64 protein-coding genes and 1 pseudogene are annotated in these 84573 nt (G+C 45.0%); 46 read left to right on the top strand and 19 right to left on the bottom strand.

Annotated elements, in window-relative coordinates; translation table 11 throughout:
- The first annotated feature begins 61 nt into the window (after positions 1–61).
- The 3 genes from ACFSRY_RS06600 (at position 62) to ACFSRY_RS06610 (ending at position 2141) form a co-directional block, all read left to right on the top strand.
- Positions 62–844, top strand: coding sequence for an SDR family NAD(P)-dependent oxidoreductase (locus tag ACFSRY_RS06600; protein WP_377504278.1), 783 nt, complete (start codon positions 62–64; stop codon positions 842–844).
- Positions 845–898: 54 nt separating this feature from the next.
- Complete coding sequence (locus ACFSRY_RS06605; protein WP_377504280.1) at positions 899–1537, top strand: DsbA family protein; 639 nt, start codon at positions 899–901, stop codon at positions 1535–1537.
- Between the two features lie 244 nt (positions 1538–1781).
- Positions 1782–2141, top strand: coding sequence for a DUF1801 domain-containing protein (locus ACFSRY_RS06610; protein WP_377504282.1), 360 nt, complete (start codon positions 1782–1784; stop codon positions 2139–2141).
- Here ACFSRY_RS06610 and ACFSRY_RS06615 read toward each other — a convergent pair.
- Entirely contained in the window at positions 2138–3058 is a 921-nt protein-coding gene (locus ACFSRY_RS06615; RefSeq protein WP_377504284.1) for a cation diffusion facilitator family transporter, read from the bottom strand. The two genes, ACFSRY_RS06610 and ACFSRY_RS06615, sit on opposite strands and share 4 nt — an antisense overlap.
- A gap of 152 nt (positions 3059–3210) precedes the next feature.
- Between ACFSRY_RS06615 and ACFSRY_RS06620 the strand changes: the two genes are divergently transcribed.
- The 4 genes from ACFSRY_RS06620 (at position 3211) to ACFSRY_RS06635 (ending at position 7720) form a co-directional block, all read left to right on the top strand.
- The gene (locus ACFSRY_RS06620) at positions 3211–3894 is read left to right on the top strand and encodes a response regulator transcription factor (RefSeq protein WP_377504286.1); all 684 of its coding nucleotides are present in this window, start codon (positions 3211–3213) and stop codon (positions 3892–3894) included.
- Entirely contained in the window at positions 3891–5282 is a 1392-nt protein-coding gene (locus ACFSRY_RS06625; protein WP_377504288.1) for a HAMP domain-containing sensor histidine kinase, read from the top strand. Before ACFSRY_RS06620 ends, ACFSRY_RS06625 begins: the two co-directional genes overlap by 4 nt.
- A gap of 122 nt (positions 5283–5404) precedes the next feature.
- Positions 5405–6976, top strand: a complete 1572-nt coding sequence (locus tag ACFSRY_RS06630) for a SulP family inorganic anion transporter (protein ID WP_377504290.1) — start codon at positions 5405–5407, stop codon at positions 6974–6976.
- A 96-nt stretch (positions 6977–7072) separates the two neighbouring features.
- The gene (locus ACFSRY_RS06635; protein ID WP_377504292.1) at positions 7073–7720 is read left to right on the top strand and encodes a carbonic anhydrase; all 648 of its coding nucleotides are present in this window, start codon (positions 7073–7075) and stop codon (positions 7718–7720) included.
- A gap of 188 nt (positions 7721–7908) precedes the next feature.
- Here ACFSRY_RS06635 and ACFSRY_RS06640 read toward each other — a convergent pair whose 3' ends face one another.
- Positions 7909–8802 (bottom strand): SWFGD domain-containing protein, encoded by an 894-nt coding sequence (locus ACFSRY_RS06640; RefSeq protein WP_377504294.1) that lies wholly within the window; start codon positions 8800–8802, stop codon positions 7909–7911.
- Positions 8803–9316: 514 nt separating this feature from the next.
- Here ACFSRY_RS06640 and ACFSRY_RS06645 point away from each other — a divergent pair.
- A complete protein-coding gene (locus tag ACFSRY_RS06645; protein ID WP_377504296.1) occupies positions 9317–9718 on the top strand; it encodes a hypothetical protein in 402 nt (133 codons plus the stop codon).
- A 56-nt stretch (positions 9719–9774) separates the two neighbouring features.
- Here ACFSRY_RS06645 and ACFSRY_RS06650 read toward each other — a convergent pair whose 3' ends face one another.
- Positions 9775–12216, bottom strand: a complete 2442-nt coding sequence (locus tag ACFSRY_RS06650) for a type IA DNA topoisomerase (RefSeq protein ID WP_377504298.1) — start codon at positions 12214–12216, stop codon at positions 9775–9777.
- Between the two features lie 312 nt (positions 12217–12528).
- On the opposite strand from ACFSRY_RS06650, the gene ACFSRY_RS06655 reads away from it, so the two are divergent.
- From ACFSRY_RS06655 to ACFSRY_RS06670, 4 genes are all read left to right on the top strand, one after another.
- Positions 12529–13359 (top strand): metallophosphoesterase family protein, encoded by an 831-nt coding sequence (locus ACFSRY_RS06655; RefSeq protein WP_377504300.1) that lies wholly within the window; start codon positions 12529–12531, stop codon positions 13357–13359.
- A gap of 6 nt (positions 13360–13365) precedes the next feature.
- A complete protein-coding gene (locus tag ACFSRY_RS06660) occupies positions 13366–13974 on the top strand; it encodes a hypothetical protein (RefSeq protein ID WP_377504302.1) in 609 nt (202 codons plus the stop codon).
- A gap of 55 nt (positions 13975–14029) precedes the next feature.
- Positions 14030–14251, top strand: a complete 222-nt coding sequence (locus ACFSRY_RS06665) for a DUF2905 domain-containing protein (RefSeq protein ID WP_377504304.1) — start codon at positions 14030–14032, stop codon at positions 14249–14251.
- Positions 14252–14375: 124 nt separating this feature from the next.
- Positions 14376–15140, top strand: a complete 765-nt coding sequence (locus tag ACFSRY_RS06670) for a YdcF family protein (RefSeq protein ID WP_377504306.1) — start codon at positions 14376–14378, stop codon at positions 15138–15140.
- 4 nt (positions 15141–15144) lie between these two features.
- On the opposite strand, the gene ACFSRY_RS06675 is transcribed toward ACFSRY_RS06670, so the two are convergent.
- A complete protein-coding gene (locus ACFSRY_RS06675; RefSeq protein ID WP_377504308.1) occupies positions 15145–16509 on the bottom strand; it encodes an NAD-dependent succinate-semialdehyde dehydrogenase in 1365 nt (454 codons plus the stop codon).
- A 191-nt stretch (positions 16510–16700) separates the two neighbouring features.
- On the opposite strand from ACFSRY_RS06675, the gene ACFSRY_RS06680 reads away from it, so the two are divergent.
- The 7 genes from ACFSRY_RS06680 to ACFSRY_RS06710 all read left to right on the top strand — a co-directional run bounded on the left by ACFSRY_RS06680 (position 16701) and on the right by ACFSRY_RS06710 (position 21577).
- Positions 16701–17255 (top strand): RNA polymerase sigma factor, encoded by a 555-nt coding sequence (locus tag ACFSRY_RS06680; RefSeq protein WP_377504310.1) that lies wholly within the window; start codon positions 16701–16703, stop codon positions 17253–17255.
- Entirely contained in the window at positions 17248–18072 is an 825-nt protein-coding gene (locus ACFSRY_RS06685; RefSeq protein ID WP_377504312.1) for an anti-sigma factor, read from the top strand. Before ACFSRY_RS06680 ends, ACFSRY_RS06685 begins: the two co-directional genes overlap by 8 nt.
- A gap of 143 nt (positions 18073–18215) precedes the next feature.
- Positions 18216–18551 (top strand): arsenosugar biosynthesis-associated peroxidase-like protein, encoded by a 336-nt coding sequence (locus ACFSRY_RS06690; protein ID WP_377504314.1) that lies wholly within the window; start codon positions 18216–18218, stop codon positions 18549–18551.
- 3 nt (positions 18552–18554) lie between these two features.
- Complete coding sequence (arsS, locus tag ACFSRY_RS06695) at positions 18555–19622, top strand: arsenosugar biosynthesis radical SAM (seleno)protein ArsS (RefSeq protein ID WP_377504316.1); 1068 nt, start codon at positions 18555–18557, stop codon at positions 19620–19622.
- A gap of 16 nt (positions 19623–19638) precedes the next feature.
- Positions 19639–20154 carry a rhodanese-like domain-containing protein gene (locus ACFSRY_RS06700; protein WP_377504318.1) on the top strand — a complete coding sequence of 172 codons (516 nt, stop codon included), beginning with the start codon at positions 19639–19641 and terminating at the stop codon, positions 20152–20154.
- The gene (locus ACFSRY_RS06705; RefSeq protein ID WP_377504320.1) at positions 20147–20755 is read left to right on the top strand and encodes a TIGR04282 family arsenosugar biosynthesis glycosyltransferase; all 609 of its coding nucleotides are present in this window, start codon (positions 20147–20149) and stop codon (positions 20753–20755) included. The genes ACFSRY_RS06700 and ACFSRY_RS06705 overlap by 8 nt, the downstream gene beginning before the upstream one ends.
- A gap of 135 nt (positions 20756–20890) precedes the next feature.
- Positions 20891–21577, top strand: coding sequence for a DUF2461 domain-containing protein (locus ACFSRY_RS06710; protein WP_377504322.1), 687 nt, complete (start codon positions 20891–20893; stop codon positions 21575–21577).
- A 9-nt stretch (positions 21578–21586) separates the two neighbouring features.
- On the opposite strand, the gene ACFSRY_RS06715 is transcribed toward ACFSRY_RS06710, so the two are convergent.
- Positions 21587–22918 (bottom strand): glycosyltransferase 87 family protein, encoded by a 1332-nt coding sequence (locus ACFSRY_RS06715; protein ID WP_377504324.1) that lies wholly within the window; start codon positions 22916–22918, stop codon positions 21587–21589.
- Between the two features lie 81 nt (positions 22919–22999).
- Entirely contained in the window at positions 23000–23692 is a 693-nt protein-coding gene (locus ACFSRY_RS06720) for a glycosyltransferase family 2 protein (RefSeq protein WP_377504326.1), read from the bottom strand.
- A gap of 142 nt (positions 23693–23834) precedes the next feature.
- Between ACFSRY_RS06720 and ACFSRY_RS06725 the strand changes: the two genes are divergently transcribed.
- On the top strand, positions 23835–24329 hold the full coding sequence (locus ACFSRY_RS06725; RefSeq protein ID WP_377504328.1) for a peroxiredoxin: 495 nt from the start codon (positions 23835–23837) through the stop codon (positions 24327–24329).
- A 73-nt stretch (positions 24330–24402) separates the two neighbouring features.
- Here ACFSRY_RS06725 and ACFSRY_RS06730 read toward each other — a convergent pair whose 3' ends face one another.
- On the bottom strand, positions 24403–24963 hold the full coding sequence (locus ACFSRY_RS06730) for a hypothetical protein (protein WP_377504330.1): 561 nt from the start codon (positions 24961–24963) through the stop codon (positions 24403–24405).
- A 381-nt stretch (positions 24964–25344) separates the two neighbouring features.
- Here ACFSRY_RS06730 and ACFSRY_RS06735 point away from each other — a divergent pair, with 381 nt between their 5' ends.
- The 7 genes from ACFSRY_RS06735 (at position 25345) to ACFSRY_RS06765 (ending at position 36589) form a co-directional block, all read left to right on the top strand.
- A complete protein-coding gene (locus tag ACFSRY_RS06735; protein WP_377504332.1) occupies positions 25345–26310 on the top strand; it encodes a lytic transglycosylase domain-containing protein in 966 nt (321 codons plus the stop codon).
- A gap of 519 nt (positions 26311–26829) precedes the next feature.
- A complete protein-coding gene (locus ACFSRY_RS06740; RefSeq protein ID WP_377504334.1) occupies positions 26830–29868 on the top strand; it encodes a SusC/RagA family TonB-linked outer membrane protein in 3039 nt (1012 codons plus the stop codon).
- Between the two features lie 27 nt (positions 29869–29895).
- Positions 29896–31389 (top strand): SusD/RagB family nutrient-binding outer membrane lipoprotein, encoded by a 1494-nt coding sequence (locus ACFSRY_RS06745; protein ID WP_377504336.1) that lies wholly within the window; start codon positions 29896–29898, stop codon positions 31387–31389.
- Positions 31390–31403: 14 nt separating this feature from the next.
- Entirely contained in the window at positions 31404–32189 is a 786-nt protein-coding gene (locus ACFSRY_RS06750) for a hypothetical protein (protein WP_377504338.1), read from the top strand.
- Between the two features lie 7 nt (positions 32190–32196).
- Positions 32197–33777 carry a PKD domain-containing protein gene (locus ACFSRY_RS06755; protein WP_377504340.1) on the top strand — a complete coding sequence of 527 codons (1581 nt, stop codon included), beginning with the start codon at positions 32197–32199 and terminating at the stop codon, positions 33775–33777.
- Positions 33778–33857: 80 nt separating this feature from the next.
- Positions 33858–34901 carry a glycosyl hydrolase family 18 protein gene (locus tag ACFSRY_RS06760; RefSeq protein ID WP_377504342.1) on the top strand — a complete coding sequence of 348 codons (1044 nt, stop codon included), beginning with the start codon at positions 33858–33860 and terminating at the stop codon, positions 34899–34901.
- A 131-nt stretch (positions 34902–35032) separates the two neighbouring features.
- Positions 35033–36589, top strand: a complete 1557-nt coding sequence (locus tag ACFSRY_RS06765; protein ID WP_377504344.1) for a glycoside hydrolase family 10 protein — start codon at positions 35033–35035, stop codon at positions 36587–36589.
- Between the two features lie 8 nt (positions 36590–36597).
- Here ACFSRY_RS06765 and ACFSRY_RS06770 read toward each other — a convergent pair whose 3' ends face one another.
- Positions 36598–38052 (bottom strand): TolC family protein, encoded by a 1455-nt coding sequence (locus ACFSRY_RS06770; RefSeq protein WP_377504346.1) that lies wholly within the window; start codon positions 38050–38052, stop codon positions 36598–36600.
- A 310-nt stretch (positions 38053–38362) separates the two neighbouring features.
- Between ACFSRY_RS06770 and ACFSRY_RS06775 the strand changes: the two genes are divergently transcribed.
- The 4 genes from ACFSRY_RS06775 (at position 38363) to ACFSRY_RS06790 (ending at position 45654) form a co-directional block, all read left to right on the top strand.
- Positions 38363–40234, top strand: coding sequence for an outer membrane protein assembly factor BamB family protein (locus ACFSRY_RS06775; RefSeq protein WP_377504348.1), 1872 nt, complete (start codon positions 38363–38365; stop codon positions 40232–40234).
- 115 nt (positions 40235–40349) lie between these two features.
- Positions 40350–41162, top strand: coding sequence for an N-acetylmuramic acid 6-phosphate etherase (gene murQ / locus ACFSRY_RS06780; RefSeq protein WP_377504350.1), 813 nt, complete (start codon positions 40350–40352; stop codon positions 41160–41162).
- 130 nt (positions 41163–41292) lie between these two features.
- A complete protein-coding gene (locus ACFSRY_RS06785) occupies positions 41293–42816 on the top strand; it encodes a sodium:solute symporter (RefSeq protein ID WP_377504352.1) in 1524 nt (507 codons plus the stop codon).
- 15 nt (positions 42817–42831) lie between these two features.
- On the top strand, positions 42832–45654 hold the full coding sequence (locus ACFSRY_RS06790) for an FAD-binding and (Fe-S)-binding domain-containing protein (RefSeq protein WP_377504354.1): 2823 nt from the start codon (positions 42832–42834) through the stop codon (positions 45652–45654).
- 69 nt (positions 45655–45723) lie between these two features.
- On the opposite strand, the gene ACFSRY_RS06795 is transcribed toward ACFSRY_RS06790, so the two are convergent.
- The 3 genes from ACFSRY_RS06795 to ACFSRY_RS06805 form a co-directional block, all read right to left on the bottom strand.
- On the bottom strand, positions 45724–46467 hold the full coding sequence (locus tag ACFSRY_RS06795; RefSeq protein ID WP_377504356.1) for a DeoR/GlpR family DNA-binding transcription regulator: 744 nt from the start codon (positions 46465–46467) through the stop codon (positions 45724–45726).
- 183 nt (positions 46468–46650) lie between these two features.
- Complete coding sequence (locus ACFSRY_RS06800) at positions 46651–47823, bottom strand: acyltransferase family protein (RefSeq protein ID WP_377504358.1); 1173 nt, start codon at positions 47821–47823, stop codon at positions 46651–46653.
- Between the two features lie 116 nt (positions 47824–47939).
- Positions 47940–50984, bottom strand: a complete 3045-nt coding sequence (locus tag ACFSRY_RS06805; RefSeq protein ID WP_449301365.1) for a glycoside hydrolase family 3 N-terminal domain-containing protein — start codon at positions 50982–50984, stop codon at positions 47940–47942.
- Positions 50985–51146: 162 nt separating this feature from the next.
- Between ACFSRY_RS06805 and ACFSRY_RS06810 the strand changes: the two genes are divergently transcribed.
- The 9 genes from ACFSRY_RS06810 to ACFSRY_RS06850 all read left to right on the top strand — a co-directional run bounded on the left by ACFSRY_RS06810 (position 51147) and on the right by ACFSRY_RS06850 (position 62350).
- Positions 51147–52088, top strand: a complete 942-nt coding sequence (locus tag ACFSRY_RS06810; protein ID WP_377504360.1) for an N-acetylmuramoyl-L-alanine amidase — start codon at positions 51147–51149, stop codon at positions 52086–52088.
- A 38-nt stretch (positions 52089–52126) separates the two neighbouring features.
- Positions 52127–53497: a D-alanyl-D-alanine carboxypeptidase gene (locus ACFSRY_RS06815; protein ID WP_377504362.1), complete on the top strand. Its 1371-nt coding sequence runs from the start codon at positions 52127–52129 to the stop codon at positions 53495–53497.
- 23 nt (positions 53498–53520) lie between these two features.
- On the top strand, positions 53521–54537 hold the full coding sequence (locus ACFSRY_RS06820; protein ID WP_377504364.1) for a dipeptide epimerase: 1017 nt from the start codon (positions 53521–53523) through the stop codon (positions 54535–54537).
- A gap of 2 nt (positions 54538–54539) precedes the next feature.
- The gene (locus ACFSRY_RS06825; RefSeq protein WP_377504366.1) at positions 54540–55625 is read left to right on the top strand and encodes an aminotransferase class I/II-fold pyridoxal phosphate-dependent enzyme; all 1086 of its coding nucleotides are present in this window, start codon (positions 54540–54542) and stop codon (positions 55623–55625) included.
- Between the two features lie 22 nt (positions 55626–55647).
- Complete coding sequence (locus ACFSRY_RS06830) at positions 55648–56829, top strand: C40 family peptidase (protein WP_377504368.1); 1182 nt, start codon at positions 55648–55650, stop codon at positions 56827–56829.
- Positions 56830–57090: 261 nt separating this feature from the next.
- Positions 57091–58347, top strand: coding sequence for an ROK family transcriptional regulator (locus tag ACFSRY_RS06835; RefSeq protein WP_377504370.1), 1257 nt, complete (start codon positions 57091–57093; stop codon positions 58345–58347).
- A 24-nt stretch (positions 58348–58371) separates the two neighbouring features.
- Positions 58372–60291, top strand: coding sequence for a glucosamine-6-phosphate deaminase (nagB, locus tag ACFSRY_RS06840; RefSeq protein ID WP_377504372.1), 1920 nt, complete (start codon positions 58372–58374; stop codon positions 60289–60291).
- A gap of 345 nt (positions 60292–60636) precedes the next feature.
- Positions 60637–61932: a sugar MFS transporter gene (locus tag ACFSRY_RS06845; protein ID WP_377504374.1), complete on the top strand. Its 1296-nt coding sequence runs from the start codon at positions 60637–60639 to the stop codon at positions 61930–61932.
- Positions 61933–62113: 181 nt separating this feature from the next.
- Entirely contained in the window at positions 62114–62350 is a 237-nt protein-coding gene (locus ACFSRY_RS06850; RefSeq protein ID WP_377504376.1) for a hypothetical protein, read from the top strand.
- An 84-nt stretch (positions 62351–62434) separates the two neighbouring features.
- On the opposite strand, the gene ACFSRY_RS06855 is transcribed toward ACFSRY_RS06850, so the two are convergent.
- Together ACFSRY_RS06855 and ACFSRY_RS06860 are read right to left on the bottom strand one after the other, a co-directional pair.
- Positions 62435–63667 carry a nucleoside recognition domain-containing protein gene (locus ACFSRY_RS06855; protein ID WP_377504378.1) on the bottom strand — a complete coding sequence of 411 codons (1233 nt, stop codon included), beginning with the start codon at positions 63665–63667 and terminating at the stop codon, positions 62435–62437.
- A gap of 88 nt (positions 63668–63755) precedes the next feature.
- The gene (locus ACFSRY_RS06860; protein ID WP_377504380.1) at positions 63756–65258 is read right to left on the bottom strand and encodes a M14 family zinc carboxypeptidase; all 1503 of its coding nucleotides are present in this window, start codon (positions 65256–65258) and stop codon (positions 63756–63758) included.
- 204 nt (positions 65259–65462) lie between these two features.
- Between ACFSRY_RS06860 and ACFSRY_RS06865 the strand changes: the two genes are divergently transcribed.
- Positions 65463–66752, top strand: a complete 1290-nt coding sequence (locus tag ACFSRY_RS06865) for a serine hydrolase (protein WP_377504382.1) — start codon at positions 65463–65465, stop codon at positions 66750–66752.
- Positions 66753–66827: 75 nt separating this feature from the next.
- Here ACFSRY_RS06865 and ACFSRY_RS06870 read toward each other — a convergent pair whose 3' ends face one another.
- The 3 genes from ACFSRY_RS06870 to ACFSRY_RS06880 all read right to left on the bottom strand — a co-directional run bounded on the left by ACFSRY_RS06870 (position 66828) and on the right by ACFSRY_RS06880 (position 73454).
- Complete coding sequence (locus tag ACFSRY_RS06870) at positions 66828–68246, bottom strand: SusD/RagB family nutrient-binding outer membrane lipoprotein (protein ID WP_377504384.1); 1419 nt, start codon at positions 68244–68246, stop codon at positions 66828–66830.
- Between the two features lie 11 nt (positions 68247–68257).
- Positions 68258–71383 (bottom strand): SusC/RagA family TonB-linked outer membrane protein, encoded by a 3126-nt coding sequence (locus ACFSRY_RS06875; RefSeq protein WP_377504386.1) that lies wholly within the window; start codon positions 71381–71383, stop codon positions 68258–68260.
- 289 nt (positions 71384–71672) lie between these two features.
- Positions 71673–73454 carry a family 10 glycosylhydrolase gene (locus ACFSRY_RS06880; protein ID WP_377504389.1) on the bottom strand — a complete coding sequence of 594 codons (1782 nt, stop codon included), beginning with the start codon at positions 73452–73454 and terminating at the stop codon, positions 71673–71675.
- A gap of 234 nt (positions 73455–73688) precedes the next feature.
- Between ACFSRY_RS06880 and ACFSRY_RS06885 the strand changes: the two genes are divergently transcribed.
- The 3 genes from ACFSRY_RS06885 to ACFSRY_RS06895 all read left to right on the top strand — a co-directional run bounded on the left by ACFSRY_RS06885 (position 73689) and on the right by ACFSRY_RS06895 (position 77567).
- Positions 73689–74612, top strand: coding sequence for a hypothetical protein (locus ACFSRY_RS06885; RefSeq protein ID WP_377504392.1), 924 nt, complete (start codon positions 73689–73691; stop codon positions 74610–74612).
- A 239-nt stretch (positions 74613–74851) separates the two neighbouring features.
- Entirely contained in the window at positions 74852–76006 is a 1155-nt protein-coding gene (locus ACFSRY_RS06890) for an acyl-CoA dehydrogenase family protein (protein WP_377504395.1), read from the top strand.
- A gap of 4 nt (positions 76007–76010) precedes the next feature.
- The gene (locus tag ACFSRY_RS06895) at positions 76011–77567 is read left to right on the top strand and encodes a sensor histidine kinase (RefSeq protein WP_377504398.1); all 1557 of its coding nucleotides are present in this window, start codon (positions 76011–76013) and stop codon (positions 77565–77567) included.
- Between the two features lie 111 nt (positions 77568–77678).
- On the opposite strand, the gene ACFSRY_RS06900 is transcribed toward ACFSRY_RS06895, so the two are convergent.
- Genes ACFSRY_RS06900 through ACFSRY_RS06910 form a run of 3 tightly spaced genes read right to left on the bottom strand, consistent with a single transcriptional unit; the run spans position 77679 to position 83289 of the window.
- On the bottom strand, positions 77679–79019 hold the full coding sequence (locus tag ACFSRY_RS06900; protein ID WP_377504402.1) for a TolC family protein: 1341 nt from the start codon (positions 79017–79019) through the stop codon (positions 77679–77681).
- Positions 79006–82173, bottom strand: coding sequence for an efflux RND transporter permease subunit (locus tag ACFSRY_RS06905; protein WP_377504406.1), 3168 nt, complete (start codon positions 82171–82173; stop codon positions 79006–79008). Before ACFSRY_RS06905 ends, ACFSRY_RS06900 begins: the two co-directional genes overlap by 14 nt.
- A gap of 6 nt (positions 82174–82179) precedes the next feature.
- Positions 82180–83289 (bottom strand): efflux RND transporter periplasmic adaptor subunit, encoded by a 1110-nt coding sequence (locus ACFSRY_RS06910; RefSeq protein WP_377504409.1) that lies wholly within the window; start codon positions 83287–83289, stop codon positions 82180–82182.
- Positions 83290–83459: 170 nt separating this feature from the next.
- Here ACFSRY_RS06910 and ACFSRY_RS06915 point away from each other — a divergent pair, with 170 nt between their 5' ends.
- Together ACFSRY_RS06915 and ACFSRY_RS06920 are read left to right on the top strand one after the other, a co-directional pair.
- Positions 83460–83645: a hypothetical protein gene (locus tag ACFSRY_RS06915; protein WP_377504412.1), complete on the top strand. Its 186-nt coding sequence runs from the start codon at positions 83460–83462 to the stop codon at positions 83643–83645.
- 444 nt (positions 83646–84089) lie between these two features.
- Positions 84090–84573 (top strand): annotated as a pseudogene (locus ACFSRY_RS06920) (hypothetical protein); the annotation flags it as partial.

An 84573-nucleotide genomic window follows, 5' to 3' on the forward strand; every position in this document is an offset into this window, starting at 1 on the left:
CTTTGTGGGCTTGTATACTCAGTGCACTCACTTTTATTTACCATTCAAAATAAATGGATCTATGGCTAATTCCCTATTTGATAAGAAAATAGTATTAATTACAGGAGGCGCACAAGGAATTGGTCTTGGAATGGCGCAGGCCTTTGCTCAGGCAGGAGCCAGGGTGGTAATAACAGATAAGGATGAAGAAGCAGGTAGGCAAGCACTGAATCGGCTTGAAAAGCAGAACCTACAGGTGCATTTTATACGCTGCGATGTGAGTCAGGAGCGGGACGTGAAAGAGCTGATGCGGCAGGTAGGGGACAAATTTGTCGTACTGGATGCGCTGATTAACAATGCTGGTATTGCTGATCCGTTTGTTGGGCCACTTCAGGAACTGGATATGGCAGTGTTTGATCAGGTGCTGGCGGTAAACTTACGCGGCCCCTTGTTGTGTGCAAAGTATGCGCTTCCGCTTTTAAAGAAGGCAGAGCACCCGGCAATACTTAATATTTCTAGTACCCGTGCTTTTATGTCGGAACCTAATACATTTCCTTATTCTGCTTCCAAGGGAGGTTTGGAAGCCCTCACACATTCCTTAGCAGTAAGCTTAGCAGCGGAAAAGATAAGAGTAAATGCCATTGCCCCAGGTTGGATAGAAGTAGGGGAGTGGGAAAAGGAAAGTAAGAGCTATGTTCCCCGGCATAGCAAAGAAGACAAAGAGCAGCATCCTGTTGGCAGAGTAGGCAAGCCAGAAGACGTTGCCGAAGCTGCTTTATTTTTGTGCTCCGAAAAAGCCGGTTTTATTACCGGGCAAAGCCTTACCATTGATGGAGGTATGACTATAAAAATGATTTATGTGTGAAGTTCTCCTAACCCTGTAGGGGCTAAAAAAGTAAAAAAGGGATAAAAGTAAACTATGGTACCTGTGCCTAATTCTCCTACACTAATTTATGTAACAAACCCCATGTGTGCCTGGTGCTATGGGTTTACAGCAGTAGTCCGCAGGCTTCGTGCGCTTTGGCAGGGTAGGTTAAACGTACAGGTGTTACTGGGCGATTTAAATGCATACGCAGAGGAGCCGCTGTTGCCTGAGGAGAAAGAGCGTTTAGCGGTGAGTTGGCACCGTGTGCAGGAGCGCACTTTTTTACCTTTCGATTACCGTTTCTTTAAACAAAGTGCCTTTGTTTACGACACAGAACCAGCCTGCAGGGCAATTCTCTGTGTGCGGCTTTTACGTCCTGTGCTAACTTTGGAGGTACTAAGGGCCCTGCACTCCGCTTTTTACGTTGATGGACTGGACCTGAAAAATACGGATGTGCTGGTTCGCATCGTAAGTATGTTTGGCATATCAGAGAACCTTTTTCTTGCCCTGTTTGAGTCAGATGAGATCAAGCAGCAGTTAGAAGATGAGTTTGGTTACGTGGACGATATGGGAGCCACTAGTTTTCCGAGTGTTTTCCTGGTAACGGAGCATGGTGCCGAAAAACTTAGCCATGGCTTTTGTGAGCTTCATGAACTTGAGCAACGCCTGCTGCAGGTGATGTCAGAGCAGTAGCATTAAAGATTTTATATTCTTTCTTTATTGCATTTCTAAACCTTTTATTGAGCTACCTGTTATCAGCGTATAAAATACACGTCTGCTGCTGATTTACAGATTTCCAAATGAAGCAGGCGCGACTCTTTTTAATAAACAAGCTGTTTTTTTACAATAATTCCTATAAAATTTTATTGCCTAAATATTCCAATCTTCGTATATTTAGGAGCAAGAGTATTTACTCTGCATTGTCACCTGAACCTATATGAGAAGCAAAACAACAACAAACCAAGTAGACGAGTATCTCGAAAACCTGACTCCTGAAAAACAACTACTGGCGCTCGAAGTTCGCCGAATCATCAATGCCTCTGTGGCGCACCTGGAGGAGTGTGTGCGCTGGGACTGTGCCTGTTATTTCTTTTATGGCCCTGTTTGCTATTTCGTCTCTTCGCGTAGCGGCATCCACTTTGGATTCTTCCGTGGCAAAGAGCTTTCTGATCCAAACCGAAGGCTGGTGAGCCGCAACGGACAAAACCCACATATCAAAATTCGGTCTATAGAAGACATAGATGAGAATTATTTCGGGGAACTTGTACGTGAGGCTGTCCTGCTGAACCAAAACTAAAATTCAGGATCGCAGCTTTCGTGGCTGCATTCTTTTCCTGGCTCTTCCAGTTCAATTGTAACATGCCCTATGTCCATGTGGGTCATAGCTGTGCGTACCCTTTGCTTTATGGTTTCTGCCTCCTGCATATTGGTGCTGCCGGATACCACTGCGTGTAAAGTAAGTATGTTATAGGTGCCGTCCAGGGTCCAGATGTGCAGGTCATGTACCGACTGTATATCTGGCAGTTCTTCCAGTTTTGCCTTTACTTCGTCAAGGTTTACATTGGTTGGGGTTCCCTGCAGCATGATCTTCATACCCTGCCGCAGGTTGCGCACTACGTTGTACAGCACAAAAATGGTAATGCCAATGGAGAGGATAGGGTCAATAATGGGTAGGTCAAAGAAGTATAGTATAATACCGCCAATCAGTACGGCTATCCAGCCCAACACATCCTCCAGGAGGTGTAGTCTTACGACCCGCTCATTCAAGGAGCTATCACCCTTCAGGCGCAGTACTGCCGCTCCGTTTACAATAATTCCAAGTATGGCGAAGCCTATCATGCCAGGAGCATGTACGGGTTCTGGGGCTAAAATACGTGGAATGGCCTCTGAGAGGATAATGAACGAACCAACCAACAGTATTACTGAGTTTATAATGGCACCAAGAAGGGAAAAACGCTTATAGCCAAATGTAAAGTTCTTATCCCGGTCCCGTTTCGCCACCTTCTCAAAGTACCAGGCTAGCCCCAGCGATAGTGAATCACCCAAGTCATGGAGGGCATCGGAAAGAATGGCGACGCTGTTTATCATGACACCGCCTATCAGCTCCAGGATAGTGAACCCAAAGTTCAGAAAAAAAGCGACCTTTATGTTTCCGCCGGCGTGATGGTGATGATGTCCGTGACTATGATTGTGTTTATTCTTTTCGTGTTCCATTCTTCTTTAGAAACGACTGCTACCTTGTTTGGATACTTATAGTCAAACAACAGCAGGATATACATGTTAACCTGCTGCTTTGTAATTTTGCACTGCGCGATAATTTAATTAATTTAAAATAGTTGCCGCACCACCAATATGTGCCTTAAACAATGAAAATATTATTGATAGAAGATGAGCCAAAGGTTGCTGCTTTCATTAAACGGGGGCTGGAAGAACAGGCATATGAAGTGGACCAGGCATATGATGGAACGTTTGGCGTGAAGATGGCTGTGCAAAAAGAGTATGATCTAATCATTCTGGATGTAATTCTCCCGAATATGAATGGTCTTGAGGCGTGTCGGGAGATAAGGAAAAGCAACAGCAGTGTATCCATTCTAATGTTAACCGCTCTCGGAAATACTGATGACAAAATAAGTGGTCTGGATGCAGGTGCGGATGATTACCTGACGAAGCCCTTTGAATTTAAGGAGCTGCTTGCCCGTATCAGGGCACTAACAAGACGTGGCACTGAAAGCGGTACGGGTGAGAAGCTGCAGATAGCAGACCTCGAAATGGATACCTCGAGTAAGAGGGTAACAAGAGGCGGTAAACCTGTAAGCCTGACGGCGAGAGAGTTTACGCTATTGCAGTATTTATTGCGAAACAAAGGCAGAGTGGTATCTCGGGTAGATATAACGGAGCAGGTCTGGGAAACATCTTTTGATACCGGAAGCAATGTGATTGATGTATATATAAACTTCCTTAGGAAGAAAATAGATAAGGACCAGGATAATAAATTGATTCATACACTGGTTGGGATGGGGTATGTGTTAAAGGAGCAGGATAAAGTATGAAGTTAAGGTATAGGCTTACGCTGCAGTTTGCAAGCATTTTTGCTTTAATTCTTGTCTTGTTTTCACTGGTTATCTATTACTTTACTTCACTCTACCGTCAGGACGATTTTTATAAGCGCATACAGCAAAGAGCAGTAGTGGCGGCAGAGTATATATTAGAAGCAGATGAGGTAAGCGAACAGCAAAGGCAACAGAATCTTATCAGCTTTTACCATGAGTTGCCGTATGAAGCGGTTCGGGTATACAACTCTGATGGTAGGCTGATCTTCTCGAAAGGAGAAGGTGACCTGGGAGGGAATCCAAGGATACTGGAGAAGATAAAACAGGAGCAACAGGTTCAGTATGAAGTTGATGACCGGCAAGTAGTGGGAATCTCTTACTCCGATAACCAAGGCAATTATAGCGTGTTAGCTTCGTCTGTGGATGCTTATAGCCTACGCAAGCTGCAGCACCTGAAGGTTATTCTCATAATTGGTTTCCTGGGGTCCATGGTAGTAGTATTAATTGCAGGCTGGGCTTTCTCAAAACAAGCCATGCGACCCATAACCAAGGTAGTGAGCGAGGTAGAAAAAATAAGTGCCAGTGACCTGCACATGCGCCTGAGTAGTGCCAGGGGGAAAGATGAGATTTCGCACCTGGCTCAGACTTTCAATAAGATGTTGGACAGGCTGGAGCTTGCTTTTGAGATGCAAAGTACCTTCGTGTCAAATGCCTCCCATGAACTTCGCACCCCCTTAACTGCCATGATCGGCGAGCTGGAAGTAGCGCTGATGAAACCACGTACATCGGTAGAGTATGAGCGGGTCTTGCAATCCACATTAGAGGATGCCAGACTTTTGACTGAGCTTTCAAACGGACTGCTTCAAATTGCACAGGCAAGTATAGATTCCTCGAAAGTAAAACAGACAGAACTTCGGTTTGACGAGCTGGTATGGACTGCCCGGGAACAGGCCCTGAAAAGGCAGCTTAATGCTCGTATAGATGTTGATTTTGAAAATTTCCCTGACGATGAAGATCGTCTCGTTGTAAAAGGCAGTGAGGCCCTTTTGTTAATTGCTGTGGTTAATGTATTTGAGAATGCCATTAAATTCTCACCTCCCGGGCAAGCTATAAAAAGTTTGATAAAAGTTCAGGGACACGAGGTTGTACTAGAGGTAAAGGACCAGGGATTAGGTATTTCGAAAGAGGACCTGAAGCATGTGTTTGTTCCTTTTTTCAGAGCCGATAACGTAAGGAGTATTACGGGCCATGGAATTGGGCTGCCTTTAGCAGAACGAATTCTTAAGCTGCACAAGGGGCAGATTTTAATAGAGTCCATACTTTCAGAAGGAACCAGGGTCACCATTAAGCTACCACAGGCTTATACCTTTATTCCCTCCCGCGCCTGATTTTAATTTCATTTTAATGTTGTTTTAATTCCAGGTTAATCTCACCGGCCTAGCTTTGCTCTTTCATTTAGGTAATGTGCTAAAACTCTACTCAGCATGTTTCTACTGGTTTTAAAATATTTATGAAAGACAGTTTAAAAAGATCTGATTACCTGGCCAATCTTGGTAAAGACATACCTGCCGGATTGGTTGTTTTTTTTGTTGCGCTACCGCTTTGCTTAGGTATTTCACTTGCGTCGGGAGCACCGCTATTTTCTGGTATTGTTACGGGTATAGTTGGTGGTGTGCTGGTTGCCTGGTTGAGTGGTTCCCAGCTTAGTGTAAGTGGGCCTGCCGCTGGTTTAACAGTAATTGTGCTTAATGGAATTGAGACGCTCGGTTCCTTCGAAGCTTTCCTTTTAGCAGTGGTGATAGCTGGTTTCCTGCAGTTGATTCTGGGTTTTGTGAAGGCTGGTGTAATCGGCTTATACTTCCCGTCATCCGTAATCCGGGGTATGCTTGCAGCAATAGGTCTGATCTTAATACTGAAGCAGATACCACACTTTTTAGGTGCCGATGAGGATTTCTTCGGAGAAATGCAGTTCTTTCAGCCTGATGGGCGTACCACTTTTTCGGAGTTAACCTATGCTTTTTCAAGAATCCAGTTAGGTGCTCTTATAATTGGAGCTCTCTCTTTAGGTACTATCCTGGCATGGGATTCCCCGGTAATGAAGCGTAATAAATTCCTGAAGCTGATACCGGGTGCTCTTGTAGCCGTTGTGCTGGCAATTGGGGTAAACTACTACTTTATTAACTTTATGCCTGAGCTGGCTGTTACGACAAGCCACCTGGTTAATTTACCTGTAATTGAAGGTTTTGGTGATCTGAAAGATGAACTGCAGTTCCTGACACTTGATCAGCTTTCTAACCCATCTCTTTATATTGTTGCCTTTACTATTGCTATTGTAGCAAGCCTGGAAACACTGCTTAGTGTAGAGGCAACTGACAAGCTTGATCCGCACAAGCGACGTAGCAACACCAACCGTGAACTGAAAGCGCAGGGAGTTGGTAATATGGTTGCTGGCCTATTGGGTGGTTTACCGATGACAGCCGTAATTGTGCGTAGCTCTACAAATGTTGCGGCTGGTGGCCAGACAAAAGTCTCAGGATTTGTGCATGGTATCTTTCTGGCGCTTTCGGTTTTTCTTTTAGCTGGCCTTATGAACCAGATCCCGCTTTCTGCCCTCGCTGCTGTACTGCTGGTAGTAGGTTTTAAACTGACAAAACCTGCTTTGTATAAGTCCCAGTTCAAGTTAGGCCATGAGCAGTTTATACCTTTTGTTGTTACCGTACTGGCCATACTTTTCACAGACCTGCTGGTGGGTATTTGTGTAGGACTTGCAGTTGGAGTTTTCTACATTCTGAAAGCAAACTACAAGTCACCTTATTTCTACCACAAAGAAGAGTATAAAGACAAAGAAGTTATTCGCATTAAGCTAAGCGAGCATGTGTCTTTCCTGAATAAAGCAAGTATCATACTTACTCTGGATCATTTACCAAGTAACAGCCATGTGATTATTGATGGGGAAAATTCTGCCTTTATTGATTATGATGTGCTGGAGGCCATACAGGAGTTCAGTAAGACAGCCCATGAGCGTAACATCAAGGTAGAGCTGCTAAACGTGGAAGAGGTATCTGTAATGGATATACATTAATAGGAATAAGGTATAGATAGCCAGCTTGCTGTTATCAGAGTAGATGACTCATTTTGTGACTACGCCCTTACCAGGTACTTTAGAAGAAAATAAGACATGAAGAGAATACTGGATAATAATAAAAAATGGGTAACTCAAAAGCTAAGTGAAGACAGCGAGTATTTTAATAAACTGGCTTTAGGCCAGGAGCCGAGGTATCTGTTTATAGGGTGTTCCGATAGCCGTGTGCCTGCTAATGAAATATCCGGCACAGGACCAGGGGAAATGTTCGTTCACCGAAACATCGCTAATATGGTAGTGCATACGGATATGAATCTTTTGTCGGTACTGCACTATGCTGTTGAGGTTCTCAAGGTGAAAGTAATCATCGTTTGCGGCCATTACGGTTGTGGAGGTGTTGCAGCAGCAGTAAGTAATAGGCAGCATGGGTTTATAGATAACTGGCTCCGAAACATTAAAGATGTAATCCGGTTGCATGAGCGTGAGATAATGAGCATTTACGACGAAGAGCAGCGCCTTCGTAGGTTAGTAGAGCTTAATGTTATCGAGCAGGTGCATAACCTCTCAAAAACCTCCATTATTCAAAACGCAATGCGAACTGATGATCCGCCAAAGCTCTACGGTTTAGTATATGATATCAAAGAGGGCTTATTAAGAGATTTAAATGTTGATGTTCCCTCTTTTAAGCGATACGAGCATATCTATAGTTTGGCAGAAGGATTAGAAGAATCTGCTACTTCTTAAAGCAGGTCAGATTCCTTTATAACAGAGGCCCCGGTTGTAAAACCAGGGCCTTCTTGTTTGTTGTGCATTGCAGACACGGAAATAAAAAGCCCTGCTTGTACAAGCAGGGCTTTTTTGTGGAGTTCATCCACTATCTCAGGTAAAATTACCGCTGGTAACCGGGTGAAACCGGCCGCCTGTAGCTACTTCTACCACTCATAGTCTCTTCTCGAAGACGATCCGTAAGAGTAGGGAGGTCCGCTATAGGTGTTTGAGTATGAAGAGGAGCTTCTCCCATATCTGTTGTAGTCACTGTCGTGCTGACGATCACGCATTTCATCTCTTCTTCTTCTGCGCTCTGCTTCGTCATCACCGAACCACGACTTTATCTCATCACCGGCACGATCGAAGAAGCCGCGGTCATGTCTGTCTCTATCTCTGTCTCTGTTATAATCAGAGCTGTAACGGTTTCTATCGTAGTCAGAGGAGTAACGGTCTCTGTCTGAAGAACCATAGTTTGAGCCAGAAGACCCATAGCTTGAACCATATGTAGAGCCTGTGCCGTAGCTTGAGCCTGTACCATAACCAGTAGAGCCATAGCCGCTGGAACCATAGTAGTTCGAGCCAGAGCCATACGTACCATAGTTACGGTTAGAGCCATATCTGTTGTAATCGTTATCGTTGTCGTTTGTGGCTCTGTTCCATGCGTTGGAAGCCTTGTTCTTAGTCCTTTCCCAGGCATTCTCTACTTTGTCACCAGCACGGTCCCAAGAATCGCGGTCGTTTCTATCTCTGTCATAATCTGAACTATAGCGTCTGTTGCCATAGTCTGATGAACCATAGCTAGAACCTGATCCGTAACCGGAACCATAGTTAGATGAGCCAGCAGAACGACCATACGTTGATGCGTTGCCGTAGCCAGAACTTGAGTAGCCAGTGTCACGTCCGGAACCTAATCCGCTTGATCTGTAATCGTCAGATCCGTAACCTCTGTCTCTATTTGAATCATAATCGCTTGAATAATAATTTCTCCCAGATCCTCTTGATTGTGATCTGTAATTGTCATTGTACGGGTTGTAACCCGAGTTCTCATAGCTTCTCATAGGTTTTATAGTTTAGGATTAAAAAATCAATTGACTTATCACAGTAAATATTAGCTGCGACGTATTTTTTTACGGCTGTAAGAACGATTTGTTATAAAGCAAACTAAGATGAGCCGGGGTTGATGATTCTTGACTTTAATTAAAAATGAGGTGGTTCTATGTTATAAGGATCATTAGTTAAATCATAAAAATAGGCGACGGTAGAAATGAGTTTGTATATAATTGTACTTATTTGTATTGGTTAAGTTATAGAATAACGTCGGAAACAATCATTGTTTGTCAGAGGGGGTTGATTTACAGTTGCCTATGGTTGTTTTTGGAAGTCTGCTGTATTAAATATTTGTCTGGGAGAATTGTAAAGTTTTATAGCTGAATATTTTGTTGTTATTGAATAATACATAATTTTACAGCATGTAGTGATTAGCCGTCGCTGCTTGGTAATGCAACTTTAAAAAGGATTGCCTACCATTGCCAAAGGAAAGATTCAACTTTTAGCCAAACACAACAATACCCAATGAAACTGAAAACAATACTTTTCTCTTTGCTAACGGTAAGCGCGCTTACAGCCTGTGAAGATTTGTTTGAAGATGGGAGTATGCAACCAGATGGTTCTACGCCTAGCGTAACCGTTCATGCCCCTTCAAACAACCAGTCTGTAGTGGCCTCCCAAGGAATGCAATTAGATGTAACCATCGTGGACAAAGATTTAGTTAAAGAGCTTGACGTAACTGTGAAAGGCGAAAATGCGGAAAGCGCTCTGATGAACTTTAAAAGATATCCCGCTAAAAACGTAGTTGAAGTAGATACTTTACTTTCCTTTACAGGCGTTGCTCCAGGTGCTTATACCCTTTACATTAAAGCAACTGACAGGCGGACCAATGTAGAGCAGCAAGAAATTAAGTTTACAGTTAAGTAAGCTTTACAACATAGATCAAACAGAAAGGGCACTGCATATAGCAGTGCCCTTTCTGTTTAAAAGTGGTATACCACCTGCCATTGTTCATTAAAGGCCAGGGCGGCATCAAATGGTTCTCCGGTTTTCTCTGAAGTAAATCCTTTGATCTTTGGCGTCTTACCTTTTTGTAAAAGTGAAGCAATCTGTTTTTCTGTGAGTTGCTTGCCGCCTTTCTCAAAAGGTACGATCAACTGGCATCCCTCTCTGAACCTGCTGCAGCCGTAAGCAGCTTTACCTTTTAATAGCTTGCCCTGGTTACAGCGCGGGCATAAAGCAAAGGGATCTGCTTCGGGCACTTTGTCAATTTTTTTCCATACAAGTTGCTGGTTTGCATCCACCTTTAGCACCGCGTCAAAGCTTTCGCCCTGCTCATCTTTAAATCCTTTTATTGTAGGTGTCTTGCCTTTACTTAACAAAGCCTGCACCTGCTTTTCAGTCAGCTCTTTGCCCTGATGCTCAATCGGAATCAGAAAGCGGCAGCCCTCTTTGAACCGGATACAGCCAAACGCCTTCGAGCCTTTCAAAATGTGTCCTTCCTTACAAGCAGGGCAGGAGCCAAGGCCTTTCGTTACATCCTGCTCTTTAGGGGGTGTAGCTTTAGGGGTTTTCTTTTTTGAAGTGGCAGGCTTTTTCTCCTCCTGCTGTGGCTCAATTGTAACAGTAGCTTTATCATACTTCACTTCCTGTACCAGGCCTATTACAAATTCCTGCAGTTCCTGTAAAAAGGATTCTGCTTTGAACTCACCACCTTCTATCTGGCGTAGTTTGCGTTCCCATTGGCCTGTCATTTCAGCAGACTTCAATGTCTGGTTCCGTATAACGCCTATCAGGTCAATGCCCATTTGGGTTGGGATGATTTTCTTTTTATCCTTTCGGATGTATTGCCTTTTGAATAAGGTTTCTATAATGGCAGCTCTGGTAGAAGGCCGGCCAATGCCGTTCTCCTTTAATGCCTCCTTCAGTTCATCATCATCCACCTGCTTTCCTGCAGTTTCCATGGCACGAAGCAGGGTCGCTTCTGTATATTCTTTAGGAGGATTCGTCATTTTCTTGTCAAGGAGAGGTTCATGCGGCCCATGTTCGCCCACCTCAAAGTGAGGTAAAACCCCTGATGCCTCCTCTTCTTCTTTGCCTTCACCTTCTTTGCCCGCTATTTCTGACTTTACATCTTCTGCACCATATAGTACACGCCACCCCGGCTCCAGAATCTGCTTGCCTCTCACTCTGAAAGAGTATCCTGCAGATTCGGCTAAGACTGTTGTATTGCTAACAATACAATCAGGATAGAAAGCTGCCAGGAAGCGCCTTGTAATTATATCATACACATCGGCTTCGCGACCATATAGATTATTAGCTGCTGCCCCTGTCGGGATGATGGCGTGGTGATCGGTAACTTTATTATTATTGAAAACTTTCTTTGTCTTTCGGATCTTACTCGCCAGCAGCGGTTCTACCTCCTGCCGATAGTTGCTAAGCCCTTGTAAAATTCCGGGTATCTTAGGGTAAATATCGTCAGGCAAAAAAGTCGTATCAACCCGAGGGTAGGAGACTACTTTCTTCTCGTAAAGGCTTTGCACGGTCTTCAGCGTTTCATCTGCCGACATGCTGAGTTTATTGTTACACTCGATCTGCAGCGAAGTCAGGTCAAAAAGTTTAGGTGCTGATTCTGTTCCCTTTTTGGTATCAACGTCTGTTATTTTAAGTTCGGCCTCTTTGATGGCCGTCATAATTTTCTGCGCATCCTCCTCCTTCTGAAAGCGGCCATTGGTACTGGAGAAGGTGGTGTCGCGGTAAACGGTTTTCAGCTCCCAGAAGGGCTGGGGCACAAAGTTGGCTATCTCATGGTGCCGGTTTACGATCATGGCAAGTGTAGGCGTTTGTACCCTGCCGATGGAAAGTGTTTGCCGGCTGCCGTTGGCATATTTCAGCGTGAAAAGTCGTGTTGCATTTAATCCTAAGAGCCAGTCCCCAATGGCGCGGCTCTTACCTGCCTGGTAAAGTGAATCAAAATCAGAACCTGGCTTAAGCTGGGCGAATCCCTGCCGGATGGCGTCTTCGGTAAGGGAAGAGATCCAAAGGCGTTTGAAAGGTTTTTTATACTTAGCTTCTGTTAATACCCAACGCTGAATAACCTCTCCTTCCTGGCCTGCGTCTCCGCAGTTAATTACCTCTTCGGCTTTGTCAAGTAAGGTTTTTATGATCCTGAACTGCTTTTGAACACCCGCGTCTTTCATCAACTTGATACCGTAGCGCTCGGGCAGCATCGGCAGGTCGTACAGGCTCCAACGCTTCCACTCCGGCCTGTAATCATCAGGTTCACGAAGCGTGCAGAAGTGTCCGAAGGTCCAGGTTACCTGATAGCCATTTCCTTCGTAGTAGCCGTCCTTCTTCGATTTTGCGCCAATCACCATGGCTATCTCACGGGCTACACTTGGTTTCTCAGCAATGCAAACTTTCAAGTTAGTGGGTTTTAATGAGATCAACAGAATTCAAATTTAAGCTTTTTAAGAGTGATCTGCGAATTTAAAGGAGCTTTTAAACAGTGTAACCGTACACTGTCAGTTTCTATCCGAACATTACTGTTTATCTTCTGTTGCTATTAGAATCTGAATATCTGTTTGCGTGCATAACGTGTGCTATGGGGTATATGTCATTTTAAAATTAAACTTTTGCTGCATTCTTTATAATTAAAAATGCCACTGCATTCATGCCGTAACATTAGCACTGTTTAGATGGTAAACTCAAACAGGGTAGAAAGGAAGAAGTAAGATATGCTAACGAAACTAAAATCATATAGCCGCGCAATAATTGTTTCGGTTATATTCTCTTCTCTGGCTTTTATAAACCAAGCCTGCGAAGAGTTTGAATACAGTCCTTATGAAGTTCGGCTGAGGGAGGATGAAAAGGACATCAACAAAAGAAATGTAGAGAAAATAAACCAGCTCAACATATCCCCTGCGGATACACTGAAGTTTATCTTAACTGCAGACACGCAAGGCTTTTACGAGGAGAATGAACTGCTGGTGCAACATGTGAACCAACACAACGGTGATGCCGACTTCCTGCTTTTGGGCGGCGATATAACTGACTTTGGCCTGACGATGGAGTTCCGGTTGGTAAACGATGATTTTAAAAAACTCAAGATGCCTTACGTGGCCGTAATCGGCAACCATGATGCGATTAATAATGGGCAGGAGGTGTTCAGAGCCATGTACGGCGACTATGATATCAGCTTTGCAGTAGGGGGGAGTAAGTTTATCCTGCTGAACACTAATTACCTGGAATTTGATAAGAAGGTGCCTGACCTTGACTGGCTGGAGAAGGAACTGGCTGCCTCTACGGGGTATCAGAATGTTTTTGTTTTATCGCACATACCTCCCACAAATAATGAATTTGGGCCGCAGAAGGCAGAAAGGTACAGTAACCTGGTAAGCAACTATAATGTAGCATTTTCTTTACATGGGCATAACCACAGTTTCAGGTTTCATCACCCTTTTGATGGCAGAATACCCTATCTGGAAACAGGGGCCACAGAAAAGCGGGAGTATATTGTTTTTACAGTGATAGGGGATAAAGTGAGCTATGAACGTATTAAATTTTAGAAGAAGATGCGCCTAAAACTACTCCTGCTTTTTGCATGCCTGTTTACAACGCCTTACTTAGCCTTAAGCCAGGATGTTGCTGATGATGTTGACACCCGTAAATGGTATGCACCGGATGGTGTTACCCTCCAGTTCGCCGGGAACATCGGTATGTTCTCCGCTGGACCTAACTATAGCTTTTTCAACAGGAAACTAGATGCAGAGCTTCTCTATGGATTTGTGCCCAAGCTGGATGCGGAGGAAATGCTTCACCTGCTTACGGTCAGAACAAGGTATAAGCCATTCAGGAGAATTGCTTTAAGCGAAAAGTATACTGTTACTCCCTTGCGTGTGGGGTTGGGACTGAGCTACTATTTCAGGGATCAGTTCTCAACAAGTTGGGATAGCTCATATCCAACTAAAGACTATTATTGGTGGACAAGCAGCCTACGGATAACAGGAGGGCTGGGAGCTGAAGTAAACCGGTCCATTACAAATGGGGGGCTGATTAAAGAAATCACACTGTACAGTGAAATAGGAACCTATGATCTGATTGTTACCTCAGCCGTTAAGGACAAAACACTCACAGCACTGGATATTATGAGCTTTTCTGTAGGTGTTAGTGCGGGGTTTTAGCAAAAGTTTTATCTTAGGGTTCTCATAATAGAACTAAAACCATGCTAGAGGATATATGCAGCCTATAGGAAAGACCATTGTTATTATCGGGATACTACTGATTGTAATAGGATTGATTGTATGGTTAGCGGGAGACAAGTTTGGCTGGTTTGGGCATTTGCCGGGTGACATTCGGGTGGAGCGAAAAAATATGCGCTTTTATGCGCCCATTACCAGCATGATTTTGTTAAGCATACTACTGTCTTTACTGTTATGGGTGTTCCGGAAATTCTTTTAAAATGAACTTCTTCCTTTTGCCATAGTTTCCTAACTTGCTGTTTACTGGTAGCTCCCTACGCCATGAGTTTTAAATTTCAGCAGGGTGTTTTGCTGCTTCGGTAATTTCCTGAGTTATTCTGCATATGTTTTTTATCCTGTCCAAAACGCTTCACTTTCTGCTGATGCCCTATATCTGGGTTATAGTGCTTATGTTGCTGGCGCTCTTCCTGAAGTCGCAGAAATGGAAGAGAATTTCTCTTATTTCTTCACTGGCAATCCTTATCGTACTTTCTAACCCTTTGCTGTCAAATGAAGCATGGAGGGCCTGGGAAGTTAAGCCTATGCCTGTTAAAGATGTGGTGGATTACGATGTTGCCGTTATCCTGACAGGAGTCACCTCTTACAGGGAGGATGTGCCTGACAGGATTCATACTTCAAAAGGGTCTGATCGTTTCCTGCATCCGCTGCAGTTGTACCGGATGGGAAAAGTAAAGAAGTTTCTGGTAACGGGCGGAAGCGGCTATATCCTTAAAGACAGAATACCGGAAGCGGACCAGATCAAGGAAATCCTGTTATTGGCCGGTGTTCCGGAAACTGATATCATAACAGAGAGCAACAGCAGAAATACCCGTGAAAATGCCTTGCATACAGCTCAACAGCTTCAGCGCCACCCGGAATGGAAAAAGGTGCTGTTGGTTACTTCTGCTTTTCATATGCGCAGAGCGGCGGCCTGTTTTAGCAAAGCGGGAGTTAAAGCAGACAGTTTCACAGCCGATTTTTATGGCTACGAACGTCGCTTTACCCCTGACGAACTTATCATTCCAAACATAGCCTCTTTTAGTTCATGGCACCTTTTAATTCATGAAGTGACGGGTTTTGTGGTATATAAAATACTTGGGTATTGTTAGTCCGCTACGCCACCCAAATACTCTTCTGGTTCACAAACTCCCGGATGCCGAGGTAAGATAATTCACGGCCATAGCCTGACTTTTTAATACCACCAAAAGGCATTTCAGGTGAGGAGGCAACGAGTGCGTTTACAAACATGGCACCTGTTTCTACTCTTCGTGCCACCCGGAGGCCCCGCTCCTTATTCTGTGTCCATACGGCACCGCCCAGGCCAAAGCGGGAGTCGTTTGCAACAGCTATGGCTTCTTCCTCATTCTTTACGATCATTACAGCTGCAACCGGTCCGAACATTTCTTCTTCATAGGCAGGCATTCCTGGTTTCACATTCTTAAGAATCATGGGTTTAAAATAAGCGCTTTCCCTGTCTTCACGACCACCCTCCAGCACCACTTCTGCTCCTTTCTCCACTGATGCAGCCACTTGTTTCTCCAGGTCACTGGCCAGGTCTACACGTGCCAAGGGGCCGTAATCAATTTTCTCTTCCAGTGGGTTTCCTGTTTTTAGCTGCCCCATTTTATCCTTCATCTTTTTAAGGAATTCATCTGCTACGCTTTCAACCACTATAAAGCGTTTAGCCGCAATGCAGCTTTGCCCGGAGTTTACCATCCGGGACTTTACAGCCACCTCCGCAGCTTGCTCCAGGTCGGCATCCTCCAACACAATGAAAGCGTCGCTGCCGCCGAGTTCGAGTACTGTTTTTTTAATTTCCTTACCCGCCTTTTCTGCTACTTTAGAGCCTGCTTCCTCGCTACCAGTCAAGGTTACTGCTTTAACGTACGGGTGCTCAATCACGGCATTTACTTCTTTGGAACCTATCAATAAAGTTTGAAAGGTACTTTCAGGGAAGCCAGCGCGATTAACAATTTCTTCGATCGCTAAGGCGCATTGTGGAACGTTGGAGGCATGTTTCAGAAGACAAACATTCCCAGCCATCAGGGCAGGAGCCAGGAAGCGGTAAGCCTGCCAAAATGGGAAGTTCCATGGCATTATTGCTAAAACAACGCCTAAAGGTTCAAAGGCAATTATACTTTTCGTGGCGTCTGTCTCTATCTCCTCATCTTTTAGAAAATCAGCAGCGTTATCAGCGTAGTATTTGCAAGCCTTGGCACACTTCTTTACTTCTGCTATAGCATCCTGTAGCGGTTTGCCCATCTCCAGCGAAATTATTCTACCATATTTTTCAGCATCCTGCTCTAAGATTTCAGCCTGCTTATACATATGCTTAGCCCGTTCTTCAAAAGGTGTGTCTCGCCACTGTTCAAAGGCTTTATGTGCAGCTTCTATCTTGCTGTTTACTTCTTCTGAACTATCTGCATCAAATGATTTTACCTCTTTTCCTGTAGCAGGATTTATTGTTTTTATAGACATAGCTTTATTTGATCGTTGAGTTGTAAATATACGGATAGATGGTTTATCAGGCTGAGGGGCTAATAGCGTAGAACAGTTGTAAAACCCTTAAAACATTTTCGCACCGTACAAGTTAGAGGAGAGGTAATCCTGAATTATTTCTATATTTGGCTTAAATGCCTGCAGTCACGACTGTTAATTCACTTTTAATTTTGCAGAATAATAAACTTAATATCACAAAAGAAGAAGATCTGATAGCAAGGCTGCAGGCGCAGGATGCTAATGCAGTATCTCAGCTGTATGATATGTACAGTGCCGCATTATATGGAGTGGTACTGCAGATTGTGAAGGTAGAGGAAACAGCAGAAGATGTGTTGCAGGAAGCCTTTGTTAAGATATGGAGCTCCTTCCATTCCTATGACCCTTCCAAAGGGCGACTCTTTACCTGGATGATAAATATCTGCAGAAACTTAGCCATTGATAAAATCCGCTCAAAGCAGCACCGCGTAAGTCAGGTAACTGATGACATTACCCACCCTTCGAGAGCTGAATTTGGCTCAGAAAGTTTTAACCCTGAACATATAGGATTGAAGGAAATAACAGAGCGTTTAAATCCTGATCAGAAGCAGATCATCGATCTGATGTACTTTGGGGGGATGACGCAAAGTGAGATAGCTGAGGAATTCAGTATACCGTTGGGTACAGTGAAGACAAGAGCAAGGAGTGCGATCAAGACTTTAGGGAAACTTTTTAAAGGGCGTGAATAACGAAGAATACATAGCTTCAGGGATGCTTGAACTGTATGCCGCTGGTGCACTTACACCCGGAGAACGGGTGGAGGTTGAGCGTATGGCTGCTGGTTCGCCAGAAATCCGTGCTGCGCTGATGGAGGCCTGTGCTACCATGGAGAACTATGCTCTTTCATATGCTGTGGAGCCAAAACCTGAATTAAAGGCCAGGGTGTTGCAACAGATAACAGGAGAACAACCTGTCATAGCAGAGGAGGAAACTCCAGTACATCCTATTTATAAAGACTATGAAAAAGATAGTTCTCCTTACAAATGGATGTTTGCAGCCAGCATAGTGCTTTTTCTTCTTTCTGGCTTTATGAGCTTCCGCTTCTATCAAAACTGGCAGGAGGCAGAAGGCAGGCTGGCAGTGGCACTTGCCTCAGAACAGACGCTTGCCCAAAACTACCGGACAGTTTCAGACAGAGTAGAACAGCAGGAGTTAATCCTGTCTCTGCTGCGTGATGAGGATTTCACACCTGTTAGATTGAAGGGTGTGGCTGCCCATCCTGATGCCAGGGTAATGGTATACTGGAACCCGAAGCAGAAGCAGGTTTATTTAGATGTATTTCAACTCCCGGAACCGCCTGCTGGCAAACAATACCAGCTCTGGGCCCTGGATCAGGGCAATCCAATAAATGCTGGCATGATTGCTCTTGACACTGATAAGCCTTCCGTACAACGGATGAAGGAAATCAGCACAGCACAAGCCTTCGCTATAACATTAGAACCTTCAGGTGGAAGTGTGAATCCTACCCTGGAGGAAATGTACGTAATGGGAGAAATAAAGTCCTGAGTACATCAGTTTGTTAGACTCCGCGCATTGATCCGCAGTTGTTCCGTTAAGTAATGGCGCAGGAAGTTAAATCATAAGTTGGCTTTAGCTGTTACTGAATTATATTCAGATTAATTATATCGCATTCATATATAACCGCGCAAATGGAAAAGACATATTATAATCCTGCAGACTTATCTAAGTTCGGAGACATCAGTGAACTGCAGCCTGAGATGGGACGCAAGTTTTTTGACTACTACGGTGAAGTTTTCAAAGAGGGAGCGCTGACCGAGCGGGAGAAAGCCTTGATTGCATTGGCCGTGTCCCATGCCGTGCAATGCCCCTACTGTATCGATGCCTACAGCACAGATTGCCTGCAGAAAGGTGCAGACGAGAACCAGATGATGGAGGCAGTGCATGTGGCCGCCGCTATCAAGGGAGGTGCCGCTCTGGTACACGGGGTGCAGATGATGAACAAGATAAAAGAGCTGACAATGTAGCCTATGGGTTCCACGACAAGATCACTTAAGGGCCAGCACCACGAGCTGGCCGACTCACTCTTCCAGCTGACCGTGCTCCAGCAGCCCTCCAGCCACGGCGACCAGTTTCCCGTGTTTGCTGAGCAGCTCGCCCAGCACGGTCTATACCCGCTCATCCCGACCGGCACTACCATCCTGCAGATCAACGTGGGTAAAATGTGCAACCAGACCTGCCGGCACTGCCATGTGGACGCTGGTCCGGACCGCAAAGAGATCATGACGCGCCAGACGATGCAACTCTGCCTGGATGCCCTGGAGCAGGCGCCCGGAATCACCACCGTTGACCTAACGGGCGGCGCCCCGGAGATGAACCCTGACTTCCGCTGGTTCGTGGAACAACTCTCCGTACTTGGCAGGCAGGTGATCGTGCGTTGCAACCTCACCATTATCCTGGCTAACAAGAAATACCACGACCTGCCGGATTTTTTCAAAATGCACGGGGTGCACGTGGTGTCTTCGCTGCCTTACTTCCAGGCCTCCCGCACCGACGCCCAGCGCGGCGACGGCGTGTTTGAGAAATCCATCAAGGCGCTGCAGATGCTCAATGCGGTAGGCTATGGCAAGGAGGATACGGGCCTTTTGCTCGACCTGGTGTACAACCCCAGTGGGGCATTTTTGCCAAGCGGGCAGAAATCGCTGGAGGCCGAATTCAAGCGCCGTCTCAAGGGCGGCTACGACATCGACTTCAATAACATCTTCTGCATCACCAACCTGCCCATCAGCCGCTACCTGGACTATTTGGTGCAGAGCGGTAACTACGAGAGCTACATGCACAGGCTCATCGATGCCTTCAACCCGACAGCGGCGGCGGGCGTGATGTGCCGCAACACCATCTCTGTGGGCTGGGACGGCTACCTCTACGACTGCGACTTCAACCAGATGCTGGAGCTGAAGGTGGAACATACCTCTCCGCAGCACATCCGCGACTTTGATGTGGCGGCGCTGAACAACCGAAAGATCGTGCTTAACCAGCACTGCTACGGCTGCACGGCAGGCGCTGGATCCAGCTGTGGCGGAGAGACCGTTAAATAAAAGGTACAGTTAATTCATGTCTAAAAATCTTTGTCTGTTCCTCCTTTTGCTGCTTATGTTCAATGCCTCCGGACAGTCCCTTAGCAATAAAGCATACCATCTAATGCTCCAGGGGCTGTATAAGAATACCGTTCCTTTCATTAAAGCAGCTGCATTAGAGAAAAGCCTGGAGGGTAACTCACAGGAGAGTCTCGTGCTGCTAGACACCAGGAGTTATGAGGAATTTGTAGTAAGTCATCTGCGGGGAGCCCGCTTTATGAACTACGAGAACTTCAAGGTAGAACAATTAAAACATCTTCCAAAGTCAACTCATGTTGTAGTATACTGTTCTGTTGGTTACCGCAGCGAAAAGGTCGGAGAGCAACTTAAAAGAGCAGGCTACTTAAACGTGTATAACCTCTATGGTGGAATTTTCGAATGGGTAAACAAAGGATTCCCGGTTTTTAGTGAAGAGGGGCAGACTCAGAAGGTACACGCTTACTCACGTGCCTGGGGGATCTGGTTAACGAAAGGAGAGAAGGTTTATGAATGATAAAAAACTGCTCATGCTCTTTGTACGCAATCCTGAGCTGGGGAAAGTAAAAACAAGGTTGGCGGCCTCTGTTGGGCCGGAGGAGGCGCTGGCAATCTATATGCACCTGCTGCAGCATACGAAGCAGGTTACTCAAGATCTTGCTGTAGATAAGTTGGTTTATTATTCCAACGAGGTGAAGCAGCAGGATATGTGGCCAAATGAGAAATACCAAAAGCAAGTGCAGCCTTCCGGTGACCTTGGTGATAAAATGGAAGCCGCTTTTGCCCATGCTTTTGAGAATGGTTACGCCTCTGTGGTGATTATCGGTAGCGACTGTCATCAGCTTACCCAGGAAATTATTGAGCGTGCCTTCAAAGCTTTGGAAACACATGAAGTTGTTATTGGGCCGGCGCTGGACGGAGGGTATTATCTGTTGGGTATGAACAAGCTGTACACGGAGCTTTTCCGGAATAAGCGCTGGAGTACAGAGCATATTTTTCCGGCTACTATTCATGATATAGAAAAGCTTCATTTGTCTCATGTAGTTCTTCCAGAACTCTCTGATGTAGATTATATTGAAGACCTGGGTGAAGACTTCTGGGGAGAAGAAAAAACCTAATACAGGTCTGATTTCAGTCTCGTTCCTTTAATCAATTTTTACCTGCGCTTTCTTACTGTTCGAATCCTAATAAGCAGGAGCAGGCATTGTTTTTCTGCTCTGGCATTCAAAAAAATACTTCCACAAAGTACAATCATGTCTGTAACTATCGAAAAGAATACACTTGAGTTCCTCACTGATCTGGCAGCTAATAATACCCGGGAGTGGTTCCCAGAAAATAAAAAGCGGTATGAGCATGCCCGCAAAAATTATATATCATTCCTGGATGAGCTCCTGGGCGAGATGCAGCATTTCGAACCAGCGGCTCAGGGGCAGCAGGGGAAGGACCTGGTGTTTCGTATTTATAGAGACGTGCGTTTTTCAAATGATAAAAGACCTTACAAAGACCACTTTGGTGCTTACATAACCGAAGCTGGCAGGAAGTCTATACTTCCGGGATATTACCTTCATTTGGCAGGAAATAACAATTCTTTTTTGGCAAGTGGTTTATGGATGCCCCCATCAAATTACCTGAAGGCTGTACGTCAGGAAATTGATTATAACCTGGATGAGCTGGAAAGTATCATAGAGGCCCCTGCTTTCAAAGAAAGGTTTGGTGAGCTTCAGGGTGAAAAGTTAAAGACTACACCCAAGGGATATGATAAAGAAAACCCGGCTATAGAATACCTGCGCCACAAAAGCTGGAACGCTGTTATGCCTCTGCCAGATAAAATCGTGCTCAGTAAGGAGTTCCTGGATGTGGTGCTGGAGAGCTTTAAAACAGTTAAGCCACTTTATAACTTTCTGATAGCTCCCCTACATGAAATTGAAGAGGAAAAATAATTTGCCCCTTTAGCTCTCCATGTTTTTAACGTTGTGGCGTTGCCGGTATAAATACAGTTCAGCCACCAGCCATAAGAATACAAGCGCATACTCAAGCGTTACCAGAGTCAGGTCTTCCTGATAAGTACTGGTCCGGTAAGTGGCGTAGGAAAGTATAGCGAGTCCTGACCAAACGATAGCATAGCGAAACATGCTCATGGTGGTAAGAGCCAGTATGGTGCAGACGTACCAAGGGTGCACAGTTGTCGCCAGAAACAGGTATACTGTAAGTGCTGCAGCCATGTAGCCTGACAGTCTTCTGATGGAGCCCAGCTTCTTAACAAAAGCCATGGCAATGATCACAATGAAAGTGACAACAGATAAAGCCGGGCCTAAAATGGCTATTTGGTTATAGCCTGTAAACCGGAAGCCAAACCAGCGGAGTAGATAGTAAACGCTGGCGTTAAACTCAAAGCGTTGAAAGTATAGATCTATACTCTGAAAAATGTTATTTATAACATCTAAGGAAGCCAACGGATAAAATACAGCCAGCAAAGTAGCTAAGGTCGCTCCAATAAATAGGAGGAATTTTCGAAATCCCAACCTCCTGAGAAGGAATGGAAGAAACATGAGTGGCAGGAGTTTGGTGCCAATCGCCATCCCTAAAGCAACACCTGAAATGACGAGCCTCTGGTAAAATAACTGGTACAGCATGAGCAACAAGAAGAAGATCATGAGGGCCTCGAAGTGCAGATTACCGGTGAGTTCAATGATTACCAGCGGGTTTAATGCATATAGTAGCAGGTGCCTCTCAGGCAGCACCATCTTTCTTAGAAGCCGCAGTAACAGGAACATACTCCCTATCTCTGCCAGCATAAGTATGAGGCGCATTGTCAGCAGGCTTCCTGCTATGCTTTCTGGAGAAACTTTTGCCGCAAGCCAGAAAACAGCCTGCGAAACGGGCGGATAAACGCTGTAGTACTGCTGCGAATTTAATTGTTGAAACAAGTCCCTTGATATGCCCGCTATTGGTGGCGCTTCCGCAGAAAGAAAATATCCTGGCAGGTGTAGATAGGGGTTAATACCTGCATGAAGTAGCCTGCCATCCCAGATAAACCTATAAAAATCATCAGACAAAGCGGGCTCAGCAAAAAGGAAAAGCAACCTGAAAAAAATTGCCGCCGCGATGCCGTGCCAGATGTTTACCTTGTTGTTAACTACGTATATGTAAGCCGCAAAAGTAAAAGTATACAGAAGGAGCAGCTGCGTGAATTCGGTGCGTGGTGTGGTGTAAGCCAAAGCCACATAAGCTACCGCTGATAAGCCCAGTAAAGAATAGTTAACTATGTGGCTTCTTGACATGGTTTATACCAGATCCGTGATTAATATTGTGCTTTAGGTAGTATGGCAACTATGCTGAAATAAAAGGAAAGTAAAGAATTACTATACGTATTTAAAGATGGTAAAAATAATTTTATAACCAGCCATCAGCGTACCCTTTACCGTACCTGACACTTTTGAGGTACCAATTCTTCTCCTGTAGCTAACAGGCACCTCAGCATATTTAATTCTTTTCCGGGCAGCTTTGGCTTGCATTTCTACTGTCCACCCATAGGTGCGATCACGCATGTCAAGGTCTAAAAGTGTCTGTAGCTTTATAGCCCGAAAAGGACCCAGGTCAGTAAAGCGGGCCTTATACATCCATTTTAAAAGAGTTGTGGCGAGCCAGTTGCCAAATATTTGCTGAGGCATCATAGCCCCATATTCTCGTTGCCCCAACGCTCTGGAACCAATCACCAGGTCTGCGTCTTTCTGTAAGATGGGTTGTACCAGTTTAGGCATCTCCTCCGGGAAATCAGAAAAATCACCATCCAGAAAAACAATGATGTCTGGCTGCGTAGCAGCAGATTTTGCTGCTACATAATCAATCGCCTTGAGGCAGGCATTGCCATAGCCAGCATTTGGTTCATGCAGCACTGTAGCCCCTGCCTCTGCAGCAACCGATGCAGTAGCATCGGTTGAATTATTATTGACTACAATTACCTCGGCTACAAGTCCGGGAGGGATTGCTTTTATAACTTTAGCAATAGACTTCTCTTCGTTGTAAGCGGGAATGATGACGTTAATGAGGGGCATAGCAAGTATGAATGGGTGCAAATATCCTCAAATTCTTAAATGTAAACTATTGTTGTCTGTTAATTGTATTTGAATGAACTTGCGAACGAACTTTTTAAGGCAGGCCTGGTTTATATACAGAGAGTAAAAAGATATTAATAAGATGGGAAGAGAAGCAGTAAAAGTAGGTGATAAAGTACCTGATTTCGAGTTGAATAGGCAGGATGGGGGTATATTTCGCCTGTATGACCTGTTAAAGAAGAAAAATGTTGTATTGTATTTTTATCCAAAAGACAGAACCCCTGGCTGTACAAAGCAAGCATGTGAGTTCAGGGATCAATATGAAACTTTTAAGGAACAAGGTGCGGAGGTAGTGGGCGTCAGTTCTGATAGTGTGGATTCACATAAACGTTTTGAACGTATTTACCATCTGCCATTTATATTGTTGAGTGATAAAGATGGGCAACTCCGCAGCTTGTTTGGAGTTCCACGTAAGCTTGGAATTTTACCGGGTCGGGTAACCTATATCATTGATAAAAAAGGTGTTGTTCGCTACATCTTCAACTCTATGACCAAGCCATTGGAGCATGTTAGTACCGCTATAAGTGTGCTACAGGAGCTTGAAAAGGAAGAAGAACTGAAGCACCAGGAAGTATAAGCTTTGATAGCAAAGTGGGTAAAACAAAAGAGGTAGCCGTTTTTTCGGCTACCTCTTTTGTTTTACCATCTGGCTACTGCAACTGTAGTGTTCTGCCTCCATAGTACTCAACCCTGATGAAGCCACTATCCCGGTTAAAGAAGATTCGCTTTAGGTCACCTACTTTGGTGCTGTCTTTATTCACCTCGAAAACATTCAGGTAATTAACTTCATTTATCCGCTTCGTAGGATAAGTTGGGTTGTTCTCATCAATCTCTATCGCTGGACCACCTTGTACAACCAAGCTCACTCTTAGGTCGTTTGGGCTTTTCAGGATATAGGTTGCCATGCCTGGCCACTTCTGCTTTACATCCTGAACTATACGACCGGCCTGTGTATTCATTTCCTCTATACAATCGTCTGAAATAGAATAACCTTCTCCAGGTACATTTTCAGTGAAGGCATTAGAGAGTAAAAACTTCACCTGCTCATTCGTGTTACTGGTGTACCTGATTGTGTCCTGGTTATTGTAAACCAGCCACTTAGCGTCGTCTTCTGTAATAGGTGTAATGGTGGGTTCTCCGCATTCTTCGCAGGATATTAAAAGGGCTGAAGCGAAGAACAAACACAACATCGTTTTAAAATATGCTTTCATCTACAAGGGTGCTTTTGATATTTGGCAAAGTAAGCATAAACAGAGAATATTATGAAAGATAAATATAAATCTTGTCACCCGGTGCCAAGCAAGTAGATAAGAACTCTCAATCAACAAAGATAAGCGGGTGAGAAAAGCTACTGTCAGAAAACGGTGTAATCAGGAAAGGAGAAAAATGGATTACGTTAATCAAGCATTTGATTGACGTTCTGTTAGAGGAATGTCAGTCCTAACATCTTGTCTTTTATTTTTTTTTGTTCTGGTAATCAGTGTGTTAGTCGGTTGTTTTTTTGTGTCAATAAATCAGGAATGGAGTGTAATTAGCCGCTAATCTTAAAACCTTCTCGTTTTTTTTCCTTAAATTAAAGAATAAAACAGTTTATGGACTGTTATCCTGTAGGAGAGCAACAAACAAGAAAGGAGTATAGAATGGCACAGCAGATCTGGAAGTATATTTGGGTAACGGTAATTATTGTAATAGCACTGCAGCTGTGTAGTCAGCAACAAGTACCCTATGATCCCCTTGTTTCGGATGTAGAAGCAGATGCGAAGGTGGACAGGAAAGTGTTTGCTCCGCCTCCCTTACCTGCAGAGATGACCTTTGCCGGCGAACCTGTTCCTCTTGATGTTCCGGATGTGGCAGAGAGACTGGATCGTGAACTACTCGTAAATTCATACTTGCATGCTACCACTTTACTTGGTTTAAAACGCATGCAACGCTATGTGCCTGAGATAAAAGAGCTGCTTGTTGAAAATGATATTCCGGAAGATTTTATTTACCTGGCACTTGCCGAAAGCCTTTTCGGGCATGTTACTTCACCGGCAGGAGCTGCCGGCTTCTGGCAGTTGATGCCTGATACTGCGCGTGGTTATGGCTTACTGGTGAACGGGGAGGTAGATGAGCGCTTTAATGTAAAGAAATCAACGCATGCAGCTATCCGCTACCTTAAAACAGCACACAAGCGCTTTGATTCCTGGACCAATGCTGCGGCTTCCTATAACCGGGGTATGGGTGGCATAAATCGTGCTTTGGAGCGACAGGGGGTAAGTTCTTACTATGATTTGTACCTGAATGATGAGACCTCCAGGTACATGTTCAGGATACTGGCGCTAAAAGAAATTTACGGAAATCCTGAGAAGTATGGTTTTGAGGTGCCAAAGGAACATGGATACCAGCCGCTGCCAACGCGTGAGCTTAAAGTAACCTCTACTATACCAGATCTTCCTGCTTTTGCTTTGGAACAGGGTACGAACTACAAAACTCTGCGTTTGTATAACCCCTGGATAAAAACTTATAAGCTGACAGTGCCGCAGGGCAGGGAGTTTGTGCTGGAGTTGCCTCAGTAGAAGTGTAAAAAAACAAAATTATCTTAATTTTCAAGCAGTCCTCAGGGACTGCTTTTTTTTTCAAGCCATCCTTTCAGCGTTCGCAATATGATATTTGGCCCAGTGCCATTTAATTAATAGTGCTAAGCTAGGTGAAAATATTTGTTGTTTCTAATGCGTTTTCTTGCGTTATTATAAAAAAGTTACGCACAAAAGCTAGGTTGTATTATATATTTTACTTTAATTTAACACCACAATCAATGTGCTTAAGAAAAGGTGGTTAAGCTATTAAAAATCAATTTGTTTAAAGAGCTTTTCCTAATCTTTAAAGAAGTGCGGCTATGTCGGTAAAGGTTCTGTATGCTGTTGTGGGTGCTCTTTAAAGCCAGTTAAGTGCCTTTAAAGCATTCCTAATACTGAATACCACTATTTACCTGCTCTGAATTTTTAAAATTGAGCACTTGTGGCAAGAGCAAACATAGATTAATGCATTAACTTATATTCGATAATTTATTTAAAAATCAATTCAAACACTCACCTATGAAGAAAAGGTTACTCGTTTGTTTACTGGGGTTGGTCTTGCTCTCTGTGCAGGTTTTTGCACAAGGTAAGGCTATAACCGGTGTCGTGACTTCATCCGAGGATGGTTCGCCATTGCCAGGAGTTACTGTTAGAGTTAAAGGAGGCACTATGGGAACTTACACTGGTGCTCAAGGTAACTACGCTATCCAGGCGGAGCAGGGCCAAGTGCTGGTTTACAGCTTTGTTGGCTTCTTAACGCAGGAGCGTACTGTTGATGACAAGAACGAATTCAACGTCGCTCTCAAGCCTGATGTAAAAGCACTAGAGGAGGTGGTGATAACTGCCCTGGGAATAGAGAGTGACAAGCGTACGCTAACCTATTCTGTTCAGTCCATTGAAGGTGAGAATCTCCAGAATTCAAATCAGCCTAACATCGTAAACGCCTTGCAAGGACAAATAGCAGGGGCGCAGATTTCTTCTTCAGGAGGTTCTCCAGGGCTTCCTTCTGAAATCATTCTCCGAGGTGTGTCTTCTTTGACAGGTGATAACCAGCCATTAATCATTGTGGATGGAATCCGGGTAAGCAATGCTTCTACAAACGGAACTGTAAACCGGTTGTCAGACTTCAACCCGGATGATATTGAAAGTGTTTCTGTTTTGAAAGGAGCTTCTGCTTCTGCTTTATATGGTATTGATGCTGCCTCTGGGGCAATAATAATAACTACTAAAAAAGGTAAAGCTGGCGATATGCGGTTAAACGCCTCTTACAATACTTTTGTGGAATCAGTAGGTCGTTTGCCAGAGCAGCAGAAACTATACACTGTAGGTTACGGTGGTACTTTCGATCCTAGTACTACCTCCTCCTGGGGTCGTAAGTACAGAGTAGATGAGCCTATTTATCATAACCCTCAACGCTTCTTTCAAACAGGTGTTACGCACGATGCAAACCTGAACATAAACGGAGGAACAGAAAAGTATACCTATTACTTATCAGGTAACTACCGCACAGGAACCGCTACTATCCCAAATACAGAAACAGAGAAATTATCTTTGCTGATGAAGGGATCTGCACACTTATCAAATAAGCTTTCCCTTACAGCATCAGCCAACTACATCGACAACAGCATTCAGGAGGGATTGGTAGGATCTAGCTCGGGTGGTTGGGCAAACAGCATTTATAGCTATCCACTGCGCTACGATGTCCGCAACTATCAGTATCCGAACGGAGATCCGTATTATGTATTCCACAATGACAATGGTACTCCGGATCTTAATAGAGACGATGCTGCTATCATTTCTCCATTGTGGGGAGTGTACAAAAACCCAAGGAACACTGATGTGAAGCGTATTGTGCTGAATGGCTTGCTGAACTATGATGTGCTTTCTTGGCTTAGCCTTTCCTATCGCCTTGGTCAGGACTTCTACAATCAGGAATATGGTTATGTAAGCGTACCAGGTACACCAGGGAGCTGGGATGGTCGCTTGTATCGTAGTGGAGGCAATTACACCAATATCACATCCACTTTGAATGCCACTGTGAATAAAGATATTACTTCAGATATTCACACAACGATAGTACTGGGAGCTAATGATGAATACTATGAAGGCAAAACGCTCTCTCTTTCAGGTGAAACGTTCCAAAATCCTGATATTCATAGTGTAAACGTAATTGAGCCTTTGAATATCGGCGTAGGAGAAGGACTTTTCAGGAGAAGAAGGTACGGATTGTATGGCGATTTCAAAGTTGAATATAAAACGCTGTTTAGCCTTAACTATACCGGGCGTAACGACTGGAGCTCTACGTTGCCAAGGGACAACCGCTCTTTTTATTACTCTTCACTCGGAGCCAGCTTTGCTTTCTCTGAGTTGTTTAACTCGCAGCACTGGTTTGGTAAACTCCGCGCAAGCTATGCAAAAGTAGGTAAGGATGCTCCTATTTACAGCACAGACGCAAACCTTATAAAATACCAGGGTATAGGTGGAGGCTTTGTTAAGGACGCCATTGCTGGTAATCCTAACCTGAAGCCGGAAACTACAACCGAGAAGGAATATGGTCTTGAGCTTCGCCTTTTCGATAATCGCGTGACATTGGACGCAACCTACTATGAAGCCAAAAGTGAAGATCAGATTATACGAGCCCGTGTTCCCCTAACTACAGGTTATGTTATTCAGACATTCAATGCTGGTAGCATTCATAATAAAGGTATAGAGATCTCTTTGGGTGGTACACCTGTGAAGGCTGGTGATTTTACCTGGGACATGACAGTGAATGCATGGGGTAACCGCTCCAAAATGCTGGAGCTGCCGGACCAGGTGCGTGTATTCCCTTACACCTTCGGGCAACCATACTCTTCAGCAATTGCAGGATCGAAACTGGATGAGCCTGTACTGGGAATTATTGGTACAGATTACAAGCGTAATGAAGATGGCTATGTTGTCATTGGCGCAGATGGTTACCCAGTGATTGACTCGGAGAACAAGCAGCAGTACATTGGTAATCGTGAGCCAGAAGTAAATTTTGGTTTACTTAACAAGTTCAAATACAAAAACTTTAACCTTTCATTCCTGTGGGATTTCAGAATCGGGGGAGACGTGTACAATGCAACTCGCTTAGGTATGATTTCAGCTGGTATTGCTGAGGACATAGGGGAGTGGAGAGATAAAGAGTTTGTATTTAACGGTGTGGTAGAGCAGGGCGATGGGAACTATGTGAAAAACACTAAGCCTGTTGTGTTAGACTACAACTACTTCACATCCAACTATACTGCTGTAGGAACCAATTTTATCGAGGAGGTTAACTGGGCTAGAATGCGTTTTGCTACCTTAAGTTATTCCCTTCCAAAGTCGCTGACTCAGCGCCTTAATGTAGATCGTATGCAGCTGGAACTGTCAGCTCAAAATCCATTCCTTATTACAAACTACTCTGGAGGAGACCCGGAAGTGAACAGCGCAGGACCTAATGCAGGAGGTGCAGAGGGCGGTAGTACAATTGGTGTAGACTATGGCTCTATTCCTTTGGCTAAAAGCTATTCAATAGGTATTTCAGTTGGTTTTTAATTTATCAGTTAATCAGGGACTTTAATCATGAAAAAGATATTATACTTTGTTCCGGCCTTACTGCTGATGCTGCTGTCTTCCTGCGAGGAAAAGCTGGACATCAATCAGAACCCGGTGCAACCAGTAACCACCTCCTCAAATTTAATGCTTCCGGGTATAGAGGGTAACATGGCGTATCACTTGTATGCCCATGCCCGCCTTACTACTTATCATTCCTTCTATTTGACCTCTCGGTACGGGACAAAATCTGTAGAGGATAGATGGGACTACAATCAAATTACGCGTCTGGGTGCATGGCGCTGGCATTATTTTGATGTAGGAAGTAACGCGATAGGTTTAATAGAGCGTGCGCAGGAAGAAGGCTCTAAAAATTACGAAGGTGTAGGTAAGATTATCCTTGCCTTTTCATACCTGACGGCCACGGACTCATTCGGTGACATGCCAGTACTTGAAGCTTATACAGGAGACTTCAGTCCTTCTTATGATTCACAGGAAATTGTGTATCAGGAAATAGAAAAGTTGCTGAACGAAGGTATTTCAGACCTGCAAAATGTGGGTGCGGGTGCCAAGACGATGAATGCATCTTCAGACTTAATTTACCAGGGAAACCTGCAGCACTGGATATCCTTTGCACATGCTATCAAGGCTAAAATGTACCTGCGCACCGCCAACTTCGACGGCGGGTATGACCGTGTTTTAAGTGAGGTGAACGCTGCACTAAGCAACTGGAAGGATGCCATCTATCACTATAGCAATAACCCTCAGCGGGATTGGGAGCGCAACATGTGGGGGCCAAGCACTCCAAGTCCTCAGTGGAACTTTGCTGATATCAGAAATTACCTGACTTATAGCGTTCCAACAGACTTCTTTATGAATTACCTTACTGTTGATGAGCCTGAAATGGAGTACGACCCACGCTTATACAAACTTACAACACCGGGTAAAAACAACAACTACGAAGCTGCCCGAGCCTCAGAGGGATTAGATGGAAGAGACATGGATGATTTTCCAAATCTATACAATGGGTACTGGACTGCTGATAACTCTCCGCTTGCTTATGTACTAAAGGAGGAGCTGTTGTTTATAAAAGCCGAGGTTGCTTTTCATAAAGGAAACACAGCTGAGGCCCTGGAGGCCTATCGCCAGGGCATCCTGACCAACATGCAGCGTTTGGGTATAGGCCAGGAGGATATCAATGATTACATGGAGTCGATGAAAGTGCGTAAAGCTGCCGCTGCTCTAGAGATAAGCGATATAATGATGCAGAAGTACATTGCGCTTTACTTACAGCCAGAGACTTGGGTGGACATGAGAAGATACCAGTACAAGGAGTATGCTTATCCTGGTATATACTATCCTAAAAATGTGCTGCCTGAATTTAAGGGCCAGTGGATACAGCGCCTACCATACGACCCGCAGACAGAGTACATCTACAACCCAAAAGAAATTGAACGTCTTGGTGCCTCTGCAAGAGATTGGGTTACTAAAAAATTCTGGTGGGAAGAAAATTCTAACCTCTAAAAACGCACTTTATCATGAAGATATATAAGATACTTTTATTAAGTCTGGGCATGTGCTCTCTGACAGCGTGCGAGAAAGACGAACCTATAGAAGAGCTAGGGAAGTCATTAGATACCTATCGTCCGGAAGTACAGATGACGGTTAGTAACCGTGCTCCGGAGGTAGGTGATACTATTACCTTTTCTGTAACTACGTGGCAGCGTAACGATGATATTTCAAAAGTAGAGCTGCTTCAGAAAGTGTACGAAGACTTTGGACTATATTTTGAATTAGATAAAACTGTTGTAGAGACCTGGAATCCGGATGATCCGGTAATGGTTGTGACCGATACTATTTATAACAACACTGCCTGGAAAACTTTCCCGGAAGAGGGACGCAGCCTTAATAGCTATTATGTTACTTCCAGAAATGCTTATGTATTAAACGGCGAGTACAAGAATTTTAAGCCAGAGTCAGGTAAATATAGTTTAGAGGGTGAAGAGTTGCTGGATCAATTACCCGAAGAGCCATATAAAATTCTGTTAAATCAGCTTTCATATTCTATTACGGTGGCAGAATATCAGAATCTTTTTCCGGAAGCCACAGATAATCATTTTGTTATTACAGGTGGAGCTCGCACAGGCATATCTAGTGCAGGCAGAGCTTACCTGCAGCAAAACCTGACAAAGGGACTGCTTAAGGAGAAAGGCTTTAAACAATTGAAGAAGGTAGGCGACATACATGCCGTTATTACGGCCCGTGTAACTACTTCTAAAGGCGCGGTAGCCGAACGCAGCAATGAATTCGAATCATCTTACTAAATAAGAAATGAAGCTATATAGATTATTTTTTCTGATGATACTGTCTCTTGCAACGGTGAGTTGTGAGAAAGAAGATATAAGCACAATTGCTCCTGACGGAGAGTTTGTTGTAAATTTTGACTTCCCGCAGCAGGAGATTTATGCACCTGCCAAAGTATTCCTTCTTAACCGTACAAAAAATGCTGAGAAGTATGACTGGCGTTTTGAAGGTGCTAAGTTGATAGGTGCAAACGGTGCTATAATTGATACTAGTGCAGCCACTGGCGTAGTGCCGGATACTATATTTTACGAGTTACCCGGTAGCTACAGCGTAACACTTACGGCTGAAAGAGGCGGACAGGTAGAAACTGTAACCAAGCAAGTTGAGATCAAGAAGATGCAGCCGAGAATTATCGCTCCGGAAGCAATTCTGTACCAGCAGGAAGTACAGTTCTCAGCCAATGTTTTTAAATATCCTGGTAAGGATGTGGTTTATTCCTGGGAATTTGGTAATGGGGAAACCTCAACTGAAGCAACGCCTACAGTAGCTTACCAGCAGCCAGGCGTTTATACCGTTACGCTTACTATCAATGATGGACAGGAGACCCTAAGCACATCTGTTGAAGTAGTGGTAATGGGTGAGCTGGTTAAGACCCTTTACTTTACCGATGCGATTACTGGTAAACTTTATAAATACAGATTTACACAAGTAGAAGAAAGTACACCAGAGCAACTACCTGCCAGTGTGGGCCTGCACCCGCTATCCTTAAATATCTTCAGCAACAGGATCATTATTTCTGATGCCGGAGCTAACCTTGCCTACTCAGCATGGGGCACACCAGCTGACGGGAAAATTTTCGCTGTGGACCTGGATGGAAAAAATCCCTACACGATCACACAGGCTACTGGTCAGTATGGTGATGATCCTTTTGTGAGTACTGTAGATGAGAACGGTACTGTTTACTGGTTAAGCAGGTTCTCGGGTTTACGCTCTATTGCTTCTACTTCTCAGGATGCTATTTATCCAAGTGTAAGATTTGGTGTTACAGCTGCTGATATAGGCGCTTCCAGTACCTACGGATGGACTGATGGTGGCCTGCAGATAGTAAATAATACCATCTGGTATTCTAAGCACGGTACGGGTAAAGGACTTTATAAATACAACATGGCAGGCCAGTTCATTGAAGCTATACCAGGGCTTAAAGAGTTAAAGATAAGAAGTTTTGTTGTTGACGAAGAAAATGGCAAAATCTACTTTGCTGTTAGTGTAACAGGCGGAGGGTATAGCAAAGGCCTATATGTAAGTAACCTGGACGGTAGTAACATACAGCTGATAGACGCTGTCACTGGTTTCTCAGATGAAGGTGGTGCCACGGAACATACTTTTATAACTGATATAGAGATCGATAACACACCAGATGATGGTAGTGCGGGCTACATCTATTATAGCTTCCGTAGCGGCACAGATTTAAGTGCGAGTGGAGCAGTTATTGGCAATGGAAATGACTCTGGTATAAAGCGCTATCCTCTAGATGGCAGCGGCTCTCCAGAGTTCTTCCTGAGAGGTTATGTTCCATATGGTCTTGCAATAGATCACGTAAAACGTTAATTCCCCTGTTTTAGAGGACTCTATAATAAGGCTGGGTGCCACACTTGTACTTTGGCACCCGGTCATAAACATTAAGAAATATGAAAAAATATTTATTCTTAGCCATACTGTCCGTGTTTGCCCTGCAATCCTGTGAAGATGATATCGATTGGGTTCCGGATGATTATAATACTGGCGATAAAGTTGAAGCTCTGACTCCACCTTCAGGAGATTACGAGGGAGATCAAAGCTTTAAGATTGTAGCCTACTATTCAGAAAGTCGTAACCCTGATTCAATTGATGTAAAGAAGTATAAGATGATAACCCATCTTAATTATGCTTTTTTGTATCCGAATGCGGATGGGTCTCTGAAAGAGTTAGGCAATCCTGATCGATTTAAACAGGTTATGGAAACTGCCCGTGCGAATGGTATAAAAACAGCTATTTCTTTAGCGGGTAGTGAAGGCGTTTATTCTGCACTTGCTTCTAATCCGGGTTATCGTACTAAATTCGTAGGCAATATTGTTAACTTTGTGCTGCGCAATAACCTGGATGGAGTAGATTTAGACTGGGAATATCCTCGCGCAAATAAAGCGAACAACATTACCTATACTGCACTGGTAAAGGAGCTGTCTGACTCACTCCATGTTTGGCATAAGTTCCTGAGTGTGGCGGTAACACCTGCTGTTTATGCAGGTTCAGTGCGGGATGGTATCACAGAAGAGTCAATCCAGCATGTGGATTTCTTTAACATTATGATGTATGATGGAATTGGCTGGGACTCTGAAGATCCTGGACAACACTCATCCTACCGTATGGCTGAGGAGAGTTTAAATATTTGGATTAATGAGAAGGGGCTACCAAAAAGTAAGGCTGTTATCGGTATACCTGCTTATGGGAAAAATAGCTCTAACAGCGCCCTTACCTACCGTGACTTACTATGGAAGGGCGCAAACCCGTCTGAAGATTCATTTGTAGTAAACGGTACGACCTATTATTATAATGGGGTTGAAACCGTGAAGCGCAAGGCAGCACTTGCTCAAACACAGGCAAACGGTCTTATGGTTTGGGAGTTTTATCAGGATGCTAATGGGCAGCACTCTTTGCTTAAAGCTATTAATGATAAGTTAGGTAGGCCCTACTAAGCTTTAATTTTAAGAAATTGGATTTTATAAGAGTTGTAACCTGCTCTTGATCTATTTAAGTTAATACTTTAAAAAGCCTTCCATTAACTTAGTAAGTGGAGGGCTTTTTTATATCAAAAAATTAATCAGGAATGAAAGTAAACATACTTGTCCTTTTATTATTGCTTCTTATTACCACTGTTTACGCACAGGAAAGTAAGTATTCTCCAAAAAGGGAGTTCAGGGGCGTATGGGTTGCCACAGTACAAAACATCGATTGGCCCACAAAAGCTGCCGTGGGCGTTGACCCGACAATGCAGAAACAGGAGCTTCTGGATATACTGGATGAGCACCAGAAGACGGGTATCAATGCTGTAATGCTGCAGGTCCGGCCATCTACAGATGCGCTCTATGCTAAGAGCCGGGAGCAATGGAGCATGTTCCTGACAGGAAAGCAGGGTCTTGCTCCTTTGGATCCTTCCTATGACCCGCTTGAGTTTGCCATAAAGGAGGCACACAAGCGGGGTATGGAACTTCATGCGTGGTTTAATCCTTATCGTGCAACAAACAATCTTATCGACTCTCTTACCAGTGCCGAACACATTACCCGTACAAAACCGGAGTGGTTTTTTACTTACGCCGGTAAAAAATATTTTAACCCGGGGCTGCCAGAGGTTCGGGAATACATTGTTGAAGTGATCATGGATGTCGTAAAAAAATATGACATAGATGGCGTACACTTCGATGACTACTTTTATCCTTATCCTGGCAAAAGCCCGTTGCCAGATTCAACAACCTATCAGCTTTATGGGCAAGAATTTGCTACTATTGAAGACTGGAGAAGAAACAATGTTGATATCCTGATCAAGACATTGTCTGAAAAAATCCATGCTGAGAAAAAGTTCGTGAAATTTGGTATTAGCCCCTTCGGAATCTGGCGAAACAAAGCGCATGATCCTCTAGGTTCTGAGAGTAATGGCTTGTCGGGGTACAGTGCTTTGTATGCAGATGCCCGCAAATGGGTGCAGGAGGGTTGGATAGATTATGTGAATCCGCAGGTATACTTTCCTTTTAATTTTCCTGCCGCCCCTTATGAAAAGCTGGTGGATTGGTGGAGTGCTAATTCATTTGGAAAGCATGTGTACGTAGGGCAGGGAGTTTACAGAGCTATGGAAGATCGTGAAGGCTGGCGCGATAAACAGCAGCTTCCAAATCAGGTACGCTACCTTCGTGAGAACCCTCTCGTGCAAGGCAGCGTGTTCTTCAGTTCAAAGTCGCTGACCAATAATCTTGCTGGTTTCAGAGACTCTTTGCAACATGAACTTTACCGGTATCCGGCGCTACAACCCCAAATGCAGTGGCTGGATAATATAGCTCCTGCGGCACCCGCTGAGCTTAGTGATGTTCGGGAAAAGAGGTTTCTGTTCTTCAGGGCAAATCAATCGGCAAAAATTATGTGGGAAATGCCAGCAGAAAGTCAGTACGAAGATGAAGTGTACGGTTATGTCATTTATCGCTTTGAGGGTGATGAAAAGGTTGATTTGCAGAACCCAAGGAAGATCCTGAAAATAAGCTTTGATAAAGGGCTAAATTACTTCGAAGATAAGAACGTCTTCCGTGGGAAAACCTATCAGTATGTGGTTACTTCTATCGACAGATTAAAAAATGAAAGTGCTCCTTCCAATGTGCTAAAAGTAAAGTTTAAGTAAATATTAGCTTAAGACGCCGGCAAACCCAACGGCTGATTAGTCTCGAAATCATATAGCGTGAGACTACGGAGAGTATAGTAAGCCAGCCAGAAGTTACGTAAAGAACTGATGTAGCTACGGCTGGCTTTGTCTCTTTCCTCTGTCGCTACATTTAGATCCAGAAGTCCTATTTTGCCCTCCAGATACCTGTCTAATGTCACCAGGTAACGCCTTTCAGCTATTTCATCTGCACGTTTAGCGCCCGACATTTGTTTCCGTAGCACCCTGAATCGCTTAACATTTAGATAAATTTCCTGATCAAAATTTATTTTTTGTAGCTCCACATTTGCTTTAACTAAAGTTTGATTTGCTTTTGCGGTACCAATGATTGCATCTGTTCTTCCCCAATCCATCACAGGAACAGTAAATCCTAAACGAATCCGTTGTTGCTGAGAGGGATCGAGATATGCCTCCTGAAACTCCACAGCCTGCTGTGTAAGGCCAAAGGACGCAAAAAGGTTTGCATTGAAGCCTGTTTCGCCCTTAGCTCTTGCCATGCGCATCTCTGCCTCCAGAAGCTCACGTTTAAAACTGATGACTCGCTGTCTGTTCTTGTGAGCTTGTTCCAAAGCTAATTGTTCATCCACTTCAAACTGTGGAATTTCACTTGGTGGTACAAGTTCTATCAGATAATTATCCGTAACACCTAAAAAAACTTTCAGCCTTAGTGTGTTTGCCTCCACATCCAGTGTAGCTTGATCTAGATTCTGAACAGAGTTTAGCAAAGTAAGCTCCATTTGGAGCAACTCATTTTCAGGTATTTTACCATCAGCAAATTTCTTAGCAGCAATTCTATAAAGGGTGTCATTGTTCGCTACATTCTTTTCTGCAATCTGGTAACCAATTTGGCTAAGCAACAGGTTAAAGAAATGACTTGTTGCTTCTTTTGCAATTTCCTCCATTTCCTCCCGGTAATCGCGCTTAGCCTCTTCGTAGCGTAATGGTGATACTTTTCTGTCCCATGATCGGTTATTGAAGCCAAAAATTGGCTGAGTGAGCGTAATTGTGGCAGGTACAGAAGAATACCTGGTACGGTTAAGGTCTGCCTGAAAATCATCAATGCGTTTCATCTGGCTGTTTATTGAAATATAGCCTCCAGTTGGCCATATTTCCTGCCCAAGAGACAGCTGCATAGATGAACTGGCATTATGGGTGTTAATAAAAATCAAGCTTCCTTTATCTGTTAACCGCGGCTCAATGGTTTTATTATACTCAGGTAGCACACCACTAAGGTTTAGCTGTGGAAGGAAATTTGAGCGATATGTTTTATACTGCCATTGCCTGTTCTCAAAAAGTACTGAAGCGTATCTGTACTTTGGAGATTGCTCTTTAGCTAATTGAATTACTGCGTCGAGTGTTAGTATCTTGGTGTTGGGTGAGCTTTCTTCTGTTGCTGCTAAGCTTGGCTGGCTTAAAATCAGCATATACAAAACAGTTAATAGGAGCTTGTTCATATTCCTGTAATTACACAATAAAATGCCTAGAATTTTGATTCTTTAATTACCTGAAATTTAACATGAGTTCAAAATGTATTATGCATGAATGTGCAGCTTTTTTATTAAATCCGTGCATAAATGTGGAAGTTTGATAATAATTATTATCTTTATAAGATTATGGGGTTGCGCTTTTGTGCGGTTTTAAAAAAAGATAAAATAAAAGCCTCTGGAGCTTTAGTAGTTAGAACGACTTAATATTTAACTAATAGTTTAACCGTTAATGAGGAAATAATAACAAATGGCTATTAATAGATATTCACTCTTGATTTTCATGCTGTTGTTAGCTTTTAGCAGCAACGCGCAGTCTTTTAAGTTTGCCTTTGTTTCTGACACACACATTGGTAATCCTACCGCTGAAGAGGACCTTCAGCGAACGGTAGAGGATATCAATTCAGATTCTTCTATAAGCTTTGCTCTTTTTACAGGAGATATAACAGAGTTTGGTTCAGATGAGGAGCTAAAGCTGGCGAAGCGTGTGTTGGATAAGCTTATAAAGCCCTGGTACATTGTGGCAGGTAACCATGATTCCAACTGGTCTGAAAGCGGAAGCAATACTTTCAGGACTGTTTTTGGGTCTGAAACTTTTGCCTTTGCCCATAACGGTTACTTATTTGCCGGCACAAGTTCAGGCCCTAATATGCGGATGGGCCCGGGACAAGTACCGAGAGAGAATATTGTCTGGTTGGATTCTGTACTTACACACATGCCTGATCCAGGTATGCCTGTTATCTACATCAATCATTATCCTCAGGACTCTTCGCAGAACAACTGGTATGATGCCATTGATTTATTGAAAAAGCGGAATGTGCAGCTCATCCTTCACGGCCACGGGCACAATAACCGCCGGTTTACCTATGACGGAATTCCAGCTGTGATGGGACGTTCCAATCTGCGGGCAAAAGCTTCTACGGGTGGATACAACATTGTGAGTGTACAGGATGGCAAAGCAAGCTTCGAAGAAAGGAGACCCGGTTTAGGGACCTTGGAAAAGTGGGTGGAGGTATCTCTTAAAGATCATCAGTTTGCTAAAGAAACAGCCAAATACCACAGACCATCATTTGCAGTGAACAAAAAGTACCCTGATGCAAAGGTAGTGTGGCAATACCAGGATGTTAGTGATGTGGGAGCAGGTACGGCGGAAGGAAAAGATCTGATTGTTGCAACTAATACAGGTGGCTGGGTTTATGCGCTTCAAAAGGAGGATGGAAAGCGAAGGTGGGCCTACAAAACGAATGGTAAGATCTACTCTACGCCCGCAGTTGCCGGAAGGTATGTTGTGGTAGGTTCCTCTGACAATAACATCTACTGCCTGTCACTTAAAACAGGCAAGCTCCTTTGGAAGTCTGCCGCACAAAGACCTGTGCTAGGGTCACCCTTGATCAAGGAAAAAGTTGTCTACATTGGTGCTTCTGATGGTCACTTCAGGGCTCTGAACCTGAAGAGCGGTAAAGTTATCTGGGACTTTGATCAGGTTAACAATTTTGTAGTAACTAAATCACTCTTTTATAAAGATAAGATATACTTTGGCAGTTGGGGAAATGAGTTCTATGCGCTTGAGGCAGCCACTGGCAGGTTAGTCTGGAAGTGGAGCAATGGATCCTCGAACCGTATGTTCTCGCCGGCCGCCTGTTATCCGGTTGCCACTAATGGGCAGGTGTTTATAGTAGCGCCAGATCGCTTCATGACTTCTTTGGATGCCAACACAGGGGAGGTGGTATGGAGAAAGCAGATGAAGGATATCAGGGTGCGGGAATCGATGGGCTTGTCTTCTGATAGTTCGCTGGTATATATTAAAACAATGGATGGAGAGCTGTATGGTGTGTCTACTGCCTTAGATTCAATGCAGCTTTCTTGGAAATCAGAGCTGCGGTTGCCTTATGAACTGTCACCTTCGGCCATAGTAGAGCATGAGGGAGTTGTGTATGTTCCTTCTCATTCCGGAATGGTGAGTGCCGTGGACAGGCAGAGTGGGAAAGTGTTGTGGAAGCATAAAAGCTCGAATAGCCTTATGAACCCGGTCATGCCACTGCAGAAAAGAAAAGTGATTGTAAGTACGATGGATGGTAAAATAACATGCCTGGAATATATGCCTGACACATCTGGAAAATAAAAAACGATTGCTCCTGCAGTTGTGACGGGGGAGAAGTGCTGTCGATAGAGTGAATGATTGAGAGACAAGGTTGGCACTGGTCAATGTTAAAAAAGAAAATATTAATTACATAGGAATGGAAATTACAACCGAGAAAGATTCAAGATATAGTGACCTCGAGAAGATGTCAGTGAGGGAGATCCTGGGAAATATTAACAACGAAGATAAAACTGTGCCGCTTGCTGTAGAAAAAGCTATTCCACAACTAGAGAAGCTGGCGGAGATCGTGGCAGAGAGAATGAAAGCAGGAGGAAGGTTGTTTTACATAGGAGCAGGTACGAGTGGCCGGCTTGGTATCCTGGATGCATCGGAATGCCCGCCTACTTTTGGTGTTTCATTTGATCTGGTGCTGGGGATAATTGCCGGTGGTGATAATGCAATCCGTAAGGCAGTTGAATTTGCTGAAGACGATAAGGAGCAGGCATGGAAGGATCTTCAGGCCTATAACATTGGCAAGAATGATGTTGTGGTAGGTATTGCTGCATCTGGTACAACCCCTTATGTTATTGGGGGACTAAGAACCGCCAATCTGCATGGTATTGCAACCGGTTGCATTGTTTGTAACACAGGAAGTCCTGTGGCCGCAGAGGCACAGTTTCCTGTAGAGATTGTGGTCGGGCCTGAGTTTGTTTCCGGGTCAACCAGAATGAAGTCGGGTACTGCTCAAAAGTTGGCCCTCAACATGCTAAGTACTACTGTTATGATCCAATTAGGCCGTGTGAAGGGAAATAAAATGGTAGATATGCAGTTAACTAACCATAAGCTCTATAACCGGGGAGTCCGGATAATTATGGCTGAGACGGGTACGGATCAGGCTACGGCAGCGGCTCTTCTTGAAAAATATGGGAATGTGCGTCAGGCGGTTGAAAGTTTTTTAATATCTTCATAAATCCAATTAACTGCCTCGTGAGAAGTAGTATAGAAACTGATAATCTTTAACTAACATCATAAAGCTGTTTCAGTAGAGGGAATCCTCAAATTATTTTCTGCTACAGACAGCTATTGATAAACATTCGCCTATGTCTCCTATAGTTCTTTTGTCCTTTCTGATAGGCTATTTTGCTGTATTGATCGGGATTTCATACGTCACCTCTAAGGGGGCTTCTGATAATTCCAGCTTCTTTATTGCCAATCGTAATTCGAAGTGGTATTTCGTTGCTTTCGGTATGATCGGTACTGCTCTGTCCGGTGTTACCTTTATTTCCGTACCTGGGGCCGTGAGCAACAGTAGCTTTGGTTATTTCCAGTTTGTTTTAGGGAATGCAATAGGTTTTATACTGATAGCCTTTGTGCTGCTGCCGCTCTATTATCGCATGAACCTGATCTCGATTTATACTTACCTGGAGAAGCGTTTCGGGTACTGGAGCTATAAATCCGGTTCTATGATCTTTCTGATTTCCCGTACTATTGGTTCTGCTTTTAGGCTTTACCTGGTAGCAATCGTGTTGCAAAAGTTTATTTTTGATTCCTGGAATGTTCCGTTTGGAGTAACAGTAGCTATATGCCTGCTACTTATCTGGGTTTATACACATAAAGGAGGACTTAAAACCATTGTTATCACGGATACACTGCAAACTGTGTTCCTGTTGGGTTCGGTACTATTGTCCATCTGGTTTATATCAGATAGCCTTGACATGAGCTTAGGGCAGACGTTTGAGGCTGTGAAAGAAAGCTCCTACTCCAAGATTTTCTTCTGGGAAGATTTTATGGGTAGTAAGAGCCATTTCCTGAAGTATTTCTTTGGAGGTATATTCGTAACGATCGCGATGACTGGTCTTGACCAGGACCTGATGCAGAAGAACCTGAGCTGCAAGAACATAGGGGAAGCTCAGAAAAACATGCTGACTTTTACGGCAGTATTTGTAGCTATCAATATCTTCTTCCTCAGTGTGGGTGCTTTACTTTATATGTATGCCGAAGCCAAAGGTATAGATGTGACAGCGCTTCGAACACCGGACCACCTGTTTCCGGAGATTGCGCTAAACCACCTGGCGCTGTTACCTGCTATTATTTTCATGCTTGGACTTACGGCAGCCACCTTTGCTACAACAGATTCTGCCCTAACAGCTTTGACTACATCCTTCTGTGTGGACTTTCTGGGCTTCACTAAAAAACAGAACCATGATGACATAAAACTGATCCGTACCCGGCATATCGTACACGTAGCCTTTTCAGTAGTAATGCTATTGGTGATCCTGGTGTTCAGGGTTATTAACGATGATTCCGTGGTAAATGCTATTTTCCGTGCAGCTGGCTATACTTATGGGCCCTTATTAGGTTTGTTTGCTTTTGGTATGGCGAATAAGCGTGCTGTGGCAGATAAACTGGTGCCATACATATGTGTTGTTTCTCCAATATTAACCTATGCGCTGGATAGCAACTCGCTTGAGTGGTTTGGCTATGCAATGGGCTTTGAGCTGATTGTGGTGAATGCTGCCATTACATTTATCCTGTTGCTGGTTACCAGCAGGCCAGGAGGTGGACTGATGATGGATGCCTTGGAAGAGGCTGAGAAAGTGAGATTGAAGAAAGCTGCGCACTAATTAATTTTAACTTCTATGACCATAGATAAGCTTTTGGAAACCTTTCTGCCAAAAGCGCGCATTAGGTCACGACTCATTGATGTTGTGTCTTATGCTTCTGATGCAGGCTTTTATTATCTGAAGCCTAAAGCAGTGGTGCAGCCTGTATCTGAGGAGGAAATAACGAAGCTCTTTGCGCTTTCGCAGCAACACAGGATTCCGCTTACATTCCGAACGGCAGGCACCAGCTTGTCTGGCCAGTCCATTACAGATGGAATACTTGTAGACCTGAGCCAGTTCTGGAATAAAATACAGGTAGAGGAGGAAGGGCAGCAGGTACGTGTTCAGCCCGGAGTGATTGGCGCTATCGTAAATGCACACCTGCGTAAGTATAAGCGGAAGATCGGTCCGGACCCAGCCAGTATTAATTCGGCTATGGTGGGCGGTATCCTTTCCAATAATGCCAGCGGCATGTGCTGCGGTGTCAGCAAAAACTCCTACCACACTACAAAGTATATTCGCTTCATTTTGCCAAACGGTAAAGCCTTCAGCACAGAATTGCAGGGAGATTATGACCGGTTTTTGTTAGAATGCCCTGAGTTATACCTGGCGCTTGAAAGCCTGAAAAAGCAGATATGCAGCAATCCTGAGTTATATGATGCCATCAGGTACAAGTACCGCACGAAAAATACTGTCGGGTACTCTGTCAATTCTTTCATTGACTTTGAGCACCCCCTGGATATTATGGCGCACCTGCTGATTGGTGCCGAAGGTACACTGGGCTTTATTGCGGAAGCGGTACTATACACAGTGCCTGACTACCCTGCTAAATCTACAGCGCTGCTGTACTTTCCGGATATTTATGCTGCCTGCCAGGCCATTGTGCCTCTCTCAGAAACTGGGGCAGAGGCAGTAGAGCTGATGGATAGGGCCTCGCTTCGTTCTGTTGAACACATGGCAGGTTTGCCAGCCTTCATCCAAACCTTGCCAGGATCTGCTGCCGCGCTACTGGTGGAGTTTCAGGGAAATACCCCGGAGAAGGTGCAGCATAAGATTCTTCAGTTTACCTCTTTAGCTTCAGGCCTGTCCTTGCTCGAAGAACCTGTTTTCACAACAGATGCAGTGGAGCAGGCGCTCTTGTGGAAAATACGGAAAGGTATGTTTCCTGCTGTTGGGGCAGTAAGAGCTAGTGGTACTACTGTTATATTAGAAGATGTTGCTTTCCCGGTTGAAATGCTGGGTGATGCCATTCTGGATCTGCAAGAGCTCTTCAGAAAGCATGGTTACAGCAATGCCATCATCTTCGGCCATGCCAAAGATGGCAACATACATTTTGTTGTTACCCAGGCTTTTGATACCCCCGCTGAAGTTGCCCGCTACGATCGTTTCCTGCAAGAAGTGGTTGAGCTGGTAGTAAAGAAATACAAAGGTGCGCTAAAGGCCGAACATGGTACCGGCCGTAACATGGCTCCTTTCGTGGAAACAGAGTGGGGAGCAGAAGTATACCAGATCATGAAGGCACTGAAGCAGGTTGTCGATCCGGAGAACTTGCTTAACCCGGGAGTGATCATCAATCATGATAAAAATGCCCACATCCAGAACCTGAAGGACTTGCCACAGGTGGAAGAGGAGGTTGATAAGTGTATTGAGTGTGGGTTCTGCGAACACAAATGCCCGAGCCGTAACCTTACCCTTACACCTCGCAGAAGAATAGTGGTACGAAGGGAATTGCAGAAGTTGAAAAGTGCTGGAAATAAAAAGCAGCATGAGGAATTACTTGATCAGTTTCATTATGATGGCCTGGATACCTGTGCCGTTGACGGACTCTGTGCGACTGCCTGCCCGGTAGATATAAATACAGGCGACCTTGTAAAACGACTGCGCAGGGAAAGCCACAGCGACTTTGCAAATAACGTTGCCTTGCTGGTAGCTAAGAACTTTAAACCTGTTGCTTCAACTGTAAACTTTGGTTTGAAGGCAGGTGCAGGTGTAAATAAACTATTGGGAGCCAATACGCTTGCCAGTTTAACAAAGGGAGTAAAAAGTATAGTGCCGGAGTTCCCGCTTTGGTCAAACCAACTGGCCCCGGGCAAAGCTGTTGCTGGTCTTGGAAGTAGCAGTGTTCCCCATGAGGAGGCGGAGGTGGTATACTTTCCCACCTGTATTTCCCGCACGATGGGAGATCCGGATAATTCCAAAAAGAGCATCATTGAAACGTTTCGGAGTGTATCAGAGAGGGTAGGAGTGAAGTTCTTGATCCCACAGGATGTGGAAAGTGCCTGCTGCGGCCAGATCTTCTCCTCAAAGGGGTATAGCAAAGCTTTTGCTTATACGGCTAACGAAACAATACAGAAAGTCTGGGATTGGACGGATAAAGGCCGGATGCCACTGGTGCTTGATATTACCTCCTGTACCTATACCTTACAGAATTGCCGTCCGATATTAACGCCTGAGAATAAGCAAAAATTTGATACGCTTAGGATCATAGACAGCATTGAGTATATCACTGATTTTCTACTGCCAAAAGCAAAGATCCTGAAAAAGAAGGGGAGCATTGTAGTGCACCCGGTTTGCTCGCTTCAAAAGATGGGATTAGAAGCTAAATTTTTGAGTATAGCAAAGCAGTTAGCAAGCGAGGTTACTGTACCTATGCACGCAGGCTGTTGCGGTATGGCCGGCGACAGAGGCTTTCTGGTACCCGAGCTTACAGCATCAGCAACGGCACCTGAGGCACAGGAAGTGAAGCAACAGGAATATGAGGGGTACTATTCCACAGCCAAAACCTGTGAAATGGCTATGTCAGAGGCTGTAGGTAGAAACTATGAATCAATTCTATACTTGCTGGACGAGTGCCTGTAGATAAAGATTAGATGTAAAAAAGCGCCTGTTACAAGAAATAACAGGCGCTTTTTTATTGGGTGTTTTCTGTTATACAACAGTTATAGACTGTGCATATTCCCTTAAATCTGCATCTCTGGGGTCAAGATCTGTGACCAGGTAATGAATAGAGTTGAGGTCACATACTTTCATGCTTTGATCAGAGCCAAGCTTTTCTGCAATACTCATGATGGCTGTTCTCTTGGCTGACCTGATCATGGCCTTTTTTACCTGCACAACTTCCCAGTCGGAGTCAGTAAGACCATCTTCAACAGAAAGGCTGTTCGTGCCCAGAACGCAAAGGTCCACTTTTATCTCGTTCAGCTGATTGATAACCTGTGCTCCTGTTATAATGTGTGAACTCTTTGAAAGCTGCCCACCCAGGAGAATGACATTTGTATTAGAGCGTTCGGCAAGCTCCAGTGCTACAAGCGGGCTAACTGTAAAAAAAGTGCACCGCAGGCTATCCGGAATCATCCGGGCTACTTCAATCATAGTTGTACCGCCACCAACTAAAACGGTCATGCCATCCTGAAGCATACCAATCAATTTGCCCGCAATTTCCTTCTTAGCCTCTTTCGCATAAACCTCTATTTGCTGAAAGGGATAGTGAAAAGATTTAGACAATGCTCCTCCGTGTACTTTCAGTATCTTGCCGCTTTCAGCCAGCTCATTCAGGTCCCGTCGCACAGTATCTTCAGAAACATTAAGCTTAACACTTAAGTCTGATGAAAGCACCTTGTTGTGCAAGTTTATCTGCTTTATAATAAAAGCTTGCCGTTCTTCTTTTAGCATACTGTTATCTGCGAAAGGTAAGACTCAAATATAAGATAAATTCTATTAAGTAGCTTTGGCATGTTTTTCATGAACTGCTAAATTTCACTTAGAAGCTCTCCAGTGCTTATGAAAAAACCTGCCTTTACGGCTCCTGAAGGGAAACCGGTAAAAGCAGGCCTTTGTCTTTCCTGTTCAGTAAAGCTATACTTTCACATATATTTTTTTCTTGTCCATCCAGTAACCTATCAGCCACATCACGAGCATGTAGGTTAAAGCAAATAGTAAGGAAGCTGTTTTCCCCTCCGTCCAGGTGAGGAAGAAGTTATCGTAGATCCATTTCTGCAGGCTTACTTCGCCAACTCTTACGAAGCTCAGTGTCTTGATAAGAAGGGTTGCTAAAGCGAAGATGAACAGTGGGTTTTTGCCGAAGGCTTCAAAGAAGTACGTCCACTTAACATAGCCGGCAATTTCTATAATTAAAATCAACGCTGCTAGTATGATCAGGCTCAGTCCTACGGAATGAAGAACATAAGAACTCGTCCAGAGCGGTTTATTGATTGGGAAAGTAGTGTCCCAAACCAAAGCAACAGCTACTAACAGACCACCAGCTACTCCCAATTTTAAAACCGAATTTAAGTTGTTGCCATTCTTTTGGATGAATACACCTGCGAAGTATCCGGCAATTACGTTCACCACTGCGGGTAAGGTGCTCAAAAGCCCTTCCGGGTCAAATGGAATACCAAAACCTTTGTACAGGTTTTGGTCTGGAATGAAAAACCTGTCAAATTTTAAAGCTGCGTTGCCTTCTAAGCTGTATGGATCTGCAGGGGCTCCAAAGAAATACATGATACCCCAGTAGGAGAGGAGGGTGACCACACTGAAGATAAGAGCACCTTTGGGTTTAAGGTAGTGTATAACCAGAGATGCGATAAAATAGCAAAGGGCAATGCGCTGTAAAACGCCCATGATGCGCACTGAGGTAAAATCTTTCAGCACTATTGCTCCATCTTCGCGGGTAACGAAAGGGAAAAGGTGCAGAAACATGCCGATAAGAAAAATAAGAGCAGTTCTTTTAAACACTTTCTTCAGGAACGCGCTTTCGGGCTGTGTTTCAAACTTCCGCATGCTAAAGCTCATCGCATTCCCTACAACAAAAAGAAATGAAGGGAATACCAGGTCGGTAACCGTAAAGCCATGCCAGGCTGCATGCCTGAAGGGGGCAAAGATATTGCCCCAACTACCAGGATTATTCACCACAACCATCAGGGCAATAGTTAATCCTCGCAAAACATCCAGCGAAAGATAGCGCTCGGAAGCAAAGCTTTTTAACAGGCCGGAATCTGCTGTGTCGCGAACAATAGTGAGCTTGTGCATTTTGTTAGCTTTTGATGAGGTTAAGGTTGTTAAGGTTCATAGCTGTTATTTTGTACCAGTGGCATAAAGGGAACAAATAAATCCCGCCCCGGATTCGGGGCGGGATTAGTAATTAATTATTCTTGTATAGAAGCAGCACCGTTGATTTTGGCTTTCTCTATGGCATCATACACTACCTGCAGCACATTGGTGCGGGTATTCAACTTACTGAGCTTAGGGTTCTCACGGGTTGGATTTACCCGGTTAGACAGGAATACATAAACCAGCTTATTGATTGGGTCTATCCAGGTGTAAGTGCCTGTAAAACCTGAGTGGCCAAAGCTAATCGATGGCGCGGATGGCGCAGCATTGCTGTTCTGTGCGCCAGGCTTAGCCGGTCTGTCGAAGCCTAATGCACGGTAATTGCCCTGGTCGCAGAACTGACATTTACTGAACGCACTCACAGTGTTACCGGCAATGTAGGTTCTGTTGGCATAGGTGCCGTCATTAAGATACAACTGCATCAGCTTGGCTACATCATTGGCATTACCGAATAAGCCTGCATGTCCGCTAACCCCACCCAGCATGGCCGCCCCCTCGTCGTGTACGGTTGTGTGCAGAAGCTGTGAGCGGAAATGCGGCTCATACTCTGTTGGCACAACCTGAGAAGAAGCGTAATACCTGTAAGGGTTGAATGTAAGCGAGGTGGCACCGATTGGCTTGTAAATATTCTCTTTCAGGTAAGATTCAAACTCCTGGCCAGTGATGTTTTCCACCACCTTTGGCGCAAGTATAAAGGACAGGTCACTGTATACATATCCCGGTTTCTCGTTCAGTGGTGACTCGGCGATCTGCTTGTAAATCTTTGCAGCGTACTTGCGGTGGATGTACAGGCTATCTGCCACTTTAATCGGGAACCGTGCAGAAGAGTCTGTCTTGAAAGTTGCCCATTTGAACTTGCCGTTCTTCTTTACAGTCTCTTTCCAAAAGGGTATCCAGGCTTTCAGGCCCGCCTGGTGGGTAAGTATATCTCTATACTTCAGGTTCTCTTTGTTAGAGCCCTGCATCATTGGCAGGTATGATCCGAGGGTATGGTCTACATCAAACCGGCCCTCACCTTTTAACTTCATCAGTGCTGCCAGTGAGGTGGATATCTTCGTTACAGAGGCCAGGTCGTAGAGGTCAGTGTTCTTTACAGCTACCTGGTTGTCGTAAGTGTGGTAGCCGTAAGATTTCTGATAGATTACCTTACCATCCTTTGCCACCAGAACCTGAGCGCCAGGTGTGGCTTTTTCACGAATAGCCAGAGCTACTAGAGAATCTATGCCGGCTAAGTCCTTGGTTTTAAGTCCAACTGCCTCAGGAGACGTATAAGCCAATCTAAGATTTCCTTGCGTCGTTAGTCCATCGCCGATTCTGAAGGCATTAGATACTGTCACCGGCAACTTGCCTTTCGCACCGATACCACCAAATATGATCTGCGAGACCACATCCTGGGCCAGCGCGGTTTCCTGATAAGCTGTGATAACCGCACTGGCTTTGTCTACGCTTTCCAGGTTAGCTAGGCTGTAAACATTGCCAAACACGCTTATAATTGTTGGCTTGGTGCGGATAAGGTCTTTCAGGAACAGGTTCATTTCAGAAGTAATACCAAAGTTGCTGCTGCCGGCTTTCAGGTTCAGCCTGTGCACGCCCGCAATTACAAGGTTATACTTTGCCAGTTGCTCTTTTAACTTTTGCAGGTCTGCAAGGGAGGCGCTCGGTGTCAGGTAGTACGTATCTACGTTCGTGTAACGCGCTAACCCTCGCTGGAAATCTGTTTCTTTGTCTGTGCCGATGGCCAGGGCAGCAATACGCATGGTATCCAGGGTCTGAATCGGAAGTATGTTCTTCTTGTTACGCAACAGCGTAACAGAACCCTCCATTAACTGGCGGTTCAGGTATTCAGCGTGCGGGTTGTTCAGGTCAGCAATCAGGTTCTTTGTTTCAATTGGCTCCCATTTATCCAGGCCCATCCATAACTTAGCAGCCAGCACTTTACGAACACGGGCATCAATTTCTTCCTGCGTAATTTCTTTATTTTGAATGGCTTTCTTTACTTCAGCAATAGTCGTCTTTACGTCCATTGTGTTTAGCATTACATCATTTCCAGCCAACAATGCTTTTACATCCACCACACCCGGAGGATAGAATTTAGCGACGCCCTGCATGTTCAGGGCATCGGTAAACACAAGACCTTTGTAGTTCAGCTCCTTCTTGAGTAAATCAGAAACGATCTTTTGGGAAAGGGTAGAGGCCAGGTTTGGCGTATTGTCCAGTACCGGAATATTCATGTGCGCTACCATCACGCTGCCTAAGCCATGTTGCATCAGCTCACGGAAGGGATAAAGTTCAGTTGAGTCGAGGCGGATGCGGGAGAAGTGGATCACAGGCAATCCGTAGTGTGAGTCTACATTGGTATCACCATGGCCCGGGAAATGCTTGGCACTAGCCAGTATATGGTTATCCTGCATTCCTTTCATGTAAGCGATTGACTTTCGCGCTACGTTATACTTGTTCTCGCCAAAGGAGCGGAACCCGATCACCGGATTGTTGGCGTTATTGTTAATATCAACAGTAGGTGCAAAGTTTATTTGAATACCCATGCGCTTGCATTGGCGGGCAATTTCGGCACCCATTTCATAAATAAGTTTCTCATCAGTTACACCACCCATGGTCATCTGGTAGGGGAACTTGATGGTGCTGTCCAGGCGCATGGCAAGGCCCCACTCACCGTCGATACTTACCATCAGCGGCACTTTACTTTCCCGCTGATAGCGGTTAGTCATCTTGGCCTGCCGTACCGGCCCTCCCTGGAAAAAGATCAGGCCGCCAACTTTATAGGTGTTGATCAGGTTGCTGATCGAGTCGATGTGGGCCTGATCCTTGTTGGAGTAAACCGGAATCATGATCAGCTGCGCAATCCGCTCCTCCGGCGTCAGGGACTTGATAACAGAATCCACCCAGGGCGAATGCAGGTTTGCCAGGAAAGCAGGGTCTCTGGCAGGATCAAAGGCTGGAGCTACAGTTTTTTGATTAGCTGACTTGCGTGATTTTGTGGTTTTGCTCTGAGCATGCAGGTCAGGCAGGCTTAGAACCAGTAAAAATACAAGTGACAGAGAAAGAGATAGAAACTTTTTCAAGGGTTCGGGAATAATTAATGGTTGATATACTGCAATATAAGAGAATTAAGATAATCTGTATTTTTATTTGCGGTATTTTTTTTAAATCCGGCAAATAAAAGCAATATTGTTGTCGTGGTTAAAAGGTAGTGTGGGTGCAAATATTACATAAATCGTTTTAAAATGGTGAATTCAATAATAAACTCTTTCTCTCGGATCTCCTGCATATTACTGGCAGGTGCTTGGATTACCTCCTGTTCTGTAAATCCTTATGCCGAAACAAACAGGGTATACAAAAAGCAGGCAAAAGCATACGGCCAGTCGTTATGGGCAGTGCCTGAGGTAAAACCGGAAGAGGTGAACTACCCTGTGGGAGATTATTGGGTTGGGGCCACCAATTTTAACATGCGGAAGCCAAACTTTGTGATCATCCATCACACCGCACAGAATTCTACAGCGCACACCTTAAAGACTTTTACCACGCCGGCAACAAGTGTGAGTGCACACTACGTGATCGGGCGGGATGGAAAGGTTTATCAAATGCTAAATGACTATCTGCGTGCCTGGCATGCCGGCGCCGGTAAGTGGGGAAACAATACGGACATAAATTCCTCATCAATCGGTATAGAATTGGATAACAATGGCGCAGAGCCCTTCTCAGAAGAGCAGATCAAAAGTTTGCTTGGTGTGCTGGAAATGCTGAAAAAGAAACATAGTATACCTGCCGCTAATATTATTGGGCACTCTGATATCGCACCAACCCGAAAAGTAGATCCTAATCCTACATTTCCCTGGAAAAAAATGGCTGAAAATGGCTTTGGCTTGTGGTACGATGAAGATGTGCTGGATAGCGTAATGGTAGCTAAGACTTACCCTGTTTCCGATTCAACCATCCTGCAGAACGGTGTACAGGATAGCCTGGTGGTGTTTGAGAAGAGGCCACTTTATGAGGTGCCCGAATCTTTTAATCCGCAGGAGGCGCTTCGTATTATTGGTTTCGATATTAGTAACTTAGATGCTGCTATCAAGGCATTTAAACTTCATTTCATTCAGGAAGATATTAACGCTGTTTTAACAGATGATGATAAAAGAATTCTTTACAACCTTTACAGGAAGTACATGTAAAGGTAAATTCAGGTAGTAAACGAATAAAATCAGTTCCTATGGTCCCTATCCGGAAAATGAATAGAGCGCTTCGTGTAATCTTGTACTCCTGCTTCTGTGTATTTCTGCTATCTGCATGTAGTACTACCCGCCAGGCTGGCAAAGATGTAGTTTCTGAGGAGGTGCCTTATGGCCCGGAGGTGATCAGGAAGCAGGTGATGGACCTCGAGGACCGCAGGCAGAGTTTCGTTGGCTTTGCCCTGTACGATCCGGAACTGGGGCAGATGGTAGTGGAGCATAATTCTGACAAGTACTTTGTACCTGCCTCAAATACCAAGCTCTTTACCTTCTATGTAAGCGATAGGATGCTCGGCGATTCCATACCTGCCCTAAAGTATGTTATCAAAGGAGACTCATTGATTTTCTGGGGCACAGGCGACCCAACATTTGCGCACATGGATGTGAAGAACACCATAGCCTATGATTTTCTGAAGAACCGGCCTGAAAAGCTGTATTACCTGGAGGCACCCTTTTTCAGTACACCCTTTGCCATAAACTGGGGGTGGGACGATTACAACTATTATTACCAGCCGGAGCGTAGCATATTTCCGGTGCATGGTAACATTGTGAAGTTTTCGCGAAGCAATGGAGACAGCACCTACACTACCACGCCCTCTTACTACAAGCCAAACATTAAAACAGATACGGCAGTCTATTCCCACAATAATGCATTCAGAAGAGCCTTACGCACGAATGATTTTACGTTTTACCCGAAGCACACAAAAGAAGGTTATTCCCAGGAAGTGCCTTTTATTACCTCTCCTGAACTTACTGTGCAGCTGTTGGCTGATACATTAAAGCGCCCGGTGCAGCTGATCACACGCCCGGTGCCTCAGAACGCACAAGTCTTATATGGCCTTCCTGCTGACACAGTGTTTAAGCGAATGTTGCAGGTAAGTGACAACCTGTTGGCTGAGCAGTTACTTGTTCTTAGCTCCGGCACACTGTCAGATACGCTTTCTGTGGAGCGTGCTATTGATCATGGACTTAAAACATACCTGGCAGATTTGCCGGATAAGCCGGTTTGGGTGGATGGGTCTGGCCTCTCTACGATGAATATGTTTACGCCAAGAACTATCATTGCCTTACTTAAAAAGCTACAGGAGGAACGGCCACAGGAAAAGCTCTTCCCATTACTTGCAACCGGAGGGAAGCCAGGTACTTTCCGGAATATCTATAAAGCCGATGTTCCTTTTGTATTTGGTAAGTCCGGAACCTTGTCTCATGTGCATAACCAGAGTGGTTACATTATTACCAGGAGTGGGAAAGTGCTGCTCTATAGTTTTATGAATAACAATTTTAATGCTTCTGCTTCAGAAATCCGTAATGATATGGTCCGGATCATGACGGAAGTGCATGAGAAATACTAACGCAAACCACTAACCTCAAACCTATGTTAAAACTATCTATCCGTTCCTTCGACCTGCCTTTAAAGCATACTTTCACTATTTCTTATGATTCACGTGATGTGCAGCCTACCCTTATTGTGGAGTTGCAGCAAGATGGGCACAAGGGGTATGGAGAAGCAACCAGCAATCCATACTATGGATTCACAATAGAAAGTATGACGGAAGCACTGGAAAACATCAGGGAGCAGGTTGAGTCCACAGAACTTACCAGCCCTGAGGAATTCTGGTCAATGATGCAGCCCCTGCTAAAAGATAATCCCTTCGCTCTTTGCGCCCTGGACATGGCGGCCAATGACCTGTATGGTAAAATGAACGGGCAGCCACTCTACAAACTGTGGGGCCTGGAGGCTAACAATATGCCACTAACAGACTACACCATTGGTATCGACTCCATTGAAAACATGGTAAAAAAGCTACGGGAAACCCCATGGCCGCTTTATAAGATCAAGCTGGGGACTCCTGATGATGTAGCTATTGTGAGAGAGCTGCGGAAGTATACAGATGCTGTTTTCAGGGTAGACGCCAACTGTGCCTGGGGCGTGGAGGAGACCATTGAGAATTCCCGGCAGCTGAAACCTTTGGGAGTAGAGTTTATTGAGCAGCCCATGCGGGCAGATGATATGGAGGGTATGAAAGAAGTTTACAAAAGCTCCGAACTGCCACTCATTGCTGATGAGAGTTGCATTACAGAAGGTGACGTTGCTAAATGTCACGGCCTGTTTCATGGTGTGAATGTCAAGTTGGTGAAGTGTGGAGGACTTACACCTGCACGAAGAATGATAGCAGAGGCTAAGAGTTTAGGTATGAAGGCTATGGTAGGCTGCATGACGGAATCAAGTGTAGGTATTTCAGCCATCGCGCAACTACTGCCGTTACTCGACTATGTAGATATGGATGGCGCGCTGTTGCTAAGTAAAGATATCGCTACTGGTGTTACCATTGACTATGGTAAAGTGTATTACAGTAAAGAGAACGGCACAGGAGCAACTCTTATCGCTTAAAATTGACTGCTGCCCTGATACATACTGATCAGTTGCCGGGCCGCACACTTGTGGTGGATGGGGAGGAGTACCTGTTTTTCAGTGGTACTTCTTACCTGGGAATATCGCATAACCAGGAGTTCAGAGCATGCCTGGTAGAAGGAATGGGCCGCTATGGCACAAATTATTCCAGCTCCCGCAACTCTAACCTCCGGTTAAAGGTGTTTGATGAGGCCGAGGATGCCCTTGCGTTATGGACTGGGGCAGAGGCCGCTCTTACCATGTCCTCAGGGTACATGGCCGGGCAGACGGTGGTGCAGAATTTTATTGACAGTGGCCGGTTCATTTATGCCCCCGGAGCGCATCCGGCTTTGTGGCGGAGTGGGCTTGATGCAACAGATGCTAATCAAACATTCAATGAATGGGTAATCCGGTTACAGCAGGATGTCCCGGCAACACCTGAGCAGCATATCATCATCGTTTGTAATTCTCTTGACCCCCTACACGCCGAGAACTATACTTTCAGCTGGATTGCTGGTTTACCCGAGGGTAAGCAGTACACGATCATCATAGATGATTCCCATGGCTTTGGAGTAACCGGGAAGGGAGGAGCTGGTTGCTTCAGACGATTAAAGGAGGAGCATCCGAAGGTGCGCCTGATTGTGCTGGGGTCATTGGGCAAAGCACTTGGTATTCCTGCAGGAGTAGTGCTTTCTGATAAAAAAACGGTTGAACAGCTTGAGCAAAGTCCTTTTTTTGGAGGTGCTTCTCCGGCGGTACCAGCTTACCTGTATGCTTTTGTGCACTGCAGGAAAGTGTTTGCTGATGCCCTTGATAAGTTATTCTTTAACATAAAGACTTTCGAAAGTAAGCTGGAGCAACCCGCCCGGTTTAGCTTTTTTGAAAACTATCCTGTTTTTTATACCCCTAACAAACAGCTTTGCCCCTTTTTGCTGGAGCGTAAAATCGTTATCTCCAGTTTCCGGTACCCGACACCTGCTGATGATCCGATAACACGCATTGTTCTTAGCAGCCTTCATACAGAGGATGACCTGGAGTGCCTGGCGAACCATATTAACCGTCTTGAAGTTGTACCTAGTAGAGTGTAAAGCTGCTTTTTAAAGTAAACATATGAAAAAGAACCCCTTCGTACTTTTGCTGCTGTTTTTGATGTCTTGTGTAAGTAGCCAGACAAAAAAATCGCCTGCTGCAGAGGTATCCCCTTTACAAACCTATATTGACGAAACGCGCCAGCAGTTTGCCCCGGATAAACGCGTGACCCTTTTTAAGGTAGATGTAAACAGTAATGTTCTTCGTGGAGAAACCAATATGCCTGAAGCTAAAGCAGACCTGCTAAGACGCTTGACGGCTGCCAATATAGCTTATGTTGATAGTATTCAGGTGCTGCCAGAAACGGAACTGAAGGGACTGCACAATGCTGTAGTGAGCATATCTGTGGCTAACCTGCGCTCAGAACCTAAGCATTCTGCGGAACTTGCCACACAAGCTACGATGGGTACACCTTTAAAAGTGTGGAAGAAAAATGATGGCTGGTACCTGGTGCAAACACCGGATAAGTATCTTGCCTGGGTAGATTACGGAGGCATCGCACTTATGGAAAATAAGGCTTTTGCTGACTGGCAAAAGGGTAAAAAGCTCCTGTATACACAACCTTATGGGTTTGCGTATGCTAACGCTGATGCTAGTGGTACAACCGTATCCGATCTGGTGTATGGGGATGTTGTGCTGCTGAAAGAGCAAAAAAAGGACTTTTACAAAGTTGAATTCCCGGATGGCCGTAGCGGCTATATTCATACCAATGAAGCAACTGATTACAAAACGTGGTCAGCCAGCCGACAGCCAACGGAGGACAATCTGGTGCAGTCCGGTAAAAGGTTATTAGGCTTTCCTTATTTGTGGGGAGGTACTTCTGTAAAAGGAATGGACTGCAGTGGTTTTACCAAGACTGTTTATTTCATGAATGGCTTGGTCCTGCCTCGTGATGCTTCGCAGCAGGTACATGTTGGTGAATTAGTAGATACTTCTGATGGCTGGGAAAATCTGCGTCCGGGTGACCTGCTTTTCTTCGGTACTCCTGCCAGCGATGGAAAGTCCGAGCGTGTTGTACATGTAGGAATGTGGATAGGAGGAGATCAGGAGTTTATCCATTCTGCAGGAAAAGTCCGCATCAATAGCATGAATCCTAAAGCTGCGAACTACGATGATTATGAGCTAAACCGCTTTTTAAGAGCAAAGCGTGTGGTGCCTGATACGACACTTCTCGATCTTCGTGAGGTGTCGCTCTATGAATAGCTAATAAGTCTACACTAATAAGAAGTCACCCCGGTGTTTTAGGAACGCCGGGGTGTTCGTGTTTAGGGGACAGGGCTTTTTAACCTTCTGCCATTCCTTAGAGGTAGTGCTTTGGTCCAAATCTGGATTTCTCAATAAGAAAAGCTTTGGGTGATAACCAAAAATTTAGAACTTCATTATTTACTTTTATAAAAAAATAACAAAAGTATTTGGAGTTAATAAATTAAATAATCAATTTCAATTAAATATTGACGATAGCGGATGAGTTCATTGTTGGCTCCAGAGAATAAACAACTTGATAACCTGAACCAGGTTGAAAGGAAAAAGCACCTGCAGAAGATCAGGATCATTAAGCATCTGTATGTAAAAGGTGCTAAGTCTAATGCAGAGATTTGCAAGCGGTTCAATATTAGCTCACCTACATCAATGGGCATGCTTAATGAACTGATACAGGAAGGACTGGTTGAGAAGCAGGGTAGAGGGGAGTCTGTTGGAGGTAGAAAGCCTGATTTATATGGGCTCCGTGATAATTCTCTTTTCGTGCTGAGCATTGATATGGAAAAATTCCATACCCGCATTGCCATTTTTGATAACAACAACAATAATATCACCGGAATACAAACTGTTCCGATCAAAGTTTCAAAAGATCTCAGTGCTGTACAGGAGCTGTATGAGCATGCAAACAGCCTTGTCATTTCTTCGGGCATCGACCCTGATAAATTGATGGGAATCGGTATCAGTATGCCGGGGCTGGTATCATCGAAGGATGGTAACAACTACACCTACCTGCTAACGGAGCAGAACGAGAGGTCGCTGCAGGAACTCCTGGAGATGAAATTCAACAAGCCTGTTTACATTCAAAACGACGTGAAGAGCATGACGCTGGCTGAGCATCGTTTTGGTGCGGCACACGGCAAGCGGGATGTACTGGTGCTCTCCATGGATTGGGGTATTGGACTTGGTGCAATCATGGATGGGAAGATGCGCATTGGAACGTCAGGCTTCGCGGGTGAGTTTGGTCACATCCCGTTTGTGGAGGATGGCCTGCTGTGCCATTGCGGAAAAAGAGGTTGCCTGGAAACAGTTGGCTCCGGTCTTGCTTTAGCCAGAAAAGCGAAAGAAGGTATAAAGTCAGGTCAGTACACTTTGCTCAATGAGCTTTCGGAGCAGGAAGTTGATAGCTTAGATCCGAAGGCGGTTATTGATGCAGCGAATCAAGGCGATCAATTCGCAATCAACATACTTTCTGAAATAGGTATGAACCTGGGGAAAGGGATCGCTTCCCTGATTCAACTGTATAATCCGGAGATGATCATTATAGGTGGTAAAATAGCCGCCGCGAAACAATACATCACCACCCCCATACAACAGTCCATTAACACATATTGCATGACCCAGCTTAGAGAAAAGACAAGTATCGCTTTATCCGAATTAGGGCAACACGCTGGTATCATGGGCTCAGTGGCAACCGTGATGGAGAACATCTTTGAGAATCAAATAGCATCTACTAAATCATAAGTAAAACTACTGCATTACATTACTATGGCTCGATTAAACCTTTTGGAAGAAACCCGTTTTGAGAAGCTTCCAACCACTATTTATCCCGATCAGCACGTAGCATCAGTAAACGTTGCACAGCGAATCTCAGCCCTGATCAGGAGCAAACAACAGCAAAATAAAATGGCTGTTCTGGGGCTTGCTACTGGAGCTACACCGGTAAGAGTATATGCAGAACTGGTGCGAATGCACCGGGAAGAAGGCTTAAGCTTCAGGAATGTGATCACCTTTAACCTGGACGAGTACTACCCGATGCAGCCAACTGCTGCACAGAGTTATGTCACGTTCATGAATGAGAACCTCTTCGAGCACATCGACATCAAGCGTGAGAATGTTCACATACCTGATGGCACGCTGCCACTGGAGGAGATCCACGAGTATTGCCTGGAGTATGAGCGTAAGATCGAGGCGCTGGGAGGGCTTGACCTGCAGATATTAGGTATAGGTCGTACGGGACACATTGGTTTTAACGAACCAGGTTCAGCGCCCAACTCAGGTACACGTCTTGTAACCTTAGATGACCTGACCCGCCGGGATGCTTCCCGTGATTTTGGTGGTAAGGAAAACGTGCCGCGCAAAGCCATCACCATGGGTATTGGTACCATCTTTAAGGCACGGGAAATTATCCTGATGGCATGGAGCGGGAAGAAAGCTCCTATCATCAAAAAAGCAGTGGAAGGAGAAATGTCGAGTGACGTACCGGCAACTTACCTGCAGCTGTCAGACAATGTGGAGTTTGTGCTTGATGTGGATGCCGCATCAGAGCTTACCCGCTTTAATACACCATGGCTTGTAAAGGATTGTGTTTGGGACGAGGCGCTGATTAAAAAGGCAGTCATCTGGCTGTCAAAAACAGTGCAGAAGCCTATCCTGAAGCTAACGGACGAGGACTACAATAATAATGGCATGGCACAGCTAGCCACCGAAAAAGGTCCGGCTTACAACATCAACATCGACATATTTAACAAGCTACAGCGTACCATTACCGGCTGGCCGGGAGGTAAACCGGGGGCTGATGATACAAGACGTCCGGAACGTGCGGAGCCGGCACAGAAGCGGGTAGTTGTTTTCTCTCCCCACCCGGATGACGATGTAATTTCAATGGGAGGTACATTTATCCGGTTGGTGGATCAGGGGCATGATGTGCATGTGGCTTATCAGACATCGGGCAACACAGCCGTTTGGGATGATGATGTGCTGCGCTACATGGAGTTTGCCATCGACTTTAACAAGAGCATTGGCGAAGACAGTGACAAGTTAGAGGCGATCTACGCTAATATGCGCAATTTCATACAGGAAAAGCAACCAAACCAGGTGGATACGCAGGAAATACGTGATGTAAAAGCTTTTATCAGGAAGAGTGAAGCCTTTGCCGGTGCCCGCTATGCAGGGTTGTCTGATGACAATATTCACTTCATGGCACTGCCTTTTTACGAAACAGGAAAGACGGTTAAAAAGCCTGTAACGGACATAGACGTGGAAATTACTATGGAACTACTCCGGAAAGTGAAGCCGCATCAGGTGTTTGCTGCAGGTGATTTTGCAGACCCGCATGGGACGCATATTGTTTGCTTCCGAATTGTTGAAGAGGCACTGCGTAGACTGCGTGAAACGGAAGACTGGGCCATGGATTGTTGGCTGTGGATGTATCGTGGGGCATGGCATGAGTTCGAAACCCATGAGATTGAAATGGCAGTACCGTTGTCGCCTCAGGAAGTTATGCGGAAACGCTATGCCATCTTTAAGCACCAATCACAAAAAGACAGACCGGTTTTCCCAGGTGATGACGAGCGTGAGTTCTGGATCAGAGCCGAGGAGAGAACCCGCGAGACAGCCAAGAGTTATGATGACCTTGGTCTTGCAGAATATGAGGCAATGGAAGCCTTTGTTAGATGGAAGTTCTAGCTTGATGTTAGCTGCATAAGTAGAGCTTTCTTCCTGGCGTGGCACTTTAAAGATCAGAGCTTTTGTTTCTGTCTTTAAGGCTGCCATACTGGGTAATTCCTGTTCTGTGTTTGACAGGTCTGATTATTCCCCTGGTGTTGCGATATATTTAAAACTCATAGCTTAGCTCTGAAGCTATTTTTCTGGGAACGTATAGTTTTAATCAGATGAAATAAAATTGAGGTAAAGCAAAAACTAAACTGTTAAAACTTTATATTGTACTTCTGTTTTGCCTTGTGCTGAAAAGGGTGCAGCTTAAACAGGTATTAAATTCAGCAACAGCACTCATTTTAATTTTAGATAGTAATGACAAAAGTAGCTTCCACGGTAACTGATAGTGCAGGAAAGGTAGAGGGCCAGAACAACTACATGCGCTCCATCATCATCATCGGTGCCTTGTTCTTTATCTTTGGCTTCGTCACGTGGCTAAACTCCGTACTGATCCCTTATCTTAAAATTGCATGCCAGCTCAACGACTTCCAGTCTTACCTGGTTGCCTTTGCCTTTTATATTTCTTACTTGGTAATGGCCATTCCGTCGGCTTGGGTGCTAAAGAAGACAGGCTTCAAAAATGGAATGTCTGTGGGTCTGCTTATAATGTCGGTTGGTGCTGCTGTTTTCATTCCGGCGGCTATGACACGCGTTTATGAGCTTTTCCTGCTTGGATTGTTTGTGCAGGGTACTGGTCTTGCTGTGCTGCAGACAGCCTCTAACCCTTATGTTACTATTCTGGGACCCATTGAGAGTGCTGCCAAGCGCATCAGTATCATGGGTATCTTCAACAAAGTAGCAGGGGCGCTGGCGCCTATTGTACTTGGTGCCATTGTTCTCTCAAATGCCGATGCATTGGTTGACAGTCTGGGGGCAATGAGTGCTGCCGAGAAAGCCGCTGAGCTTGATGCTTTGGCAGCAAAAGTAATTGCACCCTACCTTGTTATTGTGGCAGTGCTGATAGTACTGGCTGTGCTAATTTACTTTTCATCCTTGCCTGAAGTAGACACTGATAAGGAGGATGAAACAGTAGCGGCTGCCAACACGAACAAGAAAAGTATTCTGCAATTCCCCCACCTGCTAATGGGTGCCTTTGCATTATTTCTGTATGTGGGAGTCGAAGTGATGGCCGGTGATACGATCATCAGCTATGCGGCCTACGGGCAGGGTATACCCTTCACGGAAGCCAAGTTCTTTACTTCCATCACACTGATTGCCATGATTGTGGGATACCTGATCGGTATTGCGGCTATTCCAAAGTATATAAAGCAGGAGAAGGCGTTGCAGATCTCTGCAATACTGGGGGTGTTGTTCTCCCTTTCTGCAATACTGACAGATGGCTATGTTTCTGTGCTTTCGATTGCCTTACTTGGTCTTGCAAACGCTTTAATGTGGCCTGCTATCTGGCCTTTGGCTTTAGCCAACTTGGGGCGTTTTACTAAAATAGGCTCTTCTTTACTGATCATGGGTATCGCTGGTGGTGCTATCCTGCCACTTATATACGGTGCGTTGTCTGATGCCTTTAGTGCGCAGCAGGCGTATTGGCTCATGGTGCCTTGTTACCTGTTCATCCTGTATTATGCAGTGGCAGGGTATAAGGTAAGGTCGTAACACTACGTTAAACAAAGGAAGGCCCTGTATGCCAGCGAGAAAATTGCTGGCATACAGGGCCTTCCTTTGTTTAGGATGATTCTAAATTTCTCTAAAACAGCCTTTACCTGCAACCTGAGTCTGCCATGGGACAGTATATTTATAGTATCAGTTAATGAAATTCAAACTTAAAATTTAGACTATGGAAGCTACCTGCAATCACTGCACCCACTGGGAGCAAGATCAAAATAAAGTACAACTACAAAGTAAAGACTTTGGGGTTTGTGACGAACTAACAGGCCAACACGCCATGGAACCTTCTTATGTGCTGCCTTTAGTACATGAGTCATCTCAGGACCTGAAGCCAAAGAAATTTGAAATGATCACAGGCGCCATGTTTGGCTGCAATCACTTCAGTGAAAAAAAGGCGTGGGTTTAGTATAGGAACTAACCATTTGTTATAATCAAAAAGCCTCTGATAGAGATGTCAGAGGCTTTTGTTTTTACTTCTGTGCCATATAGACTAGTGGAAGAACAGATAAGCAATAAAGATTGCTGCAATGACACCTGCAAAGTCAGCAATGAGACCGCAGGTAAGGGCATAGCGCGTGTTTCGAATGCCAACGGAGCCGAAGTATACTGCCAGGATATAAAAGGTGGTTTCTGTGGAGCCCTGTATGGTGGAGGCAAGGCGTCCTACAAATGAATCAACTCCATAGGTATTCAATGCTTCTACCATCATGCCTCTCGCGCCGCTTCCGCTAAGGGGTTTCATAAATGCAACTGGTAAGGCCGGCACAAAATCAGTGTTGAGGCCCGTTAAGGCAATGCCGTAGCCTATTCCGTCTACCAGCAGGTCAAGTGCGCCAGACGTTCTGAAAACACCTATGGCGACAAGGATGGCTACTAAGTAAGGGATGATGGTAATAGCAACTGTAAACCCTTCTTTGGCTCCCTCAATGAACGCATCATAGACATTTACTTTTCTATACAGTGCAAGTCCAACAAAAGAGATGATGATAGAAAAGAGAATCACGTTGCTGGCCACCGTAGAGATCAGGCTCACCTGTTCTTGCGGAATGATGCTGAAATAATAGATCATCCCTATAACAAGGAGCATAAAAGTGCCCAGGTAGGCAAGTATAACCGGATGCAGCAGGTTAATGCGCTGGTAAAAAGCTACAGCTATAAGACCGGTAACGGTAGAGAAGAAGGTAGCCAGAAGTATGGGAATAAAGATATCTGAGGGGTCTGCAGCTCCTAGTTGTGCCCGGAATACCATAACACTGATTGGTATAATAGTAAGGCCGGAGGTATTGAGCACCAAAAACATGATCTGTGCTTTGGAAGCAGTTTCCTTATGCGGGTTCAGTTCCTGCATTTCTTTCATCGCCTTTAGTCCCAGGGGTGTAGCGGCATTATCCAGGCCTAGCATATTTGCGGAAAAATTCATCAGAATAGATCCATAAACAGGATGATTGTTAGGAATCTCCGGGAACAGGCGGTGAAAGAAAGGGCCTACCAACCTGGAAAAAATGGCTATAATACCGCCTTTCTCACCTACATTCATTAAGCCCAGCCAAAGCGTCATTACACCGGTAAGTCCCAAGGAGATTTCAAAGCCTAGCTTTGCATTTTCAAAGGTACTGGCAACGAGCTTTTGAAATATATCATAGTCCTGGAAAAAGATGAGCTGAAAAAGGGCAATAAAAAAGGCAATCAGGAAGAATCCCGCCCATAGATAATTTAAAACCATGTATGAAAAGGTTAGCTTGGTCTGGTTGAACCGGTAAGATACAAAGTGATCTTATAAAATCCGCCTGCTATATAGCAGGCGGAGAATTTTAAAGCACCAGACCATGAAAGAGCTTTGGTATTTCCCCATTAAGATCATACACAAAGCCATTTACAATAGCATACTTAACTTGGCCAGCATCATCTCTGAGTACAAAGTTGGCCATGTTTTCGAGCGTAAGGTCATGACTAACTTTCTCTGCTCGCTTTGTAACGTTCAAAGGGAGGTTCTGGGGGCTAAAGCCGGAAGGCGGTAATTCATCAACCTCAACCGTAGTATATCCTTCCGCCAACAGTTCCTGAGCACGTGCTGTTGAAAGGGAGCTGAAACTTTTTAAAGGCTTAGGATATACTTTACCAGGCACCAATGTTAGCCCTTCACCGTTCACTTCTTCATAGCCATAGAAAACACGCATATCGCCCAGTTCCTCAATACTGCTCTTATGATAGTAGCCCTCGGGTGCTGAGGGTAATTCTACCTCGTCCCGCATAATGCCCACATCCAGTAAGGTATTCTGGCCATGCTGCTCATAGCGCACGTTTCGTATAACCAGGTCAAAAAGGTTGCGCTCGTTTTCAGGAATAATGTAATAATCTTCCAGTATATAACTCTTGTAACCTTCGCTGGCTATCAATTGCAAAGCAGAGATAATGGCAGCAAAATTAAGTTTCCGGATCTCCTGTTTCTCCGGGTCCTCGTTATATCCTCCTGACTCGATCAGGATAACACTGGTGCCCCACTTCTGGATATTATCTCCGAAAGCCCTTGGCTCATGCTCATCAGAGTATTTTGCTATCTGCCCAGGAATAAGCTGCTGCAGTGCCTCGTTCATTCCCACAATGGTGCGCATGGCACGGGCGCGTACTGTGTCAACGGTTTGGGCGTAATCAAATGCTGGGGCTAGAAAAGAAATGGTAGCCGGCTTAGAGGTGTTGCCAACGGTATAGTAGCGGCTTTGATCGTGCAGGTTAAACCCAAATTCAGGATTGATACTGTCGCGCATGTGTTTTAATAATACAGCCTCAGGACTTTGCAGTCTGAGGGCATCCCGGTTAAGGTCTATCTGCAGTGCATTCCGACGGATGAAGCGTTCTGCCCCATCCGGGTTTAGCATGGGTATGATGTAAAGCGTTGTATTTTGTAATATATCCTGGCGCACAGAATCCAGTCCATCGCTCCCTTGCAGAAAGTTGATCAGGTCGAACAATGCCATAGTAGCCGTAGATTCGTCACCGTGCATCTGCGACCAGAGCATTACTTTTGTTTTACCGGTGCCTGCTTTCACCATGTAAATGTCACGCTGTTCTACTGATTTGCCGATTACCTCCACTTCGAACAGGTGGCTCTGCTTTAGTTGCTCCAGCAGCGGTACTATGTCTTTATGCTTGAATCGCCTGTTAGTGATAGCTTTTTCTTTGAAATTGTTATGTTGCTCGTAAAAAGCCTTAGGTTGAAGGTTCGTTCTTTCTGCCATTTCGGGAATCTTTTTCTGCTGACACGTAACTGCTGTTAGTGCCAGTATTAGTAGAAGAATTACATGAAGCTTTCTCATTGAACCACTTTTTTGGTGGTACATCAAGTTAATGGTAAATGAAGCGACACAGCTAAAAACCATTGTTCATTTACAATCCTTAATGTAGGAATAAAATGTAATTTACGAAATTAGTACACTTGGTTATGCCAACAGGAAAATAGGTGGAGCAATCATGGAGAAAGCAAAAATTTTGTATCTTCCTGCTTAGGAAATACCATGGCTATGATGCATATCTCAGTGCGTTTGCGAAAGAACCTGCCACTTTTTACAAGGCTTGTTTTCTTTGGGGCGCTTTCACTTACACAGGTCTCTTGTGTGACGCAAAGAATTAAAAATGAAAATATGGTTCAGAGAATCATGAAGCAACACCCGGAGCAGTTTCAGCAAATACTGGAGCAGCCCGAGAAGTACCGTGTGCAGGTACTTTATACTCAGATCGACAGAGATGAGCAAAATAATCCTCAGTTCACTTCCTATGCCTATCGCCTCGATCCGAAGGAGTATTTTTATCCTGCCAGCACTGTTAAGTTACCTGCAGCTGCTTTGGCTCTTGAAAAACTAAATGAGCTGAATAAAGAAGGGCTAAGTAAATATACAGCTTTAAAAATAGACAGCGCCTATTCCGGCCAGTCGGCAGTTACCACAGACAGTAGCTCTGAGGATAACTTGCCTTCCATAGCACATTACATCAAAAAAGTGCTGCTTGTAAGCGACAATGACGCGTATAACAGGCTTTACGAGTTCTTGGGGCAGAAACAGCTGAACGAAGGCCTCCATGAGAAGGGATTTGAAGATGTACGTTTATCGCACAGGCTTTCTATCTTCCTGACACCTGATGAGAACAGCCACACCAATCCCTTTACCTTTTACCAGGGTGACAAGGTATTGTATGAGCAGCCGCTTGTAAACAACCAGAACCCAAAGCCAAGCCCACTGAAGGACGTGTACCTGGGGAAGGGGTATATGCAGGGGGATGAGCTGGTGAACAAGCCCATGGATTTTTCGGCCAAGAATTATATTTCTGTGGAGGCCCTGCAAGGAATTCTAAAGAGCCTGATGTTCCCAGAGGCAGTACCTGCCCAGCAGCGCTTCAATCTGAAGCCGGAAGATTATGAATTCCTGTACAAGTACATGTCGATGCTGCCGCGTGAGAGCGATTATCCCAAGTATGAAGAACAGGAGTATCCCGACAGCTATGTAAAGTTTCTGATGTACGGACAGGACAAGGAGCGCATACCTGAGAACATCCGCATCTTTAACAAAATAGGAGATGCCTATGGCTTTATGATCGACAACGCTTATGTGGTTGATTTTGAAAATAAAGTGGAGTTTATGTTAACTGCCGTAATATATGTGAACGAGGATGAGATCTTGAACGATGGCAAGTATGAGTATGATGAAGTAGGCTTTCCATTTATGAAGAACCTCGGAAGAACAATTTACCAACATGAACTGCAGCGAAAAAAGAAGCACCTGCCGGACCTGTCAAGGTTCCGAATTAACTATGAGTAGGAATATCTGCTACATAAAAAAGCCTCACTGAAAAATCAGTGCGGCTTTTTTATGCTAATAAGAGCAAACTATCTGTTACATGTCCCACCATAGTGGGTCTGAAAGTGGAGGAGTTTCAGGAGTGTTAGGATTCTTAGATGCTTCTCCCTGTGGGTAAGCTACCCTGCGTATGAAGGTGTTGAGAGCAGCATTCTCCGGTAAGGTAAAGTCTTCATACATGTAATCGAACCTTCTGGCATCGTTCCAGGCTTCAGGGTTCAGGTATGTAATCACGAACTTCTCTCTAAAAATCATATCAAGTGTAAGATTTGAAGCGCCTACAGCTATTGCCGGATCATTGATATAAGCATTTGCCTCTGCTGGATCCACCTCGTAAAGTTCCATACTGGCCCTGATGCCTTCCAGGTATGCGGCATATGCTCTTTGTGCTTGTCCTGCTCTTAATGCTGCCTCAGCTTCTATCATTTTTACTTCCGGGTAAGACACAATGATTATCGGAGCGTCTTCTGCAGTGATCGGTGAGTTAAGTGAGATATATACTTCATCCTTAATAGTGGTACTGGCAGTGCCAGCGTTACCTGCGCCATTAGGTGTGCCTACATACGTTCCATTTATAGTTGTGTCTGTGATCATCTCAAGGCGCGGGTCCTCTACACCGGTGGTTGTTCCCTTTAGCTGCTCAATTAGTTGCTCTGAAAGCCAGCCACCTAGTATGAGTCTTCTATTCGCGTCTGCTATAGCGGCCCATGGGTTTCGTTCAAAAAACACTGCCATATCCGCATTGTCGGCATTCGATGTATAAGAGTTTTCTACTGCGGTGAGTACCGCCTGAGCATTGTAGGCAGATGAACCGGTAAGCTTATTCAGCTGTCTTGCTTTAAGAGCATAGGCTGTTTTAATCCATTTACTCTTATCGCCGCCATAGATCAGGTCATTGACCGGGCTCAGGATTACTCTAGAGTCTGTTTTAGATAATTCAGCAATGGCCTCATCCAGAAGCGTTAAGGTGGTGTTGTACAAATCTTCTGCAGAGTCAAATTCAGGCGTAAGCGTAGAGTTATCAAATGCATTAGAAAAGGGAGCATCGCCCCAAAGGTCCGTCACCAGCATCAGGTGGTAAGCCATCAGTATATTGGCAACTCCTACGTAATCACTGGCTTCCTGTTCCTGCGCTTTCTGCTTCATATCATATATGTCTGCCATTGCCAGGTACAGTGCATCCCAGGTAGAGGTATAGTCGGTTACCTCATACGTATCTGTGGATGATCCGGCAACAGGACTCGCCAGGTACTGTACAAAATATGAAGTAATATTACCTACCCGCTGGCTGTTCAAACCAGTTTTTTGGGTAGTAGTGGAAAGCAGTTTTTCAAGGGGAGGATTAGTCACCAGGTTCGGGTTTTCCTCCAGGTCAAAATAATCCTCACAACTCTGCAAACTTATCATTGCCCCCATTAGAATGATGGCGAACGTATATTTGAATATCTTTTTCATGCCTCGTCTTTTTAGAATCCTACATTAAGAGTGAACAGGTAGCTTCTTACAGCCGGGTAAGTAAATCCGGCAAACCCATCTACGTTGCTACCGGAAGGAGTGGAGCTGTTTTCAGGATCAAAACCGGAGTAGTCAGTAGAAAGCCACAGGTTGTTACCTGTGAGTGCAACAGAAGCATTTTTAACAAAGATGCTCTCGAACCACTTATCTGGCAGCACATAGCTGAGTGTGAGGGAGCGCAAACGTGTCCAAGAAGCATCTTCAACAAAGTTCTCTGACACGCCCCGATACACATTGCGATAGTAGCCGGCACCGTATTTTACGCCATCAGGTCCTGTACCCTGCCCAAGAAACACAGGCTTTGTGTTAGGAGTACCATCCTGCAGTACGCCATCAAACACAATGGTTTGGTTGCGGTTCTCTGTATATTCTGCAATACCAAAAGCCGCAAAGAAGTTGCCCATCTGGTTGTATTTCTCCAGGCCCTGGCGTGTATCTATCAAGGCAGTAAGGCTGAGGTTTTTGTACCGGAAGGTATTTGTTAAACCGGCAACCCAGTCAGGCTGGGAGTTACCTAGTATTTTAGGGTTTGAGAGAGGAGCACGCACCGGGAAACCGTCGGCACCAATCACAATTGGTCTTGATTCATCTATAAACAACGGATCCTCTTCTTCACCAGGGCCATAATAGCGCTGGTAGTAGGACCCGTAAATGTTGCCATAAGGCTGCCCTGCAATAAGCCTCATCGTCACGGAAGCGCCAACATATCCAAACTGTGAGGCATAAGTTATTTGATCCAAACCTTCCGGAAGGCTTAGGATTTTGTTGCGGTTAGCGGAAAAGACCAACTTCGTGTCCCAACTGAAATTATTAGTTTGTACAGGTACAGCGTTCAAAGCAATTTCTACACCTTTGTTTCGCATTTCACCAGCGTTTACTGCAGCGTTAACAAAACCGGTTGATGTGGCTATTGGAATAGTAAGGATCTGGTCTTCGCTGAGTGAGTAGTAATAAGTAAAGTCAAAGCCGAATCGGTTATCCAGAAAAGACATTTCCAGACCCGCTTCATAAGTGTTTGTAAATTCGGGGCGAAGATCTCTGTTACCAAGTAGTGCAGATCGTGTAAATCCTGTATATCCTGTGGGGAAACCTCCGTAAGGAGCAAAACCTGATGAGGTGGAGTAAGGAGGGGCATCCTTGCCTATCTTTGCATAAGACAACCTAAGCTTGCCCTGACTTATGAATGTTGGAAGGTCAAACTGTTCAGAAAACAAATAGCTAAGGCTAACAGAAGGGTAGAAGAAGGATCTGTTATTTTCATTTAAAGTAGATGTTATGTCATTACGTCCCGTTACTGTAAGAAACAGGAAATCCTTATAGTCAAAGGATGCCTCTCCAAAGAAACCCATCAATCTGTACTCTGACTTGTTCTGCTCAGAGGAAAGGAATCTTGCGTTTGTTAAGTTAAAATAGTCAAAAACAGCTAATTCTGAACCTTCTGCTCCGAAGCTTTCAATTTTCCTGTCATACAGCTCATGACCAAGTCTGAGGGTACCGTTAAAGTTCTCTCCAAATGAAGATTGCAGCGTTGCAATGAATGTGGAGTTAATTGCTCTGAACTTAGTGGTATATTCATTTACAAAGCCTAACCCATTGTCTTCATAAACTCTTTCATTGGCAAATCCGCGAGGACCAGGAGCGGTACGGGTACGGTCGTCGTTATACGTATCTAAACCAATACGATAGTTGAAGTTCAGCCATTCTTTTGGCTCGTAGCCAAAGTTTAAACCACCGATAAACCTGTTTACATCATCTTCTAATAAATTAGTATATGCACCATAAATAGGGTTATTGTTGCGGTACGTCTTCATGGTGCCATCCGGCTCAAGGAAATCTGTAACATCCCATCGTGGCGACCAATAGCTGAGGCTTTCGTTGAAGCGATCGGCGTTATAGCGGTTACCACCTGAGTTGATGAAAGTAAAGTTGGCTCCTGTACTGAACTTTTCACTGATTTTTACATCTGTATTTAAGCGGGCCTGTATGTTTTCATAATCTGTAAACGGAAGCACCCCTTCGTGCCTTTGATGCGATATAGAAGAAAAAAAGTTGATTTTCTCGGTTCCGCCTGAGAAGGAAAGGGAGTTCCTATACTGGTGTCCGGTTTCATAGGCATCCCTGAAGTGGTTAAATAGTTCGGCAGGATGTGTTGGATCTATTCTGCGGGCTTCCTCCACTGTCGGGCCCCAGGATGGCCAGAAGCTATCCGCTTCATAATCCCCAATGTAACCCTGGGTAAACATGTCCTGTGTCTCGGGAAACTTATTTACTTCCTCGATTCCGGCAGTACTTGTAAAGTTCACACGCAACGCCCCTGTCTGGCCTCTTTTAGTTGTGATTACAACTACACCATTTGCTCCACGCAGACCATAGAGTGCAGTGGCCGCTCCACCTTTCAGAATATTAATACTTTCGATGTTATCTGGATTGATGTCAGCCAAACGGTTGCTCATTCCCCGAAGTTCTGCTCCCTCCCCGAAAGTGGAAGTAGAGTTGTCAACAAGAATTCCGTCAATCACATAAAGCGGATCGTTGCTCTGACTAGGGTCTATGGAGTTGATACCACGTATCAGAATATTTGCTCCCTGGCCCGGTGCCCCACCTGTACTGGAAATAGTAGCACCTGCCACTTTGCCCTGTAATGCATTTAGTACATTTGGTTGGCGATTTTGCACAAGTTCCTCTGTGTCTACTGTAGAAGTAGCATAGCCAAGGGCTTTTTTCTCACGTGTGATACCCATAGCTGTAACAACCACTTCAGAAAGTTGCCGGGTGTCAGTACCCAAGGCTACGTTTATGACGGATTGGTTTCCTACTGTCACCTCTTTGGTTTCGTAGCCAAGGTATCTGAAAACCAGAACAGCATTGTTACCTGGAACCTGTATCCGAAATTCTCCATTAGTATCTGTGGTAGTACCGGTGGTAGTACCTTTTACAAGTACACTTACCCCGGGCAGTGGCATGCCCTCTTCTGCGCCTGTAACCTTGCCAGTTACAACGTTAGTATCCTGGGCATACAGGCTGGTAGCCAGGAAGAGCAACAGTAACAGCAGACTGAATGTAAAATTGTTCCTCATAGTAAGAAAGTTTAGATAGATGGTTAACATTAAATAGTTGATGTCGCCGTTCCTGAATATTTATCAGGTGTTTGCAGACATATATTGGACTTCATGAAGAGGTGTTTATGTCTTTATTCTGTCGTAAACTCATGATTTTAGAGAGTGTACGATGTTAGAAAAATAAAGTATCGGAAAAGTTAAGTATATTCTGATAGAAGTACACCTTTCATAAAGCCACTGTGCCCAATCCTTAACGGGTTGTTCACCGAAGGATTGGGCACAGTGGCTTTATGAAAGTAGGGATTTCCTAAATAAGCAAAACTCTTTTGGTCGTTCGGGTGCGGTCAATGGTTAAAACAAACAGGTACATTCCCGGTGCGAGTTTTCCTCTTTCAACACTAATAGTGTGGGCTCCGGCATTAAATCTCTTCCGCAGGATTCTTGTTCTTACTTTACCGTCCAAAGAAACTAGCTCTGCCCTTACTTCTGCATTCTTTTTCAATTCGAAATCAACCAAGAACCGGTTGGTAGCCGGGTTTGGATACACCTTCAGCTGATGTTTCTCTGTCTTTCTGGCAATAGCTGTCACGCCTCCTATGGTTGCTGCCTGGCTCAGGTCGCTTTCTACATTGTCAGGGCTTAATTCTGTTACTGCCCAGTAGGCTCCTTGCAGCGATACCTCTCCTGCATTAATTGTAAAAGACTCGGATACAGTGAGCGCGCGTACGGCCCCATCGGGTATATCGGAAGTATTATTAACGGGTGAAGCTAAGTTATACAGGATGTACCTCTTGAAGGAATCTGTATTAGCGGGGTTGCGTTGCCATGTAATGTTATGAGCTCCTGTTGCCTCGTCAAGGGTAACTGTAAGCGAGCCGGGAGCGGCAGGTTTATGTCCTCCTTTCCAAGCCATGGATGGTGGCGCAGCGGGAGTTTTAAAGGTGGTATTCCTGAGGTTTGAGAAAATGTTGTTCGTATTGGATGTGAGATTTGCTGCCCGGTAAAGCACGCCTCCCAAAGCATTCTGACTGCGATTATCTCTGGTTATATTTACCTGGTTTGGTACCTCCTGCTCAGAGAACGTTGTTTTGTAAAGGGCGTGGCCGGCATAAAGATGACGGGAGGAGCTATAGGCTTTACCTGCCCACCACTGCAGAAGGGTGCGATAATCCTGTGCTCCTCCAATTTGCCAGTACAGCTGTGGCGAAATGTAATCTACATACTGGTTCTCCAGCCAGGTAACAGGGTCAGCGTAAATAGTGTTGTAGGCATCCATGCCAGTTATGCCTGCTGGTACACCATTTTTCCATATCCCAAAAGGGCTTACTCCGAACCTTACACCAGGTTTTATAGCTGCCAATTGTTCATGCACAAGGCGTATCGTCTCATTCACATTGTTCCGTCGCCAGTCCTTTATATTTGTAAACCCGCTTCCATACAACGAGAAAGTACCTGCATCTTCGTTTGTGATTCCGGCAAAGTTCCCTTCCGGATAAGGGTAAAAGTAGTCATCGAAGTGAATGCCATCTACGGCATAGTTCGCCGCAACCTCACTCACAACAGCAGTTATATACTGCCTTACCTCAGGAAGCCCCGGATTCAGTATCTTCTTACCATTTGAAAAGCTAAGTATCCACGCAGGCTTGGTGTGGGTTACATGGTTTGCGGCGTAGGTAAGAGAGGTAGAAGTAGATGCGTTTACCCGGTAAGGATTGAACCAGGCATGTAGCTCTAGCCCTCTCTTATGCGCTTCTTCAATGGCAAAAGCCAATGGGTCATATCCTGGACTTACTCCCTGTGTACCCGTTAAAAACCGTGACCAGGGTTCTCTACTGGAACTATAAAAGGCGTCACATTCGGTACGTATCTGAAAGAAGACCACATTCAGGTTTGCCTCTTTGATTCTGTCGAACATGGCGCTTAGGGCTGCTTTCTGATTTTCAGCAGAAGCCCCCTTTACGGGCCAGTCCAGGTTGCTCACGGTAGCCACCCAAACTCCCCTAAACTCACGGTTAGGTACTGGTTGAGATAGAACATGAAAAGAAAAAAAGAGAAAAAGAAGAGCAGCGAGTAAAGCTTTAAACCCCATATAAGCAGTAAATGACAATATGGGCGAAAATACGAACAAGCTCCCAATCTATAGCATCTTATGTTGGTTTTATAAAGAAAAAAGGTGTGGCTGAGAAACCCTTATTCGGGTAAGGCAAAAGTGAAACAGCTATACGCCGCATTAGGGCATAAAATATAACATTTCCTTTACAATGAAGTATACAGCTTCTAATCTTTCACTAGTGTTACGAATGTATTTTAAAGGAGCAACCATATGCGTTTGATAACTGTAAAGGCGCCTACGGGGCAGGGGCAGAAGGTTATGGGCTTAGCTTTTTCGGCAGGAATACTGCAAGTATCGATGCAGCAGGCGAAACAATATACCCCAGACCGGATGGAAAGGAAGCTGGATGTAGTAGAAGTTGAAACTGATACGCCGAGAGCAAAACAATTTATTGAGACTCTGATGGTAGCTCCTTTTTATGACCCGGATACATTTGCTTTTACTATCCGGCACCCGGAGTCTGTCTTTGCAGCAGAGACCCCAAGAAAAGAAACAAATCCCTTTGTCAGACCCACAACGGATGTCTATGATGAGCTGTGGCAGTTCACCGAAATAACACCTAGCCTGTTGGGGAGGGTATTTCTTTCTTCGATTCTTCTCTCTTTTGGAATGGTGGAAGACTTAATTCCACTTATCATAGCTGGGCTACTCTTTCTGCCATATCACCACCACATGCTTACAGTAGGGTTGGGAAGTATTCTTCGGGAGTGGCGTTTCTTGGGGCAGGGGCTGTTGGCACTTTTACTTACTACTATTATGATTGTCCTGGCCGGAAGCTGTGTCGCCCTTTTCACAGAGCCACCCATCGGTTTCAGTGAGTTTGGGTCTCCTCTGACAGGGTTTATACTAGCTTCCGTGATTGGGGTTGCAGCTGCTTTGGGTGCCATGGATGATGCCGGGCGGCGTGAACTGGTTGGGTTGGCAGCTACGGCTCATATCTCCGTCTACCCGGCCTGGTTTGGTTTAAAGCTGGTGTTCGGCTTTCAGGAGGACGATAGGTGGGAGGAGCATTTACTTACCTTCGGCATAAACACTTTGTCCCTGATCGTGGCAGCTGGAATTACCTTTGCCATTACAGGAATGAGGGGTGATGGTATTCGCCGCTTTGTAAAGCAGAAGACCGGGACGGACTAATTGAAAAAATACTTCTTGTATATTTTGGGGAAAGTCTCTCTGTTGTAACACTACCTGTACCAGGTAAAGAAGTGGTGCAATGTTTTTAAAAAGTCTATGAAGTTAATTCTCCTTTTTACCCTCCGGTAAAAGAGGTAGTCCCACATTAAGTGGGTATTACAACGTATTTTTGGTAACTTTAGCTTTTCAGGCATATCCCTACTGTTTTAGTTTGTGTCTTGTCTTCTAATTCAAATTCAATGGTCCTGCAGGAAATTCTTGATAGCTTAAGAGTAATAACAAAATCCACCGTAAGCGAAGAAGCATCTTTGGTTGATGAACAGGGCAAATGGCCTGAGAATAGCATCAAAGCGCTTCAAAAAGCAGGTCTTGGAGGATTATTGGTATCAAAGGAGTTTGGTGGTCAGGGGCAGGGAATGTATGCCCTTGCCCGTGCTTGTGAGATTTTGGGGGAGGTGTCAGCGTCTACTGCCCTTTGTTTCGGTATGCACTGCGTGGGCTCTGCTGTTATCGGTGCAAAACCTTCTGACTATCAGAAGGAGGAGTTTTTAAGACCTATTGCCGCCGGGGAGCATCTTACTACGCTCGCTCTTAGTGAACCTGGTACTGGGGCACATTTTTATTTTCCTCAGACGCAGCTTTTAGCCCTGTCAGAAGAGGAGTTTCTTTTGAATGGTAGTAAGAGCTTTGTAACAAATGGTACAAAGGCAGACTCTTATGTTATCTCTACGTTGGGTGTAGATCCTGATGCCAGCCGGGATGAATTTTCCTGCTTCGTTCTTCGGAACAATACAGAAAACCTGGAATGGGGGCCAGATTGGAAAGGACTGGGAATGCGCGGAAATTCCTCCAGAACACTTTTTCTCAAAGATATCAAAGTACCTGCTGCTAACTTGCTGGGAGATGCAGGGGATCAGCTGTGGTATGTTTTTCAGGTGGTAGCCCCTTACTTTTTAACAGCAATGGCAGGCACTTACCTGGGAATAGCTCAAGCTGCTTTTAATGAGGCAAGGCAGCACCTTGTACAGCGAAGTTACCGACATAATGGTTCCACCTTAAGCCAGAACACTTTACTGCAGCATCGTCTGGGAACTTTATGGTCTAAGATAGAACGTACCCGCCAGTTACTGTACCATGCAACCCGAGAGGGCGAGAGTGGTGAACCTACAGCCATATTACCTATTCTTTCTTCTAAAGCGGAAGTGGCTACCTGTAGTGTGGAAGTTGTAAATGAAGCAATGACACTAATGGGAGGAATCGCCTATAGTCAGAACTCCAGAATGGATGTGCTCCTGCGAGATGCCCGTGCAGCTCATGTAATGGGACCCACAACGGACATATTGTATACTTGGCTGGGGCGTGCTCTTCTGGAGCAGCCTATTTTGGATAGTTAGCACCATGGAATCAATACTTCACATTGGGCTACATAAAGAGACGCTAACGTTACTTCAGGAGAATATTGAGGTAGCAAACCTGACTTTTGAAGAAGCATCCGGAGAAAGTTTTAAGCAAACCTGTAAAACGTTACAGCATCATCGGGCGCTTCTAATAGGAGAGGAGGTTGCCAATCCTATTCGATTCGCGCAGGATGCCTATGCTCATGACAAGTGTATCTCCATACTGTTGGTAAACGATAGTGCCAACAATGAAAAGATAAAGCAGGCTTTACAGTTCTCGCCATTCGTTGGTCCAACAGTTCAGTGTGTCTCTAACGCAATTGGCCAACGTATGTCTCCCATTCTGGAAGATGCCATGCAACGGACTATACAGCGCAGAAGTTTTGCAAAGTTGAAAAGCACCTCTATGATGGAGCAGCGGTTTGCTCCCAATGCTTTAGAAAAAGTTCGGGCCGACTTCACAACAAAGATTTTAGAGGAGGCACCTATTGGGGCTATACTTGTTTCAGGCACCGGTACTGTTTTCAGTATAAATAATTATGCCTTGGTTCTGCTAACAAAAACTGAGAAAGAGGTGCTGGGAACATCTGTAAATGATCTATTCCCGGAAGAACTGCAGGAAGAAATAATGCAGTTTCTCTTAGATGGGTATATAAGTGAGCCCAAAAGAGTTTTTGAAGTGAAGCGAGCTGAGGATTCTCTTTTCCTGGAACTGTCCGTAGCACCGATAGATACAAGAGCCTCTTCAAACTATAAGCTGGTTATATTAAATAACATTACTCCAATGGTAGTTGCGCAGCAACATACGCAGGCTCATCTGGAGGAACTCGAAAGGTTAAATACCAATCTGGCGCGTGTTAATGCTGATCTAGACACTTTTGTTTATACAGCCTCCCATGATTTGAAATCACCTATCCTGAATATTGAAGGGCTGGTGACTTCGTTAGAAGAGGAATTAGGGCCGGCTCGTGGCGCTGTGGAAACGGAGTTGGAGCATATTAAACGTTCTATCAAACGGTTTAAACAAACTGTGGAAGGCCTTACGGAGGTGTCCAGGATTCAGAAAAATTTTGAACAAAAGGCTAGCCTTATAAACATTCAGGAGCTATTAGAAGAGGTAAGGCAACTCCTGGAACAGGAGATTGAAGCTTCAGAAGCTTTGATAGAGCTAGCGGCAGACGCAAATCATATCATCCTTTTCTCGAAGAGAAACCTGACGAGTATTCTGTATAATCTGATAGGTAACGCAATCAAGTACCGTTCTCCGGTTCGTAAGCCCTATATCTGCATTAGTACATGGTGCGAAAGTGGAGACTATTGCCTCTCAGTAAGTGATAATGGATTAGGAATTCCTTCTGCGAATCAGAAGCGTGTGTTTCAGCTTTTTAAACGCATGCATTCCCATGTGGAAGGTAGTGGGGTTGGTCTGTACATAGTAAACAGAATTGTTGAAATTAACGGAGGCCAGATAACAGTGGAAAGTAAAGAAGGCATAGGCTCTACTTTTACAATACGATTGAAACAGATTGGTACGCCTGTTATAGGAAGTAGCACCTGACCCTGCCTTTGTTCTTCCATGATACAAAATGTACAGGCTATCAAGACCGGCATGGCAAGTGAGGTGGAAGTTTTGCTGTTTTTTATAATCCTTCCTTGTCTCAGGTATAGGTTACCTTCTACTTTCCATTATCAACCTGCCTGATAATCTGTATAACTCCACTTCAGAGCTTTTAGTCTGAATCCGTAGATTATTAATTCTGTTCTGGGAGTTGATCAGGTTGAGTTGCGCGGTACGCAGGTCGGTGCTGTTGATCTGGCCAGTAGCGTAGGCCTCTTGGCTGCGCTCAAAGTTAAGCCGGGAGGTAGTCAAGTCGTCCTGGGCTAGCTGGAGAAGGTATAAGTTGTTTAGGTAGATCTCATAGGTGTTCCTGACATCCCTCTTTACCTGATCGGCAGCCAGTTCTAAATTCTCAGCAGAAGCTGCTAAGGAAACTCGTGCATTCTCTACCCGGGTCCGTTGCTGAAAACCGTTGAAGAGGTTATAGCTGAGCGTGATAGTGCCTGAAAAACCATCGGTACGGGAGAGGTTCAGGAAGCTGGCTTCGTCTTTTACGTGGTTGTAGTTGTAGGCGGCATTCAAATCTATGCGCGGATAGTAGCCTGAATTTGCTATTTTGAGATTAAGGCGGGCATCCTGCCGAAGGTATTCAGCAAGAAGCAGGTTACTATTTACAGCCAGTGCCTCTGCCATAAGAGCCTCAAGCTGTAGATTGCGGTTCAGCCCAAAATTCTCATCCACGACCATAGTTGCTGCAGGATCACGTCCCAAGAGTAAGTTTAAGTTGCGGAGGGCGTTGGCATAATCGGCCATGGTACTGAGGTAAATGGTACTGTCCGCATTCAAATCTACTTTGGCATTTAGCACGTCCAACTTGGTGATGGCTCCGAACTCATACTTCACATTCACCCGTTCATACCGCTCCCGACTGATTTCCATGGCTTCCCTGTTAATCTGCAGCAGTTCCTGCAACCGTGCAGCCTCCAGGTACTGTATCACCGCCTGCAGCAGTGTGTTCTCGATTGTCAGCCGCGCCTGCACGTCCCCAATCCGGCTCAGGTTCTGGAGTGAATTGAACTGATAGTAATTGCCCAGGCCGTTGAAAATCGTATAGTTCAGCAGTACAGTTCCGGTCAGCGTGGATGACTCCGCATTCTGCCGGTTAATCTCGTCAATTTGTGGGTTGATAAAAGAGGTCTGTACATCGCGGATAGATTTGGTGTAGCTTCCTTCTGCTGCGAGGGAGGGAAGAAGGCCTGCGTTGCCGGGGGTGGCGTTGTTTTCGCTGATGGCTGCATCGTAGCGTGCAATCCGGATGTTGTGGTTCTGCTCCAGGGCACCCAGAATCGCCTCCTCCAGTGTCAGTACGTTCAGGGTGTCTTTCACCTGAGAGAAGGCAGTTGTACTGAGCATCCAAAATATAAAACAAACGAGGCTTCTATGCTTTTTCATACTTCTCTCTGTTACGTCTATCTTTCACGGCCCGCTCCACATCTTCCGGCTCAGGCTTTTGCCCGGTCCAGAGGTAAGTGGCATATACTTTAGCCCGGTTGGTAGCAAAGAGAAACACCGGCAGAAGCGTGCCGACGAAGAAAGAGCCAACTACTAACCCATAAGCTACGGTGGCTGCCATCGGAATAAGGAACTGTGCCTGAAAGCTGTTTTCAAAAATCAAAGGCCCCAGACCTGCAGCCGTTGTAATGGTAGTAAGTACCAGGGGCCTGAACCTTGACAGGCCTGTTTCCATAAGAGCCTTCTCATATTTTGCTCCGGCCCTTAGCTTGTCGTTCAAAGTGTTAGTGAACACCAGGCCGTCGTTCAGAAGTATCCCTATGAGCGCCACAAATCCAAGTATGGAAAGAACACTGATAGGTAAGCCGTGGATATAGTGTCCCCAGATAGCCCCGATCAAACCAAAAGGCAACATCAGGATAAGTGAAATGGCCTGGCTATAGGACTTAAAAGTATAAATCAGCATCGCCAGCATGAGCAGCAGGATGGGTGGCCCCACCAGCGCAGCCGACTTCCCAAGTTTACCTGTTTCCCTTACCTGTCCTTCCAGCGTATAGTCTATGCTGGGATACTTAGAAAGAATTTCCGGTAACACATTTGAGGTGATGTTGGAGATGACATCCACAGACGAAACCTCTAAACTTGCTACATCCGCATCCACGCGTATTTCGCGACGGGCGTTGCGGTGGTTGATGGCGATTGGGCCCTGCTGTTCTTCGATGTTCACCAGTTGTTCGAGTGGGAGCGATCGGCCATCGGGCGTGCGAATACGCATTTCTCGCAGCTGCTCCCGGTTCGTTCGGTCCTGCAAGTCATAGCGTATCCACACTTTTACCTCGTCATCTCCACGTTGTAACCGCTGTGCCTCCTGTCCAAAAAAGCCGTTGCGTACCTGCGAGATCACTTGCAGGGGATTTAACCCCAGCAGCTTCGCCTGCTCATTCAATGTTATGCCCACCTCCGGCTGGCTCTCCTGAAAATTGTCAACCACGTCTTTCACTGTTGCCATATCGCGCAGTTCTGCTTTCAGCTCTTCCGAAGCCAGTTGTAGTTCTTCGTAGTCGCTGGAGGAGAGGGAGATGGAGATGGGCTTGCCGAAGGCGGTGCTGGTCTCGTAGGCAAGCTTTCGCGCGCTGGGTATCGGTCCGACTTTCTCCCGCAGGTCACTGGCAATCTGAAAGCTGCGGATAGTTCTGCTTTCGGCCGGAGCCAGGTAAACTACCGCAGTAGCCGTGTTTCGTGTAGGACCAACGCGTAGCTCTACATCCTCAATCACATCCTTTGCCTCGGATTCTTCTTCCTGCTCCAGCCGCTGGCGGTAATCCTGGTTCAGGGCTCGTGCGGCAGCGGCTACTCTTTTGATGGAGCTCTCTGTGATGGTATCGGTGGTGCCAGCAGGCAACTCTAAAGTAACGGTAACTGAGTTAGATTCTATATCAGGGAAAAAAACAGTACGCACCACTTTGGATCGCACCGCACCAATGGTGATTATAAAAACACTCAGCACCAGCAGGACATAAAAGATCTTGAATTTCAGGATGAAAACCAGCAGCGGTTTATAGCCATTGTCCCTGATCCAGAACATTACATTGGCAACTTTTTCTTTTACCGCATTGGGTTTATAGTTTCTGTCCAGGTCTTTGCTGTGGGCCAGGTGAGCAGGCAAAAAAAACATAACCTCTACTAAAGACACTCCCAAAGCACTGATGACCACGAAAGAAACATCAGAAAAATATTCGCCCAACTGTCCCTCGATAAAGAAGAAAAAAGCAAAGCCGATAGAGGTGGTGGTCAGAGCAGAAACGATAGAGGGCAGCACCTCCATCGTACCATTCACAGCAGCCTGGTGCGGTGATTCTCCGTCTTCGTAGCGTTGGAAAATATTCTCGCCTACTACGATGCCGTCGTCTACCAATATACCAATCACCAGGATCATCCCAAACAGCGAGAGTACGTTGATGGTAATGCCTGCCAGGTTGGCCAGAATGATCATCCCCAGGAAAGAAATGGGTATCCCAATGGCTACCCAAAAGGCCAGCCGGATGCGCAGGAACATGCCTAGCAGGAATACAACCAGGAAAGCGCCAATCAGGCCGTTTTTCTCCAGCAAACCAATTCGCTCCCGCAGGTTCACGGTGGCGTCATCTACCAGGGTGGCTTTTACCTGTTGGTTTCGCTGGTTAAATTTATCAATGTAGTTCCGCACAAAAGCAGCGGCCTGAAGTATGTCTTCTTCGTTTAGGGTACTGATGGTAAGCAGAACAGCGGGCTGGCCGTTGAAAAAGGCACGGTCTGTGGTCTCTTCAAACTTATCTTTCACATCCGCCACGTCCCGTAGCCGTACCAGGCGCCCATCCGGCATACCTTTTACTACAATGTCCTCCAGGTTTCGCGCATAATATTCCTTGTTATCTACCCGGATGATCACGTCTCTTTCTGCGCCTTTAATGGTGCCCCCTGTCACCTCAATGTTAGCTGCACGAACGGCATTGGCCAAGTCCTCAAACGTGAGGCCATAACTGCGGAGCAGATTCTCGCGGGCGGCTACTTCAATTTCTTCGGGGGTATAGCCGGTCAGGGTGATCTGGGAGATTTCATCGGAAGCACGTAAATCATCCTCCACCTTCTGAGCTTTTTCCTTCAGATCTTCCAGCGGCACATCGCCGCTCAACGCGATTTTGGCTGTAAAGTTGACAATCTCCTGTTTGTAAACTACTACTCTTTCTAACCCCAGTGGAAAGGAGCTGATTTGATCCACCGCGTTTTTTACATCCTGAAGCACTACATCGGCATCAGCGGAGGAGAGTAGCTCTACCTGTATGTTGGCAGCGTTCTCGGAGGAGGTGGAGGTAACTCGGTCGATGCCGCTGACACCTTGCAGGTTTTCTTCAATTTTTAAAGTAATGCCTTCTTCTATCTCCTCGGGGGAGGCGCCGGGGTATACGGCTTCAATGATAATAAACTTTGTCTCTTGCTTCGGAAAAAATGAGGAGGTAAGGTTGCGCGCGCTAAAATAGCCGAACACGATAATCAGCAGGATCGTCAGGTTGATCAGTACATCATTTCGAATGAAAAAGGCTAAGATTTTGCGCATCTGCTGTCAGTTTAGTTGGTAGGTAACTTTTGTGCCTTCAAACGCAGCATTTTCATTTGTCTTCATTACCAAAACATCATTCTCCAATCCGCCAAGTATGACCTCATCGGAAGAGAACTTGAGCACCTGGGCCGGTTTTAAAACAGCTGTACTGTCACGGATAATGTAGATACTCCTGTCGTTCACCAGCACATCGCGCGGCAGCCGGACGGCTTGTTCGAATTGCTGGCCTTTTACCTTGCCCTCCAGGTACATGCCTGCCTTCAGGTCCGGGTGGCTCACCTGTATGTACACCAGTACCGTCTGTGTCTCGCTGTCTATGCTGGCATTAATGCGGCTGACTCTGCCAGTGTAGGTGGCTGAGGAGTTTGGCACCTGTAGCAGCACCTCATCTCCTTTCGACAGGTATTGCAACTCTTCGGGACTAATAGCGGCCTCTATTTCGTAGATGTCCGTTTTAATGTACTCCCCTAGTTTCTGACCCACGCGCACAAGCGTTCCCTCATTGATCAGCGCTGCAGTAATGGTACCATCAAAAGGGGCCCGGATGATGTAGTTGCGCAGCTGTGCTTCCTGCTCTTTTAAGCTGTAATACTGGCTATACACGTTGCGGCCGGTCAGGAAAAGCTTCTGCCGATCTGTCTGTACTTTGGGAAGCGGCTGCAGGGGTCTGTTCACGTCAAAATTGATCAGGAAGTCGCGCCATGGCTCATAAATCTCCGGAAAATCTATTTTCAAATCCGGTACCACCTGCGCCAGCACATTCATATAGGCGCTCTTGCTGCTGATCAGCCGCTGCTCTGCCTCCTCGGCATTTATACGCACCAGTACCTCCCCCCGGTTGTAGTCATAACCGACTTTAAACGGCTTTCCCTGATCAATGAAAATCCCGCCCACCTCCGCGAATATCTCAATTTTGTCCTTGGGTATTACCCGTCCTGTTAGCGTGACGTAACTTTGAACTGTGTCTGGATTTACCCGCTGCACCTCCACGTATACTCTCTCTTCCTTCTGCGGACGCTCCTCCTGTTCCTCTTCGCCTAGCCTGGAGGAGAGGTAAACAGCTAGTACCAAGATTAGGGCACCAGTCAAAATGAAGATTTTCCTGCGTTTCATACAAGATAGAAACGCTTTAGGGTCTTAATTGTTAGATGCTCTGAATGGCTTTCTTTAGAATTTCTCCTCGATGTATTCTGCTTAGCTGAAATTTTTAATGACAGGAGAACTTGAAATTAAATTAACTTGGATTTGGTTAGTAACTTGCTGTTAAATTTAAGAATAGCTGTATGGAAATGACAGAACAAGAGTTTGATAAAAAGTTTACAGACACACTGGACGCCCTGCTAACAGCCATGGCAGAGAGTTCAGAAGTGGATCCAGATAAGTTTTATAGCATGGCTTGTATTCTTGAGAACCTGAGGTTCTTCAGTCCAGTGCTCTATGGAGCAAGCAGAAGTAAATCCAAGCAGTAGTAGAAAAGAAGGTCTGTAGCATGCTGTTCTATGACTTTATCATTGCCAGGGACCAATAAATAAACCAATTCTTAATTTTGTTAACAGCTTTATTTATATATAGTTATAGTTGTTGTGGCTTGCTTGAAAAGTTAAACTTATTATTATTTATATACTTAAATCAAGCATGATTACCCTTGTTTAGTGTGTCTTTACTAATGTTTTTGTATTCTCTCCTTAAAAGGGATGTTGAAATATAACAAAAAGAGCAGCAGTGTTGTAATAGTTATAGTATTATTGTTAAGTTTACATTAAATCTTATTTAAGGCCTGTAATATCCGCCTCCACCAACTTTTGCCAAGGAGTTCCTCCTGTTAATCCAAGCCCTTGTGATTATTAAATATTAGTGGATCTGCTCTTTCAAAGAAGAGCACAAGCATTCTTTTGCCTACTTAAATCCATTTGGTGCCGTTTTTCGGTCACCCTAAGCTAGTGTTGTCTAAAAAACCCTGCGATTACCTTTTCTTGATTACAAAATCTTTCTCGGTGCGGCTTAATGGTTTTACTCCACAGCTGCTTTGGTTAATGAAGCCTTTTAAACCTAATCACAGAAAGCAAATGAAAATAATCTCTATCCTTTCAATGGATCAAAAGCTATCAACTTTTAGCTTTAGCCTCTTAATTTTCAACAGGAAGCGTTGGCTCTTCTGCTATTTAATCCTGTTCCTGGTTGCGGTAGTCAATAATGGTGTGAACGCACAAACTTACAGCGGTCCTTTGGTGATCACCAAGGGGGGCACCTACACGGGCAACTGGGAGTCCAGGGACTCGGAGGTGGCGGCCGTGGAGATCCGCACAAACGAGCCGGTAATCATCGAGCACGCCAACATCCGCGGGGCCGGCCCCCTGGTGCGCTCGCTGGGCAACTCGGCCGACATCACCATCCGCC

This window comes from Pontibacter locisalis (genome assembly GCF_042684605.1).
In the GTDB taxonomy this organism is placed as follows: Bacteria; Bacteroidota; Bacteroidia; order Cytophagales; family Hymenobacteraceae; genus Pontibacter; species Pontibacter locisalis.

Coding starts and splice junctions, on each gene's coding strand:
- ACFSRY_RS06885 (WP_377504392.1), top strand. CDS start 73,689: ATGCGTTTGATAACTGTAAAGGCGCCTACGGGGCAGGGGCAGAAGGTT.
- ACFSRY_RS06755 (WP_377504340.1), top strand. CDS start 32,197: ATGAAGCTATATAGATTATTTTTTCTGATGATACTGTCTCTTGCAACG.
- ACFSRY_RS06900 (WP_377504402.1), bottom strand. CDS start 79,019: ATGAAAAAGCATAGAAGCCTCGTTTGTTTTATATTTTGGATGCTCAGT.
- ACFSRY_RS06600 (WP_377504278.1), top strand. CDS start 62: ATGGCTAATTCCCTATTTGATAAGAAAATAGTATTAATTACAGGAGGC.
- ACFSRY_RS06610 (WP_377504282.1), top strand. CDS start 1,782: ATGAGAAGCAAAACAACAACAAACCAAGTAGACGAGTATCTCGAAAAC.
- ACFSRY_RS06795 (WP_377504356.1), bottom strand. CDS start 46,467: ATGCTAAAAGAAGAACGGCAAGCTTTTATTATAAAGCAGATAAACTTG.
- ACFSRY_RS06890 (WP_377504395.1), top strand. CDS start 74,852: ATGGTCCTGCAGGAAATTCTTGATAGCTTAAGAGTAATAACAAAATCC.
- ACFSRY_RS06875 (WP_377504386.1), bottom strand. CDS start 71,383: ATGAGGAACAATTTTACATTCAGTCTGCTGTTACTGTTGCTCTTCCTG.
- ACFSRY_RS06715 (WP_377504324.1), bottom strand. CDS start 22,918: ATGTCAAGAAGCCACATAGTTAACTATTCTTTACTGGGCTTATCAGCG.
- ACFSRY_RS06905 (WP_377504406.1), bottom strand. CDS start 82,173: ATGCGCAAAATCTTAGCCTTTTTCATTCGAAATGATGTACTGATCAAC.
- ACFSRY_RS06760 (WP_377504342.1), top strand. CDS start 33,858: ATGAAAAAATATTTATTCTTAGCCATACTGTCCGTGTTTGCCCTGCAA.
- murQ (WP_377504350.1), top strand. CDS start 40,350: ATGGAAATTACAACCGAGAAAGATTCAAGATATAGTGACCTCGAGAAG.
- ACFSRY_RS06690 (WP_377504314.1), top strand. CDS start 18,216: ATGGAAAAGACATATTATAATCCTGCAGACTTATCTAAGTTCGGAGAC.
- ACFSRY_RS06620 (WP_377504286.1), top strand. CDS start 3,211: ATGAAAATATTATTGATAGAAGATGAGCCAAAGGTTGCTGCTTTCATT.
- ACFSRY_RS06630 (WP_377504290.1), top strand. CDS start 5,405: ATGAAAGACAGTTTAAAAAGATCTGATTACCTGGCCAATCTTGGTAAA.
- ACFSRY_RS06775 (WP_377504348.1), top strand. CDS start 38,363: ATGGCTATTAATAGATATTCACTCTTGATTTTCATGCTGTTGTTAGCT.
- ACFSRY_RS06705 (WP_377504320.1), top strand. CDS start 20,147: ATGAATGATAAAAAACTGCTCATGCTCTTTGTACGCAATCCTGAGCTG.
- ACFSRY_RS06765 (WP_377504344.1), top strand. CDS start 35,033: ATGAAAGTAAACATACTTGTCCTTTTATTATTGCTTCTTATTACCACT.
- ACFSRY_RS06865 (WP_377504382.1), top strand. CDS start 65,463: ATGATGCATATCTCAGTGCGTTTGCGAAAGAACCTGCCACTTTTTACA.
- ACFSRY_RS06745 (WP_377504336.1), top strand. CDS start 29,896: ATGAAAAAGATATTATACTTTGTTCCGGCCTTACTGCTGATGCTGCTG.
- ACFSRY_RS06785 (WP_377504352.1), top strand. CDS start 41,293: ATGTCTCCTATAGTTCTTTTGTCCTTTCTGATAGGCTATTTTGCTGTA.
- ACFSRY_RS06790 (WP_377504354.1), top strand. CDS start 42,832: ATGACCATAGATAAGCTTTTGGAAACCTTTCTGCCAAAAGCGCGCATT.
- ACFSRY_RS06800 (WP_377504358.1), bottom strand. CDS start 47,823: ATGCACAAGCTCACTATTGTTCGCGACACAGCAGATTCCGGCCTGTTA.
- ACFSRY_RS06830 (WP_377504368.1), top strand. CDS start 55,648: ATGAAAAAGAACCCCTTCGTACTTTTGCTGCTGTTTTTGATGTCTTGT.
- ACFSRY_RS06605 (WP_377504280.1), top strand. CDS start 899: ATGGTACCTGTGCCTAATTCTCCTACACTAATTTATGTAACAAACCCC.
- ACFSRY_RS06740 (WP_377504334.1), top strand. CDS start 26,830: ATGAAGAAAAGGTTACTCGTTTGTTTACTGGGGTTGGTCTTGCTCTCT.
- ACFSRY_RS06700 (WP_377504318.1), top strand. CDS start 19,639: ATGTCTAAAAATCTTTGTCTGTTCCTCCTTTTGCTGCTTATGTTCAAT.
- ACFSRY_RS06675 (WP_377504308.1), bottom strand. CDS start 16,509: ATGTCTATAAAAACAATAAATCCTGCTACAGGAAAAGAGGTAAAATCA.
- ACFSRY_RS06640 (WP_377504294.1), bottom strand. CDS start 8,802: ATGAGAAGCTATGAGAACTCGGGTTACAACCCGTACAATGACAATTAC.
- ACFSRY_RS06845 (WP_377504374.1), top strand. CDS start 60,637: ATGACAAAAGTAGCTTCCACGGTAACTGATAGTGCAGGAAAGGTAGAG.
- ACFSRY_RS06710 (WP_377504322.1), top strand. CDS start 20,891: ATGTCTGTAACTATCGAAAAGAATACACTTGAGTTCCTCACTGATCTG.
- ACFSRY_RS06880 (WP_377504389.1), bottom strand. CDS start 73,454: ATGGGGTTTAAAGCTTTACTCGCTGCTCTTCTTTTTCTCTTTTTTTCT.
- ACFSRY_RS06915 (WP_377504412.1), top strand. CDS start 83,460: ATGGAAATGACAGAACAAGAGTTTGATAAAAAGTTTACAGACACACTG.
- ACFSRY_RS06730 (WP_377504330.1), bottom strand. CDS start 24,963: ATGAAAGCATATTTTAAAACGATGTTGTGTTTGTTCTTCGCTTCAGCC.
- ACFSRY_RS06665 (WP_377504304.1), top strand. CDS start 14,030: ATGCAGCCTATAGGAAAGACCATTGTTATTATCGGGATACTACTGATT.
- ACFSRY_RS06725 (WP_377504328.1), top strand. CDS start 23,835: ATGGGAAGAGAAGCAGTAAAAGTAGGTGATAAAGTACCTGATTTCGAG.
- ACFSRY_RS06855 (WP_377504378.1), bottom strand. CDS start 63,667: ATGGTTTTAAATTATCTATGGGCGGGATTCTTCCTGATTGCCTTTTTT.
- ACFSRY_RS06645 (WP_377504296.1), top strand. CDS start 9,317: ATGAAACTGAAAACAATACTTTTCTCTTTGCTAACGGTAAGCGCGCTT.
- ACFSRY_RS06635 (WP_377504292.1), top strand. CDS start 7,073: ATGAAGAGAATACTGGATAATAATAAAAAATGGGTAACTCAAAAGCTA.
- ACFSRY_RS06870 (WP_377504384.1), bottom strand. CDS start 68,246: ATGAAAAAGATATTCAAATATACGTTCGCCATCATTCTAATGGGGGCA.
- ACFSRY_RS06895 (WP_377504398.1), top strand. CDS start 76,011: ATGGAATCAATACTTCACATTGGGCTACATAAAGAGACGCTAACGTTA.
- ACFSRY_RS06810 (WP_377504360.1), top strand. CDS start 51,147: ATGGTGAATTCAATAATAAACTCTTTCTCTCGGATCTCCTGCATATTA.
- ACFSRY_RS06770 (WP_377504346.1), bottom strand. CDS start 38,052: ATGCTGATTTTAAGCCAGCCAAGCTTAGCAGCAACAGAAGAAAGCTCA.
- ACFSRY_RS06670 (WP_377504306.1), top strand. CDS start 14,376: ATGTTTTTTATCCTGTCCAAAACGCTTCACTTTCTGCTGATGCCCTAT.
- ACFSRY_RS06625 (WP_377504288.1), top strand. CDS start 3,891: ATGAAGTTAAGGTATAGGCTTACGCTGCAGTTTGCAAGCATTTTTGCT.
- ACFSRY_RS06655 (WP_377504300.1), top strand. CDS start 12,529: ATGCTAACGAAACTAAAATCATATAGCCGCGCAATAATTGTTTCGGTT.
- ACFSRY_RS06860 (WP_377504380.1), bottom strand. CDS start 65,258: ATGAGAAAGCTTCATGTAATTCTTCTACTAATACTGGCACTAACAGCA.
- ACFSRY_RS06720 (WP_377504326.1), bottom strand. CDS start 23,692: ATGCCCCTCATTAACGTCATCATTCCCGCTTACAACGAAGAGAAGTCT.
- ACFSRY_RS06750 (WP_377504338.1), top strand. CDS start 31,404: ATGAAGATATATAAGATACTTTTATTAAGTCTGGGCATGTGCTCTCTG.
- ACFSRY_RS06835 (WP_377504370.1), top strand. CDS start 57,091: ATGAGTTCATTGTTGGCTCCAGAGAATAAACAACTTGATAACCTGAAC.
- ACFSRY_RS06850 (WP_377504376.1), top strand. CDS start 62,114: ATGGAAGCTACCTGCAATCACTGCACCCACTGGGAGCAAGATCAAAAT.
- arsS (WP_377504316.1), top strand. CDS start 18,555: ATGGGTTCCACGACAAGATCACTTAAGGGCCAGCACCACGAGCTGGCC.
- nagB (WP_377504372.1), top strand. CDS start 58,372: ATGGCTCGATTAAACCTTTTGGAAGAAACCCGTTTTGAGAAGCTTCCA.
- ACFSRY_RS06660 (WP_377504302.1), top strand. CDS start 13,366: ATGCGCCTAAAACTACTCCTGCTTTTTGCATGCCTGTTTACAACGCCT.
- ACFSRY_RS06820 (WP_377504364.1), top strand. CDS start 53,521: ATGTTAAAACTATCTATCCGTTCCTTCGACCTGCCTTTAAAGCATACT.
- ACFSRY_RS06615 (WP_377504284.1), bottom strand. CDS start 3,058: ATGGAACACGAAAAGAATAAACACAATCATAGTCACGGACATCATCAC.
- ACFSRY_RS06815 (WP_377504362.1), top strand. CDS start 52,127: ATGGTCCCTATCCGGAAAATGAATAGAGCGCTTCGTGTAATCTTGTAC.
- ACFSRY_RS06735 (WP_377504332.1), top strand. CDS start 25,345: ATGGACTGTTATCCTGTAGGAGAGCAACAAACAAGAAAGGAGTATAGA.
- ACFSRY_RS06910 (WP_377504409.1), bottom strand. CDS start 83,289: ATGAAACGCAGGAAAATCTTCATTTTGACTGGTGCCCTAATCTTGGTA.